This window comes from Streptomyces sp. NBC_00273 (assembly GCF_036178145.1).
Taxonomy (GTDB): Bacteria; Actinomycetota; Actinomycetes; order Streptomycetales; family Streptomycetaceae; genus Streptomyces.
Map to the genome: position 1 here is coordinate 7,501,921 of NZ_CP108067.1, position 113,270 is coordinate 7,615,190.

General features: G+C 71.9%; 108 protein-coding genes and 7 tRNA genes (1 of these 115 running past the window's edge). 83 read left to right on the forward strand and 32 right to left on the reverse strand.

Annotation, left to right across the window (positions count from 1 at the left end):
• Positions 1 to 96 precede the first annotated feature (96 nt).
• The 8 genes from rplT (at position 97) to OG386_RS33550 (ending at position 10,080) form a co-directional block, all read left to right on the forward strand.
• Positions 97 to 483 carry a 50S ribosomal protein L20 gene (rplT, locus tag OG386_RS33515; protein WP_007263143.1) on the forward strand — a complete coding sequence of 129 codons (387 nt, stop codon included), beginning with the start codon at positions 97 to 99 and terminating at the stop codon, positions 481 to 483.
• 153 nt (positions 484 to 636) lie between these two features.
• Positions 637 to 1,497: a TrmH family RNA methyltransferase gene (locus OG386_RS33520; protein ID WP_327386330.1), complete on the forward strand. Its 861-nt coding sequence runs from the start codon at positions 637 to 639 to the stop codon at positions 1,495 to 1,497.
• 56 nt (positions 1,498 to 1,553) lie between these two features.
• Complete coding sequence (locus tag OG386_RS33525; RefSeq protein WP_328791173.1) at positions 1,554 to 2,792, forward strand: sensor histidine kinase; 1,239 nt, start codon at positions 1,554 to 1,556, stop codon at positions 2,790 to 2,792.
• Positions 2,793 to 2,945: 153 nt separating this feature from the next.
• Complete coding sequence (gene pheS / locus OG386_RS33530; protein ID WP_030012061.1) at positions 2,946 to 4,073, forward strand: phenylalanine--tRNA ligase subunit alpha; 1,128 nt, start codon at positions 2,946 to 2,948, stop codon at positions 4,071 to 4,073.
• A complete protein-coding gene (gene pheT, locus OG386_RS33535) occupies positions 4,073 to 6,601 on the forward strand; it encodes a phenylalanine--tRNA ligase subunit beta (protein WP_328791174.1) in 2,529 nt (842 codons plus the stop codon). The genes pheS and pheT overlap by 1 nt, the downstream gene beginning before the upstream one ends.
• A 137-nt stretch (positions 6,602 to 6,738) precedes the next feature.
• A complete protein-coding gene (locus tag OG386_RS33540; protein WP_328791175.1) occupies positions 6,739 to 7,794 on the forward strand; it encodes a PP2C family protein-serine/threonine phosphatase in 1,056 nt (351 codons plus the stop codon).
• Positions 7,795 to 8,146: 352 nt separating this feature from the next.
• Positions 8,147 to 9,487: a transcriptional regulator gene (locus OG386_RS33545; RefSeq protein WP_328791176.1), complete on the forward strand. Its 1,341-nt coding sequence runs from the start codon at positions 8,147 to 8,149 to the stop codon at positions 9,485 to 9,487.
• A gap of 56 nt (positions 9,488 to 9,543) precedes the next feature.
• Entirely contained in the window at positions 9,544 to 10,080 is a 537-nt protein-coding gene (locus OG386_RS33550; protein ID WP_030010505.1) for an NUDIX hydrolase, read from the forward strand.
• A gap of 31 nt (positions 10,081 to 10,111) precedes the next feature.
• Here the strand turns inward: OG386_RS33550 and OG386_RS33555 are convergent, their stop codons facing one another.
• Positions 10,112 to 11,005, reverse strand: a complete 894-nt coding sequence (locus OG386_RS33555) for a 3-hydroxybutyryl-CoA dehydrogenase (protein WP_327386335.1) — start codon at positions 11,003 to 11,005, stop codon at positions 10,112 to 10,114.
• Between the two features lie 139 nt (positions 11,006 to 11,144).
• Between OG386_RS33555 and OG386_RS33560 the strand changes: the two genes are divergently transcribed.
• Complete coding sequence (locus tag OG386_RS33560) at positions 11,145 to 12,389, forward strand: glycoside hydrolase family 10 protein (RefSeq protein WP_328791177.1); 1,245 nt, start codon at positions 11,145 to 11,147, stop codon at positions 12,387 to 12,389.
• Position 12,390: 1 nt separating this feature from the next.
• On the opposite strand, the gene OG386_RS33565 is transcribed toward OG386_RS33560, so the two are convergent.
• Both OG386_RS33565 and OG386_RS33570 read right to left on the reverse strand, forming a co-directional pair.
• On the reverse strand, positions 12,391 to 12,588 hold the full coding sequence (locus OG386_RS33565) for a DUF1918 domain-containing protein (protein ID WP_266598499.1): 198 nt from the start codon (positions 12,586 to 12,588) through the stop codon (positions 12,391 to 12,393).
• A 57-nt stretch (positions 12,589 to 12,645) separates the two neighbouring features.
• A complete protein-coding gene (locus tag OG386_RS33570; RefSeq protein WP_328791178.1) occupies positions 12,646 to 13,551 on the reverse strand; it encodes a DMT family transporter in 906 nt (301 codons plus the stop codon).
• Between OG386_RS33570 and OG386_RS33575 the strand changes: the two genes are divergently transcribed.
• The 9 genes from OG386_RS33575 to OG386_RS33615 all read left to right on the forward strand — a co-directional run bounded on the left by OG386_RS33575 (position 13,550) and on the right by OG386_RS33615 (position 22,483).
• Positions 13,550 to 14,992, forward strand: a complete 1,443-nt coding sequence (locus tag OG386_RS33575; protein ID WP_328791179.1) for an aminotransferase-like domain-containing protein — start codon at positions 13,550 to 13,552, stop codon at positions 14,990 to 14,992. The genes OG386_RS33570 and OG386_RS33575 overlap by 2 nt on opposite strands.
• A 31-nt stretch (positions 14,993 to 15,023) precedes the next feature.
• Positions 15,024 to 15,599: a histidine phosphatase family protein gene (locus OG386_RS33580; RefSeq protein ID WP_328791180.1), complete on the forward strand. Its 576-nt coding sequence runs from the start codon at positions 15,024 to 15,026 to the stop codon at positions 15,597 to 15,599.
• Positions 15,600 to 15,630: 31 nt separating this feature from the next.
• Entirely contained in the window at positions 15,631 to 16,404 is a 774-nt protein-coding gene (locus tag OG386_RS33585) for an N-acetyltransferase (RefSeq protein ID WP_328791181.1), read from the forward strand.
• Between the two features lie 200 nt (positions 16,405 to 16,604).
• Positions 16,605 to 17,645, forward strand: coding sequence for an N-acetyl-gamma-glutamyl-phosphate reductase (argC, locus tag OG386_RS33590; RefSeq protein WP_328791182.1), 1,041 nt, complete (start codon positions 16,605 to 16,607; stop codon positions 17,643 to 17,645).
• Positions 17,642 to 18,799 carry a bifunctional glutamate N-acetyltransferase/amino-acid acetyltransferase ArgJ gene (argJ, locus tag OG386_RS33595; RefSeq protein ID WP_328791183.1) on the forward strand — a complete coding sequence of 386 codons (1,158 nt, stop codon included), beginning with the start codon at positions 17,642 to 17,644 and terminating at the stop codon, positions 18,797 to 18,799. The genes argC and argJ overlap by 4 nt, the downstream gene beginning before the upstream one ends.
• On the forward strand, positions 18,796 to 19,740 hold the full coding sequence (gene argB, locus OG386_RS33600; RefSeq protein WP_328791184.1) for an acetylglutamate kinase: 945 nt from the start codon (positions 18,796 to 18,798) through the stop codon (positions 19,738 to 19,740). Before argJ ends, argB begins: the two co-directional genes overlap by 4 nt.
• Positions 19,737 to 20,942: an acetylornithine transaminase gene (locus OG386_RS33605; protein WP_328791185.1), complete on the forward strand. Its 1,206-nt coding sequence runs from the start codon at positions 19,737 to 19,739 to the stop codon at positions 20,940 to 20,942. The genes argB and OG386_RS33605 overlap by 4 nt, the downstream gene beginning before the upstream one ends.
• Positions 20,943 to 20,949: 7 nt before the next feature.
• Positions 20,950 to 21,486: an arginine repressor gene (locus OG386_RS33610; protein ID WP_030765547.1), complete on the forward strand. Its 537-nt coding sequence runs from the start codon at positions 20,950 to 20,952 to the stop codon at positions 21,484 to 21,486.
• A 79-nt stretch (positions 21,487 to 21,565) separates the two neighbouring features.
• Complete coding sequence (locus OG386_RS33615; RefSeq protein WP_328791186.1) at positions 21,566 to 22,483, forward strand: hypothetical protein; 918 nt, start codon at positions 21,566 to 21,568, stop codon at positions 22,481 to 22,483.
• On the opposite strand, the gene OG386_RS33620 is transcribed toward OG386_RS33615, so the two are convergent.
• The 3 genes from OG386_RS33620 to OG386_RS33630 are packed head-to-tail and all read right to left on the reverse strand — an operon-like array spanning position 22,470 to position 25,179.
• A complete protein-coding gene (locus OG386_RS33620; RefSeq protein WP_405790663.1) occupies positions 22,470 to 23,156 on the reverse strand; it encodes a L,D-transpeptidase family protein in 687 nt (228 codons plus the stop codon). The two genes, OG386_RS33615 and OG386_RS33620, sit on opposite strands and share 14 nt — an antisense overlap.
• Positions 23,157 to 23,162: 6 nt before the next feature.
• On the reverse strand, positions 23,163 to 23,744 hold the full coding sequence (locus OG386_RS33625; protein WP_328791187.1) for a pyridoxamine 5'-phosphate oxidase family protein: 582 nt from the start codon (positions 23,742 to 23,744) through the stop codon (positions 23,163 to 23,165).
• 7 nt (positions 23,745 to 23,751) lie between these two features.
• Positions 23,752 to 25,179, reverse strand: coding sequence for a HEAT repeat domain-containing protein (locus OG386_RS33630; RefSeq protein WP_328791188.1), 1,428 nt, complete (start codon positions 25,177 to 25,179; stop codon positions 23,752 to 23,754).
• 162 nt (positions 25,180 to 25,341) lie between these two features.
• Here OG386_RS33630 and OG386_RS33635 point away from each other — a divergent pair, with 162 nt between their 5' ends.
• Positions 25,342 to 26,535 carry an argininosuccinate synthase gene (locus tag OG386_RS33635; RefSeq protein WP_030009472.1) on the forward strand — a complete coding sequence of 398 codons (1,194 nt, stop codon included), beginning with the start codon at positions 25,342 to 25,344 and terminating at the stop codon, positions 26,533 to 26,535.
• Positions 26,536 to 26,660: 125 nt separating this feature from the next.
• The gene (argH, locus tag OG386_RS33640; protein ID WP_328791189.1) at positions 26,661 to 28,088 is read left to right on the forward strand and encodes an argininosuccinate lyase; all 1,428 of its coding nucleotides are present in this window, start codon (positions 26,661 to 26,663) and stop codon (positions 28,086 to 28,088) included.
• 209 nt (positions 28,089 to 28,297) lie between these two features.
• On the opposite strand, the gene OG386_RS33645 is transcribed toward argH, so the two are convergent.
• Complete coding sequence (locus tag OG386_RS33645; protein WP_328791190.1) at positions 28,298 to 28,807, reverse strand: HAD domain-containing protein; 510 nt, start codon at positions 28,805 to 28,807, stop codon at positions 28,298 to 28,300.
• 89 nt (positions 28,808 to 28,896) lie between these two features.
• Between OG386_RS33645 and OG386_RS33650 the strand changes: the two genes are divergently transcribed.
• From OG386_RS33650 to OG386_RS33660, 3 genes are all read left to right on the forward strand, one after another.
• The gene (locus OG386_RS33650; protein ID WP_328791191.1) at positions 28,897 to 29,448 is read left to right on the forward strand and encodes a TetR/AcrR family transcriptional regulator; all 552 of its coding nucleotides are present in this window, start codon (positions 28,897 to 28,899) and stop codon (positions 29,446 to 29,448) included.
• Positions 29,445 to 30,989 (forward strand): MFS transporter, encoded by a 1,545-nt coding sequence (locus OG386_RS33655; protein ID WP_328791192.1) that lies wholly within the window; start codon positions 29,445 to 29,447, stop codon positions 30,987 to 30,989. Before OG386_RS33650 ends, OG386_RS33655 begins: the two co-directional genes overlap by 4 nt.
• A 79-nt stretch (positions 30,990 to 31,068) precedes the next feature.
• The gene (locus OG386_RS33660; RefSeq protein ID WP_328791193.1) at positions 31,069 to 32,544 is read left to right on the forward strand and encodes a membrane-associated oxidoreductase; all 1,476 of its coding nucleotides are present in this window, start codon (positions 31,069 to 31,071) and stop codon (positions 32,542 to 32,544) included.
• 21 nt (positions 32,545 to 32,565) lie between these two features.
• Here OG386_RS33660 and OG386_RS33665 read toward each other — a convergent pair whose 3' ends face one another.
• A complete protein-coding gene (locus tag OG386_RS33665) occupies positions 32,566 to 33,195 on the reverse strand; it encodes a lysophospholipid acyltransferase family protein (RefSeq protein ID WP_327285580.1) in 630 nt (209 codons plus the stop codon).
• 293 nt (positions 33,196 to 33,488) lie between these two features.
• Between OG386_RS33665 and OG386_RS33670 the strand changes: the two genes are divergently transcribed.
• From OG386_RS33670 to OG386_RS33680, 3 genes are all read left to right on the forward strand, one after another.
• Positions 33,489 to 34,685 carry a glycerophosphodiester phosphodiesterase gene (locus OG386_RS33670; RefSeq protein WP_328791195.1) on the forward strand — a complete coding sequence of 399 codons (1,197 nt, stop codon included), beginning with the start codon at positions 33,489 to 33,491 and terminating at the stop codon, positions 34,683 to 34,685.
• A gap of 73 nt (positions 34,686 to 34,758) precedes the next feature.
• Positions 34,759 to 35,319, forward strand: coding sequence for a sigma-70 family RNA polymerase sigma factor (locus tag OG386_RS33675; RefSeq protein WP_328791196.1), 561 nt, complete (start codon positions 34,759 to 34,761; stop codon positions 35,317 to 35,319).
• Between the two features lie 37 nt (positions 35,320 to 35,356).
• The gene (locus OG386_RS33680; RefSeq protein WP_189740114.1) at positions 35,357 to 35,863 is read left to right on the forward strand and encodes a GNAT family N-acetyltransferase; all 507 of its coding nucleotides are present in this window, start codon (positions 35,357 to 35,359) and stop codon (positions 35,861 to 35,863) included.
• Between the two features lie 7 nt (positions 35,864 to 35,870).
• Here the strand turns inward: OG386_RS33680 and OG386_RS33685 are convergent, their stop codons facing one another.
• On the reverse strand, positions 35,871 to 36,305 hold the full coding sequence (locus OG386_RS33685; protein WP_328791197.1) for a hypothetical protein: 435 nt from the start codon (positions 36,303 to 36,305) through the stop codon (positions 35,871 to 35,873).
• Positions 36,298 to 36,666, reverse strand: coding sequence for a hypothetical protein (locus OG386_RS33690; protein ID WP_327386357.1), 369 nt, complete (start codon positions 36,664 to 36,666; stop codon positions 36,298 to 36,300). Before OG386_RS33690 ends, OG386_RS33685 begins: the two co-directional genes overlap by 8 nt.
• A gap of 618 nt (positions 36,667 to 37,284) precedes the next feature.
• On the opposite strand from OG386_RS33690, the gene OG386_RS33695 reads away from it, so the two are divergent.
• The 8 genes from OG386_RS33695 (at position 37,285) to OG386_RS33730 (ending at position 48,030) form a co-directional block, all read left to right on the forward strand.
• A complete protein-coding gene (locus tag OG386_RS33695; protein WP_328791198.1) occupies positions 37,285 to 38,331 on the forward strand; it encodes a methionine ABC transporter ATP-binding protein in 1,047 nt (348 codons plus the stop codon).
• Entirely contained in the window at positions 38,328 to 38,996 is a 669-nt protein-coding gene (locus tag OG386_RS33700; RefSeq protein WP_030010866.1) for a methionine ABC transporter permease, read from the forward strand. Before OG386_RS33695 ends, OG386_RS33700 begins: the two co-directional genes overlap by 4 nt.
• Positions 38,997 to 39,088: 92 nt before the next feature.
• Positions 39,089 to 39,955 (forward strand): MetQ/NlpA family ABC transporter substrate-binding protein, encoded by an 867-nt coding sequence (locus OG386_RS33705; protein WP_328791199.1) that lies wholly within the window; start codon positions 39,089 to 39,091, stop codon positions 39,953 to 39,955.
• 237 nt (positions 39,956 to 40,192) lie between these two features.
• The gene (locus OG386_RS33710; protein WP_328791200.1) at positions 40,193 to 40,891 is read left to right on the forward strand and encodes a GNAT family N-acetyltransferase; all 699 of its coding nucleotides are present in this window, start codon (positions 40,193 to 40,195) and stop codon (positions 40,889 to 40,891) included.
• Positions 40,892 to 40,993: 102 nt separating this feature from the next.
• On the forward strand, positions 40,994 to 42,193 hold the full coding sequence (cbiE, locus tag OG386_RS33715) for a precorrin-6y C5,15-methyltransferase (decarboxylating) subunit CbiE (RefSeq protein WP_328791201.1): 1,200 nt from the start codon (positions 40,994 to 40,996) through the stop codon (positions 42,191 to 42,193).
• A gap of 274 nt (positions 42,194 to 42,467) precedes the next feature.
• Entirely contained in the window at positions 42,468 to 45,671 is a 3,204-nt protein-coding gene (cobT, locus tag OG386_RS33720) for a nicotinate-nucleotide--dimethylbenzimidazole phosphoribosyltransferase (RefSeq protein WP_328791202.1), read from the forward strand.
• Positions 45,672 to 45,930: 259 nt separating this feature from the next.
• Entirely contained in the window at positions 45,931 to 47,175 is a 1,245-nt protein-coding gene (gene cobA, locus OG386_RS33725) for a uroporphyrinogen-III C-methyltransferase (RefSeq protein ID WP_328791203.1), read from the forward strand.
• 42 nt (positions 47,176 to 47,217) lie between these two features.
• Complete coding sequence (locus OG386_RS33730) at positions 47,218 to 48,030, forward strand: TrmH family RNA methyltransferase (RefSeq protein WP_266598560.1); 813 nt, start codon at positions 47,218 to 47,220, stop codon at positions 48,028 to 48,030.
• A 15-nt stretch (positions 48,031 to 48,045) separates the two neighbouring features.
• On the opposite strand, the gene OG386_RS33735 is transcribed toward OG386_RS33730, so the two are convergent.
• Complete coding sequence (locus tag OG386_RS33735) at positions 48,046 to 49,260, reverse strand: serine/threonine-protein kinase (protein ID WP_328791204.1); 1,215 nt, start codon at positions 49,258 to 49,260, stop codon at positions 48,046 to 48,048.
• A gap of 551 nt (positions 49,261 to 49,811) precedes the next feature.
• On the opposite strand from OG386_RS33735, the gene OG386_RS33740 reads away from it, so the two are divergent.
• Positions 49,812 to 49,997: a hypothetical protein gene (locus tag OG386_RS33740; RefSeq protein WP_030010266.1), complete on the forward strand. Its 186-nt coding sequence runs from the start codon at positions 49,812 to 49,814 to the stop codon at positions 49,995 to 49,997.
• A gap of 226 nt (positions 49,998 to 50,223) precedes the next feature.
• Here OG386_RS33740 and OG386_RS33745 read toward each other — a convergent pair.
• From OG386_RS33745 to OG386_RS33765, 5 genes are all read right to left on the reverse strand, one after another.
• Positions 50,224 to 50,298, reverse strand: a tRNA-Val gene (locus OG386_RS33745).
• Positions 50,299 to 50,350: 52 nt separating this feature from the next.
• Positions 50,351 to 50,422, reverse strand: a tRNA-Val gene (locus OG386_RS33750).
• A gap of 19 nt (positions 50,423 to 50,441) precedes the next feature.
• Positions 50,442 to 50,513, reverse strand: a tRNA-Val gene (locus tag OG386_RS33755).
• A 1-nt stretch (position 50,514) separates the two neighbouring features.
• A tRNA-Cys gene (locus tag OG386_RS33760) sits at positions 50,515 to 50,588 on the reverse strand.
• Between the two features lie 39 nt (positions 50,589 to 50,627).
• A tRNA-Gly gene (locus OG386_RS33765) sits at positions 50,628 to 50,700 on the reverse strand.
• Positions 50,701 to 50,879: 179 nt separating this feature from the next.
• On the opposite strand from OG386_RS33765, the gene OG386_RS33770 reads away from it, so the two are divergent.
• Genes OG386_RS33770 through OG386_RS33780 form a run of 3 tightly spaced genes read left to right on the forward strand, consistent with a single transcriptional unit; the run spans position 50,880 to position 53,668 of the window.
• Complete coding sequence (locus tag OG386_RS33770; RefSeq protein WP_037712934.1) at positions 50,880 to 51,965, forward strand: chorismate-binding protein; 1,086 nt, start codon at positions 50,880 to 50,882, stop codon at positions 51,963 to 51,965.
• Entirely contained in the window at positions 51,962 to 52,783 is an 822-nt protein-coding gene (locus OG386_RS33775; RefSeq protein ID WP_328791205.1) for an aminotransferase class IV, read from the forward strand. The genes OG386_RS33770 and OG386_RS33775 overlap by 4 nt, the downstream gene beginning before the upstream one ends.
• A 60-nt stretch (positions 52,784 to 52,843) precedes the next feature.
• Positions 52,844 to 53,668 carry a GNAT family N-acetyltransferase gene (locus OG386_RS33780; RefSeq protein WP_328791206.1) on the forward strand — a complete coding sequence of 275 codons (825 nt, stop codon included), beginning with the start codon at positions 52,844 to 52,846 and terminating at the stop codon, positions 53,666 to 53,668.
• A 7-nt stretch (positions 53,669 to 53,675) separates the two neighbouring features.
• Here the strand turns inward: OG386_RS33780 and OG386_RS33785 are convergent, their stop codons facing one another.
• Positions 53,676 to 54,185: a DsbA family protein gene (locus OG386_RS33785; protein WP_327386367.1), complete on the reverse strand. Its 510-nt coding sequence runs from the start codon at positions 54,183 to 54,185 to the stop codon at positions 53,676 to 53,678.
• Positions 54,186 to 54,385: 200 nt separating this feature from the next.
• Between OG386_RS33785 and OG386_RS33790 the strand changes: the two genes are divergently transcribed.
• Positions 54,386 to 54,838, forward strand: coding sequence for a hypothetical protein (locus tag OG386_RS33790; RefSeq protein ID WP_328791207.1), 453 nt, complete (start codon positions 54,386 to 54,388; stop codon positions 54,836 to 54,838).
• A 214-nt stretch (positions 54,839 to 55,052) separates the two neighbouring features.
• Here OG386_RS33790 and OG386_RS33795 read toward each other — a convergent pair whose 3' ends face one another.
• Entirely contained in the window at positions 55,053 to 55,673 is a 621-nt protein-coding gene (locus OG386_RS33795; RefSeq protein ID WP_030011910.1) for a CGNR zinc finger domain-containing protein, read from the reverse strand.
• A 198-nt stretch (positions 55,674 to 55,871) separates the two neighbouring features.
• Positions 55,872 to 56,285, reverse strand: coding sequence for an SsgA family sporulation/cell division regulator (locus OG386_RS33800; protein ID WP_030011909.1), 414 nt, complete (start codon positions 56,283 to 56,285; stop codon positions 55,872 to 55,874).
• Between the two features lie 177 nt (positions 56,286 to 56,462).
• Between OG386_RS33800 and OG386_RS33805 the strand changes: the two genes are divergently transcribed.
• Both OG386_RS33805 and OG386_RS33810 read left to right on the forward strand, forming a co-directional pair.
• A complete protein-coding gene (locus tag OG386_RS33805; RefSeq protein WP_328791208.1) occupies positions 56,463 to 56,945 on the forward strand; it encodes a TIGR02611 family protein in 483 nt (160 codons plus the stop codon).
• Positions 56,946 to 56,991: 46 nt separating this feature from the next.
• Positions 56,992 to 57,063 (forward strand) — tRNA-Val (locus tag OG386_RS33810).
• 49 nt (positions 57,064 to 57,112) lie between these two features.
• Here OG386_RS33810 and OG386_RS33815 read toward each other — a convergent pair.
• Positions 57,113 to 59,452, reverse strand: coding sequence for an SCO7613 C-terminal domain-containing membrane protein (locus tag OG386_RS33815; protein WP_328791209.1), 2,340 nt, complete (start codon positions 59,450 to 59,452; stop codon positions 57,113 to 57,115).
• Between the two features lie 151 nt (positions 59,453 to 59,603).
• Here OG386_RS33815 and OG386_RS33820 point away from each other — a divergent pair.
• Positions 59,604 to 59,675, forward strand: a tRNA-Val gene (locus OG386_RS33820).
• Between the two features lie 68 nt (positions 59,676 to 59,743).
• On the opposite strand, the gene OG386_RS33825 is transcribed toward OG386_RS33820, so the two are convergent.
• Entirely contained in the window at positions 59,744 to 60,469 is a 726-nt protein-coding gene (locus OG386_RS33825) for a 3'-5' exonuclease (RefSeq protein WP_327386373.1), read from the reverse strand.
• 203 nt (positions 60,470 to 60,672) lie between these two features.
• Here OG386_RS33825 and OG386_RS33830 point away from each other — a divergent pair, with 203 nt between their 5' ends.
• Both OG386_RS33830 and OG386_RS33835 read left to right on the forward strand, forming a co-directional pair.
• On the forward strand, positions 60,673 to 61,251 hold the full coding sequence (locus tag OG386_RS33830) for a DUF4365 domain-containing protein (protein WP_328791210.1): 579 nt from the start codon (positions 60,673 to 60,675) through the stop codon (positions 61,249 to 61,251).
• A complete protein-coding gene (locus OG386_RS33835; RefSeq protein WP_328791211.1) occupies positions 61,251 to 62,456 on the forward strand; it encodes a hypothetical protein in 1,206 nt (401 codons plus the stop codon). Before OG386_RS33830 ends, OG386_RS33835 begins: the two co-directional genes overlap by 1 nt.
• Before the next feature lie 34 nt (positions 62,457 to 62,490).
• On the opposite strand, the gene OG386_RS33840 is transcribed toward OG386_RS33835, so the two are convergent.
• Together OG386_RS33840 and OG386_RS33845 are read right to left on the reverse strand one after the other, a co-directional pair.
• The gene (locus OG386_RS33840; protein WP_328791212.1) at positions 62,491 to 62,991 is read right to left on the reverse strand and encodes a DUF4232 domain-containing protein; all 501 of its coding nucleotides are present in this window, start codon (positions 62,989 to 62,991) and stop codon (positions 62,491 to 62,493) included.
• 10 nt (positions 62,992 to 63,001) lie between these two features.
• Positions 63,002 to 63,508 (reverse strand): GNAT family N-acetyltransferase, encoded by a 507-nt coding sequence (locus OG386_RS33845; RefSeq protein WP_328791213.1) that lies wholly within the window; start codon positions 63,506 to 63,508, stop codon positions 63,002 to 63,004.
• Between the two features lie 241 nt (positions 63,509 to 63,749).
• Here OG386_RS33845 and thrS point away from each other — a divergent pair, with 241 nt between their 5' ends.
• Positions 63,750 to 65,726: a threonine--tRNA ligase gene (gene thrS, locus OG386_RS33850; RefSeq protein WP_266598590.1), complete on the forward strand. Its 1,977-nt coding sequence runs from the start codon at positions 63,750 to 63,752 to the stop codon at positions 65,724 to 65,726.
• Positions 65,727 to 65,823: 97 nt separating this feature from the next.
• Complete coding sequence (locus OG386_RS33855; protein ID WP_030010101.1) at positions 65,824 to 66,384, forward strand: HIT family protein; 561 nt, start codon at positions 65,824 to 65,826, stop codon at positions 66,382 to 66,384.
• 34 nt (positions 66,385 to 66,418) lie between these two features.
• On the opposite strand, the gene OG386_RS33860 is transcribed toward OG386_RS33855, so the two are convergent.
• The 3 genes from OG386_RS33860 to OG386_RS33870 all read right to left on the reverse strand — a co-directional run bounded on the left by OG386_RS33860 (position 66,419) and on the right by OG386_RS33870 (position 70,861).
• Complete coding sequence (locus tag OG386_RS33860; protein WP_328791214.1) at positions 66,419 to 66,826, reverse strand: J-domain-containing protein; 408 nt, start codon at positions 66,824 to 66,826, stop codon at positions 66,419 to 66,421.
• A gap of 30 nt (positions 66,827 to 66,856) precedes the next feature.
• Positions 66,857 to 68,536: a hypothetical protein gene (locus OG386_RS33865; protein WP_328791215.1), complete on the reverse strand. Its 1,680-nt coding sequence runs from the start codon at positions 68,534 to 68,536 to the stop codon at positions 66,857 to 66,859.
• Between the two features lie 129 nt (positions 68,537 to 68,665).
• A complete protein-coding gene (locus tag OG386_RS33870) occupies positions 68,666 to 70,861 on the reverse strand; it encodes an elongation factor G-like protein EF-G2 (RefSeq protein ID WP_328791216.1) in 2,196 nt (731 codons plus the stop codon).
• A 312-nt stretch (positions 70,862 to 71,173) separates the two neighbouring features.
• Here OG386_RS33870 and pgsA point away from each other — a divergent pair, with 312 nt between their 5' ends.
• From pgsA to OG386_RS33885, 3 genes are read left to right on the forward strand one after another with little or no spacing between them, the layout of a single operon-like run.
• Positions 71,174 to 71,839, forward strand: a complete 666-nt coding sequence (gene pgsA / locus OG386_RS33875) for a phosphatidylinositol phosphate synthase (RefSeq protein WP_150256610.1) — start codon at positions 71,174 to 71,176, stop codon at positions 71,837 to 71,839.
• On the forward strand, positions 71,839 to 72,741 hold the full coding sequence (locus tag OG386_RS33880; protein ID WP_328791217.1) for a phosphatidylinositol mannoside acyltransferase: 903 nt from the start codon (positions 71,839 to 71,841) through the stop codon (positions 72,739 to 72,741). The genes pgsA and OG386_RS33880 overlap by 1 nt, the downstream gene beginning before the upstream one ends.
• Complete coding sequence (locus OG386_RS33885; RefSeq protein ID WP_328791218.1) at positions 72,741 to 73,913, forward strand: glycosyltransferase family 4 protein; 1,173 nt, start codon at positions 72,741 to 72,743, stop codon at positions 73,911 to 73,913. The genes OG386_RS33880 and OG386_RS33885 overlap by 1 nt, the downstream gene beginning before the upstream one ends.
• Positions 73,914 to 73,917: 4 nt before the next feature.
• Here OG386_RS33885 and OG386_RS33890 read toward each other — a convergent pair whose 3' ends face one another.
• Positions 73,918 to 74,523, reverse strand: coding sequence for a hypothetical protein (locus tag OG386_RS33890; protein WP_328791219.1), 606 nt, complete (start codon positions 74,521 to 74,523; stop codon positions 73,918 to 73,920).
• A 108-nt stretch (positions 74,524 to 74,631) separates the two neighbouring features.
• On the opposite strand from OG386_RS33890, the gene OG386_RS33895 reads away from it, so the two are divergent.
• From OG386_RS33895 to OG386_RS33950, 12 genes are all read left to right on the forward strand, one after another.
• The gene (locus OG386_RS33895) at positions 74,632 to 75,174 is read left to right on the forward strand and encodes a hypothetical protein (protein WP_327734594.1); all 543 of its coding nucleotides are present in this window, start codon (positions 74,632 to 74,634) and stop codon (positions 75,172 to 75,174) included.
• A 148-nt stretch (positions 75,175 to 75,322) separates the two neighbouring features.
• On the forward strand, positions 75,323 to 76,240 hold the full coding sequence (pdxS, locus tag OG386_RS33900; protein WP_030010552.1) for a pyridoxal 5'-phosphate synthase lyase subunit PdxS: 918 nt from the start codon (positions 75,323 to 75,325) through the stop codon (positions 76,238 to 76,240).
• Between the two features lie 6 nt (positions 76,241 to 76,246).
• The gene (gene pdxT, locus OG386_RS33905; protein WP_328791220.1) at positions 76,247 to 76,840 is read left to right on the forward strand and encodes a pyridoxal 5'-phosphate synthase glutaminase subunit PdxT; all 594 of its coding nucleotides are present in this window, start codon (positions 76,247 to 76,249) and stop codon (positions 76,838 to 76,840) included.
• Positions 76,841 to 76,897: 57 nt separating this feature from the next.
• Positions 76,898 to 77,650 (forward strand): YebC/PmpR family DNA-binding transcriptional regulator, encoded by a 753-nt coding sequence (locus OG386_RS33910; RefSeq protein ID WP_030010550.1) that lies wholly within the window; start codon positions 76,898 to 76,900, stop codon positions 77,648 to 77,650.
• Positions 77,651 to 77,816: 166 nt separating this feature from the next.
• Entirely contained in the window at positions 77,817 to 78,347 is a 531-nt protein-coding gene (gene ruvC / locus OG386_RS33915) for a crossover junction endodeoxyribonuclease RuvC (RefSeq protein ID WP_327388698.1), read from the forward strand.
• Positions 78,344 to 78,976, forward strand: a complete 633-nt coding sequence (gene ruvA / locus OG386_RS33920; RefSeq protein ID WP_328791221.1) for a Holliday junction branch migration protein RuvA — start codon at positions 78,344 to 78,346, stop codon at positions 78,974 to 78,976. The genes ruvC and ruvA overlap by 4 nt, the downstream gene beginning before the upstream one ends.
• Positions 78,977 to 79,129: 153 nt before the next feature.
• Complete coding sequence (gene ruvB, locus OG386_RS33925) at positions 79,130 to 80,203, forward strand: Holliday junction branch migration DNA helicase RuvB (RefSeq protein ID WP_328791222.1); 1,074 nt, start codon at positions 79,130 to 79,132, stop codon at positions 80,201 to 80,203.
• Between the two features lie 165 nt (positions 80,204 to 80,368).
• A complete protein-coding gene (yajC, locus tag OG386_RS33930) occupies positions 80,369 to 80,842 on the forward strand; it encodes a preprotein translocase subunit YajC (RefSeq protein WP_327386388.1) in 474 nt (157 codons plus the stop codon).
• 153 nt (positions 80,843 to 80,995) lie between these two features.
• Complete coding sequence (secD, locus tag OG386_RS33935; protein WP_328791223.1) at positions 80,996 to 82,786, forward strand: protein translocase subunit SecD; 1,791 nt, start codon at positions 80,996 to 80,998, stop codon at positions 82,784 to 82,786.
• A gap of 3 nt (positions 82,787 to 82,789) precedes the next feature.
• A complete protein-coding gene (gene secF, locus OG386_RS33940) occupies positions 82,790 to 83,845 on the forward strand; it encodes a protein translocase subunit SecF (protein ID WP_328791224.1) in 1,056 nt (351 codons plus the stop codon).
• Positions 83,842 to 84,396 (forward strand): adenine phosphoribosyltransferase, encoded by a 555-nt coding sequence (locus OG386_RS33945; RefSeq protein WP_327386391.1) that lies wholly within the window; start codon positions 83,842 to 83,844, stop codon positions 84,394 to 84,396. Before secF ends, OG386_RS33945 begins: the two co-directional genes overlap by 4 nt.
• 317 nt (positions 84,397 to 84,713) lie before the next feature.
• On the forward strand, positions 84,714 to 87,143 hold the full coding sequence (locus OG386_RS33950; RefSeq protein WP_328791225.1) for a RelA/SpoT family protein: 2,430 nt from the start codon (positions 84,714 to 84,716) through the stop codon (positions 87,141 to 87,143).
• 86 nt (positions 87,144 to 87,229) lie between these two features.
• Here the strand turns inward: OG386_RS33950 and OG386_RS33955 are convergent, their stop codons facing one another.
• Both OG386_RS33955 and OG386_RS33960 read right to left on the reverse strand, forming a co-directional pair.
• Positions 87,230 to 88,459: a DUF349 domain-containing protein gene (locus tag OG386_RS33955; RefSeq protein WP_328791226.1), complete on the reverse strand. Its 1,230-nt coding sequence runs from the start codon at positions 88,457 to 88,459 to the stop codon at positions 87,230 to 87,232.
• 191 nt (positions 88,460 to 88,650) lie between these two features.
• Complete coding sequence (locus OG386_RS33960; RefSeq protein WP_328791227.1) at positions 88,651 to 89,442, reverse strand: peptidylprolyl isomerase; 792 nt, start codon at positions 89,440 to 89,442, stop codon at positions 88,651 to 88,653.
• Between the two features lie 153 nt (positions 89,443 to 89,595).
• Between OG386_RS33960 and OG386_RS33965 the strand changes: the two genes are divergently transcribed.
• The 5 genes from OG386_RS33965 (at position 89,596) to OG386_RS33985 (ending at position 94,551) form a co-directional block, all read left to right on the forward strand.
• On the forward strand, positions 89,596 to 90,306 hold the full coding sequence (locus OG386_RS33965) for an MBL fold metallo-hydrolase (RefSeq protein ID WP_328791228.1): 711 nt from the start codon (positions 89,596 to 89,598) through the stop codon (positions 90,304 to 90,306).
• 10 nt (positions 90,307 to 90,316) lie between these two features.
• The gene (gene hisS, locus OG386_RS33970) at positions 90,317 to 91,576 is read left to right on the forward strand and encodes a histidine--tRNA ligase (protein WP_328791229.1); all 1,260 of its coding nucleotides are present in this window, start codon (positions 90,317 to 90,319) and stop codon (positions 91,574 to 91,576) included.
• A gap of 123 nt (positions 91,577 to 91,699) precedes the next feature.
• On the forward strand, positions 91,700 to 92,317 hold the full coding sequence (locus tag OG386_RS33975) for a vitamin K epoxide reductase family protein (RefSeq protein WP_327386396.1): 618 nt from the start codon (positions 91,700 to 91,702) through the stop codon (positions 92,315 to 92,317).
• Between the two features lie 58 nt (positions 92,318 to 92,375).
• Positions 92,376 to 93,731 (forward strand): replication-associated recombination protein A, encoded by a 1,356-nt coding sequence (locus OG386_RS33980; protein WP_328791230.1) that lies wholly within the window; start codon positions 92,376 to 92,378, stop codon positions 93,729 to 93,731.
• A gap of 109 nt (positions 93,732 to 93,840) precedes the next feature.
• Complete coding sequence (locus OG386_RS33985) at positions 93,841 to 94,551, forward strand: HNH endonuclease family protein (RefSeq protein ID WP_328791231.1); 711 nt, start codon at positions 93,841 to 93,843, stop codon at positions 94,549 to 94,551.
• Here OG386_RS33985 and OG386_RS33990 read toward each other — a convergent pair.
• On the reverse strand, positions 94,545 to 95,186 hold the full coding sequence (locus tag OG386_RS33990) for a DUF2470 domain-containing protein (RefSeq protein WP_405786625.1): 642 nt from the start codon (positions 95,184 to 95,186) through the stop codon (positions 94,545 to 94,547). The two genes, OG386_RS33985 and OG386_RS33990, sit on opposite strands and share 7 nt — an antisense overlap.
• A 322-nt stretch (positions 95,187 to 95,508) precedes the next feature.
• Between OG386_RS33990 and rpsD the strand changes: the two genes are divergently transcribed.
• On the forward strand, positions 95,509 to 96,120 hold the full coding sequence (rpsD, locus tag OG386_RS33995) for a 30S ribosomal protein S4 (RefSeq protein ID WP_008740451.1): 612 nt from the start codon (positions 95,509 to 95,511) through the stop codon (positions 96,118 to 96,120).
• 78 nt (positions 96,121 to 96,198) lie between these two features.
• Here rpsD and OG386_RS34000 read toward each other — a convergent pair whose 3' ends face one another.
• Positions 96,199 to 98,373 (reverse strand): ATP-binding protein, encoded by a 2,175-nt coding sequence (locus tag OG386_RS34000; RefSeq protein ID WP_328791233.1) that lies wholly within the window; start codon positions 98,371 to 98,373, stop codon positions 96,199 to 96,201.
• A 147-nt stretch (positions 98,374 to 98,520) separates the two neighbouring features.
• Here OG386_RS34000 and OG386_RS34005 point away from each other — a divergent pair, with 147 nt between their 5' ends.
• The 15 genes from OG386_RS34005 (at position 98,521) to nusB (ending at position 111,993) form a co-directional block, all read left to right on the forward strand.
• The gene (locus tag OG386_RS34005; protein ID WP_327386400.1) at positions 98,521 to 98,964 is read left to right on the forward strand and encodes a DUF948 domain-containing protein; all 444 of its coding nucleotides are present in this window, start codon (positions 98,521 to 98,523) and stop codon (positions 98,962 to 98,964) included.
• Between the two features lie 8 nt (positions 98,965 to 98,972).
• Positions 98,973 to 99,317: a DUF6167 family protein gene (locus OG386_RS34010; RefSeq protein WP_327386401.1), complete on the forward strand. Its 345-nt coding sequence runs from the start codon at positions 98,973 to 98,975 to the stop codon at positions 99,315 to 99,317.
• A complete protein-coding gene (gene alaS, locus OG386_RS34015; RefSeq protein ID WP_328791234.1) occupies positions 99,317 to 101,986 on the forward strand; it encodes an alanine--tRNA ligase in 2,670 nt (889 codons plus the stop codon). The genes OG386_RS34010 and alaS overlap by 1 nt, the downstream gene beginning before the upstream one ends.
• 2 nt (positions 101,987 to 101,988) lie before the next feature.
• The gene (ruvX, locus tag OG386_RS34020) at positions 101,989 to 102,459 is read left to right on the forward strand and encodes a Holliday junction resolvase RuvX (protein ID WP_030009552.1); all 471 of its coding nucleotides are present in this window, start codon (positions 101,989 to 101,991) and stop codon (positions 102,457 to 102,459) included.
• Positions 102,460 to 102,587: 128 nt separating this feature from the next.
• A complete protein-coding gene (gene mltG, locus OG386_RS34025; RefSeq protein ID WP_328791235.1) occupies positions 102,588 to 104,372 on the forward strand; it encodes an endolytic transglycosylase MltG in 1,785 nt (594 codons plus the stop codon).
• Positions 104,373 to 104,378: 6 nt separating this feature from the next.
• The gene (locus OG386_RS34030; RefSeq protein ID WP_266598652.1) at positions 104,379 to 105,203 is read left to right on the forward strand and encodes a shikimate dehydrogenase; all 825 of its coding nucleotides are present in this window, start codon (positions 104,379 to 104,381) and stop codon (positions 105,201 to 105,203) included.
• Between the two features lie 31 nt (positions 105,204 to 105,234).
• Positions 105,235 to 105,426, forward strand: a complete 192-nt coding sequence (locus OG386_RS34035) for a hypothetical protein (RefSeq protein ID WP_327386405.1) — start codon at positions 105,235 to 105,237, stop codon at positions 105,424 to 105,426.
• Positions 105,427 to 105,558: 132 nt separating this feature from the next.
• Positions 105,559 to 106,743, forward strand: coding sequence for a chorismate synthase (aroC, locus tag OG386_RS34040; RefSeq protein ID WP_328791236.1), 1,185 nt, complete (start codon positions 105,559 to 105,561; stop codon positions 106,741 to 106,743).
• Positions 106,740 to 107,258: a shikimate kinase gene (locus OG386_RS34045; protein ID WP_266598656.1), complete on the forward strand. Its 519-nt coding sequence runs from the start codon at positions 106,740 to 106,742 to the stop codon at positions 107,256 to 107,258. The genes aroC and OG386_RS34045 overlap by 4 nt, the downstream gene beginning before the upstream one ends.
• Complete coding sequence (gene aroB / locus OG386_RS34050; protein WP_327386408.1) at positions 107,255 to 108,346, forward strand: 3-dehydroquinate synthase; 1,092 nt, start codon at positions 107,255 to 107,257, stop codon at positions 108,344 to 108,346. The genes OG386_RS34045 and aroB overlap by 4 nt, the downstream gene beginning before the upstream one ends.
• On the forward strand, positions 108,343 to 108,783 hold the full coding sequence (gene aroQ, locus OG386_RS34055) for a type II 3-dehydroquinate dehydratase (RefSeq protein WP_030387213.1): 441 nt from the start codon (positions 108,343 to 108,345) through the stop codon (positions 108,781 to 108,783). The genes aroB and aroQ overlap by 4 nt, the downstream gene beginning before the upstream one ends.
• A 92-nt stretch (positions 108,784 to 108,875) precedes the next feature.
• Complete coding sequence (locus OG386_RS34060) at positions 108,876 to 109,685, forward strand: AAA family ATPase (protein WP_328791237.1); 810 nt, start codon at positions 108,876 to 108,878, stop codon at positions 109,683 to 109,685.
• 137 nt (positions 109,686 to 109,822) lie between these two features.
• Complete coding sequence (locus OG386_RS34065) at positions 109,823 to 110,929, forward strand: aminopeptidase P family protein (protein WP_328791238.1); 1,107 nt, start codon at positions 109,823 to 109,825, stop codon at positions 110,927 to 110,929.
• Between the two features lie 59 nt (positions 110,930 to 110,988).
• Positions 110,989 to 111,555, forward strand: a complete 567-nt coding sequence (gene efp / locus OG386_RS34070; RefSeq protein ID WP_030008757.1) for an elongation factor P — start codon at positions 110,989 to 110,991, stop codon at positions 111,553 to 111,555.
• A 3-nt stretch (positions 111,556 to 111,558) separates the two neighbouring features.
• On the forward strand, positions 111,559 to 111,993 hold the full coding sequence (gene nusB, locus OG386_RS34075; RefSeq protein WP_030008756.1) for a transcription antitermination factor NusB: 435 nt from the start codon (positions 111,559 to 111,561) through the stop codon (positions 111,991 to 111,993).
• Between the two features lie 170 nt (positions 111,994 to 112,163).
• Here nusB and bldD read toward each other — a convergent pair whose 3' ends face one another.
• A complete protein-coding gene (gene bldD / locus OG386_RS34080) occupies positions 112,164 to 112,664 on the reverse strand; it encodes a transcriptional regulator BldD (protein WP_030008755.1) in 501 nt (166 codons plus the stop codon).
• Positions 112,665 to 112,959: 295 nt separating this feature from the next.
• Here bldD and pyrR point away from each other — a divergent pair, with 295 nt between their 5' ends.
• Positions 112,960 to 113,270 carry the 5' portion of a bifunctional pyr operon transcriptional regulator/uracil phosphoribosyltransferase PyrR gene (gene pyrR / locus OG386_RS34085; protein WP_030732111.1) on the forward strand. It continues 265 nt past the right edge of the window, so 311 of the gene's 576 nt are visible here — the first part of the coding sequence; it begins with the start codon at positions 112,960 to 112,962; its stop codon lies beyond the right edge, outside the window.

Here is a 113,270-nt window from a genome sequence, read left to right on the forward strand (position 1 = left end):
TCCCCGTACCGGGAGCGGATGCACGTCGAGACCGGGACCCCATCGAATTTCGGGCCGTGTGAAGACACCCACGGCCCCGCTACAAGGAGTTAAAAAGTGGCACGCGTCAAGCGGGCAGTAAACGCCCACAAGAAGCGCCGGGCGATCCTCGAGGCGGCCTCCGGCTACCGCGGTCAGCGTTCGCGCCTGTACCGCAAGGCCAAGGAGCAGGTCACCCACTCGCTGGTCTACAACTTCAACGACCGCAAGAAGCGCAAGGGCGACTTCCGTCAGCTGTGGATCCAGCGCATCAACGCCGCTGCCCGCCAGAACGGCATGACGTACAACCGCCTCATCCAGGGTCTGAAGGCCGCCAACATCGAGGTGGACCGCAAGATCCTCGCGGAGCTGGCCGTCAACGACGCCAACGCGTTCGCCGCGCTCGTCGAGGTCGCGCAGAAGGCGCTTCCGGCCGACGTCAACGCCCCCAAGGCCGCTGCCTAAGGGCTAGCCGGCCCAGCTCACCCAGGGCCGGCCCCCACGGACCCGCAGGCATTCGCCTGCGGGTCCGTGTGCTTTCCGCGCCGCGCCGTGCCGCGCCGCCCCGTCCCGCCCGGAACCCCGAGCCCGGAACCCCGAGAGAGAACCGCACACACCATGGGTCACCCCGACGAGCTGATCTCCCCCCGATCCCCGCGGGTGGCCGCCGCCAGGCGCCTGGCGCGGCGCAACTTCCGCACCAAGGAGCGCCGCTTCATCGCCGAGGGCCCGCAGGCCGTCCGCGAGGCCGTCGAGCACCGCGGCCCCACCGGCGCGTCGACCCTGATCGAGCTGTTCGCCACCGTCGAGGCCGCCGAGCGCTACTCCGGGATCATCGAGGCCGCCCTGGACGCGGGCGCCCGCGTGCACTACGCCTCCGACGAGGTGCTCGCCGAGGTCTCCCAGACGGTCACCCCGCAGGGTCTGGTCGGTGTCTGCCACTTCCTGGACTCCCCGTTCGAGGAGATCCTCGGGGCCCGGCCCAAGCTCGTCGCCGTCCTCGCTCACGTCCGCGACCCCGGCAACGCCGGTACGGTGCTGCGCTGCGCGGACGCCGCGGGCGCCGACGCGGTGGTGCTGACCGACGCCTCCGTGGACCTCTACAACCCCAAGTCGGTACGGGCCTCCGTGGGCTCCCTCTTCCACCTCCCGGTCGCGGTCGGCGTTCCGGTCGAACAGGCGGTCGAGGGGCTCCGGGCGGCCGGCGTACGGATCCTGGCGGCCGACGGCGCGGGGGACGACGACCTCGACGCCGAGCTGGACGCGGGCACCATGGGCGGGCCCTCCGCCTGGGTCTTCGGCAACGAGGCCTGGGGCCTGCCGGAGGAGACCAGGGCCCTGGCGGACGCCGTCGTACGGGTCCCGATCCACGGAAAGGCGGAGAGCCTGAACCTCGCGACGGCCGCCGCCGTGTGCCTCTACGCGTCCGCGCGTGCACAGCGGGCGCCCGGAGGGTGCCGCTCTGTGACCCCCAGCTAGTAATGTGGCCGCCCGGGGGGCCCACTGCGCTACTCGGAGATGTGGGGTACGGGGACATGACCGTCGGTACGAACAGCTCGCCGGGGGCCGGCACGACGGCCGGTCCGCCGGTGCAGGTCGGCCCCTGCGCCCGTACGGGGGGGCCCGCCGATGCCGTGCCCCCCGTGCATCCCTCCGACGCGCTGCGCGGCGTACCGCCACAGGGCGCGGCCCGCGGGGCGGTCCTCACCGGCGGCGCCACCGGTGAGGGGCTCGCCTTCGGGATCGACCCCGACTGCCTGCCCGACGGGCTCGTCGTCGCCGACGCCACCGGGCACGTGATCTGCTTCAACCGGGCCGCGGCCCGGATGACCGCGACCGATCCCGCCCAGGCGCTCGGCAGGCGCATCGAGCGGGCGCTCCCGCTGGAGGACCTCGAAGGCCGCCGCTGGTGGGCGCTGACCGACCCGTACGGGGGCCTCGCCACCCGCCGCGGGCAGCCCGAGCGGAACCTGCTCCTCCCGGGCGGCCGCGAGGTGCTGGTCTCCGCCAGCTACGTCCGTACGCACCCCACCGGGCCGCTGCGCCGCCTCGTGGTCACCCTGCGCGGTACCGAGGCCCGCCGGCGCACCGAGCGCAGCCACGCCGAGCTCATCGCCACCGTCGCCCACGAGCTGCGTTCCCCGCTGACCTCGGTCAAGGGGTTCACGGCCACCCTGCTCGCCAAGTGGGAGCGGTTCACCGACGACCAGAAGCGGCTGATGCTGGAGACCGTCGACGCCGACGCCAACCGCGTCACCCGCCTCATCGCCGAGCTGCTCGACATCTCCCGCATCGACTCCGGCCGCCTGGAGGTGCGCCGCCAGCCGGTGGACATCGCCACCGCGGTCGGCCGCCACGTGCAGGCGCTCACCGCGAACGGGCAGGACCCCGAGCGGTTCCTCGTGAGCGTCAGCCGCCCGCTCCCCGATCTGTGGGCCGACCCGGACAAGATCGACCAGATCCTCGGCAACCTCCTGGAAAATGCGGTGCGCCACGGAGAGGGAACGGTCACCATCGGTGTGTCGCCGCATGAGAAGGGAACCGCCGTCACCGTGACCGACGAAGGCCCCGGGATCCCCGAGGAGTCGATGGGCCGCGTCTTCACCCGCTTCTGGCGGGGGAGCAAGCGCGGCGGCACCGGCCTGGGCCTGTACATCGTCAAGGGCATCGTGGAGGCGCACGGCGGGACCATCACGGTCGGCCGCGGCCCCGGCGGCGGCGCCGAGTTCCGATTTATCCTGCCCGTGAGCGCCCCCGCGTACCTCACGCAGTAGCCCTGCGGAGCGTCTCGGCAGGCGGCCCACGGGCTCCTCCACCCCCAGCGACCTTTAGACTCGTCCTTTGGCACCTTTGCGTCCTTGTGCCGAGCGCGTCCTGCGCGTCGCGCGGGGGACCCATCCAGCCAGCCATCGGAAGTACGGGAAGAGATGTCGGCACCGAACAAGTCGTACGACCCTGTCGAGGTCGAGGCACTGAAACCGGAAGAGATCGAGCGCATGCGGGACGAGGCGCTCGCCGCCTTCGCGTCCGCCGGCGACCTCGACGCGCTGCGCGAGGCGAAGACCGCGCACATGGGCGACCGCTCGCCCCTGGCGCTCGCCAACCGCGAGATCGGCGCGCTGCCCCCGCAGGCCAAGGCCGAGGCGGGCAAGCGCGTGGGCCAGGCCCGCGGCGCAGTGAACAAGGCCTTCGGGGCCCGCACGGTCGCGCTCGAGGCGGAGCGCGACGAGCGGGTGCTGGTCGAGGAGGCCGTGGACGTCACGCTGCCCTACGACCGCGTCCCCGCCGGCGCCCGGCACCCCCTGACCACGCTGATGGACCGCATTGCGGACATCTTCGTGGCCATGGGGTACGAGGTCGCCGAGGGGCCGGAGGTGGAGGCCGAGTGGTTCAACTTCGACGCCCTCAACTTCACGCCCGACCACCCGGCGCGCCAGATGCAGGACACCTTCTTCGTCCAGGGGCCCGAGGGCACCCAGGGCGACGAGTCCGGCGTCGTGCTGCGCACCCACACCTCCCCGGTGCAGGCGCGCTCGCTGCTGGAGCGCAAGCCCCCCGTCTACATCGTCTGCCCGGGCCGGGTGTACCGCACCGACGAGCTCGACGCGACGCACACCCCGGTCTTCCACCAGGTCGAGCTGCTCGCCGTGGACGAGGGCCTGACCATGGCGGACCTCAAGGGCACCATGGACCACATGGTCCAGGAGCTGTTCGGCGAGGGCACCACCACGCGCCTGCGCCCGCACTTCTTCCCCTTCACCGAGCCGTCCGCCGAGATGGACATGCAGTGCTACGTGTGCCGCGGCGAGTCGGTGGGCAACCCCGACCGTCCGTGCCGCACTTGCTCCAGCGAGGGCTGGATCGAGCTCGGCGGCTGCGGCATGGTCAACCCCAAGGTGCTCGTCGCCTGCGGTGTGGACCCCGAGAAGTACAGCGGATTCGCCTTCGGGTTCGGCATCGAACGGATGCTGATGTTCCGCCACAACGTCGAAGACATGCGAGACATGGTCGAGGGTGACGTTCGTTTCACTCGGCCGTTCGGGAGTGAGATCTGATGCGCGTCCCGCTTTCCTGGCTGCGGGAGTACGTCGATCTCCCCGCGGGTGAATCCGGCCGTGACGTGGCGGCCAAGCTGGTCGACGCCGGCCTCGAGGTCGAGACCGTCGAGCAGCTCGGCGGCGGCCTCAAGGGCCCGCTCGTCGTCGGTCAGGTGCTGACCATCGAGGAGCTGGAGGGCTTCCGCAAGCCGATCCGCTTCTGCACGGTCGACGTCGGCTCCGCCAACGGCACCGGCGAGCCGCAGGAGATCGTCTGCGGCGCCCGGAACTTCGCCGTCGGCGACAAGGTCGTCGTGGTCCTGCCCGGCGCGGTCCTGCCCGGCGACTTCGCGATCGCCTCGCGCAAGACCTACGGCCGCACCTCGCACGGCATGATCTGCTCCGGCGACGAGCTGGGCATGGGCGACGACGGCACGCACGGCATCATCGTGCTGCCGCCCGAGCACGAGGTCGGCACCGACGCGATCGAGCTGCTCCAGCTCGTCGACGAGGTCCTCGACATCGACATCACCCCGGACCGCGGCTACTGCATGTCCATGCGCGGTGTCGCCCGTGAGGCGGCCACCGCCTACGGCCTGCCGCTGCGCGACCCGGCGCTGCTCGACGTGCCCGCGCCGAACTCGTACGGCTACCCGGTCAAGGTCGACGACCCGGCCGGCTGCGACCGCTTCACCGCCCGCACGGTGACCGGTCTCGACCCCGACGCGCGCTCCCCGATCTGGCTGACCCGCCGCCTGCAGAAGGCGGGCATGCGCCCGATCTCGCTCGCCGTCGACATCACCAACTACGTGATGCTGGAGCTCGGCCAGCCGCTGCACGCCTACGACCGCGCCAGCGTCGAGGGCACCATCGGCGTCCGCCGAGCCGAGCAGGGCGAGAAGTTCACCACCCTCGACGGGGTCAAGCGCACGCTCGACGCCGAGGACCTGGTGATCACCGACAACAGCGGCCCCATCGGGCTCGCCGGTGTCATGGGCGGCGCCAACACCGAGATCGCCGACTCCGTCACCGACCCGGCGACGGGCGCCGTCACCGGTACCACGGACGTCGTCATCGAGGCCGCGCACTTCGATTCCGTGTCGATCTCGCGCACCGCCCGCCGCCTGAAGCTGTCCTCCGAGGCCTCGAAGCGCTTCGAGCGGGGCGTCGACCCGCAGGCCGCCGCCGCGGCCGCGCAGCGGACCGTCGACCTGCTCGTGCTCCTCGCGGGCGGCACCGCCGAGGCGGGCGTCACCGAGGTCATCGCCCCGGGCGCGCCGCGCACCATCGCCATGCCCGCGGACCACCCGGACCGGGTGGCGGGCATGGAGTACGGCCGCGAGACCGTCGTGCGCCGCCTCCAGGAGATCGGCTGCGACGTCTACGGCCAGGACGAGCTCGTCGTCACCGTCCCCTCGTGGCGGCCCGACCTCGCCGCGCCCAACGACCTCGCCGAAGAGGTCATCCGGCTGGAGGGCTACGGGAACCTTCCGTCGACCCTCCCGCAGGTGCCCTCCGGCCGCGGTCTGACCGCCCGGCAGCAGCTGCACCGCCGGGTCGGTCGCGCGCTGGCCGGTGCGGGCTACGTCGAGGCGCTCAGCTACCCGTTCATCGGTGAGGGCGTCTTCGACCAGCTCCAGCTCCCCGCGCACGACGTCGCCCGCCAGGTCGTCAAGCTGGTCAACCCGATCTCCGACGAGGAGCCGGCGCTGCGCACCACGCTGCTGCCGGGTCTGCTCGGCGCGCTGCGCCGCAACGACAGCCGGGGCAGCCACGACCTCGCGCTCTTCGAGACCGGTTCGGTCTTCCGGGCCGGCAAGCAGCCGGGGGTCGCCGTACGGCTGCCCGCCGACCGCCGTCCCACCGACGAGGAGATCGCCACCCTGAACGCGGCCCTGCCCGCGCAGCCGCGGTACGCCGCGGTCGTGCTGGCCGGTGCGCGCGAGCAGGCCGGCTGGTGGGGCAAGGGCCGTCCGGCCGACTGGGCGGACGCGGTCCAGGCGGCCCGCGCGCTGGCCGTCGAGGCCGGCGCCGAGCTCGTGGTCCGCCAGGGCCAGTACGGTCCGTGGCACCCGGGCCGGTGCGCCGAGCTGCTCGTCACTCTGGACGGGGTGGAGACGGTCATCGGCCACGCCGGTGAACTGCACCCGCGCGTGGTCAAGGCGATGGGCCTGCCGGCCCGCACCAGCGCGATGGAGATCGACCTGGACCGCCTCGCGGCGGCCGGTGGCGAGGCCCTCCAGGCGCCGCGGATCTCCTCCTTCCCGGTGGCGACCCAGGACGTGGCGCTGATCGTCGACGCGTCGGTTCCGGCGTCCTCGGTGGAGGCCGCGCTGCGCAAGGGCGCGGGCGAACTCCTCGAATCGCTGCGGCTGTTCGACGTGTTCACCGGTGAGCAGGTCGGCGAGGGCAAGAAGTCCCTGGCCTACGCGCTGCGCTTCCGTGCGGCCGACCGGACGCTGACCGCCGAGGAATCCACGGCCGCGCGCGACGCGGCGGTGGCCCTGGCGGGCGAGCGGACCGGGGCGGTGCTCCGGGGCGCGTAGCCGCTTCGTACACGCGTGAGGGGCACGTCCGGACCACCGGACGTGCCCCTCACTCGTTCGGGTGAGAACCCCGGTGGCCCGTGTCCGGGGTGCCGGTCGGTCGACACAATCGATCCGGCCGGAGGGGAGTCCTACGGATGATCACGCGTGGGGAGATGCCCCTGGTACGCCGGGTGTGCGTCCTGGCCTGGGCCGGCACCGCGGTGTCCTGGGAGCTGTCCACGCCCGGGCCGCTGGGCCCGAGCCTGGCCACCTGTGCGGCCTTCCTGCTGTTGGCCACCGGGTGCGCACTGCACATCCGGCACGAGCTGCTGGCCGAGCTGCGCCGCTCGCAGGAGATCGCGGGCGCCGCGCAGCGGGCGCTGCTGCGGCCGCTGCCGGTGCGGATCGACGGCCTGGTGCCGGCCGCGGCGCAACTCTCGGCGAGCCGGGGCGCGGCGGTGGGCGGGGACCTGTACGAGGCCGTGCCGACGGCGTACGGGATCCGGGTGGCGATCGGGGACGTCCGGGGCCACGGCCTGCCCGCGCTGGGCACGGCCGCCGCCGTGCTCGGGGCCTTCCGCGAGGGGGCGTACGACGAGCCTTCGCTGGACGGTGTGCTGCGGCGGATGGAGCGGGCGCTGGGCCGCCACGTCCGTGACCGGGCGCGGGCTGATCCGGACTCCGCGGCGACGGAGGAGTTCGTGACGGTCCTGCTCCTCCAGATCGCCGGGGACGGCACGTTGCTGGCCCTGAACTGCGGTCACCCGTGGCCGTATCTGATCCGTCCGGCTCCGGTCCCGGAACACTGCGCTGCGCACAGCCGGGGCTCCGTCCCGGACCCCGTGAACTCTTCAGCCCGTCCGGCGTTTGAGGACCGGGTCCGGGCGGCGCCCGGTTACACGCAGGTACGGCCGCTGGTCGGCGGCGAGACCATACCGCCGCTCGGGGTGGTGCCCGTACCGGCGGACGTGCGGCCGCGCGCCTGCGGGGAACTCCGGCCCGGGGAGACGCTGTTCCTCTACACCGACGGGGCCGAGGACGCCCGCGACCGGGTCGGCCGGTTCTTCGATCTGGCGGGCTTCCTCGCACGGGAGGCGGCGGCCACGCCCGCGCGGCTGGTGGCGGGCGTGCACGCCGCTCTGCTCCGGCACACCGGCGGGCGGCTCGCCGACGACGTCGCCCTGCTCGTGCTCCGCAACGACCGGTCCTGACCACCGGGCCCCGGACACGCGCGCCGGGCCCGGTGGATGAGCCCGGCGCGCGCTCTCGACCCGGCCCCTGCCGGGGCGCGGCGACCAACCGGGCGCCGGCGGGGCCGGAACGCGCCGCCCGCCTGCCATGGAGTGTCGGGCAGACAGCAGAACGGGCGGCGCGGTGACGGGTCGTCGCACTGTACGAGGGGGAGCCGACGACCCGAGCTACCTCTTGGCGAGGCTCTTCAGTGAAGCGCCTCCATGGGTCCGTGCGGCAGAGTGCGCATCGCATTTATGCGCGTACTCGGTTCACACCCCGTGTGAACCGCGCACCCACTAGCCTGAGAACGACGAGCCCTTGGAGCGGCCCATGCAGCCCAATGTCCTGCTCGACGCCCTCCTCGCCGAGGCGGGAATGTCCCACGCCGGACTCGCCGCGTACGTGAACCAGGCGGGCCGCACCCGCGGACTCGCCCTGCGCTACGAACACACCGCCGTGACGCGGTGGTTGAAGGGCCAGCGGCCCCGGGGGCAGGTCCCCGACCTGATCTGCGAGGTGCTCGGAGGGCGGCTGCGGCGTCCCCTCGGGCTCGACGACATCGGGCTCGGCGCGGCCGACCAGCCCGTTCCGCTGCACGCCTCGCCGCTCAGCGGGTTCGTGGACCGGGCCGCGGCCCTGTGGCGTTCCGACGTCCAGGCCCGGCCCCATCTGCTGGCCGCCGGGGCGGTCACCGGGACGCCCGCAGTCATCCCGGTGTGGGAATGGGAGAATCCGCCCGAGGACGCCGACGTCTCCCGCGAGGGCCCGAACCCGATCGGTCCCGAGCACATCGAGATCCTGAAGTCCGCCCGCGCCCACTACGAGCTGATGTACCGCCGGGCCGGCGGTCTCGCCACGCGGGACCGGGTCGTCCGCTTCCTCGGCAGTGAGACCGCGCCCATGCTGCGCGGGAGCTACTCCGACGACCTCGGCCGCCGGCTGCACCGGGCTACGGGGTCCCTGGTGGCGGTGGCGGGGATCTGCGCGTACGACTCGGACGCGCACGGCCTGGCCCAGCGCTACTTCCACCAGGCCCTGCGCCTGGCCAAGGCGAGCGGGGACCGGGGGCTCGGCGCGTACGTCATCGCGCTGATCGTCAACCAGTCCCTGCACCTGCGGGAGTACCGCCAGGCCGTCGCGTTCGCCGAGGCCGCGCTGCGGGCCGCCGGGCGGCACACCACCCCGGCGCTGGCCGCCGACCTGTACGCGATGCAGGCCAAGGCGTACGCCCAACTCGGCGACACCCCGGCCGCACTGGCCTGCATCCGCAAGGCGGAAGCGGCCGCCGAGCGGATCCGCCCGGGCAGCGAACCGGACGAGACCGGCTACGTACAGCCGGGGCTCGTCAACGTCCAGGTCGCCGAGGCGCTGCTCAGCCTGGGCGATCTGGAAGCCGCCCGGGTCCAGGCGACCGCCGCCGTCGGCACCCCGGCGCACGACCGCGGCCGGGTGCACCGGCTGGCGATGCTGTGCGAGATCCAGCTGCGCCAGGGGGAGGCGGACCGGGCCGCGGCGTCCGCGGCCGAGATGGCCGAGCGGGCCAAGGGCATGGAGTCGCTGCGGCTGCGCGACCGGCTGCGAGCGGTCCGCGAACAGCTCCTGACCAGCGGTTGTACGGGCGCGGAGGAGACCGCGCGGCTCATCGACGGGGCGCTGCGCGTTCCGCTGTGACGGGCGGAAGTGCTGCCATGTTGCCACCTACTCGAACGGAAGAAGGTGGCACAACCGTGCAGTGGACGAACCTGAGCGAGCAGACCGTGTACAAGAACCGTTGGTTCGACGTGAACCTCGCCGATGTGGAACTTCCCGACGGCCGGCACCTGGACCACTTCGTGATCCGGCTGCGTCCGGTCGCCGTCGCCACGGCCGTCAACGAGGCCGACGAGGTGCTGTTGCTCTGGCGGCACCGCTTCATCACCGACAGCTGGGGTTGGGAACTGCCCGCCGGGGTGGTCGAGGACGGCGAGGACATCGCGGTCGCGGCGGCCCGCGAGATGGAGGAGGAGTCGGGCTGGCGACCCGGCCCGCTCCACCACCTGATGACCGTCGAGCCGTCGAACGGGCTGACCGATGCCCGGCACCACCTCTACTGGGCGGACGGGGCCACCCACATCGGGCATCCCGAGGACGACTTCGAGTCCTCGCGCCGGGAGTGGGTCCCGCTCAAGCTGGTGCCGGACATGATCGCCCGGGGGGAGATCCCGGCCGCCAACATGGCGGCCGGGTTGCTCCTGCTGCACCACCTGCGGCTCGGCCGGCCGTAGGGGTGACCGGCCATAGGGGCGGCCGGAGGGATCAGCCGTAGGGGTAGAAGCCCGCGCCCGTCTTGCGGCCCAGGCGGCCGGCGTCGACCATGCGCTGGAGCAGCGGGGGAGCGGCGTACAGCGGCTCCTTGTACTCCGCGTACATCGAGTCGGCGATGGACGCGATGGTGTCCAGGCCGATCAGGTCGGACAGCTTGAGCGGGCCCATCGGGTGGGCGCAGCCCAGCTCCATGCCGTTGTCGATGTCCTCGCGGCTGGCGATGCCCGACTCGAACATCCGGATCGCGGACAGCAGGTACGGGACGAGGAGCGCGTTGACGACGAACCCGGACCGGTCCTGGGCGCGGACCGCGTGCTTGTTCAGCACGTCCCGCACCAGGGCCTCGGCCCGCTTGACCGTCTCCTCGCCCGTGGTCAGCGCCGGGATCAGCTCGACGAGCTTCTGCACCGGGGCCGGGTTGAAGAAGTGGATGCCGATGACCTGGTCCGGCCGAGAGGTCGCGACGGCCAGCTTGACCAGCGGGATCGAGGAGGTGTTGGAGGCCAAGATCGCGTCCGGGCGGGTGATCACCTGGTCGAGGATCTGGAAGATCTCCGTCTTGACCTGCTCGTTCTCGACGACGGCCTCGATGACGAGGTCGCGGTCGGCGAACTCTCCGAGGTCGGTGGTGAAGGTGAGGCGGGCCAGGGTGGCGTCCCGCTCCTCCTCGGTGATCTTGCCGCGTTCGGCGGCCTTGGTCAGGGAGTTGTGCAGCCGGGTACGGCCGATCTCCAGGGCTTCGCCGGTGGTTTCGGCGACCTTGACCTCAAGGCCACTGCGGGCGCACACCTCGGCGATACCCGCACCCATCTGGCCACAGCCCACTACGCCGACCCGTGTGATGTCGGAAGGGAGGTCAGTCACTTCGTGCCTTTCGCAGCTCATCCGTCGGCGGGTCCCCCGTACGATTCCGGCGCCCGCCACGCCCCCCGACGTTACTCCCGACCTTGCGCGGGGCGGCGGGCCGGGGCGGGCATGCTGAGCGGACACCGTGCAATGTCACTCAGCGAAACGGAGACGTCACATGACGTACATCGATCGACGGGCGCTGCTGGCCGGAGCCGTGGGGGTGATCGCCGCCGCCACGGCCGGTTCGGCGGCCGCGGCGCCGCGGACTGCCGCGAGGACCCCCGGGGGGCGGGCCGCGGCGGACTTCCGGGGGATGTGGATCGCCTCGGTGTCGAACGTGGACTGGCCCTCCGAGAGCGGACTCTCCGCGGCGCGGCAGCGGTCGGAGCTGCTCGCCCTGCTCGACTCCGCCGTCGAGCGCCGCCTGGGCGCGGTGGTCCTCCAGGTCCGGCCGGCGGCGGACGCCCTGTGGCCCTCGAAGCTGGAGCCCTGGTCGCAGTGGCTGACCGGGAAGCAGGGGGTCGATCCCGGCTGGGACCCGCTGGGCACGGCCGTCAAGGAGGCGCACGCCCGCGGGCTGCAGCTGCACGCCTGGTTCAACCCGTTCCGCGTGGCCAACCACACCGACCTCGACCGGCTGGTGTCCACGCACCCGGCGCGGCGCAATCCCGGCTGGACGGTGGAGTACGGCGACAAGCTCTACTACAACCCGGGCCTGCCCGAGGTGCGGCGCTTCGTCCAGGACGCCATGTTCGACGCCGTCTCCCGCTACCCGCTGGACGCCGTGCACTGGGACGACTACTTCTACCCGTACCCGGTGGCGGGGGAGTACTTCGACGACGACGAGGCCTTCGAGGAGTACGGGGCGGGCTTCGCCTCGCGCGCCGCCTGGCGCCGGAGCAACATCGACACCCTGGTCCGCGAGATGTCCGCGCGGCTGCGGGCGCTCAAGCCGGCGCTCCGCTTCGGGATCAGCCCGTTCGCCGTCTGGCGCAACTCCGACCGGGACCCGACCGGTTCGCCGACCCGCGCGGGCCTCGGGACGTACGACGACCTCTACGCGGACACCCGCAAGTGGGTCAGGGAGGGCTGGATCGACTACATCGTGCCGCAGGCCTACTGGCACATCGGGCACCCGACCGCCGACTACGCCGACATCGTGCCCTGGTGGGCGCGGACCGTCGCCGGGACGAAGGTGGACCTGTACGTGGGGGAGGCCCTGTACCGCTGCGACGAGGACAGCCCCACCGAGGCCTGGCGCGACCCCGGAGAGCTGTCGAAGCACCTGACGTTCGCCCGCGGGTACCCGGAGGTCCGCGGCCACGTCTACTTCTCGGCGAAGCAGGTGGCCGCGGACCCCAACGGAGCGATGGCCCGGGTGGTCGCCGACCACTACGGCCCGGCGGCGTCCCGGCGCTGATTCAGTGAGTGGGCTCGGAGGGGTGGCGGACCGTGCAGTCGGGTCCAGGAGCCATCAGGGCCTCGTGTCCGTCCTCGAAGCGGACCCGGTACGGGGGGGTTCCGTTCTCGCCCAGGACCTGGGTGATCTCGCCCACCTTGTCGTGCTGTCCGACGATCCTGCCGTGCTGCACCAGCTGGTCGCCCTCGGTCGCGCGCATAACTGACCTCCTCGGTGGCGGTCCGATCCGGTGTTTGCAGTTTAGGTCGTCCTGCGGCTATTTGACCCGTTGGGTCACCGCGATGCAGACCAGGACCGCGCAGGCAGCGGCCGGTGCGGCGGGGGAGAGGTGCTCGCCCAGCAGCGCCACCGACCAGACGAGGGTCAGTAGCGGCTGGGCGAGCTGGAGCTGGCTGGCCCGCGGCGCGCCGATCTCGGCCATGCCCCGGTACCAGACGTACAGGCCGAGGAAGGTGGAGCCGGCCGCGGCCCAGATCAGCCCGGCGAGCCCGTGGCCGCTGAGGTGCACCGGTTCGTACGCGAGCCCGACCGCGGAGCCGGCCAGGGTGAGCGGCAGGCACAGGACCAGCGCCCAGCCGATCACCTGCCAGCCGGGCAGCAGCCGGGCGAGGCGGCCGCCCTCGGTGTACCCGGCGGCGCACACCAGCAGGGCGCCGAACAGGTACGCGTCGCCCACCGAGAGGGCGCCGCCGCTCTGCGCGAGGGTGAAGGCGATCACGACCGCGGCCCCGGCGAGGGCCGCGGCCCAGAAGGTGCGCGAGGGACGGACTCCGGTGCGCAGCGCGGACAGCGCGGCGGTGGTGAGCGGCAGGAGGCCGACCACCACGGCGGCGTGCGAGGTCGTGGAGGTCGTCAGCGCGAGGGTGGTGAGCATCGGGAAGCCGACGACCACCCCGGCGGCGACGACGGCGAGCCCCGCCCAGTGCTCGCGGGCGGGCAGCGGGACCCGCCGGGCCAGCAGGAAGGCCCCGGCGATGGCGGCGGCGAGGACGCTGCGCAGCGCGACCAACGACCACGGGCCGAAGCTCTCCAGTCCCCAGGCGGTGGCGGGGAAGGTCAGCGAGAAGGCGACGACGCCGAGCAGGGCGAGGGCGGTACCCCGGCGCACCGGGTTCTTGACCGCTATCGTGGTCGGGAGAGTAGCGCTATTCTGTGCTGTCATGTATGAGCGTAGCAGTGTGGCGGAACTGGCCGAGTCCTTGCGTTCCGAACTCGACCGCTACTCGGTGGGTGGAAAGCTCCCGTCGAGCCGGGCCCTGGTCGAGCGCTACCGGGTCAGCCCGGTCACCGTCTCCCGGGCCCTCGCGCAGCTCGCCGCCGAGGGCCTCGTCGTCACCCGGCCCGGCGCAGGGGTCTTCCGCGCCGCACCGCGTACGGCGGCCCCCGCGCCCGGGGACACCTCCTGGCAGGAGGTCGCCCTGAGCGCCGAGGGGGCCGGGGACGTCGTCCCGCGTTCGGTGGACGCCTCCGGGGTGCTGGCCTGCCTGGCCGCACCGCCGCCGTCGGTGATCGCCCTCAACAGCGGATACCTGCACGCCTCCGTCCAGCCCGAGCGGGCCATGGCCGCCGCGCTCGCCCGGGCCGGGCGGCGCCCCGGAGCCTGGGACCGGCCGCCCATGGAGGGGCTGCCCGAGCTCCGCGACTGGTTCGCCCGCGAGATCGGCGGCGCGGTCGTCGCCGCCGACGTGCTGGTGACCGCGGGCGGGCAGAGCGCGCTGACCACCGCCCTGCGCGCGCTCGCCCCGCCCGGGGCGCCGATCCTGGTGGAGTCCCCGACCTACCCCGGGCTGCTGGCCATCGCCCGGGCCTCCGGCTGCCGGCCCGTGCCCGTCCCGGTGGACGCGGAGGGGGTCAGGCCGGAGCTGCTGGCCGCCGCCTTCGAAGCGACCGGCGCGCGGGTGTTCGTCTGCCAGCCCCTGTTCCAGAACCCGACCGGAGCGGTACTGGCTCCGGGGCGGCGGGCCGAAGTGCTGCGGATCGCGCGCGCCGCCGGGGCCTTCGTGGTCGAGGACGACTACGCCCGCGCCCTCGCCCACGACGACTGCGGGCCGCTGCCCGCGACCCTGGCCGCCGACGACCACGACGGGGTGGTCGTGCACGTCAGGTCCCTGACCAAGGCCACCTCGCCCAGCCTGCGGGTCGGCGCGCTGGCCGCCCGCGGTCCGGTGGTGGACCGGCTGCGCGCCGTCCAGGTCGTGGACTCCTTCTTCGTGCCACGGCCGCTCCAGGAGGCGGCACTGGAACTGGTCGGCGCGCCCGCCTGGCCGCGCCACCTGCGCGCGGTGGCCGCCGAGCTGCGCCACCGGCGGGACGTGCTCGCCGGCGCGTTGCGGCGGGAGCTACCCGGCCTGACCGTGCCCCATCTACCCTCGGGCGGCTACCAGCTGTGGGCCAGGATGACCGAGGGCGACGACGGGTCCTTCGCGGCCACGGCCCTGCGCGCCGGGGTGGCGGTGGCTCCCGGCCGCCCGTACTTCTGCGCGGAGCCGCCGGGTCCGCACGTCCGGCTGAGCTTCGCCGGGGTCTCGGGCCCCGGCGAACTGGTCGAGGCGGTCCATCGGCTGCGTACCGGCCTGGCGGACGGTCTCGGTCTCAACGCTTGACCTGCTGCGCCATGCGGATCACCATCGCCGCATGCATGTTCGGGTTTCGCTCGTCGCCGCAGCCCGTAGTTCCTCGCTGCTCGGCGAGCGCTTCGACGACGACCGCCCGCTGGACGGACCCGGCTGGCGGTCGGTGGAGTCCGCCGCGCAGGGCCTCGTACCCCTGGGCGCGGCCGAGTTGCGCTACTGCTCGCCGACCCCGCGCAGCCGCGCCACGGGCGAGGCCCTCGGGTACGCGCCCCTCGCCCAGCCCGCGCTGCGCGAGTGCGACATGGGCCGCTGGCGGGGGCTGACCCTGGCCGAAGTGACCGCCCACGAACCCGGGGCGGTGGAACTGTGGCTCAGCGACCCGTGGTCCGCACCGCACGGCGGCGAGTCCCTGCTCGCCTTCATCTCCCGCATCGGGGGCTGGCTCGACACCCGGCCGGCCGACGACGGGGGCGCGATCGTCGCGGTCGCGGAGCCCTCGGTGGTCCGGGCGGCCCTGGTGTACGCGCTGAAGGCGCCCCCGCTGACCTACTGGAACGTGGACGTCCGGCCGCTGTCCACGATGACCCTCACGGGCTGGTCCGGCGACTGGCACCTCTGCCTGCAGGCCCCGGCGTGAATCGGTCGGGGCGGTCGCCTAGCCTGCGGGAATGACCGAGATACACATCACCACGCTCGCCGAGCGGCCCGAACTGGCCGACCGGCTCGGGGACATGGACGACCCGTGGCCCGAGTTCGCTGCCCACGACGCCCTCGCCTGGCTGCTGTACCCGCGGATGACGTCCGAGCTGGCGGACTACGTCCTGGTCGCCACGGACGGGGACGCGGTGGTCGCCCGCGGCTACAGCGTGCCCTTCGCCCTGCACCTGGCCGGCCGCGACGGGGTGCTGCCCCTGCAGGGCTGGGACCGTGTGCTCATGTGGGCCTTCTCCGACCTGCGCCGCGGGGTGCGGCCCGACACGGTGAGCGCGATCGAGATCACCGTCGCCGGCGACCGGCAGGGCGAGGGGCTCTCGGGGCGCATGCTGGCCGCGATGCGGGACAACGCCCGGGCCCGCGGCTTCGCCGAGGTGGTCGCGCCGGTCCGGCCCAGCGGAAAGCCGGCCGAGCCGGACACTCCGATCCACGAGTACGCGTACCGGACCCGCGAGGACGGCCTCCCGTACGACCCGTGGCTGCGCGTCCACGTCCGCGCGGGCGGGGTCATCGACTCGGTCGCGCCGCTGTCGATGACGGTTACCGGCTCGCTCGTCCAGTGGCGCGAGTGGACCGGGCTGCCCTTCGACGCCGCCGGGCCCGTGCGCGTACCGGGCGCCCTGGTGCCCGTGCGGTGCGATCTGGAGCAGGGCTATGCGGTCTACGTGGAGCCGAACGTATGGGTCCGGCACCGCCTCCTCGACGGGGCGGCGTCCGTCCGGCCGTAGGGGTGTCCGGTGGCCCGGCCGAGCCGGGCCACGCCCGACGCTACCGGCGGAATCGCCGCCGCGGCCGGGCCTTTCCTGCTAGACATCTTCCTGGAGGCGCCGCGTGCCGGATCCTTCGGAGAGGCCCTCCCCCCTAGATCGAAGGCGTTGCATAAACGTGCGTAAGTACGTATAGTCATGCCATCGATGAGGAGGGTCCGATGGTGGTACGTGTAGCGGTGGCCGGAGCGAGCGGGTACGCGGGCGGAGAAGTCCTGCGCCTCCTGCTCTCGCACCCCGAGGTGGAGATCGGCGCCCTCACCGGCAACTCCAACGCCGGACAGCTCCTCGGCTCCCTGCAACCGCACCTCGTACCGCTCGCGGGACGCACCCTGGAGGCGACCACCCCCGAGGTCCTCGCCGGTCAGGGCCGTCGGCACGACGTGGTCTTCCTCGCCCTCCCGCACGGCCAGTCCGCCGCCGTCGCGGCCCAGCTCGGCGAGGACGTCCTCGTCGTCGACATGGGCGCCGACCACCGGCTCAAGGACTCCGCCGACTGGGACGCCTTCTACGGCGCCCCGCACGCCGGTACCTGGCCCTACGGGCTCCCCGAACTGCCCGGCGCCCGCGAGGCGCTGACGGGGACCAAGCGCATCGCGGTCCCCGGCTGCTTCCCCACCGCCGTCTCCCTCGCGCTCTTCCCCGCCTACCAGGGGAAGCTCGCCGAGCCGGAGGCCGTGATCGTCGCCGCCACCGGAACCTCCGGCGCGGGCAAGGCCCTCAAGCCGCACCTGCTCGGCGCCGAGGTGATGGGCTCGGTGACCCCGTACGGCGTGGGCGGCGGACACCGCCACACGCCCGAGATGGTGCAGAACCTGAGCCCGCTCGCGGGAGAGCGCGTCAGCGTCTCCTTCACACCGACCCTCGTGCCCATGGCGCGCGGCATCCTCGCCACGTGCTCGGCCAAGGCGCTCCCCGGAACCACCGCCGAATCGCTGCGCGCCGCGTACGAGAAGGCCTACGCCGACGAGCCCTTCGTCCACCTGCTGCCCGAGGGCCGGATGCCGTCCACCAAATCCGTCCACGGTTCCAACGCCGTCCACGTCCAGGTCGCCTACGACGAGTCCGCCCGGCGGATCATCGCCGTCAGCGCCATCGACAACCTGACCAAGGGCACCGCCGGTGGCGCGGTGCAGAGCATGAACATCGCCCTGGGACTCGATGAGGGCCTGGGTCTTTCGACGATCGGAGTCGCACCGTGAGCGTCACGGCAGCACAGGGATTCACGGCAGCCGGCATCGCCGCCGGGATCAAGGCCAACGGCAACCCCGACCTGGCCCTCGTGGTCAACAACGGGCCGAGTCTGGCCGCCGCGGGCGTCTTCACCTCCAACCGCGTCAAGGCCGCGCCCGTACACTGGTCCGAGCAGGTCCTGCGGGGCGCCGCCGTCAGCGCGGTCGTCCTGAACTCCGGCGGCGCCAACGCCTGCACCGGTCCCAAGGGCTTCCAGGACACCCACGCCACCGCGGAGAAGGCCGCCCAGGTGCTCGGCGGGGACTTCAACGCCGGCGAGATCGCGGTGGCCTCCACCGGCCTGATCGGCGTCCTGCTCCCCATGGACAAGCTGCTCCCCGGCATCGAGACGGCGGCCGCGGCCCTGTCCGCGCACGGCGGCGAGGCCGCCGCCATCGCCATCAAGACCACCGACACCGTGCACAAGACGGCCACCGTCTCGCAGGGAGGCTGGACCGTCGGCGGCATGGCCAAGGGAGCGGGCATGCTCGCCCCGGGCCTGGCCACCATGCTCGTCGTCATCACCACCGACGCCGACCTGGACAGCGCCACCCTGGACAAGGCGCTGCGCGCCGCCACCCGCACCACCTTCGACCGGGTCGACTCCGACGGCTGCATGTCCACCAACGACACGGTGCTGCTGCTCGCCTCCGGCGCCTCCGGCCGGGTGCCGGCGTACGAGGACTTCGCGGAGGCCGTGCGCAAGGTCTGCGACGACCTGGCCCGCCAGCTCATCGGCGACGCCGAGGGCGCCAGCAAGGACATCCGCATCGAGGTCATCGGTGCGCTCACCGAGGACGACGCGGTCGAGGTCGGCCGGTCCATCGCCCGGAACAACCTGCTCAAGTGCGCCATCCACGGCGAGGACCCGAACTGGGGCCGGGTGCTCTCCGCGATCGGCACCACCCGGGCCGCCTTCGACCCGGACCGCCTGAACGTCGCCATCAACGACGTCTGGGTCTGCCGCAACGGATCGGTCGGCGACGACCGCGACCTGGTCTCCATGAAGGGCCGCGAGGTCCGTATCACCGCCGACCTGTCGAACGGCAGCGAGTCCGCCGTGATCTGGGGCAACGACCTGACCGCCGAGTACGTCCACGAGAACAGCGCCTACTCCTCATGAGCGACGAGAAGGCCGGCCAGCCCGGCACCTCCGGCGGCACCGCCCGCAAGCACACCGCCCTGCCCAAGGCGCAGATCCTCATCGAGGCCCTGCCGTGGCTCACCCGCCACAACGGCAAGGTCGTCGTCATCAAGTTCGGCGGCAACGCCATGATCGACGAGGAGCTCAAGGCCGCCTTCGCCCAGGACGTGGTCTTCCTGCGCCAGGCCGGCCTGAAGCCGGTCGTCGTGCACGGCGGCGGCCCCCAGATCAATGCCCAGCTCGACAAGCAGGGCCTGGTCAGCGAGTTCAAGGCGGGGCTGCGCGTCACGACCCCGGAGGCCATGGACGTCGTACGGATGGTCTTGGCGGGCCACGTCCAGCGCGAGCTGGTCGGACTGCTCAACCAGCACGGGCCGCTGGCCGTCGGCATGACCGGCGAGGACGCCCGCACCATCATCGCGACCAAGCACAGCCCGCAGATCGGCGGCGAGTCCATCGACATCGGCCGGGTCGGGGAGATCACCTCCATCGACACCGGCGCCATCGAGGCCCTGCTGGCGGACGGCCGGATCCCGGTCATCTCCTCCATCGCGGGCAGCGCCGACGACCACCACGTCTACAACGTCAACGCCGACACGGCGGCCGCGGCGCTCGCCGCCGCGCTCGGCGCCGAGACGCTGATGGTGCTCACCGACGTCGAGGGCCTGTACGCGGACTGGCCGCACAGCGACGAGGTCATCAGCAAGCTCACCGTCAGCGAGCTGGAGAAGCTGCTGCCCGAGCTGTCCAGCGGCATGGTGCCCAAGATGGAGGGCTGCCTGCACGCCGTGCGCAACGGCGTCAACACCGCCCGCGTGCTCGACGGGCGGGTCCAGCACTCGATCCTGCTGGAGATCTTCACGGACTCCGGCATCGGCACGATGGTCGTGCCCGACCACCAGTCAGGGGGAACGGAATGACGAAGGGCACCGGAAACCAGGAGTACGGCGCTCGCTGGCAGGGGGCGCTGGCCAACAACTACGGCACCCCCGCGGTCGCGCTCGTACGCGGCGAGGGTGCCCAGGTCTGGGACGCCGACGGGAAGCAGTACACCGACTTCGTCGGCGGCATCGCGGTCAACGCCCTCGGGCACGCCCACCCGGCGATCGTGGCGGCCGTGACCGAGCAGATCTCCACGCTCGGCCACGTCTCCAACCTCTTCATCTCCGAGCCGGTCGTCGCCCTCGGCGAGCGGCTGCTCCAGCTCTTCGGCCGCCCCGGCAAGGTCTTCTTCTGCAACTCGGGCGCCGAGTCCATCGAGGCCGCCTTCAAGATCGGCCGGCTGACCGGGCGGACCCACATGGTCGCCACCGACGGCGGCTTCCACGGCCGGACCATGGGCGCCCTCGCGCTCACCGGCCAACCGAAGAAGCAGGAGCCCTTCCGGCCGCTGCCGGGCGACGTCACCCACGTCCCGTTCGGTGACGTGGAGGCCCTGCGGGCCGCCGTCACCGAGGAGACCGCGATCGTCGTCATCGAGCCCATCCAGGGCGAGAACGGCGTCGTCGTACCCCCCGCCGGATACCTGACGGCCGCCCGCGAGATCACCCGCGCCACCGGCACCCTGCTCGTCCTCGACGAGGTCCAGACGGGCATCGGCCGGTGCGGCCAGTGGTTCGAGCACCAGGCCCACGAGGACGTCGAGCCCGACATCGTCACCCTCGCCAAGGGGCTGGGCGGCGGTCTGCCCATCGGCGCGGCGGTCGCCTTCGGCCCCGTCGCCGACCTGCTCCAGCCGGGCCAGCACGGCACCACCTTCGGCGGGAACCCGGTCGCCTGCGCCGCCGGCCTCGCCGTCATCGATACGATCGCCACGGGCGGGCTGCTCGACCAGGTCAAGGCGCGCGGCGAGCGACTGCGCTCCGGGATCGAGGGGACGGGCCACGCCCTGGTCTCCCACGTCCGCGGCTCCGGCCTACTGCTGGGTATCGTGCTGACCGAGCCGCTCGCCGCCCGAGTGCAGCAGGCGGCTCAGGACGCCGGCTTCCTGGTCAACGCGCCCGCCCCCGACGTCGTACGGCTCATGCCCCCGTACGTACTCACCGAGGCCGAGGCGGACGCGTTCGTACGGGCCCTGCCCGGCATCCTTGACGCAGCAGGCGGGGACGGATCCGGAGAATGAGACGACGATGAGTCAGGCGCAGGACAACGAGCAAGGCGGCCAGGCCGTCCCGCAGACCCGCACCGCGCGTCACCGCCGGATCGTGGACATCCTCAACCGGCAGCCGGTCCGCTCCCAGAGCCAGCTGGCCAAGCTGCTCGCCGACGACGGACTGAGCGTCACCCAGGCGACGCTCTCGCGCGACCTCGACGAGCTGGGCGCGGTGAAGATCCGCAACACCGGCGGCGAGCTGATCTACGCGGTGCCCAGCGAGGGCGGCTTCCGCACCCCGCAGGCCCCGCTCGGCGAGTCCGCGAAGGAGGAGCGCATGCGGCGCCTCTCCGGGGAGCTGCTGATCTCGGCGGAGGCCTCCGCGAACCTCGTGGTCCTGCGCACCCCGCCGGGTGCGGCGCAGTTCCTCGCATCGGCGATCGACCAGGCCGAACTCCGCGCGATCCTCGGCACGATCGCGGGCGACGACACCCTGATGCTGATCAGCCGGGACCCGGCGGGCGGCCAGGCGCTGGCCGACCACCTGCTGCGGTTGGCGCAGAAGGAGGGCTGAGCGGGACGGGTCGGCGGGGAGGTCCGGGGCGCCGGAAATCCCCGTGCCGCGGCGGCGTTCGCCGACATAGCCTCGAGGCGTGCGCCAACTCGCCCTCGCCATACTGGTGTCCGCCGTGACCGCCGCTGTCTACGGGCCCATCGCCCTGCTGTGGTGGCGCCGCGCGCGGGTCCGCGGCCGGACGCTCCGGCTCGTCGCCGCCGTCGAGCTGGAGCCTTATCACATGGCTCTGTTGCGGCAGGAGACGACCGAGGCGGCCACCGCCGAACTCGTCCTCGCCGGGTACCTCCGGATCGACGAAGAGGGTGCCGCGTTCCTGACCGAGCAGGGCCGCGACCCGGCCCGGGCCCCCGCCCACCCGCTGCCCGCCGCCCTGTTGGACGCCGTACGCCGGCACGATCCCGAGCCCGTCTCGACCGGCTGGATCGACCGGAACGACGAGGAGTACCTGGAGCGCCGCAGCGCGTACCGGAGCGAACGGGAGCCCCTGCTGCCCGAGCTCCCGCGGATGCCCGACGGCCGGGAGAACGTGTTCCTGGCCTGCTGCACGTGTGTGGGCATCGCCCTGGTGATGTTGTTCTGGCTCCTCGCGAGCGCGCTGCTGGTGACCGGTCGCCCGCACGGTCTGCGGGAATGGGCCTGCGCCGTGGTGGCCGCCCTCGGTCTCTCGGCGCTGCTGCTGGCCGAGAAGGCCGGCAGGGTGGTCCGGGAGCGCACGGAGTGCGGCGACCCGCTGGGCGACCTGATCCGCGCCGAGCCGCACCCGGCCTTCGCAGCGCTGGACGAACGGCAGCGGTCCCACGTCCTGCGGAGCATCGAAGACCACGGCAGGTGGCGCGGCGCCGACCGGATCGTCGAAGAGGTCGACGACGAGGACGACGACGAAGACGAGGACGACGAGTGGCTGGACGACAAGGTCTGGTGGGAGGACGCGTACGAGTACCGGGCCGCCGACGAGGACGAGCCCGGGGGCTCGGGACGGCCTAGTAGCGGGTGACGGCGAGCGGCCCCTCCTCCGTACCGATCGCGATGTGCGGACGGCGGCGCGGGTCCGCCCAGCGCAGGATCGCCCGCATGGCGTGCTCGGGCACGGACACGCAACCGGCCGTCGCGCCCTTGCCGTTGACGTGCAGGAAGATCCCGGCTCCCCGGCCGCGTACGGGCCGGTCGTAGTTGAAGGCGATCACCAGCGCGTGCGCGTACTGCTTCTCGTACGTCACCAGGTGCTCGGCCTCGCCCGGCGCGCAGTCCGCGGGCAGCGGCTCGACCCAGCGGTTGTAGTGGGCGGACGCGTTGTCCTGGCACCACCAGGAGTCGCGGCTCACCCGCCGGTAGACGTGGTCCGTGCCGGCCGGTGCCCGCCGGATCCCGAAGGCGTAGGGGAGTGCGAAGAGCCCCGTGGGCGTGGTGCTGGTGCCCTGGGTCCGGGTCGCCCCGTCGGTGAGGCCGTTCGCGCCGAAGCGGGCGGGCGCGCTCCCGGACCGGTGCCAGCGCCCCGCCCACCGCTCCCACCAGATCACCCGGCCGGTGGTCGAACCGGGCGCGGGCGCGACGGCGGTGATCAGCTGACTGCCGCCGCCGGTGTCGGCGAGACGGTCGGGCAGGGACACGGGGTCCTGCGGGAGCAGGGTCGTGACGATCAGTGAGGCGGTGACTACAGCGGTACGCAGCACACGTCAGACGGTACGGGGCGGAAGGGGCAGCGGCAGCGCAGGCAGGCCGTCGAGGCTCGATCCGATGAACTCCTTCTTCTCGCAGTAGGCGGCGAACTCCTCGTCCGTCTTGCGGCCGAAGTACTCCGCGTGCAGGGTCCGCTCGCCCTGGTACTCCATCAGGGGGACGGCGTACCCGCAGACGTCGGCGATCCGGCGGGCGTGGACCAGGATGACCGCCCGCGCCGACGGCCCGTCGGCCTCGCCGAACAGGGCGATCAATTCGCCCCAGCGGGGATCGTCGCGGAAGACGGCCTCGCCCTCGCCGTGGATGCGCACGATGTTGGGCGGCCCGGAGAACGCGCACCACATCAGGGTGATCCGGCCGTTCTCCCGGACGTGGGCGATGGTCTCGGCGCCGCTGCCCCCGAAGTCCAGGTACGCCAGGGTCTGTTCGTCGATGACGACGAGGGTTCCGGCGCGGCCCTTGGGGGAGAGGTTGACGTGACCGTCACCCGCGAGCGGGGCGGTCGCGGTGAAGAAGACCGGCTGGGCCTCGATGAACGCGCGCAGTCGGCCGTCTATTCGTTCGTGGAGCTTTCCCATGTGCCCATTATCGGGTCGGCGGGGCCGCGCGGTCGGGCCGGGGCGCTCCGGCGAGTTCCAACCGGTCGAAGAGCGGGGCCAGTTGGTGGATGTCGAAGAGGTGCGCGGACCGCTCCAGCAGAGCGCCCAGATCGGCGGGATCCGCCCACCGGGCCTGCAGGGAGCCCAGCCAGTTCCATTCGCGTACGGTGCCCTCGGCCAGCTCGCGCAGACCCGGATCCCGTACGTCCAGCAGGGTGACGGCGGCCCGCAGCGAGGCGATGCCGCCTTGGCCCCGCAGCAGGTGGAAGGCGGCCCGGCGGGTGTGCGTCGGACGCTCGGGGGCGACCCGCGCCATCAGCCAGTCGGGGGGCAGCGGCCCCGCGGTGGCGCGCAGGCCGCGGGAGACCTCGCGGGCCACCGCCGGCGAGGGGTCGTCGAGCAGGGACCGCAGCAGTCGCTCGTCGTCCGCGTCCAGCAGGCGCAGCCCGGCGACGGCGGCGGCCCGCACCGGGCCGCCGGGGTGCCCCAGTAGGGCGCGGAGCAGCGGCCCGTCCTCGCGGCGGGCGCATTCGGCGAAGCCGCTCACCGCGTACGGAGTCACCCGGGCCGGGTCCGTGACCAGTTCGCGGTAGTGGGCGTACGGGTCGCCGCCGTCCTGGCGGACCAGCCAGCGGGCGCAGGCCCGGACCAGCCCGGAGCGGTCGGTCAGGTACGCCCCGGCCTCGGCGGCCCGTCCGGCCCCGCGCAGCGCGGTGACCCCGCAGGCGCGGACCATCGGGATGTGGGCGCCGAGCAGGAGGTCGACGGCCCGGTCGTCCGGCCCGTCGGCGGCCAGCGCGGCGAGCGCGGCGTCCGCCCACATCCGGGCGGTCGGCGGGTCCAGTTCCACGGCGGCCAGCCGGGCGAGCTCCCGTACGCCGAACTCGCCGCTCTCCAGCGAGAGCCGCGCGGCGAACCGCCGGGTCGGCAGGTCCGCGCTCTGGCGCAGCTCGGCCCGCAGCGACTCGCCGCGCAGTGCCGCGGGGAGCAGTGCGGCGGCCCAGGCGCCGTGCTCGCGGCGGCCCAGCCGCAGCAGGAGCGGGGTCAGGCGGCGCACCGTGCCCGCGGGGTCGGCGTCCAGCACGGCGCGCAGCACGCGCCGGGCCTGCTCCCGTACGGCCGGAACCCAGTCGGTGCAGCGGATCGCGACGAGTTCGAGCACCGGATCCGGCGCCCGGAGCGCGCCTTCGCGGACGTACCCGTCGGGATGGCACAGCGCCACGACGTCGTCGCCGGTGCAGGAGGTCTCGTACCGGTAGCGGTGGATGTCGCGTACCGCCTGGTCGAAGGCGATCCACGTGTCGGCCACGCCCTCGGGGAGCGGCACCGGCGTGTGGCCGGGGTGCCCGCCGTCCATCAGTCGCTCCGCGCTCGCCCGCCCCGCCCGTAGGGCCCGTTCCCGTCTGGCGCTCATGCGGCCTCCCCCGTTGTTCTCACCGCCGAGGTTAGGCAATCGGACCGCCGGTGCGCCTCCGATATTTGCGCTGGTCAGGTGGCGCGGCGCGGCTCGATTGACGAAACATACGGAGTAGTGCATAGTTATGCCTGTCGTTGAATGCACCGTAAGGAGAAACCCGTGACCGAGCGCGTCGTACTCGCCTACTCGGGCGGCCTGGACACCTCCGTCGCCATCGGCTGGATCGCCGAGGAGACGGGCGCCGAGGTCATCGCCGTTGCCGTGGACGTCGGCCAGGGCGGCGAGGACCTGGACGTCATCCGCAAGCGCGCGCTCGACTGCGGTGCGGTCGAGGCCGAGGTCGCCGACGCCTCCGACGAGTTCGCCAATGAGTACTGCCTCCCGGCGATCAAGGCGAACGCCCTCTACATGGACCGGTACCCGCTGGTCTCGGCGCTCTCCCGGCCGGCCATCGTCAAGCACCTGGTCGCCGCCGCGAAGAAGCACGGCGCCACGACCGTCGCCCACGGCTGCACCGGCAAGGGCAACGACCAGGTCCGCTTCGAGGCGGGCATCGTCGCCCTCGCCCCGGACCTCAAGTGCATCGCCCCGGTCCGTGACTACGCGATGACCCGGGACAAGGCGATCGCCTTCTGCGAGGAGAAGCAGCTCCCGATCGCGACCACCAAGAAGTCCCCGTACTCCATCGACCAGAACGTCTTCGGACGCGCCGTCGAGACGGGCTTCCTGGAGGACATCTGGAACGCTCCGATCGAGGACATCTACGAGTACACCTCGAACCCGGCCCTGCCGCGCGAGGCCGACGAGGTCGTCATCTCCTTCAAGGAGGGCGTCCCGGTCGCCATCGACGGCAAGCCCGTCACCGTCCTGCAGGCCATCCAGCAGCTCAACGACCGCGCCGGAGCCCAGGGCATCGGCCGGATCGACATCGTCGAGGACCGCCTCGTGGGCATCAAGTCCCGTGAGGTGTACGAGGCCCCGGGCGCGATCGCGCTGATCACGGCCCACCAGGAGCTGGAGAACGTCACCGTCGAGCGCGAGCTGGCCCGCTACAAGCGGCAGGTCGAGCAGCGCTGGGGCGAGATGGTCTACGACGGCCTGTGGTTCTCCCCGCTCAAGCGGGCCCTGGACGGCTTCATCAACGAGGCCAACCAGCACGTCACCGGTGACATCCGGATGACCCTGCACGGCGGCCGCGCCGTGGTCACCGGCCGGAAGTCGGACGAGTCGCTGTACGACTTCAACCTCGCGACCTACGACTCGGGCGACACCTTCGACCAGTCCAAGGCCCAGGGCTTCATCGAGATCTTCGGTCTCTCCTCGAAGATCGCGGCCCGCCGCGACCTCGCCTGACCGACCAGTAGTCCGTACCGCCTCCCCGTTACCTCCGCGGCGGGGAGGCGGTTGCACATCCGGAGCCTTCGGGCCCCGGAGCCTTACCAGCAGTCAAAGCCATGCAGTCTTGAGGAGCAGTAGCTGTGAGCAGCAACAAGGGTGACGTCCGGCTCTGGGGCGGCCGGTTCGCCGACGGTCCTTCGGAGGCGCTGGCCCTGCTGTCGGCGTCGGTCCACTTCGACTGGCGCCTCGCGCCGTACGACATCGCGGGATCCCGCGCCCACGCCCGCGTGCTCCACAAGGCCGGCCTGCTCACGACCGAAGAGCTCGACCGCATGATCGCCGGACTCGACCAGCTCGAAGCCGACGTGGCCGACGGCTCCTTCACCGGCACCATCGCCGACGAGGACGTGCACACGGCCCTGGAGCGCGGTCTGCTGGAGCGGCTCGGCGCCGAGCTCGGCGGCAAGCTGCGCGCCGGCCGGTCCCGCAACGACCAGGTGGCCACCCTCTTCCGGATGTACCTGCGCGACCACGGCCGGATCATCGGCGGTCTGATCGCGGACCTCCAGGACGCGCTGGTCGGCCTCGCCGAGACGCACCACGACGTGGCCATGCCGGGCCGGACCCACCTCCAGCACGCTCAGCCGGTGCTCTTCGCCCATCACGTCCTGGCCCACGTGCAGTCCCTGTCCCGGGATGCGGAGCGGCTGCGCCAATGGGACACCCGCACCGCGGTCTCCCCGTACGGCTCGGGCGCCCTGGCCGGTTCCTCGCTGGGGCTGGACCCGGAGCAGGTCGCCGCCGACCTGGGCTTCGAGCGGGGCTCGGTCGGCAATTCGATCGACGGCACGGCCTCGCGCGACTTCGTCGCCGAGTTCGCCTTCATCACCGCGATGATCGGGATCAACCTGTCCCGGATCGCGGAGGAGATCATCATCTGGAACACGAAGGAGTTCTCCTTCGTGACGCTGCACGACGCCTTCTCGACCGGGTCGTCGATCATGCCGCAGAAGAAGAACCCGGACATCGCGGAGCTGGCGCGCGGCAAGTCGGGCCGTCTCATCGGCAACCTGACGGGCCTGCTCGCGACGCTCAAGGCGTTGCCCCTGGCGTACAACCGGGACCTCCAGGAGGACAAGGAGCCCGTCTTCGACTCCTGCGACACCCTTGAGGTCCTGCTGCCGGCCTTCACCGGCATGATGGCGACCCTCACGGTCAACCGGGAGCGGATGGAGGAGCTGGCTCCGGCGGGCTTCTCGCTCGCCACCGACATCGCCGAGTGGCTGGTCAAGCAGGGCGTGCCGTTCCGGGTGGCCCACGAGGTGGCCGGCGAGTGCGTCAAGGTCTGCGAGGGCGAGGGCATCGAGCTGGACCAGCTGACGGACGAGCAGTTCGTGAAGATCTCGGAGCACCTGACTCCCGAGGTCCGCACCGTCCTGAACGTCAAGGGTGCCCTGGCCTCGCGCAGCGGCCGCGGCGGCACCGCCCCGTCGGCGGTCGCCACCCAGCTCACCGAGCTGAAGGCCGACCTGGTCATCCAGCACGCCTGGGCGGCCCACAAGCAGTAGGCGCCCCCACTGCGTCCGCCGCCCTGCGGCCCGCACGCCCGTAGGACCCGGACCCGGGTCCGGGCCTGTACGTCCGCACGCGGCGGAATGCCCGGAGGGGCGGCAGGAGCCCTGTGCTCCCGCCGCCCCTCCGGCGCTTGCCGCGGACGCCCGGCTCCCCGACCGGCCGCTGCCCGGCCTCGGGGAAGCCGCCCGTTCGCCGCCGTGCGTCACGCCGCCCAGTCCGCCAGGGTGTCGAAGTCCGCGCGGACCAGTCCGATCCGCTCGTCGATGCGCATCAGCAGGGTCTGCGCCGGGTGGCGCTGGTCGACGTACTCGCGGTCCATCGCCGTGATGTCGTCGTCGATCCAGGCGAAGGGTCGCTCGCCCGCGTATTCGAGGACGTACTGGGTCTTCCAGAACGTGCCGCGCGGTGCCCGGCCGTGCATCACCGGCCAGTCGATGAAGGGGAGTCTGGGCAGTCCCAGGTGCGGGCCTATCCAGTCGTTGGCCTCGTCCTTCCACGTGGTGGCCCAGACGAGCTCGTAGGCGTCCGCGAGGGCGAGCAGCTCCGTTCCGTGGTCGTGATTGAGCCAGACCCGCAGCGGCTTGGCCTGCTCCGCCTCCGTCCAGCCCGTCGGACGCATCCGGTGGGTGCGGTAGCCCTCGGGGCGGCGCTGGGCCTTGGCCGCGTAGGGGTTCAGCGGCCCGTCGACGTCGATCAGCAGCAGTGGCTTCATTGCGGCAGGATTCCGTTCCGGCTGCCCCTCGGCAGCTCATTTTTCCACCGAATGAGACATGGACGTCTCATTCGGGGTATGCTTGTCTCATGGCCATGGATCGTGACCAGGTGCTCCGCGATGCGGCCGCCCTGCTTTCCCGCAAGTCGACCGCCACGATGGACGAGGTCGCCCGCGCCGCCGGGATCGGGCGCGCGACCCTCCACCGGCACTTCGCCGGACGCGACGCCCTCGTACGGGCCCTCGAAGAACTCGGCATCCGGGAGTTCGAGGTGGCGTTCGACAACGCCCGCCTCGACGAGGGCACGGCGCCGGAGGCGATCGGACGCCTCGTCGCCGAGTCCGAGCCCAACGCCCAGCTGTTGGCCTTCCTGGTCACCGAGAACCAGCTGTTCGAGGGCGACGAGGTCAACGAGGGATGGGCCCGGCTCGACGCCCGCGTCAGCGCGCTCTTCCGGCGCGGCCAGGAAGAGGGCGACATCCGGATCGACCTGAGCCCCGCATGGCTCACCGAGGCGCTCTACGCCCTCGTCGGCGCCTGCGCCTGGGCCGTGATGGACGGCCGGGTCGCCGCCAAGGACTTCCAATACATGATCATCGAGCTGTTGCTCGGTGGCGCCAAGCGGAGTGTGGAGAAATGAGCAGCATCCAGCAGCTGAACAGCCCGACCGGGACGGAGACCAGGAGCCGCGGCCGCTGGCTCGCCCTGGGCGTGCTGGTGCTCGCCGTGCTGCTGGTCGCCGTCGACGCGACCGTACTCGGCCTCGCCACCCCCGCACTCTCCGAGGACCTCAAGCCGTCCGGCACCCAGCTGCTGTGGATAGGCGACATCTACTCCTTCGTCATCGCCGGACTCCTGGTCTCCATGGGCAGCCTCGGTGACCGCATCGGCCGCAAGAAGCTGCTGCTCACCGGCGCCGCCGCGTTCGGTGCCGTGTCCGTGCTCAACGCCTACGCGACCAGCCCCGAGATGATGATCGTCGCCCGGGCCCTGCTGGGCGTCGCCGGCGCGACCCTGATGCCGTCCACCCTCGCGCTGATCCGCAACATCTTCCACGACCCCAAGGAGCGCAGCCTCGCGATCGGCATCTGGGGCGCCACCGCCTCGGCCGGCGCGGCCGTCGGCCCGGTCGTCGGCGGAGCCCTGCTCCAGCACTTCTGGTGGGGCTCGGTCTTCCTGATCAACCTCCCCGTGATGATCGCCCTGGTCGTCGTCGGAATCAAGCTGCTTCCCGAATCCAAGAACCCGGTCGCCGGCCCCTGGGACCTCGTCAGCGTCGGCCTCTCCCTCGTCGGCGTGATCAGCGTGGTCTACGCCGTCAAGGAAGTCGCCACCCACGGCGTGACCTGGGAGGTCGCGGCCACCGCGGCACTCGGTGCGGGCGCCCTGTACGCCTTCGTACGCCGCCAGTTCGGTCTGTCGTCCCCGCTGCTCGACATGCGGCTCTTCAAGCACCGCGGCTTCTCCGGCGCGGTCCTCGCCGACCTGCTCACCGTTTTCGGCCTCTCCGGACTGGTCTTCTTCCTCTCCCAGTTCCTGCAGCTCGTCCAGGGCCGCGACCCGCTGGAGGCGGGCCTCGCCGAACTGCCCGCCGCCATCGGCGCGGTGGTCACCGGCCTGATCGCGGGCCGGTACGCCCGCCGGTACTCGGTGCGGACCATCGTGGCCGGTGGCCTCGGCGCCATCGGCCTGGCCCTCGCCGTGCTCACCTTGATCCACAAGGAGAGCGGCTACCCGCTGCTCGGCGCGGCCCTGCTCGTCGTCGGCCTCGGCGCCGGATTCTCCTTCACCGTCACCGCCGACGTGATCCTCTCCAGCGTGCCCAAGGAGCAGGCCGGCTCGGCGTCCGCCGTCTCCGAGACGGCGTACGAACTCGGCGCCGCCCTCGGCATCGCCCTGCTCGGCTCCATCGTCACCGGCGTCTACCAGAGCTTCACCGCCCCGGCCTCGGTCGCGGGCCCGGTCGCCGATGCCGCGCACGAGTCCCTCGGCGGGGCCGTCGAGGCAGCCAAGGCGCTCGACCCGCACACCGCCGAGGTGATGGTGGGCGCGGCCCAGGACGCCTTCGTGGACGGGCTGCGGCTCGCCTCCGGCGTCGGTGCGGCCGTGCTGCTGGCCACCGCCGCGGCCGCCTGGTTCCTGCTCAAGGGCCAGCGGCTCCAGGACGGCGTCGAGCACTGACCTTCCGGCGCTTCCGGGCAAGGGATGGTGTTCCGGCCGGAGTTGACAGTTCGTAGAACTGCGGGACACCATCCCGGCGATGGAGATCAACGATCTGACCCCGGCGGAACGCCGCGTCTGGGAAGCCTTCCCGCGCGGCGACGGGGTCGACTTCCGCGCCGCCCCCGAGGACAGCTCCGTCGACGGAGCCGACTGGGGCCCCGACCGCACCCTGCGCGCCGAGGTACTGCGGGCCATCCTGCTGGGCGCCTGCCCCGCCGTGCAGGGCCGGGTCCCCGGCCTCAAGGTCAAGGGCGCGAAGATCGTGGGCAAGCTCGACATGCGCTACGCCGTCATCGACCACCCCATCCGGCTGCGCGACTGCTGGTTCGAGCGCAAGCCCCTGATGTACGGGGCCCAGCTGCGGGCCCTGGTCCTCGGCTACTCCACGCTGCCCGGCCTGACCGCTTCCACGCTGCGCGTCGACGTGGTCCTGCGCCTGTCCCACTGCCGGATCGCCGGCCCCGTGCGGCTGCAGGGCTCCAAGATAGCCGGGGGCCTCTTCCTCCAGGGCGCCGTGATCGGCCCCACGGCCGGCGAAGAGGCGGACGAGCCCCCGCTCCAGCTCAACCACATCGAGGTCGACACCGACATCATCGCGAACGACCTGACCGTGCACGGACAGCTACGCCTCAACGGGGCCACCGTCGGCGGCCAGATCCAGCTCGACCGCGCCCGGCTGCTCGCCCCCGGCGGGATCGCCCTGCACGCCGAGAACCTGACCGTCGGCACCGACCTGCGCGCGCACCGGATGCAGGCCCGCGGCATGGTCAACCTCACCGGCTCCCGGATACCGGGCCAGGCCAACCTCACCCGCGCCGACCTCGCCAACCCGGACGGGACCGCCCTGCGCGCGTCCAGCTGCTCCATAGGCGAGCTGTGGCTGCGCCGCTGCGACCGGGTCCGGGGCGACGTGAACCTGCGCCGCTCCACCGTCGACCTGCTCCACGTCGACCCGGAGGCCTGGCCCGAGCGGATCGCCATCGACGGCCTGACCTACCGCACCCTCGCCCCGCACCTCCCCGCCGAGCAGCGGCTGCCCGCCCTGGAGCGGGAGGAGTCCGGGTACCTCACGTACGCCTACGAACAGCTCGCGGCGGCCTACCGTACGGCGGGCGACGAGGCGGCCGCCCGGACCGTCCAGCTCGCGAAGCTGCGCAGGCACCGCCACACCCTGCCCCGGGCCGCCCGGGCGTGGGGACTGCTCCAGGACGCCACCGTCGGCTACGGCTTCCGGCCGCTGCGCGCGGCGGGCTGGCTGGTGGCCTTACTGATGACCGGGTCGATCGCGTACGGGATCGACCCGCCGCGCGCCCTGAAGGCGGGGGAGGCGCCGGACTTCAACGCGGTCTTCTACACGATCGACCTGATGGTGCCGATCGTCAGTTTCGGCCAGGAGGGAGCCTTCGCGCCGGGCGGCTGGCACCAGTGGCTGTCGTACCTGCTGATCGTGACCGGATGGATCCTCGCCACCACCACGGCGGCGGGCGTCAGCCGGTCACTCCAGCGTCAGTAGGAAGGGCGGGTGGGGGAGGGGCTACGCGGCCTTCGCCTTGGTGGCGTACATGTCGACGTACTCCTGGCCCGAGAGGCGCATGACCTCGGCCATCACCGAGTCGGTGACGGCGCGCAGCACGTAGCGGTCGCGGTCCATGCCCTCGTAGCGGGAGAACTCCATCGGCTCGCCGAAGCGGACGGTGACCCGACCCGGGCGCGGCATGCCGGCGCCGCCCGGCTGGAGCTTGTCGGTGCCGATCATCGCGAACGGCACCACGGGGGCGCCGGTCATCAGGGTGAGGCGGGCGATGCCGGTGCGGCCGCGGTAGAGACGGCCGTCGGGGGAGCGGGTGCCCTCGGGGTAGATGCCGAAGATCTTGCCCTCCTCGAGGATCCGGCGACCGGTCATCAGGGCCGCCACGCCGCCGTTCGCCCCGTCACGGTCGACGGGGATCATGCCGGAGCCGGTGAAGAACCAGGCCATGGCGCGGCCCTTGATCCCCTTGCCGGTCACGTACTCGTCCTTGCCGATGAAGTGGACCGTACGGTCGCACACCAGCGGCAGGATCATGGAGTCGATGAAGGTGAGGTGGTTGCCCGCCAGAATCACCGGCCCGGTCCCGGGGATGTTCTCGATGCCCTCCACGCGGGTGCGGAACATCATGCGCATGACCGGTCCGACAGTGGCTTTGATGAGCTTCGTACGGAACAACGTGGGCCCTCCGGCATCGAAAAGCGGTTCGCGCACCCACCACACGGAGGTAGCGCAGGTGAGGACGATACTCGCGGGTCTGCTCCGAGCGCACATCGGGTTCACGTGTCGGATACGCAGTGTTGACGCGCGTTTCCGCCAAGTTCCCCGGATGTGCCGTCGTCGCACGCCCTTCGGTCACCCCTGCTTGCCTACCATCGGCACGCCGATCGCGGGCCGCGACACGGCGATCACGAAGAGGAGTGGCACTCATGACACAGGGTGGGGCAGCGCGGCGCACGGTCCTGGGGGCGGCCGTCCTGGCGGCGGGGACCGGGATCACGGGACTCGCGGCGGGTTCCGCGGCGGCTGCCGCGGACGACGGGTACGGGTCCGGGTCCGGCGACGGCCGCGGAAACGGTGACGGGGGCTACCGGGACCTTCCCCACCCGACGGTCATCGGCCATCGCGGAGCCAGCGGGTACCGTCCGGAGCACACGATCGGTTCCTACCAGCTCGCCCTCGACCTGGGCGCCGACGTCATCGAGCAGGACCTGGTCCCGACCCGCGACGGCCATCTGGTGTGCCGCCACGAGAACGAGATCGGCGGGACCACCGACGTCGCCGAGCACCCCGAGTTCGCCTCCCGGCGCACCACCAAGTCCGTCGACGGGGTCGCCGTCACCGGCTGGTTCACCGAGGACTTCACCCTGGCCGAGCTGAAGACCCTGCGCGCGAAGGAACGCATCCCCGCCGTCCGCCAGCGCAACACGCTCTACGACGGCCAGTGGGCCGTCCCCACCTTCGAAGAGGTGCTCCGCTGGGCCGACCGCGAGGGCAAGCGGCGCGGCAGGCGGGTGTGGCTGCACGTCGAGACCAAGCACCCCAGCTACTTCCGGAGCCTGGGCCTCGGCCTGGAGGAGCCCCTCGCCAAGCTCCTGCGCCGCTACGGGCGCGACGGGCGCAGCGCCGCCCTCTTCCTCCAGTCCTTCGAGCCCTCCAGCATCCAGCGGCTCTCCCGGCTGGTCTCCGCGCCCCGCGTGGTCCTGCTCTCCGCGGCCGGCACCCGCCCCTGGGACTTCGAACTGGCCGGGGACCCGCGGACGGTTGCCGACCTGGTCAAGCCCGAGGGCCTGAAGTGGATCGCCGGCTTCGCCCAGGGAATCGGCCCGACCATGGACCTGATCCTCCCGCGCGACGCGGCCGGAAAGCTCGGCGCTCCGACCACCCTGGTGGCGGACGCCCACGCCCGCGGGTTGTTGCTGCACCCCTACACCGCGCGCAACGAGAACAGCTTCCTGCCCGCCGAATACCGCAAGGGGACCGACCCCACCGCGTACGGGGACGCCTTCGGCGCCTTCCGGACCTACTTCGAGCAGGGCATCGACGGGATCTTCACCGACAACCCGGACACCGGGCTGCTCGCGGCGGAGGCCTTCCGCCCCGGCCGACGCCCCGTCAACCGCTGAGCGCCGCTTCCCGTACGAGTGGGCCGGGACCGGCGGGGAAACCGTCCGGCCCGGCCCGCTCGTCCCGCCCGGCATGGACCTGCTGAAGGCTGACTACGTCGACAAGCTCGGCCCGCTGCTCTCCGCCGAGGCGGCCGCGGAGGCCCCGGGCACCGGAGTGGACGCGGCCGACCTGGAACAAGCCGTCTGGGTCAGGCTGCTGGAGAGCGGCCGGCACGCCCCCGATCCGGCCGAACCCGCGGAGCCGGCGCGGTGGCTGCGCCGGGCGGTCCGGGCGGAGGCCCGCCTCGCCCGGCGCCGGGCGAGGCGGGAGATCCCCTACGGACACCGCCAGCACCCGGTGGACGGGAACGCACCCGCCGCCGCGGCCCCCGCGGCCGAGCCCGAGGACGCCCTCCTGCACGGCGAGGAGAACCGCGCACTCCGATCGGCGGTCGCCCGGTTGCCCGGACGCTGTCCCGAGCTGATGAAGGCACTTCTTTCGCCCAGAGACCTCACTTACCGTGAAATCGCAGGAGAGTTGGGTATCTCACAAGGAAGTTTAGGGCCCGTCCGTTCCCGTTGCCTGGGATGTCTGCGCAGAATGCTGGCTGCAGAGGTTGCGGCTCCTGGCCTGCGGGGAAAGGAGCGGTAGACCAACGGGCTACCAGGTGAGCTGGAGGCATGCGCACATGGGCATGAGCGTGACCATTTCGGCGGCGGCTGCCGAGGACGCTGAGCAGATCTTCAAACTGCAGTACCTGGCCTTCCAGCGGGAGGCCGAGCTGTACGGCAACTACCTCATCCAGCCGCTCACCCAGTCCCTGGACTCCCTCAAGGGGGAGTTGGCGACGGACACCGTCCTGGTGGCCCGGCTCGGCGACGAGGTCGTCGGCACCGTGCGCGGCAACGTCGACGAGGACGGCACCGGCAAGATCGCCAAGCTCTGCGTGCACCCGCGCCTACAGGGTCACGGTCTCGGGGCGCGCCTGCTGCGCGCGGTCGAGGAGGCCCTGGCGGGCCCCGGCCACACCACCCGCTTCCGCCTGCACACCGGGCACAAGAGCGAGTCGAACCTGCGCCTCTACCGCAAGGCCGGCTACGTCAAGGTCGGCGGCCGCACCGCGTCCGACGGCGTCCAGCTGGTGATCCTGGAGAAGGAAGCCAAGGACCCGACCGACTTCACGGTCAGCGCGTAACCGCCCCTCAGCGCTTGCGCAGCCAGAGCATCCCGGTGATCGGCAGGATCACCGGGATGAACAGGTAGCCCATCCCGAACTGGGACCACACGGTCGTGTCGGGGAAGGACTCGGGTCGCACCAGGGTCCAGGTCCCCACGGCCAGCACACCGGCCAGCTCGGCGGCGCAGCAGATCAGCGCCGCCTTGCGGGCCTTCTCACCGCCGCGCACGAGCGAGTACGTGATGAACGCGTAGGCCAGCGCGGCCACGGCGGACAGCGAGTACGGCAGCGGCGCCCGGTCGAACTCGGTGGAGATCTGGAAGGCCGAGCGGGAGACCGCGCCCACCACCATCACCCCGTACAGCCACACCAGCAGCAGACCGGGCCCGGAGACCAGCCGCCCCCGTCCGGCGGTCGTGGTGGCGGCGCCGGTGGCGTCCGTCGTGTCGGAGTCAGGCACCGGTGGTTCCCCAGATGTCGTAGAGCCGTACTTCGAGGACGGCGAGCACGACGGCGCCGGCGGCCACCGTGATCGATCCCCACTTGGTCCGCTCGGTCAGCGAGAGCATCCCGGCGGCCGGTACCGCGGCGAACGCGCCCACGAGGTAGGCCACGAAGATCACCGCGCCCTCGTCGGGCTTCTCGCCCTGGGCCAGCTTGACCAAGCCGATCACCAGCTGCGCCAGGACCAGCACGGTCACGACGGCCATGCCGATGAAGTGCCAGTCCTTGGTCGGCTGGTCCCGCCATGCGGCGTGGCCGCACCAGGCGGCGAGGGCGAGTGCGGCCACGCCGATGGCGACCGTCAGGGCGTCGAGCATGCAGCGAGGGTATTACGGGCCGTAAGACCCGATGCGCGCACCCCTGTCTCCAGGAAGCCCGCGCGCTACCCGTGCGCCGTTCCCGCGCGCTGTCCCCGTGCGCGGCGCGGCGACCGTGGTCTTGACCACAGCGGACCGGGTCGCCGCACTCCGGACCGGGCGGGCCGAACGGCCCCGGCGGGCCGTGTCGGCGCAGGTCGGAGGCGGGGAACCGGCCTCGGGACGGAGGGCCGGCCTTGACCGGTGACGTCCGGTATGTGGTCGGAATGCGTCCGCTATGCGGACGTCTTTGATCGGTCAGGGGATACGTCTGCTTTACTGGGGCCCATGACCACGACGAGCAGCCGCACCCTTGCGACCGAGGCGACGATGACGCCCGGTGCTCGTTGTATGTGTCGAATGTGCGCCTTCTGAGGGCCCCTTCCTGAGCCTCGCGCCCCGAAGCGAGACCAGCCGCGCCACCACGTCACCAGCTGATGAACAGCACGGCTCGCTCCTGCCCCGCGCACGCGTCGACACCATCGTTTTCTGACGGTTCGTCCCGTATCGCGTCCCCAGATTGTTTGCCCCGTGCCCGGCACCCCGCTGCGCCGTGCACTCGACAGCGACGGAAATCCTGTGATCACCACATCGGGCCTCACGAAGGTCTACCAGTCCCGTGGCCGCGAGGTCACCGCCCTGGACGGCGTCGATCTCCACGTCCGCGAGGGCGAGGTCTACGGAGTCATCGGCCAGAGCGGCGCAGGCAAATCCTCCCTGATCCGCTGCGTCAACCTGCTGGAGCGCCCCACCACCGGCACCGTGACGGTGGACGGCGTCGACCTCACCGCTCTCGGCGGCCGCGGCCGCCGCGCGGGCAAGGAGCTCCGCGAGGCCCGCAGCCGCATCGGCATGGTCTTCCAGCACTTCAACCTGCTGTCCTCGCGCACCGTCCAGGCCAACGTCGAGCTGCCCCTGGAGATCCTCGGCGTCTCCGGTCGCGAGCGCTCCCGCAAGGCCCTCGAACTCCTCGACCTGGTCGGCCTCGCCGACAAGGCCAAGGCCTACCCGACCCAGCTCTCCGGCGGCCAGAAGCAGCGCGTCGGCATCGCCCGCGCCCTGGCCGGCGACCCCAAGGTGCTGTTGTCCGACGAGGCCACCAGCGCCCTGGACCCCGAGACCACCCGCTCCGTCCTGGGGCTGCTGCGCGACCTCAACCAGCAGCTCGGCCTCACCGTGCTGCTCATCACGCACGAGATGGACGTGGTCAAGACCGTCTGCGACTCGGCCGCCCTGATGAAGAACGGCCGGATCATCGAGTCCGGCACCGTCGCCGAACTCCTCGCCACCCCCGGCTCCGAGCTCGCCGCCGAACTCTTCCCGGTCACCGGCACCGCCACCGGCCCCGACCGCACGGTCGTCGACGTCACCTTCCACGGCGAAGCCGCCGTCCGGCCGGTCATCTCGCAGCTCTCGCGCACGTACAACATCGACATCTCGATCCTGGGCGCCGCGATGGACACCGTCGCGGGCCGGCAGATCGGCCGCATGCGCATCGAACTGCCCGGCGGTTACGAGGACAACGTCGTGCCGGTCGGCTTCCTGCGCGAGCAGGGCCTCCAGGTCGACGTCGTCGACGAGATCGACAACGAACTGGCCGAGCTGGTCAAGGATGGTGCCAAGTGACCTGGTCCGAAATGCAGCCGCTGCTCACCCAGGGCACCTACGACACCCTCTACATGGTGCTGTGGTCCACCCTGGTGACCGTGCTCGGCGGCCTGCCCATCGGCATCCTGCTGGTCCTCACCGACAAGGGCGGCCTCCTGCAGAACCAGCCGCTCAACAAGGTCCTCGGCGTGATCGTGAACATAGGCCGCTCGCTGCCGTTCATCATCCTGCTGATCTTCCTGATCCCGGTCACCACGGCGGTCGTCGGCACCTTCATCGGCCCCACCGCCATGATCGTCCCGCTCGCCATCGGCGCCGTCCCCTTCTTCGCCCGGCTCGTCGAGACCGCCGTCCGCGAGGTGGACCACGGCCTGATCGAGGCCGTCGAGTCCATGGGCGGCGGCATCCCCACCCTGGTCGGCAAGGTGCTCCTCCCGCAGGCCCTGCCCTCCCTGGTCGCCGGTGTCACCACCACCGTCATCACCCTCGTCGGCTACTCGGCCATGGCCGGCGCCGTCGGCGGCGAAGGACTGGGCTCCAAGGCCATCACCTACGGCTTCCAGCGCTTCGAGACCGGCTTCATGATCGCCACCGTCGTGGTCCTGATCGCCCTCGTCACGGTGATCCAGCTGCTCGGCGACGGCGCGGTGCGCCTCCTCGCCCGCCGCGGCCGGACCGCCTGAAAAGACTTTCCCCCCAACAGAGCCCGCACTTGTCGTGCTTGGGCCACCACCAGCAAGTCATCGGTACTTGTTCAGCAAGAAAGGCACTCTTCGTGCGTAAGAACATCAAGCTCACCGCCCTCGCCGCCACGGCCACCGCGCTCGCCCTCGGCCTCACCGCCTGCGGCAGCTCCTCGGACCCGTCCTCGGCGAAGGCCGACGGCGGCAAGGCCGACGAGAGCAAGCCCCTGGTCATAGCGGCGTCCCCGAGCCCGCACGCCGACGTCCTGAACTTCGTCAAGGACAAGCTCGCGGCCAAGGAAGGCCTCAAGCTGGAGGTCAAGGAGTTCACGGACTACGTCCTGCCGAACACCGCCACCGAGCAGGGCCAGGTCGACGGCAACTACTTCCAGCACAAGCCGTACCTCGACGACTTCAACAAGAAGAACAGCACCCACGTCGTGCCCGTCGTGAACGTGCACCTGGAGCCCCTCGGCCTCTACTCCAAGAAGATCAAGGCCATCGGTGACATCAAGGCCGGCCAGACCATCGCCGTCCCCAACGACACCACCAACGAGGGCCGCGCGCTCCAGCTGCTCGCCGCGAACAACCTGATCACCCTCAAGGAGGGTGTCGGCACCAGCGCCAAGCTGTCCGACATCACCGACAAGAAGGGCCTGGAGTTCAAGGAGCTGGAGGCCGCCACGGTCCCGCGCGCCCTGAACGACGTGGACGCCGCGGTCATCAACGGCAACTACGCCCTCGAAGCCAAGCTGTCGCCCGCCAAGGACGCGCTGATCCTGGAGAAGGCCGAGGGCAACCCCTACGCCAACTTCCTCGCGGTCAAGGACGGAAACCAGAACGACCCGCGGATCCAGAAGCTGGCCAAGCTGCTGAACTCCGACGAGGTCAAGAAGTTCATCGAGGAGAAGTACCAGGGCTCGGTCATCCCGGCCTTCGGTGCCCCGGCCGCCTCCTGAACCGGTATCTCCTGATCCGGTTCCTCCCGAACCGGTCATGAATCTCGGCCCCGCACGCACCTGACGGCGCGCGGGGCCGAGCTCTGCCCGCTTCCGGGCAACCCGGCCCTGCACATCACCCGGTCGATGCTGCATGCTGTGGCCTACGACCCGCACGCACGGTCCCGCACGAACGGTCCCGCACCGCGGTCGCATCGCACCACGGTCGCACCACGGTCTTAAGGCATGGAGCTGCGCATGACTACCACCTTCCCGGACGTCACCATCAGCACGGACCGGCTGGTGCTGCGCCCCTTCGAGGAAGAGGACGTCACCGCGCTGACCGAGATGATGAACGACGAGCACGTCACCGCCTGGACCGGTGCGCCCCACCCCTACACCCACGCCGAAGCACACGCCTGGGCCACCCGGCACTCCCACGCGGAACGCACCGAGGGCCGCGGCATCGTCTTCGCCGTCACCGAGTTCCTCACCCAGCGCCTCGTCGGCATCGTGCACCTGCAGGGCACCAACTGGCACACCCGCGCCACCGAGGTCGGCTACGTCACCGCCCCCTGGGCCCGCGGCGAGGGCTACGCCAGCGAATCCGTCCTGGCCGTCGCCCAATGGCTCTTCCGCGCCCAGGGGTTCGAGCGCCTCGAGGTGCGCACCGCCGCCGACAACACCGCCTCGCAACAGGTGGCCCAGAAGATCGGCTGCATCAGCGAGGGCGTCCTGCGCAACGCGTGGATAGTCCGGACGCAGACGGCCGACGGCGGCTGGGTCGACACCCGCACCGACCTCATCGTCTGGAGCCTGGTCCCCGAGGACCTCGACGAGGGCGACGGCTACGACGGGTACGACAGCTACGACAGCTACGACGGATACGCCCGCAGCACCGCGTTCCCGCAGCGCGCCGACGCGCACGGCCACCCCGTGGGCGCCGACTGGAACTGAACCGATGACCGGGTAGTCTCACCGTGCCCGCCCCGACGAAACCCCGCCCTCCCCCAGCCGCCGCTGGGAGGTGCCCCCTGCCAGACCAGGAGATTGACGACGATGGCCGACCGGGTCACGGTGATCGGCTGGGACGGTTCGCCCCTGACCGCGGGCGCCCGGTCCGCGCTCTCCGCCGCCACCCTCGTGGCCGGCGCCGCACACCACCTCGCCCTCCCCGAAGTGCCGCCCACCGCGGAGCGCATCCGCCTGGGCAGCGTCGGCCTCGCCGCACGCCGCATCGCCGGCCACCGCGGCACCGCGGTGGTCTTCGCCGACGGGGACCCCGGCTTCTTCGGCGCCGTACGCGTCCTGCGCGCCCCGGAGCACGGCCTGGAAGTCGAGGTGTTCCCGGCGGTCTCCTCCGTGGCCACCGCCTTCGCCCGCGCCGGCATGCCCTGGGACGACGCCCAGGTCGTCGTCGCCCACCCCCGCACCCTGCGCCGCGCGGTCAACGTCTGCCGCGCCCACGCCAAGGTCGCCGTCCTCACCTCACCCGGCGCCGGCCCCGCGGAACTCGCGCTGCTCCTCGAAGGAGTTCACCGCACCTTCGTCGTCTGCGAGGAACTCGGCACGGACCGCGAGCAGGTGAGCGTCCTCACCTCCGACAAGGCCGCCGACCACAGCTGGCGCGACCCGAACGTCGTCATCGTCATCGGGGGCGCGGGACCGGCTCCCGCCGACGCGAGCTGGCTCCTCGGCCAGAGCGCCGCCCGGTCCGTCGACCGCGGCTGGGCCGGGCCGCAGGCCGACGCGGGAGAAGGCGAGTCCGCCCAGCTCCGCGCGGCCCAACTCGCCCGGCTCGGCCCGCGCACCGGCGACCTCCTCTGGGACATCGGTGCCGGATCCGGCGGCGTGGCCGTGGATGCGGCCGCCCTCGGCGCCGCCGTCATCGCGGTGGACGCCGACCCGGCCGCCTGCGACCGCATAACCGCCGCCGCCCGCGAGCGCGGAGTGCAGCTCCAGACCGTCGCCGGGCGCGCGCCGCACGTACTGGAGAACCTGCCCGAGCCCGATGTCGTCCGCGTCGGCGGTGGCGGCGCCGCCGTCGTCGCGGCCGTCGCCGAACGCCGCCCCGAACGGATCGTCAGCCACGCCTCCACCCGTGACGAGGCGGAGGCGATCGGCAGGGCACTCGCCGAACACGGTTACGCCGTTGAGTGCGCGCTGCTCCAGTCCGTCGGCCTGGACACCCGGACCTGGGCCGAACAGGACCGTTCCGTGGTGTTCCTCCTGGCAGCGCAACGCCCCGCCACGCGCTGAGCCGAGGGCCGGGGTAGGCTGGCCGATCGTCGTACCGCTCCGGACGATTCGGGCATCGCGACACCACCGGGACGCGCGACGTGGCGCAGTCCACAGAGGACCGTGACGGTTATGGCCGCCGCGGTGGCCGACGGGCGCGACAATGCTTACTGGTTGTCGTGCAGGCGTATGCGAGACGAGCTCGTCGCACCGCAACCCCGCAGGCAAAACCGCTCGGCGGCCTCGTGGGCGACCGGGCGATCGAAGAGGCAACACCGATGGGCGAGGGGTAAGCATGACTGACACCGGCCAGGTCCCGGGCGAGGGTCTCCCGGACAGCGCGGGCATGGTGGATCAGCAGAGCGTCCCCGCTCCGGTCCAGATCCCGGCACCGATTCCCGCTGGCTACGCCTTCCAGGACCTCATGGACAACCCGGCCGAGCCGGAGGACGAGGAACTGCTGCTGATGCCGAGCGGCCAGGGCGCGTGGAGCGACCCGCAGGTCGTCCCGCAGGCCCCCGCCTTCCCCGCCGCGCCCCAGCTCGGCGAGCCGCAGATGTACCCGGACCCGTCCTACGCCGCCGCGCCCGCCTACCCCGAGGCCCCGGCCGCGTACACCGAGTTCCCCCCGCCCGTGTTCCCCGACGGCGGCTACAGCGCGGGCGCGCACGAGACGGGCGGCCGTGATTCCGGCGCGCTCGACCTCGGCGGGCTCGTCGTCCCGCCCCCGGCGGTCCCCGCGGCCCCGGTGGCTCCCGCGGCCCCCGTCCGGCGCCCCCTGCACATGGGCCCGCCCATGCCCGAGGCCAACGGCGGAGTCGTACGCTCCCTCGCTGACCGCGGCCCGGCCGCCGCGCCCGCCCAGGCCGTTCCGATGGCCGCCGTGAGCACCCCGTCGGCGTCCCTCCCGCTGCGCCAGGCGGGACCCCCGACCACGGGACCCGAATACCTGGACGTCCCGCGCGCCGAGGCCGCCCCGGCCCCCGCGGCCCAGCTGGGCGAGATCCCGCCGCAGGCCGGTGCCCCGTGGACGCCGGAGCCGGCGGCGGAGCCCGCCCCGGCCCCCGCCGAGGCCGCGGCGCAGCCCGTGGAGCCGGAGCCGGAGCCCGTCCCGGCCCCCGCGGAAACGGCGGTCCAGCCCGAGCCGGTGGTGGCCGAGCCGCTGCAGCCGGAGCCCCTCGCGGCCCCGCCGCAGCCGCAGCCGGAACCGATCGCGGTCCAGCCGGTTGCAGTGGATCCCGAGCCCGAGCCCGAGCCCCAGCCCGAGCCGGTGGCGGCCGTCGTGGCCGAGCCGGTCCAGCCGGAGCCCGCTGCCGAAGCACAGCCGGAGGTCGAGCCGGAGCCGGTGGCCCAGGCCGAGCCGATCGCGGCCCCGCCGGTGGCCGTGGAGCCGCAGCCCGAGCCCGTCGTCCCCGCCCCGCCGGTGGTGGCCGTGGCGCCCGAGCCGGTCCAGCCGGAGCCGGTCGTCGAGGCGCAGCCGGAACCCGAGTCCGCGCCCGAGCCCCAGCCCGAGTCCGCGCCCGAGCCGGTCCAGCCGCAGGCCGTCCAGCCCGAGCAGCCCGAGGCCCCGGCGGAGCCGGCCCCGGCACAGCCCGAGGTCGCCCCGGAGCCGGTCCTGGCGGAGCAGCCCGAGGCACAGCCGGAGACCGAGCCCACCACCCCCACCGAGGCCGCTGCCCCCACCGAGGCCGCCGAGGCCGCTGCCCCCGCCGAGGCCGCCGCCCAGGGCGAGCCCGCGGTGGACGTTCCGGCCGAGCCCGCCGCGGGCGAGCCGGCCCCCGGCTACGCCGACGCCGAGCGCGAAGCCGTCCTGCGCGTCATGCGCGAGCGTCGCGACATCCGCAAGGGTTTCCGTACCGACCCGATCCCGCACGAGGTGCTGCTCCGCGTCCTGGAGGCGGCCCACACCGCCCCCAGCGTCGGCCACTCGCAGCCCTGGGACTTCGTCGTCATCCGCTCCGCCGAGACCCGCCGGACGATGCACGAGCTCGCCCAGCGCCAGCGCGAGGCGTACGCGAAGTCGCTGCCCAAGGGCCGGGCGAAGCAGTTCAAGGAACTCAAGATCGAGGCCATCCTCGACACCCCGGTGAACATCGTCGTCACCGCCGACCCCACCCGGGGCGGACGCCACACCCTCGGCCGGCACACCCAGCCGCAGATGGCCCCGTACTCCTCGGCCCTCGCCGTCGAGAACCTCTGGCTCGCCGCGCGCGCCGAAGGCCTCGGCGTCGGCTGGGTCAGCTTCTTCGACGAGCGCGAGATGGTCCGCGAGCTGGGCCTGCCCGAGCACCTCGAAGTCGTCGCCTACCTCTGCGTCGGCTACGTCGACGAGTTCCCCGAGGAGCCCGAGCTGGCCCAGGCCGGCTGGTCGCAGCGCCGCCCGCTCTCCTGGGTGGTCCACGAGGAGACCTACGGCCGCCGCGCGCTGCCCGGCGAGGAGCCGCACGACCTGCTCTCGGAGACGGTCGCCAGCATCCGCCCGCTCGACGCGAAGGCCCTGGGCGAGGCCTGGGAGCGCCAGAAGCGCATGACCAAGCCCGCCGGGGCCCTCGGCATGCTGGAGATCATCTCCGCCCAGCTGTCCGGCCTCTCCCGGGTCTGCCCGCCGCCGATCCCGGAGCCGGCCGCGGTCGCGATCTTCGCCGGTGACCACGGCGTGCACGCCCAGGGCGTCACCCCGTGGCCGCAGGAGGTCACCACCCAGATGGTGGCCAACTTCCTGGGCGGCGGAGCGGTCTGCAACGCCTTCGCCAACCAGGTCGGCGCCGAGGTCTGCGTGATCGACGTCGGCGTCGCGGGCGACCTCCCCGCCACCCCCGGCCTCCTGCCCCGCAAGGTCCGCCCCGGCACGGCCGACCTCTCCACCGGCCCGGCCATGACCCGCGAGGAAGCCGTCGCGGCCATCGAGGTCGGCATCGAGACGGCCCGCGACCTGGTGGCGGCCGGCAACAAGGCCCTCCTCACCGGCGAGATGGGCATCGCCAACACCACGGTCTCGGCGGCCCTGATCTCGGTCTTCACCGGGGTGGACCCGGCCGAGGTCACCGGTCGCGGCACGGGCATCAACGACGAGACGCACGCCCGCAAGGTCGAGGTCGTCCGCCGTGCCCTGGAGCTCCACCAGCCCGACCCGGCGGACCCGATCGGCGTCCTGGCGGCCATCGGCGGCCTGGAGCACGCGGCCATCGTCGGCCTGCTCCTCGGCGGCGCGTCGCTGCGCACCCCGGTGATCCTGGACGGCGTCAGCGCCGGAGCCGCCGCCCTGGTGGCCCGTGCCATCGCCCCCGAGTCCCTGTCGGCGTGCATCGCGGGCCACCGCAGCGCCGAGCCGGGCCACGTCGCCGCGCTCAACAAGCTGGGCCTGCGCCCGCTGGTCGACCTGGACCTCCGCCTCGGCGAGGGCACGGGCGCCCTGCTCGCCCTCCCCCTGGTCCAGAGCGCGGCCCGCGCGATGCACGAGGTCGCCACGTTCGACTCGGCGGGCGTCACGGAGAAGTAGCCCAACCCCAGCCCCGCCGGCGTTTGAGGCGCTGGGTCCGGGGCGGAGCCCCGATCCGTGACCGGCACCCACGCACGGCGCAGGCCGACCCCGGGGCGGGCCGGGGCCGGCCCGTTGCCCCGGGCGCAGCCCCGTCCGCGCCTCGGGACGGCCCGCGCCGTATGGTGGACCAGCACCAAGAACCCGCACGTCAGCATCCCGCCGCTCCAGAGCCGCAGCGGCACGACAGAACGACCGCCGCACCAGGAGCCGCACCGCCATGGCCGAAACCCCCGCCTACCCCGTCGGTCTCCGACTCGCCGGCCGCCGCGTCGTCGTCATCGGCGGCGGCCAGGTCGCGCAGCGCCGCCTTCCCGCGCTCATCGCGGCCGGCGCCGACGTCCTGCTGATCTCGCCCTCCGCCACCCCCTCCGTGGACGCCATGGCCGAAACCGGCGAGATCCGCTGGGAGCGCCGCCGCTACCAGGACGGTGACCTCGCCGACGCCTGGTACGCGCTGATCGCCACCCAGAACCGCGAGGACAACGAGCGGGCCTCCGCCGAGGCCGAGCGCGAGCGCGTCTGGTGCGTCCGCGCCGACGACGCCTCCGCCGCCACCGCCTGGACCCCCGCGACCGGCCGCATCGAAGGCGTCACCGTCGCCGTGCTGACCGGCAACGACCCCCGCCGCTCCGCGGCCGTCCGCGACGCCGTCGTCGAGGGCCTGCGCGACGGCACCCTCACCGCTCCCGCCCACCGGCACAAGGCCACCCCCGGCGTGGCCCTCGTCGGCGGCGGCCCGGGCGACCCGGACCTGATCACCGTGCGCGGCCGCCGCCTCCTCGCCGAGGCCGACGTGGTCATCGCCGACCGGCTCGGCCCCCGGGACCTGCTCGACGAGCTCCCGCCGCACGTCGAGGTCATCGACGCCGCGAAGATCCCGTACGGCCGGTTCATGGCCCAGGAGGCCATCAACAACGCCCTGATCGAGCACGCCAAGGCCGGCAAGGCGGTGGTCCGGCTCAAGGGCGGCGACCCGTACGTCTTCGGCCGCGGCATGGAGGAGCTCCAGGCCCTCGCCGAGGCCGGCATCCCCTGCACCGTCGTCCCCGGCATCTCCAGCTCCATTTCGGTGCCCGGCGCCGTCGGGATCCCGGTCACCCACCGAGGCGTGGCCCACGAGTTCACCGTCGTCAGCGGCCACGTCGGCCCCGACGACCCGCGCTCGCTCGTGGACTGGGCCTCCCTCGCCAAGCTCACCGGCACCCTGGTGATCCTGATGGGCGTCGACAAGATCGGCCTGATCGCCGAGGCGTTGGTGCGCCACGGCCGCTCCGCGGACACCCCCGTCGCGGTGATCCAGGAGGGCACCACCGCCACCCAGCGCCGGGTGGACGCCACCTTGGCCACGGTCGGCGAGACCGTGCGCGCCGAAGAGGTCCGCCCGCCGGCCGTCATCGTCATCGGCGAGGTCGTCCGCGTGAACGGACCGGGCGACCGCACCCCGCCCACCACCAGCGCCTGACAGGCCGTTGGCACCGCACCCCGGACAAGGCAGTATCACCCTGTGGCTGATCTCATCACCGTCAACGACCCCGACGACCCGCGCCTGCGCGACTACACGGGCCTGACCGACGTCGAACTCCGGCGCAGGCGCGAGCCCGCGGAAGGCCTCTTCATCGCCGAGGGCGAGAAGGTCATCAGACGCGCCAAGGACGCCGGGTACGAGATGCGCTCGATGCTGCTCTCCGCCAAGTGGGTCGACGTCATGCGCGACGTCATCGACGAACTCCCGGCACCGGTCTACGCCGTGAGCCCCGAGCTCGCCGAGCGCGTCACCGGCTACCACGTGCACCGCGGGGCCCTGGCCTCCATGCAGCGCAAGCCGCTGCCCACGGCCGAGGAGCTGCTCTCCACGACCCGCCGCGTGGTCGTCATGGAGGCGGTCAACGACCACACCAACATCGGGGCCATCTTCCGCAGCGCCGCCGCCCTGGGCATGGACGCGGTGCTGCTGTCGCCCGACTGCGCGGACCCGCTCTACCGCCGCTCGGTGAAGGTCTCCATGGGAGCGGTGTTCTCCGTCCCCTACGCCCGCCTGGAAGCCTGGCCGAAGAGCCTGGACTCGGTGCGCGAGGCGGGCTTCAAGCTGCTCGCCCTCACCCCGCACGAGAAGGCGACGGCGATCGACGTGGCCGCGCCGCAGTCCTTGGAACGGGTCGCGCTGATGCTCGGCGCCGAGGGCGACGGCCTGTCCACGCCCGCGCTGGTCGCCGCCGACGAGTGGGTGCGCATCCCCATGGCGCACGGCGTGGACTCGCTGAACGTGGGCGCGGCCGCCGCGGTCGCCTTCTACGCGGTGGCCCAGGGCCGCGCCTGACCGAGCGCGACGGGGCTACAGCTTCTGGGCCGCCGCGATGCCCAGCGCCACGATCAGCGTCACCACGACGAACACGATCAGCCGCTGCCGCATCAGCTTCGGATCCGGCCGCGAGGGGCGCCGTCCCGTCCCCGTCGTCCTGGGGGCCGGACGGCCCCCCGTACGCCCCGAGGGCGGCCGGGAGGACGGCCCGCCGGGGTGCTGCGGGTTGCGCGAGGACGAGGGCCGCGAGTGCGGACCGCTCGGGGAGCCGCCCTGGGCCCGGGGCGTGGTGCTGCCGCCCGTACGACGCTCCGTACGCCGGCCGGGGTACTCCTCGGCCCCGCCGATCCGCTCCGCCTCGGGCAGCCGTCCGGTCGGCCGCTCGACCCGGGCCCGCTGGGCCGGCGGACGCCCGTCGGAGAGCCCCTGCGCCTCGCGGGCCGCGATCTCCTTGAGCCGCATGGACAGCTGGAGCGTGCTGGGCCGCTCCTCGGGGTCCTTGGCGAGGCAGGCCCGCACCAGGGGCGCCAGCGCGTCCGGGACCCCCTGGAGGTGCGGCTCCTCGTGCACCACGCGGTACAGCATGACCTCGGAACTGCCGTGCCCGAAGGGCGAGTCGGCGGTGGCCGCGTAGGCCAGGGTGGCGCCCAGGGCGAAGACGTCGGTGGCCGGGGTGACGGCGGCGCCGCGCACCTGCTCGGGTGCGAGGAACCCGGGGGAGCCGACGGCCGTACCCACATGGGTGAGGGTGCTCGCTCCCGTGGCCCAGGCGATGCCGAAGTCGATGATCCGGGGGCCCTTGGGCGACAGCAGGATGTTCGAGGGCTTGAGGTCGCGGTGCACGACCCCCGCCTCGTGGACGGCCACCAGGCCCTCGGAGAGCGCGGCGCCCACGGCGGCGATCTGCGCGGCCGTCAGGGGGCCTTCCTCGGCCACCTTGTCGTGCAGCGAAGGCCCGGGCACGTACTGGGTCGCGAACCAGGGGCGCTCGGCCTCCAGGTCCGCGGCCACCAGGCGCGCGGTGCACCCGCCCCGGATCCGCCGGGCGGCGGACACCTCACGGGCGAACCGCGAGCGGAACTCCTGGTCCTCGGCCAGATCCGGCCGGATGACCTTGAGCGCGACACGCTGCCCGCGCCGGTCCGATCCCAGGTAGACCACGCCCATGCCGCCGGCTCCGAGCCGCCGGTGCAGTCTGAACGAGCCGACGACACGCGGGTCCTCGCGCCGGAGCCGCATCATCGCCATGTCCACCCCGCTGACCGGTCGTCCTGTTGACGTGGCACAGCTTACGGACCATCCGGCATGCGTGCTCAGAGGCCGCGCCCTCGCCGGGGGATTCGGTTGTCAGTGCGCCACAGCACACGTGAGGGGGCTTCGGCGCTCTGGTCAGGGAGCGCTCCCGGGACGGTCCACCCGGCCAAGCAGCCCTTTTCCCAAGGGGATTGGCGCCCGGGAGCGGGTTCGGGCCCGCTCCGGCGCGTCCGTGGGCGGCTCCCGGCCGAGTCGATCTTGCCGGGGGCCGGTGGGCGGACACGCGACGACAGGCAGTGACGGAAGTGAGCGAAGTCACTACCCTCCGGTCATCCCCTCCGGGAAGACCCCCATAGCGGGGGAGCGATCTCCACCCAGGGGAGTACGCGGGGGAGGCCCCGTCATCCTCCCGGAGGCCCGGCAATGGGTACGAGGGCATGAGGTCAGGAGCCGCCCGCCCGCCTAGTGTTGAAGACAAGCGGCGGGTGGCGCACTCGTCCCCCGAGGTCACGAGCCCGCCGCTGCCAGACGACAGGGAGAGGGCCATGGCGGACATCGCACGGCAGGGACGCAAGGCATTCGCGTTCAACGGCCACGAGTCCGGTACCCGCCACCCGCTGGTGGCCGCGGCCATGGTGCTCCCCCTGGCCGCCCTGCTGCTCTTCCTCTTCGGAGGCTTCGAGCAGCTGGCGGCACAGGCGTCGTCCGTAGGCGTGATGCTGGGGCGCTGAGCGGCACCCCAGGTCCGGAAGAGCGGTCCGGACCGGGACATCGGCCTGTCGAACCCCGTGGGGACGGGGGAGCGGCGGACGGACGGCAGGTGAAGGGTGCTGCCCGTACGACTGGGGAGTCGGACGGGCAGCACCCTTTTTCGTGCTCGCGGGCCCTTTGCGTGCCGGCCTACCCGTGCGGGGGAACGCAAAGGCCCCGACCGTGGAGACGATCGGGGCTTTCCGGTGGTGCGCGATACTGGGATTGAACCAGTGACCTCTTCCGTGTCAGGGAAGCGCTCTCCCGCTGAGCTAATCGCGCGGGCTCCGCAGCTCGAAAGCCGCAGGTGGAACAAGGTGGTGCAGGTGCTGCGTGCGCGATACTGGGATTGAACCAGTGACCTCTTCCGTGTCAGGGAAGCGCTCTCCCGCTGAGCTAATCGCGCGGGGATCCTTGCGGATCAGTGGACGATACTGGGATTGAACCAGTGACCTCTTCCGTGTCAGGGAAGCGCTCTCCCGCTGAGCTAATCGTCCTTGGAGGTGGAGACGGGATTTGAACCCGTGTAGACGGCTTTGCAGGCCGTTGCCTCGCCTCTCGGCCACTCCACCATGGAGCTGCAGGGGTTCTCGGGAAGATCCCCCACTTCGAGCGGACGACGAGACTCGAACTCGCGACATCCACCTTGGCAAGGTGGTGCTCTACCAACTGAGCTACGTCCGCAGGTCACCGTGTTCGCTCCGGGGTTTTCCCCTTCGCTCCCTGGCGACGTGTTGAACTCTAGCGGATTACCGGGCCAGCTCAAAAACGCGTTTCCGCAGCGTGCTGCCACTCGATCACCACAGGTCACCCTGCCGTCACCGCACCGGCGCCGTGTCGTCACCGGTCATAGACTCGCAGCCGTGCACGACCTGCCTCCCATGGCCCGCTTCGGCGGCCTTCTCGCGACCGACCTCCGAGACGTCACCAGCGATCCCGCCGCCCTCGACTCCACCGGCTTCTGGGCGGTGTCCGCCGACTTCGAAGGGCGGCTCGTCTGTGCGCGCTTCGGCGACGTACGCCGCGAGCCCGTCCCCGCGCCCGTTCCGGGCGCCTGGCGCGGACCCGACGCCGACCGGTGGACCTCCTCCCTCGACCGCGCCGCGTACGTGGCCGGCGTACGGCGCGTCCGGGAACACATCGCCGCAGGTGAGGTCTACCAGGCCAACCTCTGCCGGGTGATGTCCGCGCCGCTGCCCCACCCCGACCGCGCCGATGTCGACGCGCTCACCGCGCTCCTCGCGCGCGGCAACCCCGCACCCTTCGCAGGAACGATTCGCCTGGCCGCCCACGGCGTCGAGATCGCCACCGCCTCACCGGAGCTGTTCCTGCGCCGGTCCGGCCGGCACATCGAGTCCGGCCCCATCAAGGGGACCGGCCGCACCGTCGACGACCTGCTCCCCAAGGACCACGCCGAGAACGTGATGATCGTGGACCTCGTGCGCAACGACCTCGGCCGGGTCTGCGCGACGGGCTCCGTCGCCGTCCCCGAGCTGTGCGCCGTCGAGGAGCACCCGGGCCTCGTCCACCTCGTCTCCATCGTGAGCGGCGAGCTCGCCGACGGCGCCGGCTGGCCCGAGCTGCTCGCCGCCACCTTCCCGCCCGGTTCCGTCACGGGCGCCCCGAAGTCCTCCGCCCTGCGGATCATCGAAGCCCTGGAAACCGCCCCGCGCGGCCCCTACTGCGGAGGCATCGGCTGGGTGGACGCGGACCGGCGCACCGCCGAGCTCGCCGTCGGCATCCGTACCTTCTGGATCGACCGCGAGGCCGCAGGCGGCCCCCGGCTGCTCTTCGGCACCGGAGCGGGCATCACCTGGGGCTCCGACCCCGACCGCGAGTGGGCGGAGACCGAACTCAAGGCCGCCCGGCTCCTGCGCGTGGCCATGGGCCACGAGGTGAGCGGTGGTACGCAGGGGACGAACGACACGATCGGAAGGACCGCACCATGAAGATCTGGCTCGACGGAGCCCTGACCGAGGTGGACAGCGCGAAGGTGTCCGTCTTCGACCACGGCCTGACGGTGGGCGACGGCGTCTTCGAGACGCTGAAGGCCGAGCGCGGCCGCGCCTTCGCGCTCACCCGGCACCTGGAACGGCTCACCCGCTCGGCCCGGGGCCTGGGCCTGCCGGACCCCGACCTCGACGAGGTCCGCCGCGCCTGCGCCGCAGTACTGGAGGCCAATCCGCTGGAGCACGGTCGGCTGCGCATCACCTACACCGGCGGCGTCTCCCCGCTCGGCTCCGACCGGGGGGACGCCGGGACCACCCTGATCGCCGCCGTCGCTGACTCCCCACGCCGCCCGGACACCACCGCCGTCGTCACGGTGCCCTGGGTCCGCAACGAGCGCTCCGCCGTGGCCGGGCTGAAGACCACCTCGTACGCCGAGAACGTGGTCGCCCTCGCCGCCGCGCACCGCGCGGGGGCCTCCGAAGCGCTCCTCGCCAACACCCTCGGCCGCCTCTGCGAGGGCACCGGCTCCAACGTCTTCGTCGTGCTCGACGGAGAACTGCACACCCCGCCGCTCGACTCCGGCTGCCTGGCCGGCATCACCCGGGCCCTGATCGTCGACTGGGCCGGTGCGAAGGAGACCGACCTGCCCTTCGAGGTGCTGGAGCGGGCCGAGGAGGTCTTCGTGACCTCCTCGCTGCGCGATGCCCAGGCGGTCCTGCGGATCGACGACCGCGAGCTGGGGACCGCCCCCGGACCGGTCACGGCCGAGGTGATGCGGATCTTCGAGGTGAAGGCGGCCGCGGACATCGACCCGTAGCGGGCGTCCGGCCGCCAGGAGGACTGTCGCGGCGGCCGCGGGGCGGGTAGAACTCAAGGGATGACCACCACCCTGCGGCCGTCCGGGCCGCTCCAGCACACGGCGGACGGCGCGCGTTCGCGCCCGTACGAGATCCGGGTCAACAGCCGGCGGGTCGGCGCCCTGACCATCGCCTCCGACACCCCGTTCGGGCCGACGGTCGGCGAGATCCGCGACCTGGACGTCGAGCAGGGCGACCGCCGGCGGGGGAGGGCCACCGTGGCCGCGCTCGCCGCCGAGGAAGTGCTGCGCGGCTGGGGCTGCCGCCGGGTCCGCGTCTCGGTCCCGGCGGACTCGGAGGCGGGTCTGTGCATGGCCGAGGCCCTCGGGTACGCCGAGTACAGCCGGAACATGGCCAAGGAGCTGACGGCAGAGCCGCCGGCCCTGCCCGAGGGGGTGCTCGGCCGCCCCATGACGGACGCCGAGTACGAGGGCTGGTACGCCCGGGCCGTCGAGTCCTACGCCGCGAACTGGAGCAGCCGCGGCATGTCCGCCGAGGCCGCCCGCGCCAAGTCGGTCGCCGACCACGAGAGCCAGCTGCCCCGGGGCCTGGCCACCCCGGGAGCGGCCTTCGTCGTCCTGGAGGCAGCCGGGGTGCCCGTCGGCCACGTGTGGCTCGCGCCGCGCGGGGCGGGCTCGTACGTCTACGACATCGAGGTCCGGGCCGAACACCGGGGGCACGGGCACGGCCGCCACCTGATGGAGCTCGCCGAGCACACCGCACTCGCCGCCGGCCACAGCCTGCTGGCGCTCCAGGTCTTCACCGACAACACCCCGGCCCTGAGGCTGTACCTCTCCCTCGGCTACCGACCCACCAACTTCAACTATGCGAAGGACTTGATCTAGACGGTGTCTAGGCGGTCTCTCCGGCGTCCGCCAGCAGGCGGTCGGCGATCTCCTCGATCCGGGCGCGCAGTCCGTCCTGGCTCTTGCCGCCGTCGAGGCGCTGGCCGTCGATCACGTACGTCGGGGTGCCGGTGACGCCGATCGCCTTGCCCTCGGCCTGGTCGGCGTCGACGATCAGGATGTGCCGCCCGTCGATCAGGGCGGTGTCGAACTCCTCCACGTCGAGCCCCAGTTCACGTGCCACGTCCAGGAGGACCGGCTCGCCGCGCTCGGCCAGCTCCGCGGTGCGCGCCAGCACGGCCTCCGCATAGGGCCAGCCCCGGCCCTGCTCGACGGCCTCCTCGGCGGCCTGCGCCGCGGCGAAGGAGTGCTTGTGCTTCTCCAGGGGGAAGTGGCGCAGCCGGATGTCCAGCCGGTCGCCGTAGCGGGCCCGCAGGGCGCGTACGTCGTCCAGGGCGCGGTGGCAGTCCGGGCACTGCAGTTCGCACCAGACGTCGAGGATCACGGAATCGGTCATGCGGACAGTCTCCCAGCCCCCGCCCGCGCCACCGACCGGGCCCGGGACCGGGAGACCTGGACCCAGGGAGGAGGCGCGACCCGGAGATGTCCCGGAGATCCGTCCGGGCAGGGCCCGGGACCTGGCCGCCGCGGCGGCGGCCGGTGCAGGATGGATAGGGACAGATCGCCCAGTCAGTCGCCGAGAGTCCGGAGGACCGCATGCTTGCCGAGACCATTTGCTCCGCGGTGTCAGTGGCGGGCCTGGGCATCGCCGCGGTCACCGCCTACCGCAAGCGCTTCCTCGCTGCCGCACGGATCACCGCGTACGCGCTCGTGCCGGTCGCCCTGGTGATGACGGGGTTCGTGGAGTGGGTGTCCGGGATGGTCTTCAACCCGACCGTCTGGGCCGGCTTCGGGCTGTTGGGGGTGTCCTGGCTGCTCTTCATGACCACCCGCGCCATCGAACGCCGCGGCCTCGCCGCGTCCGAGGAGCCCGGAGAACACGGGAAGCCGAAGAAGAAGGTCAAGGGGAGCCCGGCCGCCGGGGCCGTCGCCCCGGCCGCTTCCGCACCGTCCCTGGGCGCTGCCCGGGCCGGTTCGGCGCCCCGGTCCGCCGCTCCCGCAGAGGACTTCTCCGACATCGAGGCCATCCTCAAGAAGCACGGGATCTGAGCACGGGATCCGGCCCGGACCGGGCCTCGATCACAAGATCGAGCGAACTCCCGCCCGGATGTTGGCGTGTTGAGGGCCGGTCGGTGGTGCGCTGCGCCATCATCGCCCCGACATGTTCGAGACATCGCACGGTGACCCGCCGGTACCCGCCCCTGCAGTGGAGGAGCCGCGAGGCTGTCTCTTCGCGCTCTCCCAACCACCCCTGATGATCTTCCTAGCGGTGATCGGCATCCTGCTGCTGCTCGCCGCCGTGCACGATCTCTTCCTGCTCTGACGCCTCCGCGTCGGCCTCCTTGCGCCGGGCCCGGTACGCCGCCACGTGCAGCCGGTTCCCGCAGGTCCGGCTGTCGCAGTAGCGCCGGGAGCGGTTGCGGGACAGGTCGACGAAGGCCCGTCGACAGTCCGGGGCCTCGCAGCGGCGCAGCCGTTCCTGTTCGCCGGAGACCACGATGAAGGCCAGCGCCATGCCGCCGTCGGCCGCCAGGTGGTCGCCCACCGACGCGCCCGGCGCGAAGTAGTGCACGTGCCAGTCGTAGCCGTCGTGGTCGGTCAGCTGCGGAGTGGTGCCGGCGGTGGCCACGAGCTCGTTGATCAGTATGGAAGCCGCACGCGGGTTCGGGGAGGCGAAGACCTGGGCGAACTTTCCGCGCACGGTCCGGACGCCGGCCAGGTCGCGGGCGCTGAGCTCGCCGACGTCGCTGATCGAGTACTCCTGGACGAATCCGCGTAGCTCGCCGATGTCCGAGAGCCCGTCGGGCTGGTCGGCCTCGGCCGCGGTGTTCACCAGCGCGACGACGACGTCGAGCGCGCGACGGGTGTCGTGGGGGATCTGCACGGGGTCTCCCTCAGGGGCCGGGCCTGCGACGACGGGAGCCGTCGCCGCTGCCGCCCGACAATAGCGGGTCCCGAACAGCACGCCGGCGCTGTCCTCGCGGGTGGCTTCCGCGGGAACAGCGCCGGCACTGCCGTATGTGGTTGTCCAGCCCACACCGTCGCCCCGAGTCGGACGGTGTCGAGCGGCTGTAGGCCTGGCTCAGCTTTCGGCCAGGATGTGGGAGAGCTCCTTGTCGAGGTCGAAGTGCCGGTGCTCGGTCCCGGGTGGAACCGCGGCGTCCGTCCGCTTGAGGAACGACTCGAGTGCTCGGGCGGGTGCTTCGAGCAGCGCTTCTCCCTCCGGTGAGCTCAGGGCGATGCAGACGACGCCCTGACCGTGGCTGCGGGACGGCCAGACGCGGACGTCGCCGGTACCGGTGGGCCGGTGGAGACCCTCCGCGAGGAGGTCGCGGGCGAACACCCATTCGACCGTCTCCTCGGCGCCGGTGTGGAAGGTGGCGTGCACGGCGTAGGGGTCGGCCGTGTCATACCGCAGGCCCGCGGGAACAGGCAGTGAGGACTCGCTCGACACAACGAGGCGCAGGTGCAGCTCGCAGCTGACCGTGGTGTTCATAAGCGCCAGGGCCTTTCGCTCAGTGTGCGCTCGGGGATTCGCACGTCGGCGAAATCGACATGCCACCTACGGTGCCGTTGTAAACCCCTCTGACCGTTTTGCGGACCTCTGGGTCCCTCGGACGGCGGATCCAAACCCGCATTCCCGTGTGCATCGAGCTCCGGTAGATTCGGGTCCATGAATACGGGGAGTGACCGCGGAACCCAAGGGTCCGCCGCTGACGAAGCCACCACGGAAGCCGCCACCGGACCGGCCGCGGACGAGACCGCGGAGGCCGGCGCGCAGGCGCCGCACGTATCGAAGGCCCCGGCCTTCATCAAGTCGAACAAGAGCCTGCACCTGAGCTGGCAGGTCGGCGTCTTCATCGTCGGCCTCGCCGTGATCGCCGCGGGCGTCGCGATGCTCGTGCTGCCCGGCCCCGGCTGGGTCGCGATCTTCGCGGGTCTGGCGATCTGGGCCACCGAGTTCGCCTGGGCCCACCTCGTGCTGCGCTGGACCAAGCGGAAGGTCACCGAGGCCGCACAGAAGGCGCTCGACCCGAAGGTCCGCCGTCGCAACATCATCCTGACCAGCGTGGGGCTCGTCATCGCGGGCGCGCTGATCGGTTTCTACCTGTGGAAGTACGGGCTCGTCCTGCCCTGGAACCTCAAGGACCAGTGATGGTCAAGGAGCACCGCTGACATGCGGTAATGTTTGCGGTGCGTCCGGGCGATTAGCTCAGTGGGAGAGCACTTCGTTCACACCGAAGGGGTCACTGGTTCGAACCCAGTATCGCCCACCCGGACCAGAGGCCCGGAGACTGTCACAGTCTCCGGGCCTCCGGCGTTTCACCGGAGCCGGCCGATCGCGGCCCGCAGCCGGCGGGCGTCACGCAGCCGCCGCTCGTACGTCGCCCCCACCGCCAGCAGCAGCAGGCCCGCCAGGGCCGGCGGCACCCAGCGCGGGAGCGCACCCGCGACCTGCACCACGTACGGGGCCAGCTCGTGCACCGCCACCGCCGCCAGCACGGCCCCGCCGAGCAGGAGCGGAGCCTGGAGCCGCCACCGGGCGCCCAGCAGGGTCACCACCAGCGCGGCCGTCCCCAGCAGCAGCGGGCGCAGCCAGCCCGCGTCCCCCCAGGCGGCCAGCAGGCTCGGCACCAGCGTCGCCGCCAGGCCCGGGCCGTACGCCGTCCAGGACGAGGCCCCCGGGTCCCGGCGCCGCCGCAGCAGACCGACCACGAGGGCGGGCACCGTCACCGGCAGCGCGTAGGCCTCCGGTGCGCTCACCCCGGCCTCGGCCAGCCGCACCCAGGTCGCCGCCGCGAACAGCGCGCCCGCCGCCCAGCCCAGCACCCGCCGGTCCGGGCGCACCGCGGCGCCCGCGCAGACCACCGCGAACAGCGCCAGGACCAGCGCCAGGGTTCCGGCCCGTCCGGCCGACAGGCCCACCGCCACTGCGCCCGCCACGGCCGCCGCGATCTCGACGGGCAGCCGGACCCCGTCCAGCCGCGGCCCGAGGGCCGCCGCCAGCGCCGGCACCGCGAGCACCGGCAGCGCCCACCACACCACCGCCAGGTCCGAGACCGCTCCCGCGGCCACCAGGACGCCCGTGGCGTACCCGACCGCGCACACGGCCGCCCCGGCCCGGACCGGGCGCGGAGCCGGCCCGTACGCCGCTGCCGCCGCGCAGCCCGCGCCCAGCAGCCCCCAGACCGCGAAGGTCGCCGCCCGGCCGTCCAGCGCGCCCAGGGACACGTTCGCGGCGCCCGTCAGCGTGCACACGGCGGCCGCGGTCCGGGCCCCGCGCGCCGGGGAGCGCAGGGCGAGTGCGCCCGCCGCGCCCGTGACCGCCAGCTGGGCGGCGAACACCGCCGCCACCGGGAACCCGAGCAGCACCGGGGCCGTGAAGAGCCCCGCCCAGGCCGAGGCCACCGCCACCGCCATCGGCTCCGGCCGGGACAGCGCCCGCGCGAGCCACCAGGCCGCTCCGGCCGCGACCAGCAGGGTCAGTACGGTCGCGGCCCCCGACCCGTACGGATCCCGCTCCGGGGTCGTCGCCGCCCACACCTCACCCAGCACCCGCAGCCGGGCCGCCAGGGTCGCGGCCACCGCGGCACCCGCCGACAGCACCGCCAGGGACGCCACCGCGGCCCCGGCCCGCGCCGACCCGCGCCGGACCGCCGCCGGGAGCGCGGCGGCCCGTACCGCCGCCAGCAGCGGCAGCGCCAGCAGCAGGTGCACCAGTACCGTCCACGCCGGGTCCAAGGCCGGCCGGGCCACCCCGCCCAGGCCGGCCACCGCCGCCAGGGCGCCCGTCAGTGCCGCGGCCGAGGCGCGCGGCTCCCGCCAGGCCACCGCCACCCCGAGGGCCGCGCCCGCCAGCAGCAGCGCCGCCGGGGCCAGGGCCTGCGCCGTCGACCCGGCCGACCACGACTGGGCCGCCCCGATCAGCAGCGCGCCCGCGCCCGTCACCGCCGCCGGGACCGCCGCCGCCCTGACCTTCAGGGCGAGCGTCGCATCCAGCACCGCCGTCGCCAGCAGTGCCCAGCCGAGCGCCTGCGGGCCCGGCCGTACGGCCAGCGCGGCCAGCGGCAGTGCGAACTGCGCCGCCAGCACCGCGGCCGGCAGCGGGATCCGCAGCTTCCGCAGCCCCGAGCCGTAGCCGGCCCACGCGGCCGCCAGCACGGCGGCCGCCCCCGCCGCGTAACCGGTGCCGTTCGTGTCCGGCATGCCGACCGCGTACAGCGCGTACGCATCGAGCACCGTCAGCAGCAGGCCGACCGCCGCGACCGACTCCGCCGTCGACCGCAGCCCGCGGCGCAGCAGGAGCACGGGCGTGCCGAGCGCCGCCGCCGTCACCGCGGCGAGCACCGCCGAACGTCCGGCGATCCCCATGGACCCCCAGCTGACCAGCGTGAACGCGAGCGCCGCGACCGCCAGCAGCACGGCGCCCAGGGTGAGCAGCACGTTCTGCGCGCTCGGCGCGGAGGCCTCCTTCGAGGGGCCGGCGGTCCCGCCGGTCGCGGCCGAGCCCCAGCGGACCGGGGCGGGCGCGCCGCCGGACGGGAGCAGCAGGCGCAGCAGCCAGTCCCGGCGGCCCAGCAAGTACAGCCGCCGGGCATCGAGTTGGGCCAGCTCGCGGTCGATGAGCGCCAGCTCTTCGGCGGGCGGCAGAGGCGTGTTCATATGCGGAGTGTGGCGGCGGTCACGCAGTCAGGACATGGGCGTGCGTACTCAGATGCGCCCTGAGTAGGTACCTGACGTACGGCCCGGGGGCCCCTTCGGGAGAAGCGGTTTGAACCAGCCCCGAGCCTTCTGTATTGTTCAGTCCGTTCCCGGGCGATTAGCTCAGCGGGAGAGCACTTCGTTCACACCGAAGGGGTCACTGGTTCGATCCCAGTATCGCCCACCGGGACAGGCCGGTCCGTCACTGACGGACCGGCCTTCCGCACGTTCGGGGACCTTCGCGCACCGCCCCTACGCCGCCGTCGACAGGTCCGGCCGCAGCGGCCAGTGCGGGTCCACCGGCTCCGGCGTCCCCTGGCGCGCGAACCACGCCTGCAGACCTCGCGCCTGCGCCGCGTGCCACACCGCCTGCAGCGTGTGCAGCTCGGCCGGCGTCAGCCGCTCCAGCCGCGCCGCGAACCGCCGCCCCACCGCCCGGACGAGCTCCAGCGAGGCCATCGCGTCCGCCGCCGCGTCGTGCGCGCCCTCCAGCTCGATCCCGTAGTGCGCGCACAGGTCCGTCAGCGTCCGGCGGCCCTTGCGGTAGCGGTCCAGGTGCTTGTCCAGCACCCGCGGGTCCAACACCGTCAACGGCCGGTCGTCCAGGTACCGCGACAGCGAGGACGCCCGGTGCCGGCGCAACTCCCGGTCCAGCAGCGTCAGGTCGAACGGCGCGTTCATCACCACCACCGGCCGGCCCGCCACCTGCTGCTCCCCGAGCGCCCGGGCTATCTCCTCCACCACCGGCGCCGGCCAGCGCCCGTGACGCTGCAGGTGTTCGTCGGTCAGCCCGTGCACTTCCGTAGCGCCCGGGGGCACCGGAATCCCGGGATTGACCAGCCAGCGCGTGCTGCGGACCCGGCCGCCCGCACACTCCTGGACGATGAGCGCGGCGGACACGATCCGGTCCTGCTCGACGTCCACCCCGGTGGTCTCCGTGTCGAATGCGGCCAGCGGGCCCTCGTACCAGCGTGTCATGGCGAACTCCTCGTCCCCGAGCGGCGGATGGAGCTTCCTGAACACTCCAGCCCCGCCGCATCGGTGATACCCGGGCTGTTTGCCCCGTACGCCGTTTGCAGGCACTCGGGTGCGGAGACAACTTCCTTGGGGGGCCGTACGCATGACCGGTCGTCACCCAGCACCGCTCGCAACAGAGCCCGCAAGGCACGGGGGAGCCGGCCATGGCGCTCACACAGCCCGAACCGGGCGGGGTGCTCCACGAGGGGACGGGTCCGCGGACCGGAGCCCTGCGCGGCACCCTCGCCACCACCGCCTGCATGGAGACCCTCCAGGTGGGATACCTGCACGCCGTCGCGGCCGCCGCCGGGTGCTCGCTCTCCCAGCCCTTCCCCGACAACGGCATCGACTGGCACGTCTCCCACGGAGCGCCCGAACACGTCGTCGACGACGAGGTCACCATCAAGGTGCAGCTCAAGGCGACCTACCAGATACCGCCGCGGCCGGCCGGGGCCACCTTCGGGTTCACCCTCGACAACGAGCACCTGGTGAAGCTGGCCCGGACGCCCGTCGCCGTCCACAAGATCCTCGTCGTGATGCTCGTACCGCGGGACCGCGAGCAGTGGCTCGCCGCCGGACACGACCGGCTCGACCTGAGGCACTGCTGCTACTGGACCAACCTCGCCGGACACCCCGTGACCGGCCGGCGCCGCACCACCGTACGGATCCCGACCACGCGGATCTTCGACGACCGTGCGCTGTGCGAGATCATGACCCGGGTCGGGTCGGGAGGGACACCCTGATGAACCTGCACTCACCGCACCTCGAACCGCTCCCGTCCCCGCGGTACGCCCCGGGCGGTCCCGATCCCGCACAGGTCGACCCGCAAGTACTGGGAGCGCTGCTGCACCGGCACGGATGGCTGCGGCGCGGCGGCGCGGCCGGCCGGTACGGCCGCTGGACCCCGCCCGGCCGCCCGGGCACCAGCCTGCTCGTCCCCGAGAGCCGCACCTTCCCCGACTGCACGGACCTGCTGGAGGAGGCGCTCACCGCCCTCGCGCACGGCGGACTGCCCTCGGCGCGCGAGGTGCTCCTCGGGCTGAGCGTGCCCAGCGACGAGATCCGCTGGGAGCGGGAGATCCCGGAGGGGCCCTACGGGTACCAGGGCGAGGCCTCCTGGCCCGTGCAGGAACAGCTGCGCTCGGCCGCCCGCCGGCTCCTGCTCGCGGGGGCCCTCGCCGACCGGGCCCGGGCCGGCTACTACGGGGCCCGGCACCAGGCGCAGGCCGAGCGCACCTTGGACGGGGTCCTGGTGGGACCCTCCCCGGGCGGGCGCCGGCTGACCGCGTACGTTCCCGTGGACGGCGGCCGGGGACCGGTGACCCGGCTGCACCACGCCCTGCACGCGGCCCGCGAGGCGGTGGACTACCAGCGGGCCACCGGCGGCATGGAAGCCTTCGACGCGGCGGTGGCCGCCGGGGTCAGCCGGGAACTCGCCGAAGCGCTCATCGCCCTGGTCCGGGGCTCGGAGGGCGCCCGGATCACACTGGCCTGGGCGCCGGCGGCCGGGGTCCCGGCGGGCTGCGCGGCCCGCCCCGAGCCGGTGGAGTTCTCCCCGGGCGACCTCCCCGTGCTGCGGGATGCCGCCGCCCGCTACACCCGCGCGGAACCTGCCGTACCGGTCCGGCTCGCCGGGGCCGTGGTGCGGATGCGGCGCAAGGCCGCCGGGGGAGGCGGGACCGTACGGCTGCGGGTGCTGGCCGGGGCGGAGGTCCCGTACGTCCGGGCGGCCCTCGACGAGGAGGCGTACCGCATCGCGGGCCACGCCCACCTGGTGGGCCTGCCGGTCCGGCTCACCGGCCGACTGCAACGCCGCGGCGGCTTCCGGCGGCTGTCCGACGCGGCGGACGTGACGCCGGTACCGATGGACGAGGTCGAGCGGGACCGGCTGATGAAGTCCCTGGACGCGGCCTTCGACCCGGAGGACGTGCTGCCCTCTGACGACTAGACGAGACGACTGGATGACTAGATGACGAGATGACTTAACGGAAGGCGGTGGCGCGGACCGTGTCGCCGCACAGGGCGAACTGGCCGCCGTCGGAGGGGGCCACCTGGAAGCCCGTGCCCGCGACGCCGATCACCAGTGTGGGGGCGACGGTCGGGTCGGCGCCGGAGGCGCAGAAGCCGTCCGCCTCGCCGAGGACCGGGGTGAAGGTCAAGACCGTCGAGGCGCTCTCGCCCAGGGACAGCAGCACCGGCCGGGCCTCGCCCCGGGGGACGACGCGCAGCGGCTCGTTCTGGTCCGGAGAGCCCTGGCCCGCGAGGGCGACCGTCGGGAAGCCCTGCAGCTGACAGGTCGGGCCGTTGTTGACCACGGTGAACCGCACGTGCGTGGTGTCGGGCCGCTCCGCGCCCGAGTCCGAGAGCAGGTCCCCGGTGCACGCGGGAGCCGGTGCGGCCACTGCGGGGGTGCCGACGAGCAGTCCGCCCGCCAGTAGGGCCGTCGCGGCGCCCAGGGCGGCCGCCTTCCTGGTCACGCTCATGGGTGTCACCTCATGCCAGGTCGGAAGATCCTCTTCCACCATCCCACGAGGTGCCGGTGGCGGCCCGGCCGAAGGAGGCCATGACCAGCCCGGGGACGGGGGAGAAGTCGAGGCCGCGGGTGAAGCCCAGGCGTTCGTACAAGGTCACTGCGGGGGCGTTCGCCGCGCCCGTGGTGACCTCGACCTGCCGGCCCGGGAACAGCTCGGTCAGGGCGTGGCGCAGCAGCAGGGAGGCGACACCCTGCCGGAACCGGGCCGGGTCCACGCACAGCCGGTCGATGCACACGACGCCGTCGGCCTCCTCCCAGGCGAGGAAGCCGGCCGGAACACCGTCCTCGGCGACGGCGCCCACCCAGTTCAGGGGCCGGACCCTCATCTCGGCGAGGCTCTCGCCCAGCGCCGGGATGCCGTCGAAGCCGATCAGCTCCGCCTCCACCGCGTAGGCGGCCCGCCCGATCCGGTGCACGGCCACCGCGGTGGCGTCGTCGGTCAAGTCCAGTGGACGTATGTGCGGCATGCCCGCCACGCTACCCGCGGCCCGCGCCGATCGGCCCGGAGTTTCGGGTGGGCGGCGGGCACACCGGGGCCGGGGGGACGCCCCGGCGCCGCGCCCCACGGGTCCGCCCGCGTCGGTCCCCGGGCACGGGGGACCCGCTGAGCAGGCCCGGGCGGTAACCGTTTAGCGGCGCGGCCGCTCCGCTCGGTACGATTCAGGCGCGCGGCGTTCGCCCGCGCACCCCCTGAGTCAGGAGAGACCGGTGTCAGACGTCCGTGTGATCATCCAACGCGATTCCGAGCGGGACGAGCGCGTGGTGGCCACGGGCACTACGGCGGCGGAGCTCTTCGCCGGCGAGCGCACCATCGTCGCCGCGCGCATCGCCGGCGAGCTCAAGGACCTCGCGTACGAGGTGCAGGACGGCGAGACCGTCGAACCGGTGGAGATCTCCTCCGAGGACGGCCTGAACATCCTGCGCCACTCGACCGCGCACGTCATGGCCCAGGCCGTGCAGGAGCTCTTCCCCGAGGCCAAGCTGGGCATCGGCCCGCCGGTCCAGAACGGCTTCTACTACGACTTCGACGTCGCCCGCCCCTTCACCCCCGATGACCTCAAGGCCATCGAGAAGAAGATGCAGGAGATCCAGAAGCGCGGCCAGAAGTTCTCCCGCCGCGTGGTCACCGACGAGGCGGCCCGCGAGGAGCTCGCCGACGAGCCGTACAAGCTGGAACTCATCGGCATCAAGGGCTCCGCGTCCACCGACGACGGTGCGAACGTCGAGGTGGGCGGCGGCGAGCTGACCATCTACGACAACCTGGACGCGAAGACCGGCGACCTGTGCTGGAAGGACCTCTGCCGCGGTCCCCACCTGCCCACCACCCGCAACATCCCGGCGTTCAAGCTCATGCGCAACGCGGCCGCCTACTGGCGCGGCAGCGAGAAGAACCCGATGCTCCAGCGCATCTACGGCACCGCGTGGCCGTCGAAGGAAGAGCTGAAGGCCCACCTCGACTTCCTCGCCGAGGCCGAGAAGCGCGACCACCGCAAGCTCGGCAACGAGCTCGACCTCTTCTCCATCCCGGACGAGATCGGCTCCGGCCTCGCCGTCTTCCACCCGCGCGGCGGCATCATCCGCCGGGTGATGGAGGACTACTCGCGCAAGCGGCACGAGGAGGAGGGCTACGAGTTCGTCTACTCCCCGCACGCCACCAAGGGCGCCCTCTTCGAGAAGAGCGGCCACCTGGACTGGTACGCGGAGGGCATGTACCCCCCCATGCAGCTCGACGGTGGTACCGACTACTACCTCAAGCCCATGAACTGCCCGATGCACAACCTGATCTTCGACGCGCGCGGCCGCTCCTACCGCGAGCTGCCGCTGCGCCTGTTCGAGTTCGGCACCGTGTACCGGTACGAGAAGTCGGGTGTCGTCCACGGACTGACCCGCGCCCGCGGCTTCACCCAGGACGACGCGCACATCTACTGCACCCGCGAGCAGATGGCGGAGGAGCTCGACACGACCCTCACCTTCGTGCTCAACCTGCTGCGCGACTACGGTCTGACCGACTTCTACCTGGAGCTGTCCACCAAGGACCCGGAGAAGTTCGTCGGCTCGGACGAGGCCTGGGAGGAGGCGACCGCCGTCCTCGCGCAGGTCGCCGAGAAGCAGGGCCTCCCGCTGGTCCCGGACCCGGGCGGCGCCGCCTTCTACGGTCCGAAGATCTCGGTGCAGTGCAAGGACGCCATCGGCCGCACCTGGCAGATGTCGACCGTGCAGCTCGACTTCAACCTGCCGGAGCGCTTCAACCTGGAGTACACCGCGCCCGACGGCTCCCGCCAGCGGCCGGTCATGATCCACCGCGCGCTGTTCGGCTCGATCGAGCGGTTCTTCGCCGTGCTGCTGGAGCACTACGCGGGCGCCATGCCGCCGTGGCTGGCCCCGGTCCAGGCGGTCGGCATCCCGATCGGCGACGGGCACGTCGAGTACCTGCAGGAGTTCGCCGCGGCGGCGAAGAAGCAGGGCCTGCGGGTCGAGGTGGACGCCTCCTCCGACCGCATGCAGAAGAAGATCCGCAACCACCAGAAGCTCAAGGTCCCGTTCATGATCATCGTCGGTGACGAGGACATGGCCGCGGGCACCGTCTCCTTCCGCTACCGCGACGGTTCGCAGGAGAACGGCATCGCCAAGGACGAGGCACTGGCCAAGCTGGCCAAGGTCGTCGCGGACCGGGTCCAGGTCTGATCGTCCGATCCGGCACCCGAAGTACCCGAAGCACCCGAAGGCCCCCGGGAAGTGATCACTTTCCGGGGGCCTTCTTCGTACGCCAGGCCGAGGTCATATGCTTGCCGCCATGACGACTCAGCCGGAGCAGCAGATCGGTGTGGGCACGCAGGACGCGTTCCAGCGACTGTGGACGCCCCACCGGATGGCCTACATCCAAGGGGAGAACAAGCCGACCGGCCCGGAGGCCGGGGACGGCTGTCCCTTCTGCGGGATTCCGGACATGTCCGACCAGGACGGCCTGGTCGTCGCGCGGGGCCGGCACGTGTACGCGGTGCTGAACCTCTACCCGTACAACGGCGGCCACCTGATGGTGGTCCCGTACCGGCACGTCGCCGACTACACCGAGCTGGACGGGCCGGAGACGGCCGAGCTCGCCGACCTCACCAAGCGGGCGATGGTCGCGCTGCGTAAGGCCTCGGGCGCGCACGGGTTCAACATCGGCATGAACCAGGGCGCGGCTGCCGGCGCCGGCATCGCCGCGCACCTGCACCAGCACATCGTGCCCCGCTGGGGCGGGGACACGAACTTCATGCCGGTCGTGGGCCACACCAAGGTGCTGCCCCAACTCCTGGCGGACACCCGCCAGATGCTCGCCGACGCCTGGCCCGTCGACTAGGGGTCCCTTCCTGATCAGGCCCGGTCAGGCTCGATCAGGCCCGGTCCGGGCGGCTCCGCCGCCAGGTCTCCACTTCGGCCTCGACGTCGAACTCCGTCAGGCCCAGGGGCGGGCCCGGAGGGGGCCTGCGCAGGGCCGCGGCGATCTTCTCGTTGATCTCCGTGAGGACGTCCCGCACCTGGCGTTCGGAGCGGGCCGCCCGGACCTTCTCCGCGGCGTCCTCGGCCTCCTTGCGCAGCGCGAGCGCCGGTGGCAGGACGGCGAAGCCCTCGCGGTGCAGCTTGTCCTTGATCCACCACTGCTCGTCGTAGGGCGCGTCCAGCGAGGCCAGCGGCTTGCCGTAGCCGGGCAGGCTCTCGAAGTCGCCCCGTTCGGTGGCCTGTCGGATCTGCCGGTCCACGAAGGACTCGAAGCTGACACCCGGTGGCTTGCGCTCGGTCATGGTCCCTCCTCGGCAGTTCCTCCAGCCTACCTACGCGTCGTAGACGTCGGCCTTGCGCGGCGCCGGCTCCTGGACGAGCCCGCTCATGATCGAGGAGCGGTTGGTGAAGCGGTCGGTGTCGACGCCGTTCTCCTCCAGCACCTTGAAGGTCGCCGCGTGGATCGACCGCAGGACCGGTGCCACCGTGCGCAGGGCGTCGTCCGCCATGAACCGGTGCCGCCACATCGAGCTCGCCCAGACGTGGCGCAGGCCGAAGGGCTCGGGCAGGACCAGCTTGCCGCCGAAGAATTCGAGGAGCGGCGGGTACCAGGTCAGCGGGGCCCGCACGGCGAGGCGCACCACCTCCTGCGCGTCCACCAGCGGCAGCGGGCGCTCCACGGTCTCCCAGAAGCGGATGCTCTTGGGCACCTCCACGGTCGGAGCCGCGGACTTGCTGGTGAACAGTCCGTGTACGGGGCCCAGGGCGTGCGCGGTGACGTCCACGCGCAGCGTCTTGTAGAGCACGGTGACCGTGACCAGCATGTTGATGACCAGCTGGCCGTCCCAGAGCGGGTACTGGATGCCCAGGTAGTGCCGGTTGCCGGCGCTGAACTGCTGCTCGTTGCAGATCCGGGTGATCTCGTGCGGCTTGATGAGGAAGGCGTCCACGTTCTCGCCGGTGGGGCGGGCCACCTCGGCGGCGCCCTCGCCGATCGGCGTGACGATCCAGTGCTGGATCGCGGCGGGCGGGAAACCACCGGTGTGCAGGGGGCCCCGCTCCAGCTTGCGGAGCTGGGCGTCGATCCCGCGTATGACGTCCCAGCTGCGGAAGGGGTGGATCTCCAAGCCCTCGCTCTTGGGGGCCAGCTCCTCGGCCATCTGCCAGCTGCCCCAGCGGGTGCCCATGCCCAGGATCCCCTTGGGACCCGCGTAGAAGACCTGGTTGCTGTGGTCCTCCGCGGTGAGCTTGGCGAGCTGGTGGCGCAGGTCCTCGCGCGCCTTCTCGTCGGGGTTGCCGGGCACGGCCTCGGGGATCTTCGCGCCGACCCCGCCGCCCGACAGCAGTCCGTCCCAGCGGGCGCGCAGGTCCCGGGCGGTGGCCTCGCAGGTGCGGCGGGCGAGCAGCCAGCCCAGGGCCGGGGCGATGATCATGCCGCGGGCGTACAGGCCGAGGAAGCCGGTCAGCGGCAGCTTGAACATCAGGAGGGCCGCCACGGCGCCGATGCCGACCAGGACCACGGTGCCGATCCAGGAGCTGTGCTTGCCCTCCTTGGCGGCCAGGGTCTTGCGGAGCTGGAAGAGCCCCAGCCACAGCAGCAGGCCGGGCAGGAACAGCACACCGCAGACCAGCATGATCAGCCGGAGCTTGCGGTCGCGCTCCTTGCGGATGTGCGAGGCGGCCAGGCAGTGCTCCACCACCGTCTGCGGATCGGCACCGAAGGACTGGATGAGGGGCTTGCGGCCCGGACCGAGGGCGCGGGCCTCCACGGCCCGGCAGAAGGCCTCGCCGAGGCTGGGTTCGAAGAGGGAGATCTTCGGCGGTTTGATCGTCGCCGGGTGGTTCTCGTTGTTGGCGGTGAGTATCTTCTCGAGCTTGCTGTCCTTGCCGCCGTCCCGGTACGCGGCCGAGGCGAGGGCGTTGGTCGCCGCCGTCTGCCCGCCGCCCCCCTGCAGCGGAACCTGCGCTCCGGGCCTGAAGTCGAATCCGTCGTCCGCCACCGCTGCCCCCATCGCTGTGCGTTCCTGCTCTTTTGGTGCGCCGAAGAGCCTATCGGCGGATCTCGCCCCATGGTCATGGGACAGGGAAATGCCGCCCACCGCAAGCTGGTTGGGTGGGCGGCCGACCCTGTGCTACACCAATCAACTTCCCTTCTCGGCCTGTTCGCGCACCTTTTCCGCGATCTGCGGCGGCATCGGTTCGTGGCGTGCGTACGCGCGGGCGAAGCGGCCCGTGCCGTGCGAGACGGAGCGCAGCTCGACGGCGTACCGGCCGATCTCGATCTCCGGGATCTCGGCGCGGACCCGGGTGCGCCCCGGTGCTGCCTGGTCGGTGCCCACGACGCGGCCGCGGCGGCCCGCCAGGTCGCTCATGACCGGGCCGACGTACTCGTCGGGGACGATGACGGCGAGCTCGGCGACCGGTTCGAGGAGCTCGATCCGGGCCTCGGCTGCGGCCTCCCGCAGGGCGAGGGCGCCGGCCGTCTGGAAGGCGGCGTCGGAGGAGTCCACCGAGTGCGCCTTGCCGTCGAGGAGGGTGATGCGCACGTCGACCAGCGGGTAGCCGGCGGCGACCCCGCGGGCCGCCTGGGTCCGTACGCCCTTCTCCACCGACGGGATGAACTGGCGGGGCACGGAGCCGCCGACGACCTTGTCGACGAACTCGACGCCGCTGCCGGGCGGGAGCGGCTCCACCTCGATCTCGCAGATGGCGAACTGGCCGTGGCCGCCGGACTGTTTGACGTGCCGGCCGCGCCCGGCGGCCTTGGCGCCGAAGGTCTCGCGCAGGCTCACCTTGTGCGGGACGGGGTCGACCTGGACGCCGTAGCGGGTGCGCAGCCGCTCCAGGGCGACGTCCTGGTGGGCCTCGCCGAGGCACCACAGGACGACCTGGTGGGTGTGCGGGTTCTGCTCCAGCCGCATGGTCGGGTCCTCGGCGACGAGCCGGGCCAGGCCCTGGGACAGCTTGTCCTCGTCGGCCTTGCTGTGCGCCTCGATGGCGAGGGGCAGCAGGGGGTCGGGCATGGTCCACGGCGCCATAAGGAGCGGGTCGTCCTTGGCGGAGAGGGTGTCGCCGGTCTCCGCTCGGGTCAGTTTGGCCACGCAGGCCAGGTCGCCGGCGATGCACCGGGTGAGGACGCGCTGCTGTTTGCCGAAGGGGGAGGAGAGGGTGCCGACCCGCTCGTCGACGTCGTGGTCCTCGTGCCCGCGGTCGGTGAGGCCGTGCCCGCTGACGTGGACGGTCTCCTCGGCCTTCAGGGTGCCGGAGAAGACGCGTACGAGGGAGACCCGGCCGACGTAGGGGTCGGAGGAGGTCTTGACGACCTCGGCGACGAGGGAGCCGTCGGGATCGCAGGTGACGTCCGGGCGGGCGGAGCCGTCGGGACGGGTGACGGTGACGGCGGCGCGCTCCAGGGGGGTGGGGAAGCCGCCGGTGACCAGTTCCAGGAGCTCCACGGTGCCCAGGCCCTGGCGGGCGCCGTCGGTGGCGGGGGCGGCCATCAGGACGGGGTGGAAGGTGCCGCGCGCGACCGCCCGCTCCAGGTCGTCGACGAGGGTCTTGAAGTCGATCTCCTCGCCGCCCAGGTAGCGGTCCATGAGGCTCTCGTCCTCGCTCTCGGCGATGATCCCTTCGATGAGCCGGGCGCGGGCGTCGGTGATGAGGGCGAGCTCGGCCGGGTCCGGGTCGCGCTCCACGCGCTCGCCGGAGGCGTACTCGTAGACGCGCCGGGAGAGCAGGCCGAGCAGGCCTGTGACGGGGGAGTGCCCGTCGGGGCCGGGCGGGCCGTGCAGGGGGAGGTAGAGGGGGATCACCGCGTCGGGGTCGTCGGCGCCGAAGATCTCGCCGCAGACGGTGGCCATCTGCGCGTAGTCGGAGCGGGCGGCCTCCAGGTGGGTCACGACGATGGCGCGGGGCATGCCGACGGCCTCGCACTCGTCCCAGACCATGCGGGTGGCGCCGTCGATCCCGTCCGAGGCCGAGACGACGAAAAGGGCCGCGTCCGCTGCGCGCAGACCGGCCCTGAGTTCCCCGACGAAGTCGGCGTATCCGGGGGTGTCCAGGATATTGATCTTGATTCCGCCCCATTCGACGGGGACGAGGGACAGCTGGACGGAGCGCTGCCGGCGGTGCTCGATCTCGTCGTAGTCGGAGACGGTGGCGCCGTCCTCGACCCGGCCGGCCCGATTGACCGCTCCTGCGGTCAGGGCGAGGGCTTCGACCAGCGTGGTCTTGCCGGATCCGCTGTGGCCGACCAGCACGACGTTCCGAATGGAAGAGGGGCGGTCGGCCGTCAGTGCCCTGCCGGCGGCTCCGGCTTGGTGTGATGTGGCTCCCATGATGCTCGTACCTCCCGGTGGTGACGGTGAGGAGGGTCGGGTGGTGTGGGATCGGTGTCCGGATCGGGTGTCCCGGTCGCCTCCGCGGAGGAGGAACGCGGGATTCTTCGAGCTTTGCACTGCTGTCACATCCCGTCCATACGTCGTACCGGGGACGCCCCCGGGGCCCACCGGGGGCGGTCCACGGCGTGAAGTACGTCTTACGTGACACGAACCGGTGGGTGCGCGGCGTTCGCGCGGTGGCGTGCTGGCTACGATGGGCCAGCCGGTGGCCGTGGTGGCCGTGCGGCCCAGCGACCCTCTGGGAAGGCCATGCTGAACAAGTACGCGCGTGCATTCTTCACGCGTGTTCTCACGCCATTCGCCGCATTTCTGCTCCGGCGGGGGGTGAGCCCGGACGCGGTCACCCTGATCGGCACGGCCGGAGTGGTGGCCGGAGCGCTGTGGTTCTTCCCCCGCGGCGAGTTCTTCTGGGGCACCATCACCATCACCCTCTTCGTCTTCTCCGACCTGGTGGACGGGAACATGGCCCGCCAGGCCGGCATCTCCAGCCGGTGGGGAGCCTTCCTCGACTCCACCCTCGACCGGGTGGCGGACGCGGCGATCTTCGGCGGCCTCGCGCTCTGGTACGCGGGCAACGGGAACGACAACGCACTGTGTGCGGTGGCGATCTTCTGTCTGGCCAGCGGCCAGGTGGTCTCGTACACCAAGGCGCGCGGCGAGTCGATCGGGCTGCCGGTGGCCGTCAACGGGCTCATCGAGCGGGCCGAGCGACTGGTGATCTCGCTGGTCGCGGCGGGCCTGTCCGGGCTGCAGACCTTCGGTGTGCCGTCCTGGATCGGTGTGCTGCTGCCGATCGCGCTGTGGATCGTGGCGGTGGGCTCGCTCGTCACCCTGATCCAGCGGGTGGTCACCGTACGCCGCGAGTCGGCCGAGGCCGACGCGGCGGCCTCGGCCGCCGAGGGCGGCGCGGCCTGATGGGCGCCATACAGGACAAGCTGGTCGACTCGCTGTACGGACTCGGCTGGGCCGGGGTCAAGAAGCTGCCCGAACCGGCCGCCGTGGCCCTGGGCCGGCGCATCGCCGACTTCGCGTGGAAGCGGCGCGGCAAGAGCGTGCTGCGGCTGGAGTCGAACCTGGCCCGGGTGGTGCCCGACGCCGGCCCGGAGCGGCTGCGCGAGCTGTCGCAGGCGGGCATGCGCTCGTACATGCGGTACTGGATGGAGTCCTTCCGGCTGCCGACCATGGACCCGAAGCGCTTCAGCACCGACGTCGAGTTCCGGGACGAGCACCTGCTGCGCGAGGCCCTCGACTCCGGGCGCGGCGTGATCGTGGCCCTGCCGCACCTCGCCAACTGGGACCTCGCCGGGGCCTGGGCCATCGGTCACATGGGGGCGCCCTTCACCACGGTCGCCGAGCGGCTGAAGCCCGAGACCCTCTACGACCGCTTCGTGGCCTACCGGGAGAGCCTGGGCATGGAGGTCCTGCCGCACAGCGGCGGCGCCGCCTTCGGCACCCTCGCCCGGCGACTGCGCTCCGGCGGCCTGGTCTGCTTGGTCGCGGACCGGGACCTGTCGGCCTCCGGGGTCGAGGTGGACTTCTTCGGCGCCACGGCGCGCATGCCGGCCGGACCGGCGCTGCTGGCCCAGCAGACCGGTGCGGTGCTGCTGCCGGCGACCCTGCACTACGGCGACACGCCGAAGCTCTACGGCCGGATCCACCCCGAGGTGGAGGTGCCGAAGACCGGGACCCGGACCGAGAAGACCACCCGCATGACCCAGGCGCTGGCGGACGCCTTCGCGTGGGGCATCGCCGAGCACCCGGAGGACTGGCACATGCTGCAGCGGCTGTGGCTGGACGACCTGGAGGAGCGCCCGTAGTGAAGATCGGCATCGTGTGCCCGTACTCGTGGGACGTGCCGGGCGGCGTCCAGTTCCACATCCGGGACCTGGCGGAGCACCTGATCCGCCTCGGCCACGAGGTGTCGGTGCTCGCCCCGGCGGACGACGAGACCCCGCTGCCGCCTTACGTGGTCTCGGCCGGACGGGCGGTGCCGGTCCCGTACAACGGCTCGGTGGCCCGGCTGAACTTCGGCTTCCTGTCGGCGGCCCGGGTCCGGCGCTGGCTCCACGACGGCACCTTCGACGTGATCCACATCCACGAGCCGGCCTCGCCCTCGCTGGGGCTGCTGTCCTGCTGGGCGGCGCAGGGGCCGATCGTGGCGACCTTCCACACCTCGAACCCCCGGTCCCGGGCGATGATCGCGGCGTACCCGATCCTGCAGCCGGCCCTGGAGAAGATCAACGCGCGGATCGCGGTGAGCGAGTACGCGCGCCGCACGCTGGTGGAGCACCTGGGCGGCGACGCGGTCGTCATCCCCAACGGCGTCGACGTGGACTTCTTCGCCAAGGCCGAGGCCAACCCCGACTGGTCCGGTCAGACCCTGGGCTTCATCGGCCGGATCGACGAGCCCCGCAAGGGCCTGCCGGTGCTGATGGCGGCCTTCCCGAAGATCGTGGAGGCCTGCCCGGACGTACGCCTGCTGGTGGCGGGCCGCGGCGACGAGGAGGAGGCGGTGGCCTCCCTCCCGGCGGACCTCCGCTCCCGCGTCGAGTTCCTCGGCATGGTCTCGGACGAGGACAAGGCGCGGCTGCTGCGCAGCGTGGACGTGTACGTCGCCCCCAACACCGGCGGCGAGAGCTTCGGCATCATCCTGGTGGAGGCCCTGTCGGCGGGCGCGGCCGTGCTCGCGTCGGACCTGGACGCCTTCGCCCAGGTCCTGGACCAGGGCGGGGCGGGCGACCTCTTCGCCAACGAGAACGCCGACGCGCTGGCGACGGCGGCGATCAGCCTGCTGCGGGACCCGGAGCGCCGGGCCGAGCTCAGCGCCCGCGGCTCGGCGCACGTGCGCCGCTTCGACTGGTCCACGGTCGGCGCGGACATCCTGGCCGTCTACGAAACGGTGACGGACGGCGCCGCGGCGGTGGCCGCGGACGAACGCGTCCCCCTGCGCACCCGCTTGGGCTTCTCGAAGGACACCACGTCCTCCTGAGGGTTCACCACCCGGCGGAGACGGTCCGGTCGGGCCGCCCGCCGGGGGTGACGGTCACCTCGTGGACCTCCCCGCCACCGGTGGTCATGCGGATCCGGTCGGGGGCCGTCCACACGGTCTCGAGCAGTGCGTAGTACGGGGCGTCGCCGTTGAAGGAGCCGACGGTCCAGCGGCGCTCCAGGAGCCCGCTGCCCTGGTGGACGTACACCGTCCACACCGGGTCGATCCCGGCCAGCCCCTGCTCGATGACCAGCCGACGGTCGTCCCGGTCGGGGGACGCCAGGTCCTGCGTCCGTACGTCGTCGCCCGTCAGCAGGGCCAACAAGCTGGCGATGATCAGGACCGGGACGCCGAGCACGGCCAACGGGAGGGCGACGGCGAGGCGCGTCGCCGGTTTCCGCACTCCCAGCAGGGCCGCCGCGATCAGGGCGGTCAGTGCGAGCCAGCACGTCGTGACGAAGTGGCCGCGGACCTTGCCCAGGACGACGAGACCGCCGTCCGAACCGCCCCAGAGGCAAGCGGCCAGGGCACCGGCCACCAGGGCGCCGGCCACGAGGGCGGCGGCCACCGCCAGCACTGCGCGTGCCGACGATCTGCGGTGCGATCTCATGAATCTTGTCCCCCCGATAGGTTTGGATCATGAACCCTACGGTCCGGGGGCGGCCCGGGCCAGGGGCGATGGGGGTCGGGGGCGCGTGGAGCGGTAGGGTCGCGCAGCGTGATCGAAACCCTTGTCTGGATCGCCCTGGCTCTCGGAGTCATCGGGGTCTACCTCAGCTGGACCGCCGGCCGGCTCGACCGGCTGCACTCGCGGATGGACGCCGCGCGGGCCGCGCTCGACGCGCAGCTCGTGCGGCGGGCTTCCGTCGTGCTGGAGGTCGCCACCTCCGGGGTGCTCGACCCCGCCTCCTCCCTGGTGCTCTACGAGGCCGCGCACGCCGCCCGGCAGGCCGAGGAGGACCACCGCGAGGTGGCCGAGAGCGAGCTCAGCCAGGCGCTGCGGGCGGTCTTCGCCGATGCCGACCAGGTCGACGTGCTCAAGGCGGCCCCCGGTGGGGCCGAGGCCACGGAGGAGTTGGCGGCGGCCGTCCGCCGGGTTCCGATGGCGCGGCGGTTCCTCAACGACTCGGTACGGGCCGCCCGCGCGCTGCGCCGGCACCGCAAGGTCCGCTGGTTCAGACTGGCGGGGCACGCGCCGTTCCCGCTCGCCTTCGAAATGGACGACGAGCCCCCGGTGGATCTTGCAGAACGGCCGGCCTAGACACCCCTGGGGGCTTCCAAGGGCCGCGAGGGACAAATCAAGGAGCCACAGGCTCCACATTGGCCCTTGTAGTGGACTGATCCTCTGGGGTTTCCTCAGCCGAGTAGTACGAGCAGAACCCCGTCTTCCTTTCGAGTGAGGTCAATCCGTGAGCACGCTTCCCACCTCCCCCCAGTCCGCCGAGTCGGCGATCGGCACCTCGCGTGTCAAGCGCGGCATGGCCGAGCAGCTGAAGGGCGGCGTGATCATGGACGTGGTCAACGCCGAGCAGGCGAAGATCGCCGAGGACGCCGGCGCCGTGGCCGTCATGGCTCTGGAGCGGGTCCCGGCCGACATCCGCAAGGACGGCGGCGTCGCGCGCATGTCCGACCCGAACATGATCGAAGAGATCATCGAGGCCGTCTCGATCCCGGTCATGGCCAAGTCCCGCATCGGCCACTTCGTCGAGGCCCAGGTCCTGCAGTCCCTCGGCGTCGACTACATCGACGAGTCCGAGGTCCTGACCCCGGCCGACGAGGTCAACCACTCCGACAAGTGGGCGTTCACCACCCCCTTCGTCTGTGGCGCCACCAACCTGGGCGAGGCCCTGCGCCGCATCGCCGAGGGCGCGGCCATGATCCGCTCGAAGGGCGAGGCCGGCACCGGCAACGTCGTCGAGGCCGTCCGCCACCTGCGCCAGATCAAGAACGAGATCGCCCGCCTGCGCGGCTACGACAACAACGAGCTGTTCGCCGCCGCCAAGGAGCTGCGCGCCCCGTACGAGCTCGTCAAGGAAGTTGCCGAGCTCGGCAAGCTCCCGGTCGTGCTGTTCTCCGCCGGTGGCGTCGCCACCCCGGCCGACGCCGCGCTGATGCGCCAGCTCGGCGCCGAGGGCGTCTTCGTCGGCTCCGGCATCTTCAAGTCGGGCGACCCGGCCAAGCGCGCCGCCGCCATCGTGAAGGCCACCACCTTCTACGACGACCCGAAGATCATCGCGGACGCCTCCCGCAACCTGGGCGAGGCCATGGTCGGCATCAACTGCGACACCCTCCCCGAGTCCGAGCGCTACGCCAACCGCGGCTGGTAATCGGTCATGACGAACACCCCCGTGGTCGGTGTCCTGGCTCTCCAGGGCGACGTACGGGAACACCTGATCGCCCTGGCCGCGGCGGACGCCGTGGCCAGGCCGGTCCGGCGTCCCGAGGAGCTCGCCGAGGTCGACGCCCTGGTGATCCCCGGCGGCGAGTCCACCACCATGTCGAAGCTCGCCGTGCTGTTCGGCATGCTGGAGCCGCTGCGCGAGCGCGTGGCGGCCGGCATGCCCGTGTACGGCACCTGCGCCGGCATGATCATGCTCGCGGACAAGCTCCTGGACGGCCGTGAGGACCAGGAGACCCTGGGCGGCATCGACATGATCGTCCGCCGCAACGCGTTCGGCCGCCAGAACGAGTCCTTCGAAGCGAAGATCGACTTCGCGGGCATAGCGGGCGGTCCCGTCGAGGGCGTCTTCATCCGCGCGCCCTGGGTCGAGTCCGTCGGCGCCGCCGCCGAGGTGCTCGCCACGTACGACGGCCACACGGTCGCCGTGCGTCAGGGCAACGTCCTGGCGACCTCGTTCCACCCCGAACTGACCGGAGACGACCGCGTTCACGCGTACTTCGTCGACATGGTGCGCGCGGGGCTGTGACGGGCTCCCGGTAGGATCGGAGACGAACACTGTTGGTTACGCGAAGGAGACAGGCGGATGTCCGGCCACTCTAAATGGGCTACGACGAAGCACAAGAAGGCCGTGATCGATGCCAAGCGCGGCAAGCTCTTCGCGAAGCTGATCAAGAACATCGAGGTCGCGGCCCGTATGGGCGGCGCCGACATCGACGGCAACCCGACGCTCTTCGACGCCATCCAGAAGGCGAAGAAGAGCTCGGTCCCGAACAAGAACATCGACTCCGCGGTCAAGCGCGGCGGTGGTCTTGAGGCCGGCGGCGCCGACTACGAGACGATCATGTACGAAGGCTACGGTCCGAACGGCGTCGCGGTGCTCATCGAGTGCCTCACCGACAACCGCAACCGTGCCGCGTCCGACGTGCGTGTCGCCATGACCCGCAACGGCGGTTCGATGGCCGACCCGGGCTCGGTCTCGTACCTGTTCAACCGTAAGGGTGTCGTCCTGCTGCCCAAGGGCGAGCTCTCCGAGGACGACGTCCTGGAGACGGTGCTCGACGCGGGTGCCGAAGAGGTCAACGACCTCGGCGACAGCTTCGAGATCATCAGCGAGGCCACCGACATGGTCGCGGTCCGTACCGCGCTCCAGGCGGCCGGCATCGACTACGACTCGGCCGACTCCAACTTCCTGCCGACCATGCAGGTCGAGCTGGACGAAGAAGGCGCGCGCAAGATCTTCAAGCTGATCGACGCGCTGGAGGACAGCGACGACGTGCAGAACGTCTTCGCCAACTTCGACGTCTCGGACGAAGTCATGGAGAAGGTCGACGCCTGACCGAACGTCAACGGTGGGCCGACGGGGACACCCCGTCGGCCCACCGTCGTTTCCGTCCCCGACGCCCTCGACGCCCCCCGGCCCGGCGGGTCGGTCCGTGCGGTCGGTGCCGCTGTCAGAGGCGGCCGGTAGCCTGCACACCTGCGCGAAGGAGGAGGTGGCGGTGGTGCGAGTGCTGGGTGTTGACCCGGGGCTGACGCGGTGCGGTGTCGGCGTCGTCGAGGGTGTGGCCGGACGGCCGCTGACCATGCTCGGCGTGGGAGTCGTACGGACGCCCGCGGACGCCGAGTTGGGCCACCGGCTCGTCGCCATCGAGCAGGGCATCGAGGAATGGCTCGACGCGCACCGGCCCGAAGTCGTCGCCGTGGAGCGGGTGTTCAGCCAGCACAACGTCAGCACCGTGATGGGCACCGCCCAGGCGAGCGCCGTCGCGATGCTGTGCGCCGCCCGCCGCGGAATACCGGTCGCCCTGCACACCCCCAGCGAGGTCAAGGCCGCCGTCACCGGCACCGGCCGGGCCGACAAGGCCCAGGTCGGCGCGATGGTCACCCGGCTACTGAGGCTGGACGCGCCACCCAAACCGGCGGACGCCGCCGACGCCCTCGCCCTCGCCATCTGCCACATCTGGCGGGCCCCCGCCCAGAACCGCCTCCAGCAGGCGGTCGCCCTGCACGCCTCGAAAGGCCGTACCCGATGATCGCCTTCGTCAGCGGCCCGGTCGCCGCACTCGCCCCCACCCTTGCCGTGATCGAGGTCGGGGGAGTGGGCATGGCCGTGCAGTGCACGCCCACCACCATCTCCGGCCTGCGCCTGGGGGAGCAGGCCCGGCTGGCCACCTCGCTCGTCGTCCGCGAGGACTCCCTCACCCTGTACGGCTTCGCCGACGACGACGAGCGCCAGGTCTTCGAGATCCTGCAGACCGCCAGCGGGGTCGGACCGAGGCTCGCCCAGGCGATGCTCGGCGTGCACAGCCCCGACGCGCTGCGCCTGGCCGTCTCCACCGGCGACGAGAAGGCGCTCGTGGCGGTGCCGGGCATCGGCAAGAAGGGCGCCCAGAAGCTGCTCCTCGAACTGAAGGGCAAGCTGGGGGCCCCGCTGGGCAGCAGCGGCCTCGTGGGCGCGCAGCGCGCCGCGGCCACCGGGCCCGCCCCCTGGACCGAGCAGCTCTCCGCCGCCCTGATCGGCCTCGGCTACGCCTCGCGCGAGGCGGAGGACGCGGTCGCGGCGGTGACGCCGCAGGCCGAGGCCGCCATCGCCGCCGGCGGTTCGGCCCCCGTTCCGCAGCTCCTGCGGGCGGCCCTCCAGTCCCTGAACCGGGCCCGCTAGCCGCGCGCCGCCGCGTTCAGCCCCTCCGGTGATCGAGGAGCGGGTCCGGGCGGCGCCCGGGAAACGGCGAAAGGGCGGGGTGGGGGAAAGCCCCGCAGGGACCGGCCCGCAGGCGACCGACCACCGTACGAACCGAGAAGGCAGACTGACAGCGTGAACTGGGACGACGAGACCAACGCAGACGAGAGCGAGCGACTCGTCGCGGCCTCGGCCGACGGCGAGGACACCGCCGTCGAGGCGGCGCTGCGCCCCAAGGACCTCGGCGAGTTCGTCGGCCAGGAGAAGGTCCGCCAGCAGCTGGACCTCGTCCTCAAGGCGGCCCGCCAGCGCGGAGCCACCGCCGACCACGTCCTGCTCTCCGGCGCGCCCGGCCTCGGCAAGACCACCCTGTCCATGATCATCGCGGCCGAGATGGGCGCGCCCATCCGCATCACCTCCGGCCCCGCCATCCAGCACGCGGGCGACCTGGCGGCGATCCTCTCCTCCCTCCAGGAGGGCGAGGTCCTCTTCCTCGACGAGATCCACCGCATGTCCCGGCCCGCCGAGGAGATGCTCTACATGGCCATGGAGGACTTCCGCGTCGACGTGATCGTCGGCAAGGGGCCCGGGGCCACCGCGATCCCGCTGGAGCTGCCGCCCTTCACCCTGGTCGGCGCCACCACCCGGGCCGGACTGCTGCCCCCGCCGCTGCGGGACCGCTTCGGCTTCACCGGGCACATGGAGTTCTACGCCCCCGAGGAGCTGGAACGCGTCATCCACCGCTCCGCCCGCCTCCTCGACGTGGAGATCGACACCGCCGGCGCTGCCGAGATCGCCGGCCGCTCCCGCGGTACCCCGCGCATCGCCAACCGGCTGCTGCGCCGCGTCCGCGACTACGCCCAGGTCCGGGCGGACGGCGTGATCAACCGCGAGGTGGCCGGTACCGCCCTCCAGGTGTACGAGGTGGACGGGCGCGGCCTCGACCGACTGGATCGCGCCGTTCTCGAAGCCCTGCTCAAGCTCTTCGGCGGCGGGCCCGTGGGCCTGTCCACCCTCGCCGTGGCCGTCGGTGAGGAGCGGGAGACCGTGGAGGAGGTGGCGGAGCCCTTCCTGGTCCGCGAGGGGCTGCTCGCGCGTACCCCCCGGGGGCGGGTGGCGACGCCTGCCGCATGGGCTCACCTGGGACTCGTCCCGCCGCAGCACGGCGGGAGTGGATCAAGCGGACAACAGGGCTTGTTCGGGGCCTGACGGCGCGGAGGTTCGACCCCCCAGGAACTGCGGTGCCATGCTGGGCGTTGTTCCATCGGTGCGGACTCGCCTAGACTCCGCCGATGCCGACCCTTCGGGTCGGTGTGCCCACCCCCGTAGAAAAGGCCGCCGTCCGCGTGCGGTCGTGCGAAGGATCTCCGTCCCGTGAATCTCGTGACACTCCTCCCGTTCATCGTGCTCATCGGGGCGATGTTCCTGATGACCCGCTCCGCGAAGAAGAAGCAGCAGGCAGCCGCGCAGATGCGCGACCACATGACGCCCGGCACCGGCGTCCGCACCATCGGCGGCATGTACGCCACGGTGAAGGAGATCGGTGACGACACGGTCACTCTCGAGCTGGCCCCCGGCGTGCACGCGATCTTCGCGAAGAACGCCATCGGCGCCGTCCTGGAGGACGCGGAGTACAACCGCATCGTCCACGGCATCGACGACGAGGCGACCGACACGTCGGTCGTCCCGGACGACGCCTCCTCGCTGACCGAGGCTCCGAAGGCGGACCTCACCAAGGACGAGGACGAGGCTCCCAAGCTCGACCTGGGCAAGAAGGACGAGGACGCGCCCAAGGGCGACGACGAGCCCAAGGACGGCAAGTCCGACGGCGAGGCCGGCGCGAAGTAACGCGCGGCGGGGGACCGTGGAGGCGCCCGACCGGCGACCGGCACGGTCCCCGTCTGTGACACTTCTGCGGGGGGCAGGGGTCCCCACCACACATTTCGTGGCCGTCCCCGCGCTGACCCGGCGCGGGACGGTTGGACAGGGAGAAACGACAAGGTGGCAGCACCGAAGAAGGGCCGGCGGCCCACGGGGGCTCAGGGGAGGCCGGGGCGCGCCCTGGCGATCATCCTGATCGCGATGGTGGCGCTCACCGCGGGGATGTTCCTCTCCAAGCAGACGACTCCCAGGCTGGGCATCGACCTCGCCGGTGGCACGAGCATCACGCTCAAGGCCAAGAGCGAGCCCGGCAAAGAGAGCGCCATCAACGAGACCAACATGAACACGGCGGTCGGCATCATCGACCGCCGCGTCAACGGTCTCGGCGTGTCCGAGGCGGAGGTCCAGACCCAGGGTCGCGACCACATCATCGTGAACATCCCCAAGGGGACGAACGAGCAGCAGGCGCGCGAGCAGGTCGGCACCACCGCCCAGCTGTACTTCCGCCCGGTTCTCGCCTTCGCGGACGGCTCCCCGGCCGCTCCCGAGGGCACTCCGAGCCCGAACCCCTCCGCGAGCGGCTCCGGGGCTCCCAAGGCCGGAGACGGCAAGACCAGCCCCTCCGCCAGCCCGTCGTCCAGCGCCACTTCCCAGGGCCGCGCGCTCAGTGAGGCCCTCAAGGCCCCGGCCGCGCCCACTCCCTCGCCCTCGGCGAGCGAGTCGAAGAAGGCAGACGACACCAAGGCTCCGTCGCCCTCCGCCTCCGCCTCCACGCCGGCGACCGGCGACGAGGCCGCCGCAGCGGCCCTCCAGGCCAAGTTCGCGGCGCTGGACTGCAACGACGAGGCGCAGCGCGCCGCCGCCGGTGCGGGCGCCAAGCCCGAGGAGCCGATGGTCGCCTGCGGCCAGCGCGGTACCGCCTGGGGCAAGTGGATCCTCGGCCCGGCCCAGGTCAACGGCCAGGACGTGAAGGACGCCAAGGGGCAGATCGACCCCCAGCGCGGCCAGTGGATCGTCACCATGCAGTTCACCGACAAGGGCGCCGACAAGTTCGCCAAGATCACCGGTGAGCTGGCCACCAAGCAGATGCCGCAGAACCAGTTCGCGATCGTGCTCGACGGGCGGGTCATCTCCGACCCGTCCGTGAGCCAGGCGCTGACCGGTGGCAACGCCGAGATCTCGGGCGGCTTCACCCAGCAGTCCGCGCAGGACCTGGGCAACATGCTCTCGTACGGCGCCCTGCCGCTCTCCTTCAGCGAGGACAGCGTCACCACGGTCACCGCCGCGCTCGGCGGCGAGCAGCTGAAGGCCGGCCTGATCGCCGGCGCCATCGGCCTGCTCCTCGTGGTGATCTACCTGCTGGTGTACTACCGGGGCCTGGCGTTCATCGCCATCGTCAGCCTCCTGGTCTCCGCGATCCTGACCTACACGATCATGTCGCTGCTCGGAAAGGGCATCGGCTTCGCGCTGAACCTGCCGGCCGTCTGCGGTGCGATCGTGGCGATCGGCATCACGGCGGACTCGTTCATCGTGTACTTCGAGCGCATCCGGGACGAGATCCGCGAGGGCCGCACCCTGCGTCCGGCCGTCGAGCGCGCCTGGCCGCGTGCCCGTCGCACGATCCTGGTCTCCGACTTCGTGTCGTTCCTGGCCGCCGCGGTGCTGTTCATCGTCACGGTGGGCAAGGTCCAGGGCTTCGCGTTCACACTGGGTCTTACGACCCTGCTCGACGTGGTCGTGGTGTTCCTCTTCACCAAGCCCGTCATGACACTGGTGGCGCGTACGAAGTTCTTCGCCAGCGGTCACCCGTGGTCCGGGCTGGACCCGAAGCGGCTGGGCGCCAAGCCTCCGCTGCGCCGGTCCCGCCGCACCGGTTCCGCCCCCGCCCCCGTCGACGCAAAGGAGGCGTGAGAGATGTCGAAGCTGGGAGATCTCGGCGCCAAGCTGTACCGCGGTGAGGTCGGCTACGACTTCGTCGGCAAGCGCTTTCTCTGGTACGGCGTGTCCATCCTGATCACCATCACGGCGATCGTCGCCCTGGCCGTCCAGGGCCTCAACATGGGCATCGAGTTCAAGGGTGGTGCCGTCTTCACCACCTCGAAGGCCTCCCTCTCCGTGGCCAAGGCCACGGAGGTCGCGGAGAAGGCCTCGGGCCACGACGCGATCGTCCAGGAGCTCGGCACCGGCGGCCTGCGGATCCAGATCTCCGGTCTGGACACCGCCGCCGCGACCGACGTCAAGAAGGCCCTCGCCGCCGACCTCAAGGTCAGCGAGGCCGACATCAACGCCGACCTGGTCGGCCCCAGCTGGGGCGAGCAGATCGCGAACAAGGCCTGGACCGGTCTCGGCGTCTTCATGGTCCTCGTGGTGATCTACCTGGCCATCGCCTTCGAGTGGCGGATGGCGGTCGCGGCGCTGATCGCGCTGATCCACGACCTCACCATCACCGTCGGCGTGTACGCGCTCGTCGGCTTCGAGGTCACGCCGGGCACGGTCATCGGTCTGCTGACGATCCTCGGCTACTCCCTCTACGACACCGTCGTCGTCTTCGACGGTCTCAAGGAGGGCTCGAAGGACATCACCAAGCAGACCCGCTGGACGTACAGCGAGGTCGCCAACCGCAGCATCAACGGCACCCTGGTCCGCTCGATCAACACCACGGTCGTCGCGCTCCTCCCGGTCGCCGCGCTGCTGTTCATCGGCGGCGGCTTCCTGGGCGCCGGCATGCTGAACGACATCTCGCTGTCGCTGTTCGTCGGCCTCGCGGCCGGTGCGTACTCCTCGATCTTCATCGCGACCCCGCTGGTCGTGGACCTCAAGGAGCGCGAGCCGGCGATGAAGGCGCTCAAGAAGCGGGTGCTCGCCAAGCGGGCGGCCGCGGCTGCCAAGGGCGAGTCCCCGGACGAGGGCTACGAGGCCGAGGACGAGCCGCAGGTCGTGGCGCAGGGTCGGCCGGGGCGGCGGCGTTGACCGCGCCGCTGTCCGAGGACGCCCGGGAGCTGCTCCTCAGCCGGATCAAGGACGTGGCGGACTACCCGAAGCCGGGCGTGATGTTCAAGGACATCACCCCGCTGCTGGCGGACCCCGAGGCGTTCGCCGCCCTGACGGACGCGCTGGTGGAGCTGGCCGGGCGGTACGGCGCGACGAAGATCGTCGGCCTGGAGGCGCGCGGGTTCATCCTCGCGGCCCCGGTCGCCGTCCAGGCCGGCATCGGCTTCGTCCCGGTGCGCAAGGCCGGGAAGCTGCCGGGCGCGACGCTCGCGCAGTCGTACGAGCTGGAGTACGGCACGGCGGAGATCGAGGTCCACGCCGAGGACCTGTCGGCCGGTGACCGGGTCATGGTCATCGACGACGTGCTGGCCACCGGCGGTACCGCCGAGGCCTCGCTCTCGCTGATCCGGCGGGCCGGTGCGGAGGTCGCGGGCGTGGCGGTCCTGATGGAACTCTCGTTCCTCCCGGGACGGGCCAAGCTGGCGCCCACGCTGGGTGAGGCTCCGCTGGACGCGCTGATCGTGGTCTGATCCCTTCGCTTGTCGAGCGGCGGGTATCCGGGACGTCCCGGGTGCCCGCCGCTTTCGTCTGCGGCGCCGCTGCGGGGGCGCCGCCCCCGGACCCCCGCGCCTCAAACGCCGGCGGGGCTGGAAGATTCGGCGCCGCCGGCGTTCGAGGCGCGGGGTCCGCGGCGGAGCCCCGGGGAGGGGCCGGGAGCGGACCGGCACAGGAAGGGGCTCGCGGAACGAGGGGGCCGAACCCTCGCTACCATGGGTTGTCCGGACCGGACACGGGCACCGGATCCTCCCCCAGACTCCGTTCGGGGGGACCCCCGTGAGGAGCGCTCTTGCCAGACGAGGTCCAGCCAATCTCCGCCGCGCAGCCCGACCCGCAGGCCGAGCAGACCACGGCGGCACCCGCCACGCCGCCGCCGGCCCCGCCGGTGCCGCCGGTCAAGCCCGCGCCGGCGAAGTCCGCCGGGTCCTCCAACCGGGTGCGCGCCCGTCTCGCCCGGCTGGGCGTACAGCGCTCGAACCCGTACAACCCGGTTCTGGAGCCGTTGCTCCGCATAGTCCGCAGCAACGACCCGAAGATCGAGACGTCGACGCTGCGCCAGCTGGAGCAGGCCTACCAGGTGGCCGAACGCTGGCACCGCGGCCAGAAGCGCAAGAGCGGCGACCCGTACATCACCCACCCGCTCGCGGTGACCACCATCCTCGCCGAGCTCGGCATGGACCCGGCCACCCTGATGGCCGGTCTGCTGCACGACACCGTCGAGGACACCGAGTACGGCCTCGAAGACCTGCGCCGCGACTTCGGCGACGCCGTGGCCCTGCTCGTCGACGGCGTCACCAAGCTGGACCGGGTGAAGTTCGGCGAGGCGGCCCAGGCGGAGACCGTCCGCAAGATGGTCGTGGCGATGGCCAAGGACCCGCGCGTCCTGGTCATCAAGCTCGCCGACCGGCTGCACAACATGCGCACCATGCGCTACCTCAAGCGGGAGAAGCAGGAGAAGAAGGCCCGCGAGACCCTCGAGATCTACGCCCCGCTGGCGCACCGGCTGGGCATGAACACGATCAAGTGGGAGCTGGAAGACCTCTCCTTCGCGATCCTCTACCCGAAGATGTACGACGAGATCGTGCGCCTGGTCGCCGAGCGCGCGCCCAAGCGCGACGAGTACCTCGCCGTCGTCACCGACGAGGTGCAGGTCGACCTCAGAGCCGCCCGCATCAAGGCCACCGTGACGGGCCGCCCGAAGCACTACTACAGCGTCTACCAGAAGATGATCGTCCGCGGCCGTGACTTCGCGGAGATCTACGACCTGGTGGGCATTCGCGTCCTCGTCGACACCGTTCGGGACTGCTACGCGGCCCTGGGCACCGTGCACGCGCGGTGGAACCCGGTCCCCGGCCGGTTCAAGGACTACATCGCGATGCCCAAGTTCAACATGTACCAGTCGCTCCACACGACGGTCATCGGACCCAGCGGCAAGCCCGTCGAGCTGCAGATCCGCACCTTCGACATGCACCGCCGCGCCGAGTACGGCATCGCCGCGCACTGGAAGTACAAGCAGCAGACCGTCGCCGGCACCTCCAAGGTCCGCACCGACGTCCCGCAGGCCGCCAAGGGCAGTGCCGGCCAGGACACGGTCAACGACATGGCCTGGCTGCGCCAGCTGCTGGACTGGCAGAAGGAGACCGAGGACCCGGGCGAGTTCCTCGACTCGCTGCGCTTCGACCTCTCCCGCAACGAGGTCTTCGTCTTCACGCCCAAGGGCGACGTCATCGCGCTGCCCGCCGGAGCCACCCCCGTGGACTTCGCGTACGCCGTCCACACCGAGGTCGGCCACCGGACGATAGGGGCCAGGGTCAACGGCCGGCTCGTCCCGCTGGAATCCACGCTCGACAACGGCGACCTGGTCGAGGTCTTCACCTCCAAGGCCGAGGGCGCCGGCCCGTCCCGCGACTGGCTCGGCTTCGTCAAGTCCCCGCGGGCCCGCAACAAGATCCGCGCCTGGTTCTCCAAGGAGCGCCGCGACGAGGCCATCGAGCACGGCAAGGACGCCATCGCCCGGGCCATGCGCAAGCAGAACCTGCCGATCCAGCGCATCCTGACCGGCGACTCGCTCGTCACCCTCGCGCACGAGATGCGCTACCCCGACATCTCCTCCCTGTACGCGGCGATCGGCGAGGGCCACGTGGCCGCGCAGGGCGTCGTACAGAAGCTGGTCGCGGCCCTCGGCGGCGAGGAGGCGGCCAACGAGGACATCGAGGAATCGATCCCGCCGGCGCGCGGCCGCAAGCGGCGCACCAACGCGGACCCGGGCGTCGTCGTCAAGGGCGTCGAGGACGTGTGGGTCAAGCTGGCCCGCTGCTGCACCCCGGTACCGGGCGACCCGATCATCGGGTTCGTCACGCGCGGCAGCGGCGTATCGGTTCACCGCGCGGACTGCGTCAACGTCGACTCGCTCTCCCAGCAGCCCGAGCGGATGCTGGAGGTCGAGTGGGCGCCCACCCAGTCCTCGGTCTTCCTGGTCGCCATCCAGGTCGAGGCACTGGACCGGTCCCGGCTGCTGTCGGACGTCACCCGGGTCCTGTCGGACCAGCACGTCAACATCCTCTCGGCGGCCGTCCAGACCTCCCGCGACCGGGTGGCCACCTCCCGGTTCACCTTCGAGATGGGCGACCCCAAGCACCTGGGGCACGTCCTGAAGGCCGTCCGGGGCGTCGAGGGCGTCTACGACGTCTACCGCGTGACCTCGGCCCGCAGGCCGTAGCAGGCGGCCGCACGCGGCCCCGGCACACGGAAGGGCCCCGGTACGGAGATCCGTACCGGGGCCCTTCCGCGTACCCGTGCGGGGAATCAGCCGCCGAACTCCTCCAGGCCCTTCAGCGCCTGGTCCAGCAGGGCCTGGCGGCCCTCCAGCTCGCGCGACAGCTTGTCGGCCTTGGCGTTGTTGCCCGCCGCGCGCGCCGCGTCGATCTGCTCACGCAGCTTGTCCACCGCCGCCTGGAGCTGACCCGTCAGACCGGCCGCACGCGCCCGCGCCTCCGGGTTCGTACGACGCCACTCGCCCTCCTCGGCCTCCTGGATCGCCCGCTCGACCGAGTGCATGCGGCCCTCGACCTTCGGCCGGGCGTCCCGCGGCACGTGGCCGATGCCCTCCCAGCGCTCGTTGAGGGAGCGGAACGCGGCACGGGCCGCCTTCAGGTCCGTTACGGGGACGAGCTTCTCGGCCTCGTCGGCCAGCTCCTCCTTGAGCTTCAGGTTCTCGATCTGCTCGGCGTCGCGCTCCGCGAAGACCTCGCTGCGGGCCGCGAAGAACACGTCCTGCGCACCGCGGAACCGGTTCCACAGGTCGTCCTCGGACTCGCGCTGCGCCCGGCCCGCCGCCTTCCAGTCGGCCATCAGCTCGCGGTAGCGGGCCGCGGTCGGACCCCAGTCGGTCGACTTCGACAGCGACTCGGCCTCGGCGACCAGCTTCTCCTTGACCTTGCGGGCATCCTCGCGCTGCGCGTCCAGCGAGGCGAAGTGCGCCTTGCGGCGCTTGGAGAAGGCGGACCGCGCGTGCGAGAACCGGTGCCACAGCTCGTCGTCCGACTTGCGGTCCAGACGCGGCAGCCCCTTCCAGATGTCCACCAGGGCGCGCAGCCGCTCGCCGGCACTGCGCCACTGGTCGCTCTGGGCCAGCTGCTCGGCCTCGACGACCAGCGCGTCCTTGGCCGCACGGGCCTCGTCCGTCTGCTTGGCCTTCGCTACCTTGCGCTCCTCGCGCCGGGACTCCACGGTCGTGACCAGCTTGTCCAGCCGCACGCGCAGGGCGTCCAGGTCGCCCACGGCATGGTGCTCGTCCAGCTGCGTACGCAGGTGGTCGATCGCCGTCTGGGCGTCCTTGGCGGACAGATCAGTGGTCCGCACCCGCTTTTCGAGGAGGCCGATCTCGACCACCAGGCCCTCGTACTTGCGCTCGAAATAGGCCAGGGCCTCCTCAGGGGTGCCGGCCTGCCACGATCCGACGACCTGCTCGCCATCGGAAGTACGCACGTACACGGTGCCCGTCTCGTCGACTCGGCCCCACGGGTCGCTGCTCACAGCGCCTCCTCCACCTGATGCCTTGCGAGGGGTTCACCCCCTGGGCATCGTCCACAGTTTCCTGGGGCGGGCAGCGCCCGCCCTGCACAACGCCAACATAGGCGACCGCCGGGCCGGCTGTCCGCATCACGCACGACGGAATATCGGCGTACGGGATGCGGGCCGGCCGGGCCCGGGGTCGGCGCACCAGGTCAGTTCTGCGTGACCGTGCCCTTCTCGATCTTCACCTCGGTCTTGGGCGCGCCGTCCTGGCCGCCGTCGACCGTACCGGCCTTCGCGATCTCCTCCAGGACCTTCAGGCCGGCCGCGTCGATCTTGCCGAACGGCGTGTACGACGGCGCCAGCGGGCTGTCCTTGTAGACCAGGAAGAACTGGCTGCCGCCCGAGCCGGGCTGACCCGTGTTGGCCATCGCCACCGTGCCGGCCGGGTAGACGACCTGGCCCTGATCGTTGGCCTTGCCCAGCGAGTCCAGGTTCTCGTCCGGGATGTTGTAGCCCGGGCCGCCGCGGCCGGTGCCCTCGGGGTCGCCGCACTGGAGCACGAAGATCCCGCCGGCCGTCAACCGGTGGCACTTGGTGTTGTCGAAGTAGCCCTTGTCGGCGAGCGACTTGAACGAGTTCACGGTCTGCGGGGTCTTGGCCGCGTCCATCGTGAAGTTGATGTCACCCGCGCTGGTCTTCAGCCCGAAGGTGTACTTCGCCTTCTGGTCGATCGCCATCTCCGGCGAGGGGGACTGCTTGGGCGCGGGCTCGCTCGCCGATGCCGAGGGGTTCGCGGACGGGTCCGCGGCCTGGTCCTTCTTGTCCTTGTCGAAGACACCGCCCACGATCAGGCCGACCAGCGTCGCGATCACCACGGCCACGGCCGCACCGATCACCGCCGCACGCTGGCGACCCTTCTTCCGGGCCTCGGCGCGGCGCTTCTGCTGGCGCTCGTACTTCTCCCTGGCGAGCTGTCGCCGCCGCTGATCGCTCGTGACCACCGGGTCGTCTCCTTGTACGTGTCTGATACTGCTGTCCGGGCTGGGCTAGGCCGTACCGTATATGGGTTCGCTGTGTAATGAGCGGCGCCGGTAGGCTCTGAGCAGCAGGATTCCTGTCTACAACCTCCCGCTGGACGATGATTGAGGACGAACGTGCTGATTGCCGGGTTCCCCGCAGGCGCTTGGGGCACCAACTGCTACGTGGTCGCCCCCGCCGCCGGTGAGGAGTGCGTCATCATCGACCCGGGCCACCAGGCCGCCCAGGGCGTCGAGGAGACGCTGAAGAAGCATCGGCTCAAGCCCGTCGCGGTCGTGCTGACCCATGGCCACATCGATCATGTGGCCTCGGTGGTCCCGGTGTGCGGAGCACACGACGTACCGGCCTGGATCCACCCCGAGGACCGCTACATGATGAGCGACCCGGAGAAGGCCCTCGGCCGCTCCATCGGGATGCCGCTCATGGGCGAGCTGACCGTGGGGGAGCCGGACGACGTCCGCGAACTGGCCGACGGCGCCACCCTGAAATTGGCCGGAATGGACTTCTCCGTGGCGCACGCGCCGGGCCATACCAAGGGGTCGGTGACCTTCCGGATGCCCGAGCTGGCCGACGTCCCGCCGGTCTTCTTCTCGGGCGACCTGCTCTTCGCCGGCTCCATCGGACGCACCGACCTGCCCGGCGGCTCCCACGCCGAGATCCTCGAATCGCTGGGCCGCGTGTGCCTGCCGCTCGACGACTCGACCGTGGTGCTGTCCGGCCACGGTCCCCAGACCACCATCGGCCGCGAGCGCGCGACCAACCCGTACCTTCGGGAAGTCGCCGCCGGGCTCGGAGACGGCACCGCCGCTCCACGACGAGGAATGTGACGAAAGCTTCGTGGCTACTTTCCAGGCCCCCAAGGGCACGTACGACCTGATCCCGCCGGTGTCCGTGAAGTACCTGGCGGTGCGCGAGGCCCTCGCGGCGCCCCTGCGCAACTCCGGCTACGGCTACATCGAGACCCCCGGCTTCGAGGACGTGGGCCTCTTCGCCCGCGGCGTCGGCGAGTCCACCGACATCGTCTCCAAGGAGATGTACGCCTTCGAGACCAAGGGCGGTGACCAGCTCGCCCTGCGCCCCGAGGGCACGGCCTCCGTGCTGCGCGCGGCCCTGGAGGCCAGCCTGCACAAGAAGGGCAACCTGCCGGTCAAGCTCTGGTACTCGGGCTCCTACTACCGCTACGAGAAGCCGCAGGCGGGCCGCTACCGCCACTTCTCGCAGGTCGGCGCCGAGGCGATCGGCGCCGAGGACCCGGCCCTGGACGCCGAGCTGATCATCCTGGCCGACCAGGCGTACCGCTCGCTGGGCCTGCGCAACTTCCGGATCCTGCTGAACTCGCTGGGCGACAAGGAGTGCCGTCCGGTGTACCGGGAGGCGCTGCAGTCCTTCCTGGCCGGCCTCGACCTCGACGCGGAGACCGTGCGCCGGGCCGAGATCAACCCGCTGCGCGTCCTCGACGACAAGCGGGCCGAGGTGCAGAAGCAGCTCGTCGGCGCCCCGGTGCTGCGGGACTACCTCTGCGACGCGTGCAAGGCGTACCACGAGCAGGTCCGGGTCCTGGTGACGGCGGCCGGCGTCGCCTTCGAGGACGACGAGAAGCTGGTGCGCGGGCTGGACTACTACACCCGCACCACCTTCGAGTTCGTCCACGACGGCCTGGGTTCGCAGTCCGCGGTCGGCGGCGGCGGCCGCTACGACGGCCTGTCCGAGATGATCGGCGGACCGGCCCTCCCGTCGGTGGGCTGGGCCCTCGGCGTGGACCGCACGGTCCTGGCCCTGGAGGCCGAGGGCGTCGAACTCGACGTCCCGGCGTCGACCTCGGTGTTCGCAGTGGCGCTGGGCGAGGCCAAGGCGACCGTGTTCGGCCTCGTGACGCAGCTGCGCAAGGCGGGCGTCGCGGCCGACATGTCCTACGGCGGCAAGGGCCTCAAGGGCGCCATGAAGGACGCGAACCGCAGCGGTGCCCGCTTCGCGGTCGTCGTGGGCGAGCGGGACCTCGCCGAGGGCGTCGTCCAGCTGAAGGACATGGAGTCCGGCGAGCAGACGGCCGTGCCCGTCGACGAGCTGGTCGACACGGTCCGGACCCGCCTCGCCTGACGGCGGCGGCACGGGAGCACGTACGGGACGGGGCCGGGGATCTTTCCCCGGCCCCGTCCGTTCACAGGCTCGTACGGCACAATGGCCCGTGCTTGATCACCTGGCAGATGTGGAGCGGGCGGTATGACGACACGAAGCGCGGACGCGGACACCGCCCGGGGCAGGACCGTCGGGGGGAGCCGGGCCCTGGCCCTGCTGCTGGTGATCACCGGAGCCGCGGGCCTGTTCGCCGCCTGGGTGATCACGATCGACAAGTTCAAGCTGCTGGAGGACCCGACCTTCAAGCCCGCCTGCAGCCTCAACCCGATCGTCTCCTGCGGCAACATCATGACGAGCGACCAGGCGTCGGCCTTCGGCTTCCCGAACCCGATGCTCGGACTCGTCGCCTACGGGATCGTGATCTGCGTCGGCATGAGCATGCTGGCCGGTGCCTCGTTCCGCCGCTGGTACTGGCTGACCTTCAACGCAGGCACCCTCTTCGGCGTCGTCTTCTGCGCCTGGCTCATGTACCAGTCGCTCTACAACATCAACTCGCTCTGCCTGTGGTGCTGCCTGGCCTGGGTCGCCACGATCTTCATGTTCTGGTACGTCACCGCCCACAACGTCCGCGAGGGGCTGCTGCCCGCCCCGGGCTGGCTCAAGTCCTTCCTCGACGAGTTCACCTGGGTCCTGCCCGTCCTGCACGTCGGGATCATCGGGATGCTGATCCTGACCCGCTGGTGGGACTTCTGGACCTCCTGAGCCCCTGGACCGACTGAGGGCGGGCGGCCCTGTCGGTGGGCTCGCATAGGCTTCCCGTGTGGAACCAGACCTGTTCACCGCCGCTGCCGAAGACCGCCGGGAGAAGGACCCCGCGAGCTCCCCGCTCGCCGTCCGGATGCGCCCGCGCACCCTGGACGAGGTCGTCGGCCAGCAGCACCTGCTGAAGCCCGGATCACCGCTGCGGCGGCTGGTCGGGGAAGGGGCCGGCGGCCCGGCCGGTGCCTCGTCGGTGATCCTCTGGGGCCCGCCCGGCATCGGGAAGACGACGCTGGCGTACGTGGTCAGCCAGGCCACGCAGAAGCGGTTCGTGGAACTCTCCGCCATCACGGCGGGCGTCAAAGAGGTACGGGCCGTCATCGAGGGCGCCAAGCGCGCGGCCGGCGGCTACGGCAAGGAGACCGTCCTCTTCCTCGACGAGATCCACCGGTTCAGCAAGGCGCAGCAGGACTCGCTGCTCCCCGCCGTCGAGAACCGCTGGGTGACGCTGATCGCGGCCACCACCGAGAACCCGTACTTCTCGATCATCTCCCCGCTGCTGTCGCGCTCGCTGCTGTTGACGCTCGAACCGCTGACGGACGAGGACCTGAGCGCCCTGATGCGGCGCGCGCTCACCGAGGAGCGGGGCCTGGGCGGTTCCGTCACCCTCCCGGTGGACGCGGAGGCGCACCTGCTGCGGATCGCGGGCGGCGACGCCCGGCGGGCGCTGACGGCGCTGGAGGCGGGCGCCGGGTCGGCCATCGCCAAAGGCGAGGACGAGATCACGCTCCAGACGCTGGAAGAGGCGGTCGACCGGGCGGCGGTCCGGTACGACAAGGACGGCGACCAGCACTACGACGTGGCCAGCGCGCTGATCAAGTCGATCCGCGGCTCGGACGTCGACGCCGCGCTGCACTACCTGGCCCGGATGATCGAGGCCGGGGAGGACCCCCGGTTCATCGCCCGCCGTCTGATGATCTCCGCGAGCGAGGACATCGGCCTGGCGGACCCGACGGCCCTGCCGATCGCGGTGGCCGCGGCCCAGGCGGTGGCGATGATCGGCTTCCCGGAGGCGGCCCTGACCCTCTCGCACGCCACGATCGCGCTGGCGCTGGCCCCCAAGTCGAACACCGCCACGACCGCGATCGGCGCGGCGCTGGCCGACGTACGGGCGGGCCTCGCGGGACCGGTCCCGACGCACCTGAGGGACGGGCACTACAAGGGCGCGGCGAAGCTGGGGCACGCGCAGGGGTACGTGTACCCGCACGACGTGCCGGGCGCGATCGCGGCGCAGCAGTACGCGCCGGACGAGATCCAGGGCAAGCGGTACTACGAGCCGACGCGGTACGGCGCGGAGGCCCGCTACGCGGACGTGGTCGAGAAGGTCCGCGAGCGGCTCCGGGGCGCCGGGTCCTGACCTGCGGCGCGGCCCGGAGGCGCCGCCCCCGGACCCCCGCGCCCCGAACGCCGGTGGGGCTGGACAGCCGTGTCGGCCGGCCGGCCGAGCGGGGGCCTAGGCTCCCCGCATGGGACGCCGTGCACCGCTCGTCGTCGCCGCGGTGGCTCTGCTGCTCAGCGGCTGTCATCACGGCGGCGTCGAGACGGCGCGGGCCAGCGCGGCGGCGCTGGTCGCCCGGGTGCCGCTCAGCGGGGCCGGGTTCCCGCCGGACGCGCGCACCGCGCGGGCGCAGCTGGCCCGGCTGAAGGTCGAGCGGGGCAGGAACTGGGAGACGTACGAGCGCGAGAACTTCGGCCGGTACTGGTCCGACGAGACCGACGCCGTCGGCGGGCGCAACGGCTGTGACACCCGCGACGACGTCCTGCGCCGGGACCTCCGGGAGCTCCGCGAGGGGGACCGGAACCCCTGCGTCGTGCTCTCCGGCGTGCTGCACGACCCGTACACCGGCAAGGTGCTGCCCTACGCCTACCGGCGGGCCTCGCAGATCCAGACCGACCACGTGGTCGCGCTCGGCGCCGCCTGGCGGGCCGGCGCGTACGCGTGGACCCCGCAGCGCCGGCTGGAGTACGCCAACGATCTCGACGTACTGCTCGCCGTGGACAAACGGACCAACCAGGACAAGGGCAGCAAGACGGCCGACGAGTGGCGGCCGCCCCGGCGTGCGTACTGGTGCGAGTACGCGCGCCGCTACGCCGGCATCAAGGACGAGTACGGCCTGTCCGTGACGGCGCCCGAGAGGCTCGCCCTCCAGGACCTGCTGGCCACCTGCCCTCAGTAGGAAGCGGCCGAGAACAGGGAGTGCATCGCCCGGCGCAGGCCGCAGATGTCCGCGACCGGCTCCGGGAAGTCGAAGCGGGCGTCGAAGGAGCCGGCCGGGACGCCCATGAAGCGGACGCGCAGGCCCAGGCGGTCCAGGGAGAGCGGGACGGCGGTCATTCCGCGGGCCTCGCGGGCGCCGAGCAGGCCGCCCAGCTCGCCGAGCCGGTCGCCGTGGGCGGAGTACAGGTGCTGCAGCAGCTCGGACTCGTGCGCGACCATCGGGTCCGGCTCCGCGGCGGCCAGGTCGTCCGGGTCGACGTGCTCGGCGCCCCACAGGTCGTCCACCGAGATCTCGCCGACCTCCAGGCGCAGCATCATCCAGGCCGGGCGACCGGCGTGGGGGGCGTCGAGGGACTCCCGCATGCCCAGCAGCTCGCCCACCGGCTGCCGCTCCGCGAGCAGCGCCGCGCAGGCCGCGCGGTCGTCCCCGCGCACCGGCGTCAGCCACCCGGCCAGCCAGGCGCGGCCTCGGATACGATGTGGGACGGACACCGGCGCCACATCCGTGATCTCGATCACGGCGGTGAGGTCGTCGTCCTGGGCGTGAGCGGCTGCCCTGGCAGCCGTGGATTCCCCGGAAACAAGGAGAATCACGTCCCCGTCCGGGGTGACGGTCCGTGCGACCGGCAGCCCTGTCCCGAACTCCTCGGCCTCGTGACTGTCACGAGCACCGATCAGCGTGAGGGATACTGAGGCGTTGGACTCTACGAGGGTTCGTACGCGTTCGGCTCCGGTGAGCTGCCGAACGCCTTCCCTGGGACGCGGCTGACCTTGCTTATCGTCGGCGCAAGCGGATTCTGTTTCGTCTGAATCCGAACTGCGTTGCGCACTGGGCAGGGGGATCCCATGTGGTCGAGACATTACGTCCTCCTCGCTAAGGTAAGCCTCACCTAACTTACATGGAGGTAGGTTCCCCGTGAACCAGAAGCGACCCAAGGTCAAGAAGTCGCGTGCCCTCGGCATTGCGCTGACCCCGAAGGCCGTCAAGTACTTCGAGGCCCGCCCCTACCCGCCGGGCGAGCACGGCCGTGGCCGCAAGCAGAACTCGGACTACAAGGTTCGTCTGCTGGAGAAGCAGCGTCTGCGCGCTCAGTACGACATCTCTGAGCGTCAGATGGCCCGCGCGTACGACCGCGCCAAGAAGGCCGAAGGCAAGACGGGCGAGGCGCTGGTCGTCGAGCTCGAGCGTCGCCTCGACGCCCTGGTCCTGCGTTCGGGCATCGCCCGCACCATCTACCAGGCTCGCCAGATGGTCGTTCACGGCCACATCGAGGTCAACGGCGACAAGGTCGACAAGCCGTCGTTCCGCGTCCGTCCGGACGACGTCATCACCGTGCGCGAGCGCAGCCGCGAGAAGGTTCCGTTCCAGGTTGCCCGTGAGGGTGGCTACGCAGGCGAGGGCGAGACCCCGCGCTACCTGCAGGTCAACCTGAAGGCCCTGGCCTTCCGCCTGGACCGCGACCCGAACCGCAAGGAAATCCCGGTCATCTGCGACGAGCAGCTCGTCGTCGAGTACTACGCCCGCTGATGCAGGCCTAGTCTCACCGACTGGTCAGCCCGCCGTCCCCTCCATGGGGCGGCGGGTTTTCCGTTTCCGGGTCCGGCGTCACGGGTGCGGCCGCTCCGCCGCCGCACCCGTCGACACCCGGGAGCCGCGCGGCCGCCCCGCCTGCCGCGGCACCCCGCCGGCGCCGTGCTCCTCCGGATCGCGCAGCGCCCGCCCGACCAGCGCCTCACGGCTCAGCTCCCGGCCCTCGGCCTCGTACGCCGCGTAGCGCTCGGCGCCCAGCAGCTCGCCCGCCCGCTCCCGGCACATCAGCCGCGGGGCGTTGAAGTACCCCGACCCGAACAGCTGCAGCCCCACCCCGCCCCACATCGGTTCCGCCGCGCCCTGGAGCACCGCGGCCTCGGCCGCGTGCCCCTCCGCGACCGTGACCAGTGCGAGCAGCTCCAGCGCGAGCACCAGCCCGACCAGATCGTGGAAGACGTGGTTGATCGCCACGCACTCGGTCAGCAGCCGCCGCGCCTCCTGGGTGCGCCCCGCGTCGAGGGCCGCGTACGCGAGCACGTACAGGGCGTACGCCTTCGTCCAGCGCTCCCCGCGCTCCTCGCAGATCTCCCGGACCTCCCCGCACAGCGCGAGCGCGCCCGGCAGGTCACCGAGGAAGGCCAGCGCCATCCCCAGCTCCACCTGGCACATCAGCACGTTGCTGTTCAGCTCGCCGGCCGCCCGGTACTGCTCCAGCGCCGCGCCCAGCAGCTCCCGGGCCCGCGCCATCTCGTCCGAAACCAGCGCCAGGCAGCCCATCCGGTGCACCGCGTAGGCCGCTGCGACCGGGTTCCCGCTCTGCGCCGCCCCGTCCCGGCACTCGTACAGGGCGCTCATCGAGGCCGCCGCGTCCCCCTGCAGGGCCGCGACATAGCCCAGTACCCACAGGGCCTTCAGTCGCGAGGTCTCGTACTCCACCGCCTGGTCCGCCGGCTCCAGGGTCCGGTCCAGCCAGTGCCGCCCCTCGGTCAGGCGCCCGCAGCCGGCCCAGTAGAACCACAGGGTCCCCGCCAGGTACTGGCCCAGGTGCGCCTCGTCCGGCTCGTCCAGGCAGCACTCCAGGGCCAGCCGGATGTTCGGCAGCTCCGCCTCCACCAGCGCGGCCACCTCCTGCTGGCGCGGGCTGAACCAGTCCAGCTCGCACCACGTCGCCAGCCCCACGTACCAGTCCCGGTGGCGCCGCCGCAGGCGTCCGGCGTCGCCCAGCGACTCCAGCCACCCCGCCCCGTACATCCGTACGGTCTCCAGCATCCGCAAACGCACCCCGGCGGGCGTCTCCTCCCGGACCAGCAGGGACTGGGCGAGGAGCTCCCCGACCAGGTCCAGCACGGCCTCCACCGGCAGATCCGGACCCGCGCACACGTATTCCACGGCGTCCAGGTCGAACTGCCCCGCGAACACCGACAGGCGCGCCCACAGCAGCCGCTCCGCGGGCGTGCACAGCTCGTGGCTCCAGCCGATCGTCGTCCGCAGCGCCCGGTGCCGGGCGAGCCCGCCGCGCGCACCGCCCGTCAACAGCGCGAAGCGGTCCTCCAGCCGGGCCAGCACCTGCGCGGGGGACAGCGTCCGCAGCCGGCCCGCAGCCAGCTCCAGCGCCAGCGGGATCCCGTCGAGGCGGGCGCACAGCTCGACCAGCGCGGCCCGGTTCTCCGCGGTCACCGCGAAGGCCGGGTCGGCCGCGGACGCCCGCGCCGTCAGCAGGGCCAGCGCCTCCTCGGCGGCCGGCGGGGCCAGGGGGAAGACCGACTCCCCGTCCAGGTCCAGCGGGCGCCGGCCGGCCGCGAGGACGCGCAGGCCGGGACAGCGCCGCAGCAGCTCCCGTACCAGGTCGGCGCACTCCTCGACCAGCTGCTCGAAGCCGTCCAGCACCAGCAGCAGCCGGCGCCCGACCAGGTGCTCGGCCAGGACCGTCCGCAGTGGCCGGGTGGTGTGGTCGGTCAGCTCCAGGGCCTCGGCGAGGGCCAGCTCCAGCAGTGCGGGATCCCGTACGGTGGCCAGCTCGGCCAGCCAGGCGCCGTCGCAGTAGCGTTCCTGCGATCCCTCGGCGGCGGCCCGGGCCGCCGCGAGCACGAGCCGGGACTTGCCCACCCCGCCCACGCCGGTCACCGTCACGAGCCGCGAGCACTCCAGGAGCCGCCCCACCTCGGCGAGTTCGCCACCCCGCCCGATGAACCGGCCGAGCTCCGAGGGAAGATTGCCCCCGGCAGTGCTTCGAAGGGGTGTCTGTCCCATGGGACACGGAGGGTACTGGTCCGGATGCGCTGCGTTCAAGGCGGATCCGGTCCTCACGGATTTCCGGTACGGCCGAGGATCTCCGGCGCGATAGGGTCGGAGGGCGAATAGTCCTGCGGTTCAGGTACAGACAGAGAGCGGTGTGACGTGTCCGGTGTAGAGGTGGCCGGGATCATCGTGGCCGTCTTCTGGGCCATCCTGATCTCCTTCCTCGCCGTGGCCCTGGTGAGGCTGGCCCAGGTGCTCAGGGCGACCACCAAGCTGGTCGCCGACGTGACCGACCAGGCCGTCCCGCTGCTCGCCGACGCCTCCACCACCGTCCGTTCCGCGCGCACCCAGCTCGACCGGGTCGACGCCATCGCGAGCGACGTGCAGGAGGTCACCTCCAACGCCTCGGCGCTGTCCTCCACCGTGGCCACCGCCTTCGGCGGGCCGCTGGTGAAGGTCGCGGCCTTCGGCTACGGCGTCCGCAAGGCGCTGGGCAAGGGCGATGCCGCGACGTCGGGCGGCACGCCGCCGAAGACATCCCGACGAACCGTGATCGTTGGACGTACGGTGCCGGCCGCCCGGCGCCGGAAGCAGAAGGGCTGAGACCGCCGATGTTCCGCCGAGCCTTCTGGTTCACCGCAGGCGCAGCCGCCGGCGTGTGGGCCACCACCAAGGTCAACCGCCAGCTGAAGAAGCTGACGCCGGAGAGTCTCGCCGCCCAGGCGGCCGACAAGGCCGTGGAGGCGGGACACCGCCTCAAGGACTTCGCCCTCGACGTCAAAGCGGGAATGACGCAGCGCGAGGACGAGCTGAACGACGCGCTGGGGCTCCACCAGGATCCCGACCGGCTCGACAACGTCACGGCCCTCCCCGGGCCGCGGCGGCTGCGGGCCATCGAGAACAGCAAGACCACCCACCGACCTAAGTTGTCGTACGACCGGAATGAGGACCACTGATGGAGTCGGCTGAGATTCGCCGCCGCTGGCTGAGCTTCTTCGAGGAGCGCGGTCACGCCGTTGTCCCTTCGGCGTCGCTCATCGCGGACGACCCGACTCTGCTGCTGGTGCCCGCGGGCATGGTGCCGTTCAAGCCCTACTTCCTGGGTGAGACCAAGCCGCCGGCCCCGACGCTCACCAGCGTCCAGAAGTGCGTCCGTACGCCGGACATCGAAGAGGTCGGCAAGACCACCCGGCACGGCACGTTCTTCCAGATGTGCGGCAACTTCTCCTTCGGGGACTACTTCAAGGAAGGCGCCATCAAGTACGCCTGGGAGCTGCTCACCAGCTCCGTGGCGGACGGCGGCTACGGCCTGGAGCCGGAGAAGCTCTGGATCACGGTCTACCTCGACGACGACGAGGCCGAGCAGATCTGGCGCGAGAAGATCGGCGTCCCCGCCGAGCGCATCCAACGCCTGGGCAAGAAGGACAACTTCTGGTCCATGGGCGTCCCGGGTCCCTGCGGCCCGTGCTCCGAGATCAACTACGACCGCGGCCCCGAGTTCGGCGTCGAGGGCGGCCCGGCCGTCAACGACGAGCGCTACGTGGAGATCTGGAACCTGGTCTTCATGCAGTACGAGCGCGGCGCCGGCGACGGGAAGGAAGACTTCCCGATCCTCGGTGACCTGCCGTCGAAGAACATCGACACGGGCCTCGGCCTCGAACGCCTCGCGATGATCCTGCAGGGCGTGCAGAACATGTACGAGACCGACACCCTGCGCGTGGTCATGGACAAGGCCACCGAGCTGACCGGCGTGCGCTACGGCGCCGCCCAGGGCACGGACGTCTCGCTGCGCGTGGTCGCCGACCACATCCGCACCTCGACGATGCTCATCGGCGACGGCGTCACCCCCGGCAACGAGGGCCGCGGCTACGTGCTGCGCCGCATCATGCGCCGCGCCATCCGCAACATGCGCCTGATGGGCGCCACCGGTCCCGTCGTCCAGGACCTGGTCGACGTCGTGATCAACACGATGGGCCAGCAGTACCCGGAGCTCGTCACCGACCGCAAGCGCATCGAGACCGTCGCGCTCGCCGAAGAGGCCGCCTTCCTCAAGGCCATCAAGGGCGGCACCAACATCCTCGACACCGCCGTGACCGAGACCAAGGCCACCGGCGGCACGGTCCTCTCCGGCGACAAGGCCTTCCTGCTCCACGACACCTGGGGCTTCCCGATCGACCTCACCCTCGAGATGGCCGCCGAGCAGGGCCTGACCGTGGACGAGCCCGGCTTCCGCCGCCTGATGCAGGAGCAGCGCGACCGGGCCAAGGCCGACGCCAAGGCCAAGAAGACCGGCCACGCGGACATGTCCGCCTACCGGGAGATCGCCGACGGCTCCGGCGCCACCGAGTTCACCGGCTACGCCACCACCCAGGGCGAGTCGACCATCGTCGGCCTGCTGGTCAACGGCGTCTCCGCGCCCGCCGCCTCCGAGGGCGACGAGGTCGAGGTCGTCCTCGACCGCACCCCCTTCTACGCCGAGGGCGGCGGCCAGCTCGCCGACCAGGGCCGCATCAAGCTCGACACCGGCGCCGTCATCGAGATCCGCGACGTCCAGCAGCCGGTCCCGGGCGTCTCCGTGCACAAGGGCTCCGTCCAGGTCGGCGAGGTGACGGTGGGCGCCTCCGCGTACGCCGCCATCGACATCAAGCGCCGCCGCGCCATCGCCCGCGCCCACTCGGCCACGCACCTGACCCACCAGGCGCTGCGCGACGCCCTCGGCCCGACCGCCGCCCAGGCCGGTTCGGAGAACAGCCCCGGCCGCTTCCGCTTCGACTTCGGCTCCCCGAACGCCGTTCCCGGCTCGGTCCTCACCGACGTCGAGCAGAAGATCAACGACGTGCTCTCGCGCGAGCTCGAAGTGACCGCCGAGATCATGAGCATCGACGAGGCGAAGAAGCAGGGCGCCATCGCCGAGTTCGGCGAGAAGTACGGCGAGCGGGTCCGCGTCGTGACCATCGGCGACTTCTCCAAGGAGCTGTGCGGCGGCACGCACGTCGGCAACACCGCCCAGCTGGGTCTGGTGAAGTTGCTCGGCGAGTCCTCCATCGGCTCCGGCGTGCGCCGCGTCGAGGCCCTCGTCGGCGTGGACGCGTACAACTTCCTCGCCAAGGAGCACACGGTCGTCGCCCAGCTCCAGGAGCTGGTCAAGGGCCGTCCGGAGGAGCTGCCGGAGAAGATCGCCTCCATGCTCGGCAAGCTGAAGGACGCCGAGAAGGAGATCGAGAAGTTCCGCGCGGAGAAGGTCCTCCAGGCCGCCGCCGGGCTCGCCCAGAACGCTCAGGACATCAAGGGCGTCGCCCTCGTCGTCGGCCAGGTGGCGGACGGCATCGGCGCCGACGACCTGCGCAAGCTGGTCCTCGACGTCCGGGGCCGCATTCCGGGTGACCGCCCGGCCGTCGTGGCCCTGTTCACCGTGGCGAACGACCGCCCGCTGACCGTCATCGCCACCAACGAGGCCGCCCGCGAGCGCGGCCTCAAGGCGGGCGACCTGGTCCGTACGGCCGCCAAGACCCTCGGTGGCGGCGGTGGCGGCAAGCCGGACGTCGCGCAGGGCGGCGGCCAGAACCCGGCCGCCGTGCCGGAGGCCATCAGCGCCGTCGAGCGCCTCGTCGTAGAGACGGTCTGACGATGACCCTGCGCCGCGGCCGCCGGCTCGCCATCGATGTCGGTGACGCCCGTATCGGGGTCGCCTCGTGCGACCCCGACGGGGTGTTGGCCACACCGGTGGAAACCGTTCCGGGCCGGGACATCCCCTTCGCCCACCGGCGGCTGCGGCAGCTCGTCGAGGAGTACGAGCCCCTCGAAGTCGTGGTCGGCCTTCCCCGTTCGCTCAGCGGGCGGGAGGGTCCGGCCGCGGTCAAGGTGCGCGCCTTCGCGAACGAACTCGCCAAGGGCATCAAGCCGGTGACGGTCCGTCTGGTGGACGAGCGGATGACCACGGTCACCGCCGCCCAGGGTCTGCGGGCCTCCGGGAAGAACGCCAAGAAGGGCCGGTCGGTCATCGATCAGGCAGCCGCTGTGGTGATCCTTCAGAACGCTCTTGAGACCGAACGGGTATCGGGTAATCCTCCCGGCGAGTGCGTCGAAGTGGTTGTCTGATCGCGATACGGTAACGTTCCGCGCGATGAGACGGCATTCGAACAGCCGTCGCCCACCGTCAAAGAGGCGGAACCGGGTGCCATGGACGACGGAGTCCGTGGCCTCCGTCTCGCGGCTCTAGGGGACCGATGACTGAGTATGGCCGGGGCCGTGGCCCCGAACCCTGGCACCCCGAGGACCCCCTTTACGGGGACCAGGGGTGGACCGGGCACCAGACCCAGCAGGGTCAGGTGCCTCACGGCGGTGCCCCGCAGCAGCAGGAGTACCCACAGGAGCCGCAGTACCAGCAGCAGCAGTACCCCCAGCATCCGCAGTACCAGCAGTACCCGGAGTACCAGCAGCAGCAGTACCAGCAGCAGTACCCGCAGGGGCAGTACCCGCAGCAGGCACAGCAGGCACAACAACAGCAGCCGCAGCAGTACCTTCAGGGCCAGTACCCGCAGCAGCGTTACGTCGGGCAGCAGCAGGCACAGCAGCCGCAGCAGCCGGCCTACGACAGCCAGGGCTGGGACACCGGCCAGGGCCAGTACGCGGCGGCCGTGCAGAGCGGCCCGTACGCGGGCGTGGACCCCTACACCCAGCAGCCCGCAGCGGGCTACCCGGGTGAGGCCCCCGACCTCTACAGCACGGAGGACGCCTACGCGCCGCCGCAGCCCCCGGGCCGGCGGCACCCGGAGCCGGAACCCGTCGAGGAGCCGGAGCCCGCGGAGGAGCCGGAGAAGGACCTGCTCACCGCCGGTGGAGGCCGTGACGGCGACGACGGCGACGGAGACGACGACGGCGGCGACGGCCGCCGGGGCGGCCGCTCCAAGGGCGGCAAGCCCAAGAAGCGCAGCGGCACGGCCTGCCTGGTCGCCGCGGTCGTCATCCTCGGCGTGGTCGGCGGTGGCGGCTACTACGGCTACGACTACCTCAAGGCCAGGTTCAGCTCGGCCGAGGACTTCGCGGGCGAGGGCAGCGGCGAGATCGTCGAGGTCGAGATCCCCAAGGGCTCGGGCCTCATGCAGATGGGCCTGATCCTCAAGAAGGCGGGCGTCGTCGCCAGCGGGCAGGCGTTCGTCGACGCCGCGTCCAAGCTCCCTCCGGGCAAGGCCATCCAGGCCGGTGTCTACCCGCTCCGGAAGAAGATGTCGGCCTCGTCCGCGGTCGAGGTGATGAGCGACCCCTCGAAGCTGAACGTGATCACGGTCACCGAAGGCATGCGCAACAGTGCGGTGTACGCGGCGATCGACAAGAAGCTGGGCCAGCAGGAGGGCACCACCGCCGAGATCGCCAAGCGCGAGGTCAAGAACCTCGGCCTGCCGGCCTGGGCGAACAACAACCCGAAGCTGATCGACCCGCTCGAAGGCTTCCTGTACCCGGCGCGCTACGACCTCAGCAAGGACAGCACCCCCGACTCCCTGCTCAAGCAGATGGTCAAGAACGCGACCGACAAGTACACGGAGCTGGGCCTCGAGGGCAAGGCCAAGGAGCTGGGCCTGGAGAATCCGCTCCAGGTGGTCACGGTCGCCAGCCTCGTCAACGCCGAGGGCAAGAACCACGACGACTTCAGGAAGATGGCCGAGGTGGTCTACAACCGCCTCAAGAAGACCAACGACGTCACGAACCAGAAGCTCCAGTTCGACTCGACGTACAACTACGTCAAGAACCAGAGCGAGATCAACTTCAACCTGAAGGAAGCCCAGGCCTTCGACCACCCCTACAACACGCACTTCGTCAGGGGACTGCCCACCGGTCCGATCAACAACCCGGGCCTGGACGCGCTGACCGCTACGCTCAACCCGGACCACGGTGGCTGGATGTTCTTCGTGTCGGTCGACGGCAAGACCACGACCTTCACCAAGACCTACGAAGAGCACACCAAGCTGGCCAACGAGTTCCAGGAACGGCAGAAGCAGAAGAACGGCGGATAGCAGGACATGTCACGCATAAGGGCCGCGGTGTTGGGTTCGCCCATCGAGCACTCGCTCTCACCGGTGCTGCACCGCGCCGCTTATCAGGAGCTCGGCCTCGACGACTGGTCGTACGACCGCTTCGAGATCGACGAGGCCGCGCTCCCGGAGTTCGTGGCAGGACTCGGCCCCGAGTGGGCCGGGCTGTCCCTGACCATGCCGCTCAAGCGGGCGATCATGCCGCTGCTGGACGGCATCAGTGACACGGCCGCCTCCGTCGAGGCGGTCAACACGGTCGTCCTCACCGAGGACGGCCGGCGCCTCGGCGACAACACCGACATTCCCGGCATCGTCGCCGCGCTCCACGAGCGCGGCGTCGAAAAGGTGTCCTCCGCAGCCATCCTCGGCGCCGGCGCCACGGCCTCCTCGGCGCTCGCCGCGCTCTCGCGGATCTGCTCCGGCGAGGTCACGGCGTACGTCCGCTCGGCGGCCCGGGCGGACGAGATGCGGCAGTGGGGCGAGCGGCTCGGCGTGCCCGTACGCACGGCCGACTGGTCCGGGGCGGCCGAGGCGCTGTCCGCGCCCCTGGTGATCGCCACCACTCCGGCCGGTACGACCGACGCCCTGGCGGCGTCCGTACCCGAAGGGGCGGGCACCCTCTTCGACGTCCTCTACGACCCCTGGCCGACCGCGCTGGCCGCGGCCTGGTCGCGGCAGGGCGGCCAGGTCGTCGGCGGACTCGACCTCCTCGTCCACCAGGCCGTGCTCCAGGTCGAGCGGATGACGGGCCGGACCCCGGGTCCGCTCGCCGCCATGAGGGCCGCCGGAGAGCGGGCGCTCGCCGCCCGTTAGGATTTCCGCCTGCGCATTCACAGGGGGCGGCATGGACGGGAACAGCACGGACCTAGTACTCGCGTCGAAGTGGGACCTCCCCTTCGTCATCTTCAGCATGGTCAGGGTGGCGTTCGGCACCCTGCCCTTGTGGGCCAAGGCGCTCATCCTCGGACTCTTCGGTTCCGTCGTCCTCTGGTACGGGATCACCTGGCAGCGCGAGCGCGGCCGGCGGGCCCGCTGACGCCTCGGGCGTCCGATAGCTGGACCGGGGCCCGATAAACCCCTCCGGACGTGGGAGGATCGGGTGAGGCGGGTCCGGGCCGCGCACCCGATCGCGCCGTCGCTGTACCAGGCGCGAGCATGAGGAGCATCGTTGAGCAGGTTGCGTTGGCTGACCGCAGGAGAGTCGCACGGACCGGCACTGGTCGCGACGCTGGAGGGCCTTCCCGCCGGCGTCCCGGTCACCACCGAGCTGGTGGCCGATCACCTGGCCCGGCGCCGACTCGGCTATGGCCGCGGTGCCCGGATGAAGTTCGAGCAGGACGAGATCACCTTCCTCGGCGGCGTCCGCCACGGCCTGTCCCAGGGCTCCCCGATCGCGGTCATGATCGGCAACACCGAGTGGCCCAAGTGGGAGACCGTCATGTCGGCCGACCCGGTCGACCCCTCGCTGCTCAAGGACACCGGCCGCAACGCGCCGCTGACCCGTCCGCGTCCCGGCCACGCCGACCTCGCGGGCATGCAGAAGTACGGCTTCGACGAGGCCCGGCCGATCCTGGAGCGCGCCAGCGCCCGTGAGACCGCCGCCCGCGTCGCCCTCGGCGCCGTCGCCCGTTCCTTCATCAAGGAGGTCGCGGGCATCGAGATCGTCTCCCACGTGGTCGAGCTGGCCGCGGCCAAGGCCCCGTACGGAGTCCTCCCGACCCCCGCCGACGTCGACAAGCTCGACGCCGACCCGGTGCGCTGCCTGGACGCCGACGCCAGCAAGGCGATGGTCGCGGAGATCGACCAGGCCCACAAGGACGGCGACACCCTCGGCGGCGTCGTCGAGGTCCTCGCCTACGGCGTCCCGGTCGGCCTCGGCTCGCACGTCCACTGGGACCGCCGGCTCGACGCGCGCCTCGCCGCCGCCCTCATGGGCATCCAGGCCATCAAGGGCGTCGAGGTCGGCGACGGCTTCGAGCTCGCCCGCGTGCCCGGCTCGAAGGCGCACGACGAGATCGTCTCCACGCCCGAGGGCATCAAGCGCACCTCCGGCCGCTCCGGCGGCACCGAGGGGGGACTGACCACCGGCGAACTGCTGCGCGTCCGCGCCGCGATGAAGCCCATCGCGACCGTCCCGCGCGCGCTGGCGACCGTCGACGTGGCCACCGGCGAGGCGGCCGTGGCCCACCACCAGCGCTCCGACGTGTGTGCCGTGCCGGCCGCCGGCATCGTCGCCGAGGCGATGGTCGCCCTCGTGCTGGCCGACGCCGTCGTCGAGAAGTTCGGCGGCGACTCGGTCCCCGAGACCCGTCGCAACGTCCAGTCCTACCTCGACAACCTGCAGATCCGGTGACGGCCGGACCGCTCGTCGTCCTCGTCGGGCCCATGGGGTCCGGCAAGTCCACGGTGGGGGCGCTGCTCGCCGAGCGGCTCGGCGTCCCCTACCGGGACACCGATGCCGACATCGTCGCGGCCCAGGGCCGGGAGATCTCCGACATCTTCGTCGACGAGGGCGAGCCGTACTTCCGCGAGCTGGAGCGGCAGGCGGTCGCCGCCGCCGTCGCCGGGCACACCGGAGTCCTCGCCCTCGGCGGCGGCGCCGTCCTCGACGAGGGCACCCGCGGGCTGCTGGCCGGCCTGCCCGTCGCCTATCTCTCGATGGACGTCGAGGAAGCCGTACGGCGCGTGGGCCTCGGCGCCGCCCGCCCGCTGCTCGCCGTCAACCCGCGCCGCCAGTGGCGCGAGCTGATGGACGCCCGGCGCCCCCTGTACACCGAAGTCGCGCGCGTCGTGGTGGCCACCGACGACCGCACCCCCGAAGAGGTCGCCCAGGCGGTCCTCGACGCTCTGGAGTTGAAGGACGTATGACAGACCAGGTGACGCGGATCCAGGTCGGCGCGACCGCCGGACACGACGCGTACGACGTGCTCGTCGGGCGCCAGCTGCTCGGCGAGCTCGGCTCCCTGATCGGTACGAAGGCCCAGCGGGTCGCCGTGATCCACCCCGAGGCGCTGGCCTCGACCGGAGAGGCGCTGCGCGACGACCTGGCCGAGCAGGGCTACGAGGCGGTCGCCATCCAGGTGCCGAACGCCGAGGAGGCCAAGACGATCGAGGTCGCGGCCTACTGCTGGAAGGCGCTGGGGCAGTCCGGCTTCACCCGCACCGACGTGATCGTCGGCGTCGGCGGGGGAGCCACCACCGACCTCGCGGGCTTCGTCGCGGCCAGCTGGCTGCGCGGGGTGCGCTGGGTCGCCGTGCCGACCACCGTCCTCGCGATGGTGGACGCGGCGGTCGGTGGCAAGACCGGCATCAACACCGCCGAGGGCAAGAACCTGGTGGGAGCCTTCCACCCGCCGGCCGGTGTGCTCTGCGACCTGGCGGCACTGGACTCGCTGCCGGTCAACGACTACGTCAGCGGCCTCGCCGAGATCATCAAGGCCGGCTTCATCTCCGACCCGGTGATCCTCGACCTGATCGAGGAGGACCCGGCGGCGGCGCGCACGCCCGAGGGCCCGCACACCGCCGAGCTCATCGTGCGCTCTATCCAGGTCAAGGCCGACGTGGTCTCCAGCGACCTCAAGGAGTCGGGGCTGCGCGAGATCCTCAACTACGGCCACACCCTCGCGCACGCCATCGAGAAGAACGAGCGCTACAAGTGGCGGCACGGCGCGGCCGTGTCCGTCGGCATGGTCTTCGCCGCCGAGCTCGGCCGGCTCGCGGGCCGTCTCGACGACGCGACGGCCGACCGGCACAAGGCGGTGCTCGCCTCGGTCGGGCTGCCGTTGACCTACCGCGGCGACCAGTGGTCCAAGCTGCTCCAGACCATGCAGGTCGACAAGAAGTCCCGCGGCAACCTGCTGCGCTTCATCGTCCTGGACGGGCTGGCCAAGCCGACCGTCCTGGAGGGGCCCGACCCGGCGCACCTGGTCGCCGCCTACGGCGAGGTGTCGGCGTGAGCCGCCCCGTCCTCGTGCTGAACGGCCCGAACCTGGGCCGGCTCGGCTCGCGCGAGCCCGACGTGTACGGGGCCACCTCGTACGCGGGACTGGTGGAGAGCTGCCGGTCGCTGGGCGAGGAGCTCGGCTTCGACGTCGAGGTCCGCGAGACCAACGACGAGGGCGAGCTGATCCGCTGGCTGCACGAGGCGGCGGACGGGAAGATCCCCGTGGTCATCAACCCGGGGGCCTTCACCCACTACTCGTACGGCATGCGGGACGCGGCCGCGCAGCGCACGGCGCCGCTGATCGAGGTGCACATCTCGAACCCGTACGCCCGCGAGGAGTTCCGTCACACCTCGGTCATCGCGGCCGTGGCGACCGGAACGGTGGCGGGCTTCGGCATCGGTTCGTACCGGCTGGCGCTGCGCGCACTGGCGGACGAGATCTCCGCCTGACACCCTGCCTGACGGTGCTGGTGGACGGCCGGGCCCCGGCAGTCATATAACGTTCTCGCATCAGTCGCCGGAACGAGACGGAGTGGCAGCGGATGCAGCACGGAGTGGGGGGCGGGGGCGCGGGCTGGGGACAGCCGGGACCGCGTCCGTCGGCGCCCCCGCAGCCGCCGATACCGCCGGCGCACGGCTGGCCGGGTTCGCCCCCGCCGCAGTCTCCGCCCCAGCCGCCCCACCAGCCCCATCAGCCGCCTCACCAGCACCATCAGTCGCAGTCGGTGCCCGCCGTGCCGGAGGCCACCGGGCACATCCCGCTGCCTCCCGCAGTGCCGGGCACCGGCGGGGCCGTCCTCGCGGTCCTGCTGATCGGCCCGGCCGGCGCCGGTAAGACCACCGTCGCCCGGCACTGGGCCAGCACCCGGCCCGTGCCGACCGCCCACGTCAGCCTGGACGACGTCCGCGAGTGGGTCTGCTCCGGCTTCGCGGACCCCCAGGCGGGCTGGAACGAGCACTCCGAGGCCCAGTACCGGCTCGCCCGCCGCACCTGCGGCTTCGCCGCCCGCAACTACCTGGCGAACGGCATCTCCTGCATCCTGGACGACGCAGTCTTCCCGGACCGGCCCGTGGTCGGACTGGGCGGCTGGAAGCGGCACGTGGGCCCCACGCTGCTGCCCGTGGTGCTGCTGCCCGGCCTGGAGATCGTCCTGGAGCGCAACGCGGCCCGTTCCGGCAACCGCCGGCTCTCCGACGAGGAAGTCGCGCGGATCCACGGCAGGATGGCCGGCTGGTACGGCTCCGGGCTGCCGATCATCGACAACTCCCACTTGGACGTCGAGGGCACCGCCCGCGCCCTCGACGAGGCCTTGGCCCGCGCCCTCTCGGCCCCCGGCGGCCGGCCCGGATAGCAGGGGGCGTCCCCTCGGCGTCCCCTCCGCGTCCCCTCGGCGTCCCCTCGGGCGCCTCGTGCCGATCAGGCCGGCCCCGGGCCCGTCCGGACGCGCTCGCCGGGCCGGATCGGCGGTGCGCTCGTACGCTCGAAGACATGTCAGACGTGTACGCCGCCCGCCGGGACCTGCTTCGCGACCGATGTGCCGCCGCGGGGAGCGCCGCTGCACTGATCACGCGTCCGGCGAACGTCCGCTACCTCTCCGGGGCGTCCCCGCTCGATGCGGTGCTGCTCGTCGGCCCCACCGAAGACATGCTGTTCTGCGCCGGCGCACCCACCGGCGAAGCCGACGAGGGCCGCCTCGACGAGCACCTGGACGTGACGGTCCTGGGCAGCCCGGGCGGTGACCCGGCCGTCGCGGCCGCCGACCTGGTCGCCTCCTTGCGGGCCGATTCGCTCGCGGTGGAGGAACACCACCTCACCGTCGGGCGCCACCGGGCCCTGCGCTCCGTCGCGCCCAAACTGCGCCTCTCGGACCTCGGCACCGCCGTGGAGCAGCAGCGCCTCGTCAAGGACGAGGAGGAGATCGCCTGCCTGCGGATCGCCGCCGAGATCGCCGACCAGGCCCTCGGGGAGCTGCTGGAGTCCATCCTCGTCGGGCGCACCGAGCGGCACCTCGCGCTGGAACTGGAGCGGCGGCTCGTCGACCACGGGGCGGACGGCCCCGCCTTCCCGACCTCCGTCGGCACCGGCCCGCACTCCGGCCGCTCCCGGCACCGGCCCTCCGACCGCAGGGTGGAGGAGGGCGACTTCCTCACGGTCTGTCTGGGCGCCAACTACCGCGGCTACCGGTGCGAGATCGGGCGGACCTTCGTGATCGGCACCAGCCCGGCCGACTGGCAGATCGAGCTGTACGACCTCGTCTTCACCGCCCAGCGGGCCGGGCGCGAGGCCCTGTTGCCCGGAGCCGCGTACCGGGACGTGGACCATGCCGCACGCTCCGTCCTGGACTCCGCGGGCCACTCGGAAGCCCTCGCTCCGTGGACCGGACACGGCGTGGGCCTCGAAATCGACGAGGACCCGCAGCTTGCACCTACGGCAATGGGTAAACTGGACGCTTGCGTGCCGGTCACCGTCGAACCGGGGGTTCACCTCCCGGGCCGGGGAGGTGTCCGGATCGATGACACGCTCGTCGTGCGCCCCGAGGCGGACGGCGGTCCCGAGCTACTCACCATTACGACCAAGGAGCTGCTCGCGCTCTAGCCGGCTCTGCCGGTCCGTGCGCGCACCCGTGGTCTTCCAGTGCAGGAGATTCCGCAACCGTGGCTTCCACGAACGACCTCAAGAACGGCATGGTGCTCAAGCTCGACGGTGACCAGCTCTGGTCCGTCGTCGAGTTCCAGCACGTCAAGCCCGGCAAGGGCCCGGCCTTCGTGCGCACCAAGCTCAAGCACGTGCTCTCCGGCAAGGTCGTCGACAAGACGTTCAACGCCGGCACGAAGGTCGAGACGGCCACCATCGACCGCCGTGACATGCAGTTCTCTTACATGGACGGCGAGTACTTCGTCTTCATGGACATGACCACCTTCGACCAGCTGATGGTGGACAAGAAGGCTGTCGGCGACGCCGCCAACTTCCTGATCGAGGGCTTCACCGCCTCCGTCGCCCAGCACGAGGGCGAGGTGCTCTACGTCGAGCTCCCGGCCGCGGTCGAGCTCAAGATCGAGCACACCGACCCGGGCGTCCAGGGCGACCGCTCCACCGGTGGCACCAAGCCCGCCACCCTGGAGACCGGCTACGAGATCCAGGTCCCGCTCTTCGTCACCACCGGTGAGACGGTCAAGGTCGACACCCGCACCAGCGACTACCTCGGCCGGAAGAGCAACTAACCCGTGGCTGCTCGGAGCAATGCGCGCAAGCGCGCCTTCCAGATCCTCTTCGAGGCCGACCAGCGCGGGGTGCCCGTACGCGAGGTCCTCGCGGACTGGATCCGCCACGCGCGGTCGGACGACCGGCAGCCGCCGGTCAGCGCCTTCACGATGGATCTCGTCGAGGGTTACGCCGACAAGGTGAACCGCATCGACGATCTGATCATCACCTACGCCGTGGACTGGGACCTCGACCGCATGCCGGTCGCCGACCGGAACATCCTGCGGCTCGGTGCCTACGAGCTGATCTGGGTGGACGACACCCCGGACGCCGTGGCCATCGACGAGGCCGTCCAGCTGGCCAAGGAGTTCTCGACGGACGAGTCCCCCTCGTTCGTGAACGGGCTGCTGGCCCGCTTCAAGGACTTGAAGCCGAGCCTGCGGCGCAGCGAGAGCTGACCGCACGGACCGGCGCCGGCACCGCCATACGGAAGGGCCCGCAACGCACGCGTTGCGGGCCCTTCCGTATGGGGCGGGGGGTGCGGGAACGCAAAAACCGGTGGGCGCCGGACCCCCGCAAGGGTCCGGCGCCCACCGGTAAACGTTTCTGCTGGTCCCGAGCCCGGGACTCAGAGCTCCTCGTGCGCCACTGCGCGACGGGCGTCCGCGTCCAGCACGCCCCAGCTGATCAGCTGCTCGGTCAGGACCGAGGGGGACTGGTCGTAGATCACGGCCAGGGTGCGCAGGTCGTCCTGGCGGATCGACAGCACCTTGCCGTTGTAGTCGCCCCGCTGGCTCTGGATCGTCGCCGCGTAACGCTGGAGCGGGCCGGCCTTCTCGGCGGGGACGCCCGCCAGGCGCTCCAGGTCGAGACGCAGCTTCGGCGGCGGCTCGGCAGCCCCGCCGGGAGTCGTACCCGGCAGCAGCTCCTGCACCGGAACCCCGTAGAAGTCCGCCAGCTCGGCAAGACGCTGGACGGTCACGGCGCGGTCCCCGCGCTCGTAAGAACCGACCACCACGGCCTTCCACCGACCCTGGGACTTCTCCTCGACACCGTGGAGGGAAAGGCCCTGCTGGGTGCGGATGGCGCGGAGCTTGGCCCCGAGCTGTTTGGCGTATTCGCTGGACATAACGCTCCCGGACGCTGTGACGCTGTGGCTGATGAACACTGCGACTACGTAACTACGTAACTACGTGCGGCTCGGCCGCGCGGCTGGTAACTCACTGTGAGGTTACGCAGCGTTACTTGGATGCGTCAAGCCGAATGGTCTTCGTCGCCCCCCGGGGGGTCCGTTCCAGCAGCTCTGTGAGAGCCATTCCGTAGTGGCCCGGTCCGAGTCACCGGCCTCTCCCTGGTACCGTGTGAGGCGTACATCAGACGTCCTTTAAGGTCCGTCCCGTGAGGCGGAGAAGGAGGTCCTTTTCATGGACACCCAGCAGAACACCGATTCCATGCGCCCCGTACTCGAAGCGCAGGACATCGCGCGGGTCCTGACCCGCATCGCCCACGAGATCGTCGAACGCGCCAAGGGTGCCGACGACGTGGTGCTCCTCGGCATTCCCACCCGCGGTGTCTACCTCGCCCGCCGGCTGGCCGCCAAGCTCGAAGAGATCACCGGTACGAAGATCCCGGTCGGCTCCCTCGACATCACCATGTACCGCGACGACCTGCGGATGAAGCCCGCCCGCGCGATCGGTCGCACCGAGATCCCCGGCGACGACCTCGACGGCCGCCT

Coding starts and splice junctions, on each gene's coding strand:
- OG386_RS33520 (WP_327386330.1), top strand. CDS start 637: ATGGGTCACCCCGACGAGCTGATCTCCCCCCGATCCCCGCGGGTGGCC.
- OG386_RS33525 (WP_328791173.1), top strand. CDS start 1,554: ATGACCGTCGGTACGAACAGCTCGCCGGGGGCCGGCACGACGGCCGGT.
- pheS (WP_030012061.1), top strand. CDS start 2,946: ATGTCGGCACCGAACAAGTCGTACGACCCTGTCGAGGTCGAGGCACTG.
- pheT (WP_328791174.1), top strand. CDS start 4,073: ATGCGCGTCCCGCTTTCCTGGCTGCGGGAGTACGTCGATCTCCCCGCG.
- OG386_RS33540 (WP_328791175.1), top strand. CDS start 6,739: ATGATCACGCGTGGGGAGATGCCCCTGGTACGCCGGGTGTGCGTCCTG.
- OG386_RS33545 (WP_328791176.1), top strand. CDS start 8,147: ATGCAGCCCAATGTCCTGCTCGACGCCCTCCTCGCCGAGGCGGGAATG.
- OG386_RS33555 (WP_327386335.1), bottom strand. CDS start 11,005: ATGAGCTGCGAAAGGCACGAAGTGACTGACCTCCCTTCCGACATCACA.
- OG386_RS33560 (WP_328791177.1), top strand. CDS start 11,145: ATGACGTACATCGATCGACGGGCGCTGCTGGCCGGAGCCGTGGGGGTG.
- OG386_RS33565 (WP_266598499.1), bottom strand. CDS start 12,588: ATGCGCGCGACCGAGGGCGACCAGCTGGTGCAGCACGGCAGGATCGTC.
- OG386_RS33575 (WP_328791179.1), top strand. CDS start 13,550: ATGTATGAGCGTAGCAGTGTGGCGGAACTGGCCGAGTCCTTGCGTTCC.
- OG386_RS33570 (WP_328791178.1), bottom strand. CDS start 13,551: ATGACAGCACAGAATAGCGCTACTCTCCCGACCACGATAGCGGTCAAG.
- OG386_RS33580 (WP_328791180.1), top strand. CDS start 15,024: ATGCATGTTCGGGTTTCGCTCGTCGCCGCAGCCCGTAGTTCCTCGCTG.
- OG386_RS33585 (WP_328791181.1), top strand. CDS start 15,631: ATGACCGAGATACACATCACCACGCTCGCCGAGCGGCCCGAACTGGCC.
- argC (WP_328791182.1), top strand. CDS start 16,605: ATGGTGGTACGTGTAGCGGTGGCCGGAGCGAGCGGGTACGCGGGCGGA.
- argB (WP_328791184.1), top strand. CDS start 18,796: ATGAGCGACGAGAAGGCCGGCCAGCCCGGCACCTCCGGCGGCACCGCC.
- OG386_RS33605 (WP_328791185.1), top strand. CDS start 19,737: ATGACGAAGGGCACCGGAAACCAGGAGTACGGCGCTCGCTGGCAGGGG.
- OG386_RS33610 (WP_030765547.1), top strand. CDS start 20,950: ATGAGTCAGGCGCAGGACAACGAGCAAGGCGGCCAGGCCGTCCCGCAG.
- OG386_RS33625 (WP_328791187.1), bottom strand. CDS start 23,744: ATGGGAAAGCTCCACGAACGAATAGACGGCCGACTGCGCGCGTTCATC.
- OG386_RS33630 (WP_328791188.1), bottom strand. CDS start 25,179: ATGAGCGCCAGACGGGAACGGGCCCTACGGGCGGGGCGGGCGAGCGCG.
- OG386_RS33645 (WP_328791190.1), bottom strand. CDS start 28,807: ATGAAGCCACTGCTGCTGATCGACGTCGACGGGCCGCTGAACCCCTAC.
- OG386_RS33650 (WP_328791191.1), top strand. CDS start 28,897: ATGGCCATGGATCGTGACCAGGTGCTCCGCGATGCGGCCGCCCTGCTT.
- OG386_RS33655 (WP_328791192.1), top strand. CDS start 29,445: ATGAGCAGCATCCAGCAGCTGAACAGCCCGACCGGGACGGAGACCAGG.
- OG386_RS33660 (WP_328791193.1), top strand. CDS start 31,069: ATGGAGATCAACGATCTGACCCCGGCGGAACGCCGCGTCTGGGAAGCC.
- OG386_RS33665 (WP_327285580.1), bottom strand. CDS start 33,195: ATGCGCATGATGTTCCGCACCCGCGTGGAGGGCATCGAGAACATCCCC.
- OG386_RS33670 (WP_328791195.1), top strand. CDS start 33,489: ATGACACAGGGTGGGGCAGCGCGGCGCACGGTCCTGGGGGCGGCCGTC.
- OG386_RS33675 (WP_328791196.1), top strand. CDS start 34,759: ATGGACCTGCTGAAGGCTGACTACGTCGACAAGCTCGGCCCGCTGCTC.
- OG386_RS33680 (WP_189740114.1), top strand. CDS start 35,357: ATGGGCATGAGCGTGACCATTTCGGCGGCGGCTGCCGAGGACGCTGAG.
- OG386_RS33690 (WP_327386357.1), bottom strand. CDS start 36,666: ATGCTCGACGCCCTGACGGTCGCCATCGGCGTGGCCGCACTCGCCCTC.
- OG386_RS33710 (WP_328791200.1), top strand. CDS start 40,193: ATGACTACCACCTTCCCGGACGTCACCATCAGCACGGACCGGCTGGTG.
- cbiE (WP_328791201.1), top strand. CDS start 40,994: ATGGCCGACCGGGTCACGGTGATCGGCTGGGACGGTTCGCCCCTGACC.
- cobT (WP_328791202.1), top strand. CDS start 42,468: ATGACTGACACCGGCCAGGTCCCGGGCGAGGGTCTCCCGGACAGCGCG.
- cobA (WP_328791203.1), top strand. CDS start 45,931: ATGGCCGAAACCCCCGCCTACCCCGTCGGTCTCCGACTCGCCGGCCGC.
- OG386_RS33735 (WP_328791204.1), bottom strand. CDS start 49,260: ATGGCGATGATGCGGCTCCGGCGCGAGGACCCGCGTGTCGTCGGCTCG.
- OG386_RS33740 (WP_030010266.1), top strand. CDS start 49,812: ATGGCGGACATCGCACGGCAGGGACGCAAGGCATTCGCGTTCAACGGC.
- OG386_RS33775 (WP_328791205.1), top strand. CDS start 51,962: ATGAAGATCTGGCTCGACGGAGCCCTGACCGAGGTGGACAGCGCGAAG.
- OG386_RS33780 (WP_328791206.1), top strand. CDS start 52,844: ATGACCACCACCCTGCGGCCGTCCGGGCCGCTCCAGCACACGGCGGAC.
- OG386_RS33785 (WP_327386367.1), bottom strand. CDS start 54,185: ATGACCGATTCCGTGATCCTCGACGTCTGGTGCGAACTGCAGTGCCCG.
- OG386_RS33790 (WP_328791207.1), top strand. CDS start 54,386: ATGCTTGCCGAGACCATTTGCTCCGCGGTGTCAGTGGCGGGCCTGGGC.
- OG386_RS33800 (WP_030011909.1), bottom strand. CDS start 56,285: ATGAACACCACGGTCAGCTGCGAGCTGCACCTGCGCCTCGTTGTGTCG.
- OG386_RS33805 (WP_328791208.1), top strand. CDS start 56,463: ATGAATACGGGGAGTGACCGCGGAACCCAAGGGTCCGCCGCTGACGAA.
- OG386_RS33815 (WP_328791209.1), bottom strand. CDS start 59,452: ATGAACACGCCTCTGCCGCCCGCCGAAGAGCTGGCGCTCATCGACCGC.
- OG386_RS33825 (WP_327386373.1), bottom strand. CDS start 60,469: ATGACACGCTGGTACGAGGGCCCGCTGGCCGCATTCGACACGGAGACC.
- OG386_RS33830 (WP_328791210.1), top strand. CDS start 60,673: ATGGCGCTCACACAGCCCGAACCGGGCGGGGTGCTCCACGAGGGGACG.
- OG386_RS33835 (WP_328791211.1), top strand. CDS start 61,251: ATGAACCTGCACTCACCGCACCTCGAACCGCTCCCGTCCCCGCGGTAC.
- OG386_RS33840 (WP_328791212.1), bottom strand. CDS start 62,991: ATGAGCGTGACCAGGAAGGCGGCCGCCCTGGGCGCCGCGACGGCCCTA.
- OG386_RS33845 (WP_328791213.1), bottom strand. CDS start 63,508: ATGCCGCACATACGTCCACTGGACTTGACCGACGACGCCACCGCGGTG.
- OG386_RS33855 (WP_030010101.1), top strand. CDS start 65,824: ATGCTTGCCGCCATGACGACTCAGCCGGAGCAGCAGATCGGTGTGGGC.
- OG386_RS33860 (WP_328791214.1), bottom strand. CDS start 66,826: ATGACCGAGCGCAAGCCACCGGGTGTCAGCTTCGAGTCCTTCGTGGAC.
- OG386_RS33865 (WP_328791215.1), bottom strand. CDS start 68,536: ATGGGGGCAGCGGTGGCGGACGACGGATTCGACTTCAGGCCCGGAGCG.
- OG386_RS33870 (WP_328791216.1), bottom strand. CDS start 70,861: ATGGGAGCCACATCACACCAAGCCGGAGCCGCCGGCAGGGCACTGACG.
- pgsA (WP_150256610.1), top strand. CDS start 71,174: ATGCTGAACAAGTACGCGCGTGCATTCTTCACGCGTGTTCTCACGCCA.
- OG386_RS33880 (WP_328791217.1), top strand. CDS start 71,839: ATGGGCGCCATACAGGACAAGCTGGTCGACTCGCTGTACGGACTCGGC.
- OG386_RS33890 (WP_328791219.1), bottom strand. CDS start 74,523: ATGAGATCGCACCGCAGATCGTCGGCACGCGCAGTGCTGGCGGTGGCC.
- pdxT (WP_328791220.1), top strand. CDS start 76,247: ATGACGAACACCCCCGTGGTCGGTGTCCTGGCTCTCCAGGGCGACGTA.
- OG386_RS33910 (WP_030010550.1), top strand. CDS start 76,898: ATGTCCGGCCACTCTAAATGGGCTACGACGAAGCACAAGAAGGCCGTG.
- ruvA (WP_328791221.1), top strand. CDS start 78,344: ATGATCGCCTTCGTCAGCGGCCCGGTCGCCGCACTCGCCCCCACCCTT.
- secF (WP_328791224.1), top strand. CDS start 82,790: ATGTCGAAGCTGGGAGATCTCGGCGCCAAGCTGTACCGCGGTGAGGTC.
- OG386_RS33975 (WP_327386396.1), top strand. CDS start 91,700: ATGACGACACGAAGCGCGGACGCGGACACCGCCCGGGGCAGGACCGTC.
- OG386_RS33985 (WP_328791231.1), top strand. CDS start 93,841: ATGGGACGCCGTGCACCGCTCGTCGTCGCCGCGGTGGCTCTGCTGCTC.
- OG386_RS34000 (WP_328791233.1), bottom strand. CDS start 98,373: ATGGGACAGACACCCCTTCGAAGCACTGCCGGGGGCAATCTTCCCTCG.
- OG386_RS34010 (WP_327386401.1), top strand. CDS start 98,973: ATGTTCCGCCGAGCCTTCTGGTTCACCGCAGGCGCAGCCGCCGGCGTG.
- alaS (WP_328791234.1), top strand. CDS start 99,317: ATGGAGTCGGCTGAGATTCGCCGCCGCTGGCTGAGCTTCTTCGAGGAG.
- ruvX (WP_030009552.1), top strand. CDS start 101,989: ATGACCCTGCGCCGCGGCCGCCGGCTCGCCATCGATGTCGGTGACGCC.
- mltG (WP_328791235.1), top strand. CDS start 102,588: ATGACTGAGTATGGCCGGGGCCGTGGCCCCGAACCCTGGCACCCCGAG.
- OG386_RS34030 (WP_266598652.1), top strand. CDS start 104,379: ATGTCACGCATAAGGGCCGCGGTGTTGGGTTCGCCCATCGAGCACTCG.
- OG386_RS34035 (WP_327386405.1), top strand. CDS start 105,235: ATGGACGGGAACAGCACGGACCTAGTACTCGCGTCGAAGTGGGACCTC.
- aroB (WP_327386408.1), top strand. CDS start 107,255: ATGACAGACCAGGTGACGCGGATCCAGGTCGGCGCGACCGCCGGACAC.
- OG386_RS34060 (WP_328791237.1), top strand. CDS start 108,876: ATGCAGCACGGAGTGGGGGGCGGGGGCGCGGGCTGGGGACAGCCGGGA.
- OG386_RS34065 (WP_328791238.1), top strand. CDS start 109,823: ATGTCAGACGTGTACGCCGCCCGCCGGGACCTGCTTCGCGACCGATGT.
- bldD (WP_030008755.1), bottom strand. CDS start 112,664: ATGTCCAGCGAATACGCCAAACAGCTCGGGGCCAAGCTCCGCGCCATC.